Source organism: Flavobacterium sp. HSC-61S13, assembly GCF_024171535.1.
Taxonomy (GTDB): domain Bacteria; phylum Bacteroidota; class Bacteroidia; order Flavobacteriales; family Flavobacteriaceae; genus Flavobacterium.
Window position 1 is genome coordinate 1 of the sequence record NZ_JALJZV010000012.1, and the last position, 106810, is coordinate 106810.

Here is a 106810-nt window from a genome sequence, read left to right on the forward strand (position 1 = left end):
TAATCTCTATCAGTTTATCAAAGAACTTCTGCGGTAATGCGAGTGCAAAAGTAGGCCTTTTTACCAGCATTCCTAATCTTTTGTTGTTTTATTTTTGGTATTTCTCACGCTCTTTTCTTAACAGACTAGTATACGTAACTTTACAAGGAATCTTTTTTTTGCAGATATGCGGATACGCACATTCGTTTATACGCATTGGAGTGCAGTGTTTATGAAAAGCCGATTATTATAGTGATCAGTAAACAGTAATCAGTGACTAGAGGGTTTACGTTTACGAAAAGTCACCTATATATGAGAAGTAAGAAAATCACAATAACCGACGAATCCCGATTTTCGACTAACGAGTCACGACCACACTGATTACGCTGTTCGCAAGGAATGGGTTCGTACTTATGCAAACCCATCCATATATGAGGTGTGAAAAATTCACGAGCTGACGAATCCCGATTTTCGACTAACGAATCACGAAATAGTCAGAAGCAACACCTTTTATAAGAAAAAGAAAATTCAAATAACTATATTTGACCAGCTATCACTCTATATAGTAAAGTTCACTCACTATAATTTATGCAAAAAAGTAAAATCTTAAGAAAAATCTGGTACAAACTATCTTCTAAACAACGTTTTGCAATTAGAAAGTGGTATTACTTTCCCATAGACAGCTATGATTTACTGACAAAAAAAAGACATCCGATGGTTCCTCCACGTGGAGCGATCTACACAGGATCGGCAGCGAATGCAGTTAATTTTTTAAAACAAGGCCTTTATCAACTCGATCTATTAAAAGAACTGACTCCATTAAATCCACAAAGTTCCGTATTGGATATCGGGAGCGGCATCGGCCGGACAGCCATAGCTTTGACAACGTATTTAAAAGATGGCGGAAGTTATGATGGTTTTGATGTTGTAAAAAGCGGGGTAGACTGGTGCAACAAAAAGATCAAAAGCTCCTCAGCTCCATTTACCTTTACATACACCCCTATATTCAACGACCTATATAATAATACTGGAGTACAGGCAAATACTTTTGTCTTTCCATACCCCAGTCATTCATTTGACATTATTTTTTCTTTTTCTGTATTCACACATATGCAAATCGATGAAATTGAGAATTATTTAAAGGAAATTCACCGCGTTTTAAACAATGAAGGAGTCTGCCTTTCCACGTTCTTTACCTATACCGACGAAACCGAAATGCATATTAGCCAAAATCAAACTTTTTCCTTTCCTGTATTAAAAGACCAATACCGACTTATGAATACCAATGTGAAATCGGGAAATATAGCGATTCATCAAAATCTACTAAGACAACTGATCGATCGTTCAGGCCTTCATATAATAGAATTAATCGATGGCAATTGGAAATCACCGAATAATACAACTGTTGGAGAGTATCAAGATATCGTAATTTTTAAACGAAAATAAATTAAATAAGCTGTTTTTTTAGTCTACACTTATTTTTTGAATTAATCTGAACGGCTGCTTTGACCGTTCGCAACAAACATATTCTATCCTTTTAGGGCTTTTTTTGCAAGTCATTGGCGATTCGAAAGCACATCCACACTAAGAACAACCCAACGATTATAATAACCGACCACATCAAAAGTTTACTCTCATACCACCTTTCAACCCTTACTGGTGGTTCGCTATTGAAAGAAAGGACTTGTTTAAAATTCGAAGTATATAAAACAGGTAGTTCTTTTGGGATATCATTCTTAAAATGAACAATATCATAATTAGGTGGTTCATTCAAACTCACATCGAGGTAAATGGATATTTCTTGCTTTTCTTCTAGGTAAACACAGAGATAAACAGGAATCCCATAAATATGAATAGTTCCAAAGCGAAGCGGCTCATTGCTTTGATTATCAACCACTAACATATCTCCACTTTTAACCTTAAAAAGATCAGTAAAAACAGTTGAAGAATTTTTAGATGACATCACAAACTCGAAGCCATTCCAGTCACTTCGCCTATAGTAGTTTTTAGGACTAATTACTTCCATTTTTATCTTACCGACCACATATTGATTCTTAAGATCGGGAAAAGAGATGTAACTTTTTTTATCACTACTATCTTTTTGTATCAGTCGCCCTAAAGACAACAATTGCCATTCAGGCTCCACTATTGGTAGTTTCTTTCTTGTTTTAACCGACCAAATTTCAATAGGCTGTTCTTGACTGTTGAATAACATGATTTCATAGTACGGATAATTACCTTTGGGAAAAGACAATTCGAAAACCTCATCATTTTCATTAAAGTGTTGGTCCAACTTTGATATATCCAATTTAGCTTGTACTAAATACCATTGTTTTCGATCATGACTACCTCGAATCTGAGCCTGTTTACCTAAAACATCCAAACTTTTGATCTGAACATACAACGACTGGATCTGTTGATCATTTTCAACAATAACAAAACTATTTTTTGAATCTGTAGCTGTTTTTACAATTTTTAAATCATCATATTGGACCTTGTTTTTTAATGATGTCTGATCTTCTATAAAATAGGCCAGTTCCCTACCTTGTTGATCTTTAATACGAATTCCATTAAATGCATGATCTCTCGCTAAACCAATCATTTCCTGGCTCAAAGCAATACGATAATATCCCGATTTCTCAACCTCCGCTAAAGACTCTTTATATAGATTTTGCGCAAAAAGAGAAGAACACCCCATTAATGATAATAAAAAATAAAAAAAACGCATAGCCGTAACAATTATTCTTGTTCGTTAACTTGATCCGAAGATTCCTCTTGATCTATCTTGGGTTCACTACCTCCCAACAATCCTTTAATTCTATTGAGCAAAAATGCTATTACCAAAATTATCAGTCCGAGTAGAACAAAGGATAACACTTTTCCGCCCTCACTCATTGACCAAACGTCAATAATATAAAATTTTACTATGGTAAGCCCCAATAAAGCCAAGGCTATTTGACGTAAAAAAAGTTGATGCTTCTTGATCCCTATAAAGGTCAATAGCAAAGCAATTCCTCCCCATACCACCGGATAAACAATTACATGTGTGTTTTTTAATATGGAACGGTAGGCTTCAAAACTCATTTGTCCGTTCATTCCATTTAAAAGTACTGCACAATTATCAATCCACACCGAAATCAATATCAAACAGGAAAGAGGCAACATCCAACGAACTATTTTTGGAGATTTACTATAATTTGGATGATTATAAAACTGTCTCAATAAGACGATCAATGCCGGTATAGCAAGAAACGAGATTAAAAAGTACCTAACATTTAAAACACCCTTAACAAAAATCTCCATTCTAAAATTTCCTAGGTTGCCCCAAAAAAACAAAGTAACGACAAATAAGAACAGCCCATTAACTACATAGTTCAGCTTGCTCTTACTCGACAACAAAAACACTATAGCTGCAAAAGTAGCACTGTAAACTAGAAACACAATCACATTTAAACTCCCTATAGCAGTTGTGTTTCCAAGTAATTCCAATTCCTTATTGATTTCCAACATGGGTACTACATAGCCAATAACCCGCACTATGGTAGGATACAAATTAGCTCCCCAATACTTTATATCGTAGCGACTCAACAATTTCTGAGTAGCAAAAAAGGAGGTAAACACAACTAAACCAGTAATGAATAATGGATTAAAAATGAATGTTGTATAGGAGTCAACACTCCATGCACTGATATCCATTATATAAGAAATCAATCCTGAAAAGGAAACTAAAAGAAACCCGTTATAGAATATTTTCAATTTAGATTTTATAAATAACACTAACAAAACCACACTCTCCACAGCCCAGAACATTGTAATATAATGCCCGTTCAGTTGAATCGGAACCGCCAAAGTAACTAGCGAAATTACCACCCCCAATACCGTATATAAATACAATGAGTTTATTTTTTGCTTTTTCCAAAAAATGTATAACACCGCAGCATTAACTAATGCAAAAATCATTACGATCAAACCCCTTAAATTTACACCTTGATAATCGTTAAACAAATATAAAAACACCCCTAAAAACACCATGTTATTTAGAATTATCAATATGATATGAGGAGTCACTTTTTTGTCTTTAGCCGTATTCGCCAAAACAACGATATAAAACTGCAAGAAAAATAATCCTGCAAAAATAGAAGCTCCTAAATATTGGTCTACAAATCCGTTCGCGACCCAAGTCATTTTAAAAATAGCCGTCAAAACAAAAGCGATGTATCCAATTATAATCCAGTTTTTCTTAAAGGACAAATAGAGCATACCCGAATTTAAAATTAATAAATACGAAAACAGCACCACATAATTTCCTATACCGGTACTTACCATTAAAGGCGCCATAAATCCTCCTAATAAAGAAAATACGGCGAGCTCTTTTCTGTTATACAACAGAGATAATGCGACTGAAAAACCAGTGATTATTATTAATAATATAAAAGCGACTGTTTGACTAAACAGTTCATATTCGCGAAAAGCTAAGGTAATTGTAATATAGAACACGGAAATTCCACCACCAACGAGTAAAGAAGAGAATACGTTCAAAGATTTTCGCAAACGATGCGCTATTCCAATCATCATTGCCCCAGTCAAAATACCAATCCCAACACGTCCCACTTCATTAATCCATTCTTGGTCGATAGCGTATTTGACAAAAAACCCAATTCCCAATACAAAAGTTATGATCCCTATTTTCGTCAATATATTATCAGAAAAAAACAACTCTAAAGCAGATTTTTTCCTAGGATACTTGAGTCTGTTATCTTGTGCTTGTGGTTGTTCAGGCATAGGACTTTTTACTGCTACAACAGGAGCCACTATGTCAAGATCTTGATCTGCTGTCACAATCGTTTCTTCGCCAATTTCAATATTGGAAACAATAGGAGCTGGAACTATTATCGGATCTAAGTTCGCTATGACTTCTTTGAGTTCATTTATAGGTTGTACTGTTTGCCTTTCAGAAACAACTTCCTCAACTACCAGTTCTGCTTTACTATCCAACGGTTGTATCGAATTTTCCTTCAGCATCACTGACAGTTTATGGATTTCCTGTTCGACCGATCCCAAACGAACAAAAAGTGAATCCAATTTAGAATGGGTTGAAAAAATTTTTACTAATCCCACTATAAATAAAACGATGACAGCTAAAATAACTATAACCATCAAAAAAATAAATCCTTCCATAAATCATCAATAAAAACATGGCCCCGCTTTACAAGAAAGACACAATTACATCCAAATATACAATATTCTTAAATAACAAGGAATCCTGTTTTAAAAAACTATAAAAGCCTTCAATTATTAAATCCATTCTTGATATTGATTTAAAAAAATCAATAGGCAGTGCACCTTTTTTTCCGTACACCACCACAGTGCTCCATACAAGTGCATAGGATTTTAAAAAAACAATAATTTTTTGTAGAAATAATTTTGTTATTATCAATTTATTTACTATTTTTATATAGTTAGTATTATAATTAATTTCAATATATGCAAATTATTTTTTTGTGTTCTTATAAATAAGTTATATTGTGTTTTTTCATGTTTTACACTTTTACCTCTTTCATATCTGGAAGAGGTATTTTTTTAAAGTAAACCTCAAGCTTCCTAGAACATCAAAATCACCATTTGCTCATTTTTATTTATATTATTTTTGACCACAAACCGCTTGTATCTCAAAAGGTAATTCCTAAGTATGGTTTTTATTCATGACCTTAGTATACAATGAATTTAGTTGTGTATGGATATGTAATGGTTTAATTTTGCCGCTTTAAAAATTGGTTCAAAATGAATTCCACTCCTGCACACGAAACAACTGCTACACACCCTATTTACAACTTACAATTTGCGCTTGTATGTTTGAGTTCTTTGCTTTTTTCTGCCAGTTTCAATATGTTAATCCCCGAATTACCTAGTTATCTAACAGGTCTTGGTGGCGCGGAATACAAAGGCCTTATTATTGCGCTGTTTACATTGACAGCAGGAATCTCTCGTCCATTTAGTGGCAAACTCACAGACAAAGTGGGGCGAGTTCCCATAATGGCAATTGGTTCTATCGTTTGTTTTATCTGCGGTTTTTTATATCCCGTGTTGACCTCAGTATCTGGTTTTTTATTTCTACGACTGATACACGGATTCTCAACCGGTTTCAAACCTACAGCTACTGCTGCATATGTCGCCGACATCGTTCCTAAAGAACGTTGGGGAGAAGCTTTGGGTATGCACGGCATCTGTTTTAGTACCGGTATGGCCATAGGTCCTGCACTAGGAAGTACAATCAAACTGTACAGTTCGATGAATGTTTTATTTTACGCCTCCTCTCTACTTGCTTTACTTTCTATATTGATATTGATGAATATGAAGGAAACTTTGGAAACTAAAGAACGATTTAGATGGTCGTTCCTGAAAATATCTTGGGCGGATGTATTTGACAAACAAGTTTTCCCCGCAGCTCTAATAACCTTCTTGTCGTACATCTCTTATGGAACCATCTTAACGTTGATTCCTGATTGGAGCGATCATTTGGGTTTGACTAATAAAGGAACTTTCTTTATGGTATTTACCGTTTCGTCATTATTGATACGTTTTGTAGCGGGAAAAGTCTCCGATCAATACGGTAGAGTAAAAGTTATTTTTGCAGGATTGTTGTTGTTGTTGTTTATTGCCTTACTATTTATCGCCTATTTCGAAACGGTTCAAGGAATCATTATTGGAGCATTTATTTACGGTATCTCGCTGGGAGTTTTATCACCAGCGCTTAATGCCTGGACCATTGATTTCAGCAGACCAAACGAAAGAGGAAAAGCCATGGCTACCATGTATATTGCCTTAGAAGCAGCTATTGGAGGGGGTGCTCTATTCGCCGGATGGTATTACAATGATATTATCAGCAATATACCCGATATTATTTATGTCTCTTCGGCTATTATTGTAGTGGCCTTGCTGTATTTGGTTTGGCGAAATTTTAATACAAACAAAATAGATCTACCTCAATAAAATTAAAAAGGCAAACCGTATTGGATTGCCTTTTTAATTTTTTATAACTTTTTAAAAATCGTTATGGCATTATGCCCTCCAAAACCAAAGGAGTTATTCATCGCATAATTCACTTCTTTTTTAACGGCTTGATCTCTAATAATTGTAATACCTGCGGGTATTTTTTCATCTAAATTCTCAATATTGATTGTCGGCGGTATAATTCCATTTTCAATAGCTTTTATACATAAGATAGATTCGACCGCTCCAGCGCCACCAAGTAAATGTCCTGTCATGGATTTGGTCGCACTGATTACCATCGATTTAGGCTGATCACCAAAAACTGTTCTAATCGCTTCCATTTCGCATAAATCCCCTACAGGTGTTGACGTAGCATGTGGATTTAAATAATCAATATCCGCTGCTGTAATACCCGCCTCTTCCAACGCCAGGTTCATAGCATAAGCAGCTGCTTCACCATTTTCAAGAGGCGAGGTCATGTGATATGCATCAGTGGTCATAGACGAACCGACAACTTCACAATATATTTTTGCTCCTCGTTTCTTAGCGTGTTCGTATTCCTCTAGAATCAATGCTCCTCCACCTTCGGCAATAACAAAACCATTTCTGTTGCTATCATAAGGTTTACAGGCACTTTCTGGATCATCATTAAGATTAGACATCGCTTTCATCGATGTAAAACCACCTATGGAAGCCTCGGTAATCGGTGCTTCAGACCCACCCGTAATCATTATCTTAGCCTTCCCCAATCTTATATAATTCACTGCATCCATAATAGCTGTGTTGGTAGAAGCACAGGCAGACACCGTGGTAAAACTCATTCCTCTATATCCATATTTAATCGCAATCATGCCCGGAGCCATGTTAGCAATAAATTTTGGTATTAAAAATGGATTAAATCGCGGCTGATATTTATTTTCTACATAATCTTTAATTTCGACTTCTAAGGTTTCCATACCGCCTTGTCCACTTCCCCAAATTACTCCTATATCATAAGGCGAAATCACAGAAGAATCAAAATTTGAATCCGCTATTGCTTCAGCAGCGGCATATAAAGCATATTGAGTGAATAAATCCGTTTTTTTAATTTCATTTCGATCCAGATAAACCGAAGGATTGAAATCTTTTACTTCACAAGCAAAATGTGTTTTAAATTTTGAAGCATCAAATCGCGTTATTTTCCCGACTCCGTTAACACCCGAAACCGCATTATTCCAGAAAGTCTCCACATCATTACCAAGTGGAGAAACGACTCCCATTCCAGTTACTACAACTCTTTTCATCTGTTAAATATATTTTTTTGTTATGGTCATATCATCATCAAATCTTAACGCTCATTAATTTTAACACACGCTGTTTTAATTATGATCCTTCCGATTTATTTATTAATTGTTATTTTATTATTTGAGTATACCCTCTCTAATGGTTTGACAAACATTCTCTTGTAATACTTTTTCCAAGATTAAAGAAGCCAACAAAGCCGATTGTATTAAAAAGGCTTGTGCTCGAGACGGTCCTTTGAAATTGAAAACCTCATTTTCCCGTCCCTCTTCTAAAAGATCGGACAACCACGAAATGATTGTCTGCCCCAAAACCGTTAATGCTTGCTGCATTTCAACCGACAAAGTATCATAAGAAGGTGCCAATGCCCCCATCAAACACACACAATTTTTAGCTTTCGACCGATCATAAATTTTAATAAATTCCTCTAACTGCATTGTATATTCCAACTCACTCCAACTCACTGTCAAATCGTGAAAAGAAATAATGGTCTGTTGAATAACAGTTAAACCCAAATCAAATTTGCTTGGGAAGTGATAATGAATGGCCGCATTTTTCACTTGCAACAGCTTAGAAATGTCAGCGTAACTAAAAGCATTAAAACCTCGGGTTCTAATAAACTGATCAGCTAAATCTACTATTTCTTGCTTCGTATCTCTCATTTGACAAATATATAAAAAATACTTATTAGTAAGTAAGTGATTGTGACATAAAAAAAAGCCAATATTTATTTAGCTTTTTAAGGGTACTTATAAATCCAATTGCATGATATAGTCGTCCATTACATACCCGTTCCCTATTTCAGCTACAACAGCATCCACCGTTACAAATCCATTGCGTTCGTAGAACGAGATCGCCTTAGCATTATCTTTATTGACAGTCAAATAAACAGCAAGTCCTCCATTGCGTTTTGAAAACTCAATGACGCGGTTTAGGAGACTCTGTCCAATACCTTTTTTTTGTACTTCCGGTCTCAAATAAATTTTAGATAAAAAAACACGCTGATCTGGCTCCATAACATAATCAAGATACCCCACAACATCCTGATCGATACTGGCGACTTCCCAATGGAACCCTTTCTCAATCTCCTGCAAAATTTTATCTGTGGAATACATCTTGTCTAACATATAATCCATTTGTTGTTGAGAGATAATGTCTCTATAAGTTACCTCCCAAATAGCACGTGCCACAGACTGTATAATGTCGACATTGATAATCGTTACTTTTTCAAATCTAAGAATTGGAAATTCACTATGATGGGCATTCATAAAAAAGGATTATTAATTAATAAACTAGAATAATTTTCATTAGGACCGCAGCCACGATTATTCAAACGCTGCAAATAGCCTAACTCTACTTAGTAGCAAAAAGAGAAAAGACCTCCTATTACGCGATATAGAGCCTCTCCATTGCAATCACCTATAAGAGCAATATTACTATATTTTCAGACAGAAATCACGGTAAAAAACCATCATTATCACACCATATATATAAAAGTATACCCCTGATTGGTGCCAAATCATAGCAAGTCAATTAAAATTAAAAAAGCCGAACTCAATAAATATTGAATTCGGCTCTCAAAAAAAAGTTATTGACACGTACAATCAACAATCCGCATTTGCTTTTACAAAGAGATTTAATGTATCCGGGGAAAGAAAAGGTATATCCAATCCCAATCCACGAATAATAAATACAATACCAAAAAATACGATCACTATAGGATAGTACTTTAAAATTTTTGATCGGAATGAAACCGAAAACAAATCTTTTGCATAGACTATTGCACTCATCAACGGCACAGTACCCAAACCAAACAAAACCATATACAAAGCGCCTAACGCAATATCTTGTGTTGCAAGAGCCCCAAACAAGGCTACATATACCATTCCACAAGGTAAAAAACCATTAAAAAACCCAATTAAAAACAAGGAGCCCTTTGATTTTTTTTTAAATTGTTTTCCCAAAGCTTGTTTCAATTTCGACACCAAACGGTAAATCGGCATTAAAAAGTTTAGTTTCCCCAATCTTTGCTGGGGTATCATCACATAAACAATCATCAATACCCCTATGATGATCGATACTTGCTGCTGCAATCCCGCTAAAAAAAGACCTTTACCGAAAAAACCAAATATCAAGCCTAAAATAGCATAGGTAGTAATTCTACCTAAGTGATATGTACATATTTCAATCACCTTCTGCGCTGGATTATTCCTTGAAACAGGAAGCATTATAGCAATCGGACCACACATACCGATACAATGTAAACTGCTTATGAGTCCGAAAATCAGCGCTGTAATCAAAATAACCTATTTTAAAGTTAGGTATTCCGTAACACGGTATCCTTTGTTTTTATGTTCCCAATCAACAGTTATATTCCAGCGACCGTCTACCAGATCTTTGTTAGGTATGAGCAAATTTGAAGAAGATAATGAAATTGGGATTTCAAAATCTAATTTCTGGTTAGACGGTCTATAAAGGAATATAGTTCCTGTAATATCTTTATAATCAAATTCGTCTGAAAAGACGATTTGTAATCCGTCAGCAACTTGTATAAGTTGGACTGCCTGATTTACTTTATTAGAATTTACTTCACGATCATAAACGCCATCGACTTTTATTTCTTCTTGATAGTAATTCTCTGTCACTAATTCGTTATCGTAAGCAGAATTGGTTTGTACTTTAATGACATATTGTAAAATAAAAGCCATAAATAAAACTATAGCAATAACGATTCCTGTTCCCCAATTAAATTTCATAAGTACTTATTTATTAATTAATCAAAATGGTTTCGCAATTCTTATATAGTAATATGGTTGCTTACAACAAGCCGTTAATTGTGCGATTCCATTCTTTATTTTAATTGAAGTTTCTTGGTCCTAAGAAATTCGTAGTGGTTGTTTCTACCAATTCATCGCCGTCGTACACTTCAATTTTCACATTTGTTTTATAACTTTTAAGAAATGCTGGATTGATTTCAATAAACAGCGTTCCCTGTGCATACTCTCCTTTTTCAATTTTAATCATCGGTTTACCAACCAATATAACCTTTCCTCCTTTAGGATCCGCTATTTTAAAATGAATCCGTTCGAAATCTTTTACCGTTTTGTTTACTATTTTAAAGGTATAAACATTACTGATATTTTCACCTTTATGTTCAAACGTTTGTCCTGGTAATCGTAGCACTGTAGCTTCTACATCATTTCTTAAAAACAACAATCCACATAATATCCCGATCAAGATAAACAAAACTGCTGTATATCCTTTCATTCTAGGTGTAAAAGTGAATTTTTCATTTTTCACAATTTCATCCTCAGAAGCATATCGAATCAGTCCTTTCGGCAAATCAATACTCTCCATTATATGATCACATTCATCGATACAAGCCGTACAATTCACACATTCCAACTGGGTTCCATTACGAATATCAATACCCGTAGGACACACGTTTACACATTGTTTACAATCAATACAGTCACCTATTCCTTCTTCGGATCTATTTTGATCCTTTTTAAACTTTGCCCGACCTTGTTCCCGCTCTCCTCGAACGTGATCGTAGGCTACAATAATCGATTTATTATCCAATAGAACACCTTGCAGTCTTCCATAAGGGCAAGCAATAATACAGACCTGTTCTCTAAACCAAGCAAAAATAAAATAGAATACCCCAGTAAAAATCAACAAGGCGACTATGGTGCTTATATGATCTGCAGGACCTTCTTTAATCATAGCCAAAACCGCATCACTTCCAATAATATAAGAAAGGAAAACATTGGCTATTAAAAATGAAATGATAAAATACAAAAACCATTTAAACGTTCTTTTGCGTATTTTCTCAGCGTCCCATTTTTGTTTTTTTAATCGGATTTGCGCTCCTCGATCACCGTCAATCCAGTAGTCAATTCGCCTAAAAACCATTTCCATAAAAATGGTCTGAGGACAAACCCATCCACAAAATATTCTTCCAAATGCGACTGTAAAGAGTGTTACAAAAACCACGCCTACAATCATCGATATCACTACCAAATAAAAATCTTGTGGCCAAAATGTGAATCCGAAAATATTAAACTTTCGATCGATTACATTTAATAAAACAAACTGATTGCCATTAATTTTGATAAATGGAAAAGAGAGAAGCATCGCGAGCAAGACATAACTAACGATCTTCCTCTTGTTATAAAATTTCCCGGAAGGTTTTTTCGGAAAGACCCAAGCTCTTTTACCTTCTTCATTTATTGTACCAATAGTATCTCTAAAACTTTCATCAGGTAATTTCGACATCGCATCTCAAGTTTTAAATCGATATAAGCCCAGATATCACAACCTCAGCTTATATCGAATAATAATAATTTTAGTTATTCTACTGGATTCGGTTCCGTAGCAGGCACCGAATCATTAGCTACTTCACTTGCAACCGTAGCAGCAGGCGCTGCTTCTGTGTTATCAACCCAAACTTCCCCCTCTGGAGCTTTAGCATCCGCAGGATTGGTACCGTGAAGGGTTAAAACATAACTCGCTATCTTAGCAATATCTGATGGTTTGATACTAGTTTTCCAAGCAACCATACCTTTACCATCTCGCCCCCCTTCCATAACGGTATTAAACACATTTTTAATACCACCACCTAGAATCCAGTGATCATCAGTTAAGTTCGGTCCAATTCCACCACCACCATCTGCACGGTGACAAACGACACAGTTGACTTCAAAAAGTTTTTTACCTTCAGCCAAATCAGCAGCGTCATCTAAAAACACCACCTGATCTGCCGTCAACATATCTGGAGCTGTTTTCTTATATTCTTCTACAGCAGTTTGAGCAGCTAACATTTCTTTCTCGAATTCTGTCGTCTGATTATCACCATTAAACATGTGGAATCGAGCCATATACACTACTGCAAAAACAATAGTTGCATAGAATAGATATACCCACCATGGCGGTAACTCATTGTCAAGCTCCTTAATCCCATCATAATCATGATCTAACAGCAAAGCGCCTTCTTCATCGATACCTTTGGTGCGTGTTAGTTTTTTCATCAATTTTTTATAGAATGCCGATTCTGTAAAAGGCAAAGCTTCTAAACGCTCCTGTTCTGCTCGTTCCTCTTCTGTCATTAATCTCGACATTACTTTATCGGTAGCTGCCGCAACAATTTCAACCGCTATCAAAGCAAATAAAAATAAAAACAAAAGCACTAATACCACTGGATACGTCATAAAAGCAGGTTGATCACCTGAATCAATAGCGTACTCCAAAGCAAAGAAAAACAAAGCAAAGAGGACAGGAACTCTGACGTATACTGGAAAATATTTTTTCATGTCTACTTATTTTTTAGATACATTATTCATTTCTAATTCTTCCTCAAAAGGAAGCTGACTCAACTCCTTGATTTTATCTTTCTTATAAGTATAGACCCACAGAGTAAGTCCTGCGAAAAAGACAAAGAAAATGATCAAAGCGATGATCGGATAAATCTCAATTCCTGAAATCGTATCCATATTGTGTTTAATGAACTTTAACATAGTCGACTATTTTTCAGCTGTTTTAACCTTAATATCCGTACCTAGACGTTGTAGATAAGCAATCATTGCTGTGATTTCACGTTCACTCATCGGAACAAACTCTTCACCACGCGTTGCTGCATTCTTTTTACTCTCCTCATAACTTTTCACGAAGTCTGGGTCATTTTCTAGGTTTTTCTCGATTTGTTCCGCTTGAGCTTTCATATTGGCTCTTGCATTAGCAATATCTTCTTCCGTATATGGAACACCTAATTTAACCATCACGCGCATCTTCGTTTCTATGTCTGAATGGTCCATCACTTTATTATCAAACATCCATTTATAGGCTGGCATGATTGAATTTGGTGAAGTACTTTGTGGATCATACATGTGATTAAAATGCCAGTTGTCTGAATATTTACCTCCAATTCTCATTAAATCCGGTCCTGTTCTCTTAGATCCCCATAAGAATGGATGGTCATAAACATATTCACCCGATTTAGAGTACTCTCCATAACGTTCTACTTCAGAACGGAAAGGACGAATCATTTGTGAGTGACATCCCACACATCCTTCTCGAATATATAAATCCCTACCTTGTAACTCCAAAGGAGAATACGGTTTAACACTTGAAATCGTAGGTATATTTGACTTAACTACTATGGTCGGAACGATCTGTATGATACCTCCAATCAAGATTACAACAGTAGCCAAAATGGTTAATTGTATTGGCTTTCTCTCTAACCAACTATGGAAACCTTCTGCACCAATTCTCTTTGGTGATATTTTAGCTAAAGCTGGAGCTTCAGCATATTCATCAACGATGGTCTCCCCTTTGCGTACTGTTTTATATACGTTATAAACCAACACCAACATACCGATAATGTATAGTGATCCACCAATAGCTCTCATCCAATACATCGGTAAGATAGCTGTAACGGTTTCTAAGAAGTTACCATATTTAAGGGTTCCATCAGGATTAAAATCTTTCCACATTAAGTGTTGATTAAAACCAGCTACATATAAAGGAATGGTGTAAAGTATGATTCCCAACGTACCGATCCAGAAATGGAAGTTAGCTAAAGTTTTAGAATACAATTCCGTTTTAGTCATTCTTGGTATTAACCAATACACCATACCGAAAGTCATGAACCCGTTCCAAGCCAAAGCTCCAACGTGAACGTGTGCAACGATCCAATCCGTAAAGTGAGCAATGGCATTTACGTTTTTAAGCGACAACATAGGCCCTTCAAACGTAGCCATACCATAACCGGTAATTGCAACAACAAAAAATTTCAAAACAGGATCTACTCGCACTTTATCCCATGCTCCACGAAGTGTAAGCAAACCATTAATCATACCTCCCCAAGATGGAGCAATCAACATTACAGAGAATACAACTCCTAAATTTTGCGCCCATTCTGGCAAAGCAGAATATAATAAGTGATGGGGACCTGCCCATATATATAAGAAAATTAAAGACCAAAAGTGAATAATCGAAAGTCTATATGAATAGATTGGTCTATTGGCTGCTTTGGGTAAATAGTAGTACATCAATCCCAAGAATGGTGTAGTCAAGAAAAATGCCACAGCATTATGTCCGTACCACCACTGAACTAAGGCATCTTGCACCCCCGCATAAACCGAATACGATTTTAATGCGTGAACTGGTAATTCTAAACTGTTGAATATATGCAATACAGCCACTGTAACGAAAGTTGCTATATAGAACCAAATTGCCACATACAAATGGCGCTCTCTTCTACGCATAATAGTCATGATCATATTGACTCCAAAGATTACCCAAATCAGAGCAATCATAATATCAATAGGCCATTCTAGCTCAGCATACTCTTTAGATGAAGTAAAGCCCAACGGTAGAGTAATAACCGCTGAAATGATGATGATTTGCCATCCCCAAAAGTGGATTTTGCTTAGCACATCACTAAACATTCTAGCCTTAAGTAATCGCTGCAAAGAATAATAGATCCCAGCGAATATAGCATTACCCACAAACGCAAAAATTACTGCATTGGTATGTAATGGTCTCAGTCTACCATAACTCAACCAAGGTATACCGTCGGTTAAATTTGGGAACAAAAACAATACAGCCAAGAGCAATCCTACCAACATTCCTATCGCTCCAAATAAGATTGAAGCATAAAGAAACTTCTTTACAATTTTGTTATCGTAATAAAATTGTTGCACTTCCATAGTTGTTTATATTTGATTTTCATTATTTTTTTTAAGACTAGGCTCTTCCTTTTTAGATTTAAGTTCATCGTCAAAGAGCATGCGAACAGAGGGGGTGTAATCGTCATCAAATTGACCACTCCGAACGGATTTAATAAACAAGTACAAGAAGACCGCAGCAACAAAAATGCTGATACAGATTAAAATATAAATAACACTCATACCTCTATAATTTACATCAAAATTAACTTATCCTTTATTAATAAAACATGATATTTATCACGTTTCCCGTCAATTTGATTAGTTTTTATTAATTTTTTTTTAAGATTTTTTGTGAGAATAATAATTGCTCATAATCGTCACAAAACTGATCATTGATGCTGTACTAATTGGCATTAAAATAGCCGCTATAAGAGGCGATAAATGATTACTGACTGCAAATGATAATCCAATCACATTGTAAGTAAGCGCCAAAACATAACTCATTTTAATTGTTTTAATAGCATTTTTTGAATAGGTCAGGTAATAATCGATTTTTCCAAACTGAGATGCATCGAGTATAGCATCACTTGCCGGCGTAAAAACATTGACATTTTCAGCAATCGAAACACCTACATTACTCTGAGCCAAAGCACCCGCATCATTCAATCCATCACCAACCATCATTACATTGGATCCGTTTTGTTGCAGTCTTTTTATATATTCCAATTTTTCTTCGGGTTTCTGATTAAAGACCAAACTTGTTGAAGTGGGCAATACCGCTTTTAAAAACGATGCTTCTCCTTCATTATCTCCAGACAACACATGCAGTTGATACCCCATTTTAACCAGATTTGAAAACAAATCCTCTACTCCAGCACGATATTGATTTTCAAAAACAAATCGTCCTTTATTAACGCCTGCCACTTGAACATATACTAAGGTTTGAACACTATCATCAGTCTCCTGAACAGACAAGAAATTAGCCGACCCTATTTTGTAGTAAATTCCATCAACCACTCCTTCCAAGCCTGCACCGGAAATCTCTTCGAAATTTGCAACTTTCACAACCACACCTTGTGGCAAGAAACTGTACAATCTTCTACTTAATGGGTGATTTGATCCCCTGATAATATTTTTAATAGCACTTTTTTCTTGTTCGCTCAATTCCTCTCCTTCATAACGAATTTGAGATTCGATCTGCGTAGTCAATGTACCCGTTTTATCAAAAACCAAGGTGTCCACTTTAGCCAATTGCTCGACTACAGTTACATTTTTTAGATAAAATTTCTTACGCCCCATAATGCGAATTACATTTCCCAAAGTAAAAGGAGCTGTTAACGCTAGCGCACAAGGACAAGCAACTATTAAGATCGCAGTAAATACATTAAACGCAGCATTAACATCAATAAAAACCCAATAAACAAAGGCAATGATAGACAAAGCAATTAATGCCGGTGTAAAATAATGACTAATTTGATCCGTTATTGTCCTGTATTTGATATCAACTTTTTTCTGAAAAACATCGTTGCTCCATAACTGAGTAAGATAACTTTGAGATACCGAATTGATCGTTTCAATCTCAATCAATTCTCCCACTTGTTTACCCCCAGCAAACAACTTATCACCCGATTTTTTCTCCACCGGTACCGCTTCGCCGGTTACAAAACTATAGTCAATAAAAGCGCTCTCTGAAATTAAAATTCCATCAACTGGAAGCAACTCCTGGTTTCTAATCAACAAGCGATCTCCGGGTTCCACATCATAAATCTGCACAGCGGATTCTGACTTATCTGGATTGAGCTTGGTTACCGCTATAGGGAAATAGGATTTATAGTCCCTTTCAAAGGACAAAAAGTTATAAGTACGTTGTTGAAATATCTTACCCAACAACATAAAAAAGACCAAAGCACACATACTGTCAAAAAAACCCTGCCCATGTCCTATAACAATATCAACAACACTACGAATAAACATCACGATTATTCCTAGAGCCATCGGTATATCGATGGTATACATCTTTGAACGGATACCCTTCCAAGCGGCGATATAATACCCAGAAGCTGAATAAAAAAACACGGGTAATGATAATAAAAGTATTAACCAACGGAAAAAATCACGATACTCGTTAATCCAATAATCATCAATGTTAAAATATTCAGGAAACGACAACATCATCACATTTCCAAAACTAAAAAAGGCAATTCCGATTTTATATATTAGACTTCGATCAATCGCCTGTTTTTTAACATCGTAATTTTCTAAACTTATATAAGGATTGTATCCGATTCTCCCTAATAGTAATGCAATCTCTTTTAGAGAAATCACAGAGGAATCGAAAGTGATCGTTACCTTTTTAATTGGAAAATTAACAACAGAACGATAGATACCCCCATTTAGTTTTTGGAGATTTTCCAAAATCCAAATACACGAACTGCAGTGAATATGAGGAATATAAAGCGTGACTACTGAAGTTTTCTCCTCTTCAAAGTCTAATAGTTTACTACAAATTTCCGGATTATCTAAAAAATCATATTGTGTTGAAATTGCATCTGGACTTGCTCCAGGAGATGACGCAAAATCATAGTAACTACTGAGATCATTTTCACTAAATATCTCATATACAGTTTGACATCCTTTGCAACAAAATTCCTTTTCATCGTATACCACACGATTAAACTTAGTCACCTCATTGCCACAGTGATAACACATTAAACTCCCCATTTTTGCTCAAATTTACCTTTTACAAATTTCCTGTTATTCGCTTTGATAATATATGACATTTATCATAAATATTTATTATATTTGTATTGAGCAAAATAATAAACTACGTATTATGGGGAAGTGTGAACAATGTATTGTACGAGAATTTAGTTCCTTAAAAGCTTTAACAAGAGAAGAACTTCTAACAATCTCTGATTCAAAAAGTTCTGTTGAAGTTAAGAAAGGTGAAATTCTTTTTAACGAAGGTGATAATTTAAATGGGGTTTATTGTGTAAAAGAAGGTGTTTGCAAATTGACCAAACTAAATTCTAACGGAAAAGACACGATTTTAAAATTAGTCACTAAGGGTGAATTGTTAGGTCAACGTTCGATGATCAATGAGGAGGCGTCTAATTTAAGTGCTGTCGCCTTAGAGGACATGAAGGTTTGTTTTATTCCGAAGACCGATGTTATGAAATATTTCTCTGAGAACAATAAATTTTCATTGCTCATCACCAAAGACATCTGTAATCACCTCAAAGATGCCGATCAGGTTTTAGTCAATCATACGCATAAAACCGTTAAAGAACGTTTGGCTATCGTGCTACTAGGTCTTCATGAAATAGCAGGTATCGATTCCATCACCGGTTCTTTAAACATTCAACTCTCCAGAGAAGATCTTGCCAATATGGTTGGTACAGCCACTGAAAGCTGCATTCGACTATTGTCTGAATTTAAAAAAGATGGTTATATTGAGTTAACTGGAAAAAAAATTGTCATTAAAAGATTTGATCAATTAAAGAATCTTGCGGAGTAAAAAGCTTTTATTTATATAAATTCAATCTTAAAAAGCGATACAGTTTATCTTTTAAATGATAAAAAAATGTATTTTCGCAGTATGATGAATAAAAGTGATATAGAGGGAGTAAAAACATTAATCAGTACTCCAAAAAGAATAAGTATAATCCCACACCGCAATCCAGACGGTGACGCTATGGGTTCTACATTAGGTTTATACCATGTATTAAAACAAATGCAACACGAGGTGCAAGTAATTGCGCCAAATGCTTTCCCAGATTTCTTAGCCTGGATGCCCGCTGCAGATCAAGTACTCGTATTTGAAGAAAACAAGAAAAAAGCCACAGAAAAACTTCAGCAGTCGGACATCGTTTTTACATTAGATTTTAATGTACTATCAAGAACTGGTGATGCTATGACCTCGGTTTTAGAAAGCTTGGACACTACTTTTGTGATGATAGATCATCATCAAATGCCGGCTGACTATGCCAAATTCACTTTTTCAGATACCACTTACGGCTCTACTTGCGAATTATTATACATTTTACTACAAGAGCTCGATTTAGATGCTCTAATAAATAAAGACGCTGCAAATTGTATCTACACTGGAATCGTAACCGATTCAGGTTCTTTTCGCTTTCCGAAAACCACCTCTCAAACGCATCAAGTCGTAGCATCCTTAATTGAAAAAGGAGTCAATAATCCAGAAATCCACAATGCTTTATTCAACAACAGCAGCTACAATCGTTTACAGTTGTTAGGAAGAGCCTTACAGAATATGGTTATTCTACCCGAATTCAGAACCTCTTACCTCTATTTGACGGAAGACGAACTCAACCAATTTCACCATAAAAAAGGAGATACCGAAGGTTTTGTCAATTATGGACTTTCTATAGATGGGATTGATTTTACCGCATTTTTCACCGAAAACAAAGAAGAGGGAATTATCAAAATTTCATTCCGATCACTCGGCGATGTGGATGTCAATGAATTTGCAAGAACCCATTTTGAAGGCGGCGGACATATTAATGCTGCAGGAGGTAAGTCTACCTTATCACTACCAGAAACCCTAGAAAGATTCAAATCTATTATAGCTTCTACTAAATCATAGTTTATGAAAAAGACCGCTTTCCTATTGAGTTTTTTTATTAGCATTTGTCTTTTAACGAGTTGCAAAGAAACAGAAGCACGAAAACCCGTCGCCAAGAGCACTGGAAATCCAGCCATGAGTTCTGCAGAACGCAATAAAGAGCAAAACAAAGCAGAAGAACAACTTTTAAAAGAATTTATGGCTAAGGATAGCCTGAAACAATATATTTCTTCAAATCAAGGATTTTATTATATTTACGAGCATCAAAACGTCAGAGACTCCATCCGTCCACAGAAAGGAAATCTGGTAGAATATGAATACGAGATTAGCGATTTAGAGGGCAACATACTGTATTCCAAAGCGAATATCGGTATCAAAAGCTACCTAGTAGACCAAGAGGATCTTTTGATCGGATTGCGTCAAGGGCTTAAATTGATGAAAAAAAATGAGCAAGTGACTTTTATATTTCCATCGCATTTAGCCTATGGTTATAGTGGAGATCAAGATAAAATAGGAATTAATCAACCCCTTGTATATAATGTTCACCTGATCAATATACAAAAAGAACAATAAAAACTATAAAATGAAAAAAATGACCAGTTTATTTCTTAGCTTAATTGCTGTAATGTCAGCCTGTAGCTCTCCAAAAGAGCAATACGGAGACGGCTTATACGCCGATATCCAAACTAGTAAAGGGCATATTGTTATACAACTAGAATACGAAAAGGCACCGATGACCGTTGCAAATTTTGTATCCCTAGCAGAGGGAACCAACCCCTATGTAGACAAAAAATACAAAGGCAAACCTTATTATGACGGACTTACTTTCCACAGAGTAGTCAATGACTTTATGATACAAGGCGGTGATCCAAACGGAGACGGTCAAGGTGGTCCAGGTTACGTATTCAAGGATGAGTTTGTCGAAGGACTTACTCATGATAAAGCAGGAGTTCTTTCTATGGCCAACAGTGGACCAACAACTAATGGAAGTCAATTCTTTATCACTCATAGAGCAACGCCACATCTAGATGGAGTTCACAGTGTATTTGGACACACCATCAAAGGCATTGAAGTAGTCAACGCTATCCAACAAGGTGACAAAATTGAAAAAATCACCATTGTTCGCGAAGGTAAAGAGGCTAAAAAATTTAACGCTGCCAAAGAGTTTAAAAAATATTTTGAAGAAGAAGCCAAAGCTCAACAAGACAAAAAAGCAAACCTTGAAAAAGCACAAGCTAAATACCAAGCTCTTTTTGCAGATCTTCAAAGTAAAGCAACTAAAACCGATTCTGGTCTAAGTTATGTAATCACCAAAAAAGGAAACGGAACCAAACCCGTTCACGGACAAGACGTATTTATTCATTATGCAGGATTTTTCGAGGATGGAAGATTATTTGATAGTAGCCATGAAGACCTTTCAAAAGAATTTGATATTTTCAACCCTAGAAGAGCTGCAGCCAATCAGTATATTCCAATCCCTTTTAAATTTGGAAACAAACAAGGTTTAATCCCTGGATTTATCGAAGGACTGGAGCAAATGAGTTTCGGAGACACTGCGGTCATCTTTATTCCTGCACATTTAGGATATGGAGAGCGCGGTATGGGAATGATCCCACCAAACACCAATTTGGTTTTCGAACTACAACTGTTGGAAAAACAAAACTAAATTTTAAAGGAGCACTGAAAAGCGCTCCTTTTTTTTTGCTTTAAGTTACCCACTGATTACAACCTTTTACAAATACTTGTGCGCGCAACAAACAACCAACACCTCTCTGTTCCGCTATCAGAAAAGAACCAATAAAGCAGCTTACAAGCCAAATCCAATAAGCAAATAAAAACATCACTGCACCCGAATACAAAGTATCACTACCAATAACTACTAGGTTAAAACTAGTATGTCTTCATATAAAAGAATCGCCATAGAACAACGATACAACACTGCTCAGTCAATACCCAAAAAAAAAGGGATCGCCTACAATGGCGATCCCTTTTCATATTATATACACTAAAGATTTATTCTTCAACAAGCACCCATTCTCCTGAATTCAACAAAGCTTCTGCTTTTTTAAATTTCATGGTTTCAACTTCTCCTGTCATCACTTTTCTAAGTGTTACGGTATCATTTCTATTGATTTTCGGAGCATCTCTTACGATAGTTTCCTGAACCGGCTGTTGATGCTGCAAGGTTTCTCCCGCTTGATTCTGACGCACTTTTTCAACCGTCTCTTCAATATTCAGCACTTCTTCTTTAGAAATTTGATAGTCATCTGCTTTTCTCACTTCTTTCGGAGCTTCTTGCACCGGTGGGTTCTGTACTGGCAAATCACCTTTCATCAAGAATGAAATCACCTCTTGATTTATATCCCCTAAGGTTTTCTTAAAGAGATTAAATGCTTCAAATTTATAGATTAGCAAAGGATCTTTTTGCTCATGAACAGCTAATTGCACAGACTGTTTTAATTCGTCCATTTTTCTCAAATGTTTTTTCCAAGCTTCATCAATAATAGATAAAGTAATATTCTTTTCAAAATCATTCAACAAAGTCATCCCTTGAGAATTATAGGCCTTCTCTAAATCAGTAACGATATTTAAGTTTTTAAGCCCATCTGTAAACGGAACAACAATACGCTCGAATTGTCCTTTATTATTTTCGTAAACATTTTTAATCACTTTAAAAGCCTCTTCTGCACTACGTACAGATTTCTCTCCATAACTATTAAAAACAAACTCATATAATTTATTCGTCAATTCCCCTTCAGATAGTTTTCTAAATTCATCTTCAGAAAAAGGCGATCCCGCTCCAAAATAACGAATTAATTCAAACTCGAAATTTTTATAATCACCAGCACCTTTACTTTCTACAACTACGTTTTCACAGAAGTCATACATCATATTAGCGATATCCACTTTCAATCGTTCTCCGAATAAAGCGTGTTTTCTTCTCTTATACACTACCTCTCTTTGAGCATTCATTACGTCATCATATTCTAATAAACGCTTACGAATACCAAAGTTATTTTCTTCGACTTTTTTCTGAGCTCTTTCAATTGATTTAGTCATCATAGAATGCTGAATCACCTCTCCTTCTTTAAGTCCCATTCTATCCATAACCTTAGCCACTCGTTCAGATCCGAACAAACGCATTAAGTTATCTTCTAATGAAACATAGAACTGAGAGCTTCCCGGATCCCCTTGACGTCCTGCACGTCCTCTTAACTGACGGTCAACTCGACGAGAGTCATGACGCTCTGTACCGATAATCGCTAAACCTCCAGCTTCCTTAACTTCTTTCGAAAGTTTGATATCCGTTCCACGACCAGCCATATTCGTAGCAATAGTCACTACTCCAGCCTTACCAGCCTCTTCAACGATTTGCGCCTCTTGCTTGTGCATTTTAGCATTCAATACATTATGAGTAATTCCTCTCATTTTTAATGAACGGCTCAATAATTCTGAGATTTCTACTGAAGTTGTACCAATCAAAACCGGTCTTCCCGCTTCTGATAATGCTACTACATCATCGATTACAGCTTTAAATTTCTCACGAACGGTACGATAGATCAAATCTTCTTTGTCAATACGTGATATACCGCGATTCGTTGGAATCTCGATAACGTCTAATTTATATATTTGTAAAAACTCTCCTGCTTCCGTCGTTGCCGTACCGGTCATACCAGATAGTTTTTTATACATTCTAAAGTAGTTTTGCAAAGTTACCGTTGCAAAAGTTTGAGTAGCCGCTTCAATTTTCACGTTTTCCTTAGCCTCAATCGCTTGATGCAAACCGTCGGAATAACGACGACCATCCATGATACGTCCCGTTTGTTCGTCAACAATTAAAATTTTGTTTTCTATAACAACGTATTCTGTATCTTTTTCAAATAAAGTATAAGCTTTAAGCAATTGACTCAAGGTATGAATACGCTCGCTTTTCACTCCAAAATCTTGAAACAAACGCTCTTTCTGCTCCGTTTCCTCGTCTTTAGACAAGTTCATCTTTTCGATACGAGTCATTTCCATTCCGATATCCGGTAAAACAAAGAAAGTCTCATCAGTATCTTGAGAAAGGAATTTAATACCGTTATCGGTCAATTCAACTTGATTGTTCTTTTCTTCAATAACAAAATACAAGGCTTCATCCACTTTGTGCATGTCACGATTGTTATCTGCCATATATTGATTTTCGGTTTTTTGAAGAATTTGTTTTACTCCTTCTTCACTCAAAAACTTAATCAATGCTTTATTACGAGGTAAACTACGGTAAGCTCTCAACAATTGAAAACCACCATCTTTAGTATTTCCTTCGCGAATCAATCTCTTTGCTTCTGTCAAAAATCCATTAGCCAATTTACGTTGTAATTCAACTAAATTGTGAATTTTCGGTTTTAACTCATTAAACTCATGACGATCTCCTTCTGGTACAGGACCAGATATAATCAATGGTGTTCTAGCATCATCAATCAATACCGAATCGACCTCATCGACTATGGCATAATTGTGTTTTCTTTGAACCAATTCTTCTGGTGTATGAGCCATATTATCTCTCAAATAATCGAAACCAAATTCGTTATTTGTACCATAAGTAATATCTGACAAATAAGCTTTACGTCTTCCTGGAGAGTTTGGTTGATGTAAATCAATACAATCTACAGACATACCGTGGAACTCAAAAAGCGGTGCTTTCCAAGCGCTATCACGTTTTGCCAAGTAATCGTTGACCGTAACTAAGTGTACTCCGTTACCAGTCAAGGCATTTAAGTAAAGCGGTAAGGTTGCAACTAAAGTTTTACCCTCACCTGTTTGCATCTCTGCAATTTTACCTTGATGCAATACCACTCCACCGATCAACTGAACGTCGTAGTGAATCATATCCCAAGTCACCTGTTTTCCAGCAGCCGACCAAGTATTTGCCCAATAAGCTTTATCTCCATCAATGGTGATATAAGGTTTTTCTAAGGCAAATTCTTTGTCTTTCTCCGTAACAGTTACTTCAACTGTTTCATTTTCCTTAAAACGTCTTGCTGTTTCTTTCACCACAGCAAATGCTTCTGGTAAAATCTCCATCAAGGTTTTTTCTGTCAAAGCATAAGCTTCTTTCTCCAATGCATCGATAGAAGAGTAAATAGTCTCTCTTTTATCAATATCGTTGGTTTTTTCAATTTCCTCTTTATAGGAAGCAATCTTAGCATCTTTTTCTGCTTTAGATTGTTGAATTTTTTCTTTAAAATAAAAGGTCTTAGCACGTAGTTCGTCATTAGACAAACTTGAAAGCGACCCTTCATAAGATCTAATTTTATCAATTAAAGGCTGTATTTCTTTGATATCTCTTTGCGATTTATCTCCTACAAAAGCCTTTAATATGGTGTTTATGAGATTCATAAATTATGTGTTAATTATATTATACTGTGTGTAAACAAAATTAAATAAAAAAAAAGCCTCTACTGAGACTTTTTCTATTATTATTTAGTATTCATCCTCGTTCCAAAGATAATCTTCGTCGGTAGGATAATCTGGCCATATCTCTTCCATGGACTCATAGATTTCCCCTTCGTCTTCGATGGATTGAAGGTTTTCAACCACTTCCAGTGGAGCCCCTGTTCTAATTGCATAATCAATAAGTTCATCCTTCGTGGCAGGCCACGGAGCATCGCTTAAATAGGATGCTAATTCTAATGTCCAATACATCTTAATCGATTTAAGTTTTTTGCAAAAATAATTTTATTACTGAAATAATCAAGTCTTTTTTATATTTTTTATGATAAAGTTAAGAACATTTATTATATCACCTTAGAAAAGCTCTTAAAAAGCCCCGTGTTTAACTATTCTTTGTCTTGACGAGGAATCCATTTCACTTCCTTTGCGTGCAGGTCAAAAGTCAATTTTCGTGCCAGTACAAACAGATAGTCAGAAAGTCTGTTTAAATACTTCAAAACAAATTCATCTGTCGGTTCTGACTCATTTAATTGTACTGACAAGCGCTCTGCTCTACGACAAACACACCTTGCTATATGACAGTATGACACTGTCGTATGTCCACCCGGTAATACAAAGTGGGTCATCTGTGGCAGATAGGACTCCATGGTATCAATTTCATTTTCTAAAAATTCTATATCAGCTTCCGTGATTTTCGGAATATTCAATCGTTCTTTCCCGTTTTTCAAAATTGCTTTATCCGGGTCTGTCGCCAATATAGCACCAACAGTAAACAATCGATCTTGAATTTCAATTAGCGCTTCCTGATAAAGCACATTGATCTCTTGATCGCGTATCAATCCAATATAAGAGTTTAGCTCATCAACCGTTCCATAACTCTCTATGCGGATATGATGCTTTGGAACACGTGTTCCCCCAAATAAGGCTGTGGTACCTTTATCTCCTGTCTTAGTATAAACCTTCATAAAATATTTTCTTTATTTATTTAATTCTCGTATCGCTCTCTACTACTCCATCTCTTAATCGAATAATCCGATGCGCATGTTCCGCAATATCTTCTTCGTGTGTCACCAAAATAACCGTATTACCATTTGCATGAATCTCATTAAATAATCCCATGATTTCAACAGAAGTTTTAGAATCTAAATTTCCCGTTGGCTCATCTGCCAAGATAATCGACGGTTTGTTTACCAATGCTCGCGCAACCGCAACACGTTGTCGTTGCCCTCCAGAGAGCTGATTAGGCTGGTGATCCATTCTATCAGAGAGTCCAACCTGCTTTAAGACTTCTTCAGCCCTTAAATTGCGCTCCTGTTTCGAATAGCCAGCATAAACCATAGGCAACGCCACATTATCCAATGCAGTCATCCGCGGCAACAGATTAAACGTTTGAAAAACAAAACCAATCTCTTTATTCCGAATTTCCGCCAACTCATCATCATTCATCTTACTGACGTCCTTATCATTTAGATAATACATCCCAGAAGATGGCGTATCTAAACACCCCAAGAGATTCATCAAGGTTGATTTTCCAGAACCCGAAGGCCCCATCAAAGCAACGTATTCCCCCTTTTCAATAATCAGATCAATACCTTTTAAGACATATACTGTTTCACTTCCCAACGGAAAATTACGAGTAATGTCTTGTATTTTGATAATGGGATGTTTCATATATAATTACTTATTATTTCTGACTATAGACCAGTCACCATCGATTCAATTTTCAACAAATCCATCGTTGACCGCATGACCTAAGTCGGAATATTACTCAAATAAACAAAAAATCTTTTACTATTAGTAGAATAAGTAAATTAATTGTTACAGTACTAAAGCCTTATCGTGAAATGCTGTTTCAATTGCTCTTTGCGTACAAATGCCAATCCGAAATAATAAAAATCCATAGTCACTGTAATTTTAGGACTAGACACCAACTGCTGCCAAAAAACCCTTAGTTCGGCAGATTGACAGCGCTTATCAACCAAAACAAAAGCATTATTCCCCAAGCCTCTTAAGGCCTCAATAATTCCTATAGCATCTAACTTTTTCGTTTGGTCGATATAGATCAACTGTATAGTCGTCTCTGAATTCCGCAGAGAATCCACAGAGGAAAAGAATACCGACTGCTGGGCTATTTTACCCGAAACAGGTTGATCCGATAACCAAGCTACTTTTTGAGGCTTGAAATACGCAAATACACGTTCAACAAAAACAGCCTTTTTAGGCATCGTATCCCACACGGGGTTCTTAACATACAAACCTTGCATAATCCAATTAAAGACAAAAGGAGAATGTATGCCGTGCTCATTAGACGATTTTAACCAAAAAGAAAAGTATGCAAAAGGCCTCATAACGCGATTTAAAATTCAGTACAGCAAAAATACAGCTTTAAAAATGCTCGAATGAATTAGCTTCGAAAAAAAACTAAAAAAAATATCATTTTTTATTAGAACCACAACTAACTGATTACTGCAAACTTACCGCACAAAGTCGCGATTTTGCTGGGAAAAATTAAAAAAAACTTTCACTTTAGTTTGTAGATAACGAATTTGTTTCTATATTTGCACTCGCAATAAGCAACAAGGCCTCGTGGCGCAACTGAATAGCGCACTTGATTACGGCTCAAGAGGTTACTGGTTTGAATCCAGTCGAGGTCACTGAGTTATTTTACAATTACTTTATTATTAAGCCCTTACAATGTAAGGGCTTTTTTTTATCCCGACCACATCCCGACAACTCATGTCTTTTAACGCATGAAAACGCATGAAATCTTGTACATATTAAGTTTTTCTATTATCTAGAAACTATCCAATATACACTTTACAAAAAAAACGCCCTGAATCATCAGGGCGTTTTTTTTGTTTATATATACGCTATAACTATTGTATTACTTCTTTTCATATTCCTTTGCTTTAAAACATGGATTCTCTTTTTTATTTATAACCTTATCGTAAAAATAATTAAAAGCTTGTTCATCCACCTTATACAATACCCCTTCACTTCTAACATAATAGTTGTTGTTTTCAACTTCAAAACCTCCGATTTTTTGACAATCGTCAGAACCTCCATCGTCCTTTGAACAAGAAACAACTAACATACCGAACAGACTTATAAATAATAGTAATATTTTTTTCATAATTTATATTTTTTAATCAAATCAAATATATAAATTATAAATTCAGTAAAAATAAGGAAACACGCATTATTCCAATTCTTTATATCTGCGTAAAAATTTATATGGATGATACCCGTCAACTTTTATATAATATTTCTTAACTCCTTCTTTTAAATACGTAACTATATCTAACGTTCTTTCTGTTTCACTAGATCTATCTCCTGCCTTATAAACATCAACAAAACTGTCATTATCAATCCTTGAATCCACTTTAACATAATCCGTGTCTCCCATTAAATCTTTTCTAAAATTCTCAACTTTCTCTTTATCATACCCTAGATAATACACAATAGAACTTATCAACGAATTACTATTTACATAGTAAACAAGACTTTCAGTTTTATCATTTGAGATAAAAATAATATGTGGTAGAGTGTTTTCATCAGGCTTAGGAGATATAATTTTACTAACACTTAAATCTCGCGTTTCAATAAAAGCTGAAATATCACTAACGTCATTAAAAAATATTGGAATACTTAAATAATTAAAATCATTAAACGACAGTTTTTGAGCAATCGATTGATTAATAAAAAAGATAAAGCAAAAACAAGTCAAAAATACTTTCATACTAAAACATTCTTTTAATTACATTGAAAATCTGATGAACATCGTTTATAGGATACTTGATTGGTTTATGCAGCGAATTCCTAGAAGTTAATTCCAAAGTACCAGTTTCTGAACAATAACCTGAAATATCTTTGTGATAAATACCAGTACTCGTAACCAAGATCATTCCGTACTTAGTTTTACGAAATCCACCATCCCACAAATGTCTTCCTACTTCACGAGCGAGAACATCTGCCTTATCTGGAGTGTCATCTATACCACCACCATTCATACTATCTCCTGCGGTTCTAAAACCTAAATAATTACCACGACCAACATGATCAACCGTAAAGGTAATTTTCTCAAATTCATCTAGTAACTTTTGATCATCCTGGTAAACCTCCAAATAACTCGCATAGGCAGGAAATGGGACTTTTGCGACTTCCATCTTAATACGTCCATTTGGTAACAGAAAAAACTTATTACCATTACTGTTTGTTACTACCTCGATTTTATCATCATCCAATGTATCATCCGTAATAACTACAGTATTTGCTTCCTCAAATTGAGAACTCTCTTTCTTCGTAGCAAACATCTCTCCTCTTCCCGTCAACTGCCATTCTACATCGATTGAATACAAATCACAAAGACGCAATATAATATCAATACCTACATGCATTCTTCCGCCGATAATTTCAGATAAAGAATTTGGTTTTATACCTAAATCCCTAGATAATGACGCTTTTGATTTTACATCGCCTTTCAAAATAAGGCTATCAACAGTATCTATAAACCTCTGACTAACAACACTTTTAGTATCCATAATGTATTTTAATACAAATATTCTGTATAAATATTTTGATATACAGATTTTCTGTATATATTTGTAATCGTTAAGCAAATGTGAATACATAAAACTTAACCGTTCATTGAAAAACCTGTTAAGGTTTTTTATTTATCAAGCAAATAACGAGTACAGCCCTGCAAGTCTCTCAATTCGTGTAATTAAGAGTATTGGTGAAATTCCATTTATGCAACTGACAATACGTTCGATAACTTGAAAAGATAAAGAGCCGACCGCCACAGAGGGCGGAAGTACTCTTCAAATATTACTACGTTGTTCAGAAAATATGAAAAACGCACTAAAAAATAAAATCAAAAAACTTGTCTTCCAAACTTATTTATACGATTTTATAGTGCAAATATACATATTTTCTGTATAACGTGTACGTACACGTATATAAAATATTAATAATTACACCAAAAATGACAAAAATTTTAAAAGTTGTCTCAAAAAACAAGGCATGTGAGATTTTGAATGTCAAACACACCACATTTTACAATTTGTATAGAGGCAAAATTCGCTTTTTTAAGGAAGGAAAAAATGTATGGTACTATTTAGAAGATGTTGAGAAAGTCAAAGAACAATTTCAAACAGTCCCGCAAGAAATTAAGACAAAAGAACGAATTGCTACACAGAAATTTCAAATAGTAGATTAAATATGTTAGAGTACATTATTTATCCATTAGGTGCAATTGTAGGAATACTATTCCTAATCGGATTGTTTTTTTCAACTGATCAAAAAGAATAGTTATGAATCCGAAACTTATCGAAGGGCACTGGACCATAAATGGAAAAAGATACCCGCAATTAACAGAAGCCGAAAGACTAGCGTTTAACGGCTTTTTTCATACCACAAATTTAGTGTATGAAGAACTTTATGCGGAAAGACACCGCAAAGTAGTGTTGAATTAAAAAACCCTTTAAAAATGTCAGTAACAAAAGAAATAAAAAAAGAAGAAGTCTTCAACCTCGATTTGTTCAGAGTTGAATCTATTAAAGAGATACAAGGAAAAAAGGAGCTTCAACTACAGATAGTAAAAGACAATCCTTACATTGTTATCACAGGCAACGAGACTTTTACCGAAGCTAAGAAAAACCGAACAAACTTAGTAACCGCAAGAACTTCTCTAGTAAAAGAAAAAGCTTCTGTAATAAAAAAAATCAAAGAAGTAATCACTATTCCAGTCGGACAGACTTATGATCATCTTATCGAAATTACTAAGCCGCACGAAGAGAAACAACAACTTGAAGTTGACCGCTGGGAAAATATCAAGGAAGCAGAACGTAAGGAGAAACTTAGAAAAGAACAGGAACGTAAAGACAAACACTTAAGTAACATCCGCTCGATTGTTTCTTTTAATACGGAAAAAATCAAAAATTTGACCTACGAGTCTAGTTTAACTTTTGAAGTAAAAGCGATATTGGATGATATCGAAGTTTCTTACGAAATATTTGAAGAATTTGGCACTACCCTACTTAGCGAATTAGAAGCTCTAAAATTTACACTTTCAACTCGAAAAGATACTTTAAAAGAACAGGAAGAAATTCGATTAGAAAAACTCAAACTAGCTAAAGAGCGGTTGGAGCAAAACAGAATCCAAAAAATAAAAGATTCTATTACTGAATTTTACACCACTTGGACGGTTGCTTTTTCTAAGATGACATTTGCTCAGATAGCTGATACAAAAGAAAACTTTTTAGCAGTAGCAATACACTGTGAAGAATTCCAACCTGAATTTGCTGAAAAAAGAGCCTTACTCGTTAAAGATTTTGAAGCAAGAGAGGTGGTGTTGAAAGAACAAGAGAAACAAAGACTTGATCTTGAAAAACAAAAGGAGCAACAAGCTAAAATCGCAGCTAAAAACAAATTAGCACAAGACAAGATTGATGCGGGAAACAAAGCAAAACAAGACAAGTTAGATGCTAGCCAAGCTATCTTGGATACCCAAAAAAAAGAACTGAAAATTGAAAAGGATAATCTTTTAAAAGAGCAACGAATCCTTGTCTTAAAAGAAATCGGTTTTGATGATGATTTAGCATTAGATCTTCCACATCTTAAAATTATTTTTCCGGAAGAAGATCTATTAACAACGGACGAAGAATTTAAAGATTTTATACTAGACTTAAGATATAAAATCCTTAACCCTCCTACTCCAACTATGGAAGTAGATTACGAAGAGCCGGCATTGAATGAAACACAAGAAGAATCTAAGCTGTTCTTAGAAAGCTTCTGTGATTTCTGTATCAATAATCACGGTACGATTTCGAAGGAATACATTGTCGAATTTTTAAAGCAATAACGATGGCTTGTTTCTTACAAATTGAATTGAGCGATGAGCAACTGAGAACAATCGCGTTGCACATTCAAAAGGAAAATAAAATGGATCAATTCTTCTTGCCTAAAACAAGAGACGAAGAATTATCGGAAGAAGTTTTAACACTTAAACAAGTATCCGAATTAACTAAAGTTAATACGCGCACACTTCTCTCTCATATTAAGTCCGACCTTCTAAAAGCTCACAAAGTAGGCTCACAATGGCGAGTTACAAGAAAACAACTAAAAGATTATGCCGAAGGAATCTAATTTCTGCTATACCGACCATGATTCGGAAGCAATCGCACATTTAGAGCATGAGCAATACCAACAATTACCAGCGGCTATTAATTACGGAGAAACAGAACTTCGGATAATTATTAACCTTACAACAAAGCAATACTGGGTAAGCTGCAAGGTTTCTCTAAATCACAACACAAGAATAGCTCAAGGTTACAATAAAACAATTAATTACAAACCCTTAGATCAAATAAGAAAATGGGACAGATAGCTATATCAGAACAACAACAATTAGTTTCTATTGAAATGAACGCGCAAATTACGGCTGTTCTTTCTAACAAAATGCAAGACTTTCAAAAAGCTTTTGTGATGGCAGGAGCAATTGAAAGAATCCGTGAATTATTAACGCCAGAAGTAATGAAACCTATAATGGCATTACAAGGTTCAAAACTTGGATTTAGAACCGACAAAGATAAAAATGAAGGTTACACAATGCCAGAAGTAAAAGAATGTTTAATCGAATCCTTACTTTTAGGACTACAGCCATACGGTAATGAATGGAATATCATCGGAGGTAACATGTATCCAACTAGAGAAGGATTTGGTTCGTCACTCGCTAAAATTGAGGGTTTAAGATATAATATATCTTATCCTAAAATTATCCAAAGTCAAGACAAACTAACTGCCAATGTTGTATGTAAAATAGATTGGCAACTTAACGGAGACAGCAAAACACAAACAATAGATTTTCCGGTCAAATCTAATGCTTATGCAACAGCAGATGCTTTAATTGGTAAAGCTGAAAGAAAATCAAGAAGATGGCTTTATAATCATATCAAAGGAACCGATATTTCAGATGGAGATGCAACGGATGTAGATTTTTCAGTTGTTAGTTCTAAGCCCTTGAATAAGGAAGGAATTATTCAAGAAAAGGAAAAAAACAGATTAAAATCACATATTGAAAAAGCAACAAAGCTTTCAATCCTTCATCAAGTAAAAACGCTAATTCCATCTGATGATTTAGAAATTCAAGAATTGTATTCGGACAAAGAAGATATACTTGCGGTTGAAGCAATCCAGGGAGTACAAGATCTTGAAACTCTTTCAAAATTAAGTCCGCTTATTGAAAAAGACGAGCATATCATCATGTTAGACGACAAGAAAAAAGAGCTAGAGCAAAAAGCTAAGAATGCTAAAAAAGCATAAACTCAAAGAGTGTCACAACCCAGATTGCTCAAATACTTTCAAACAGTATAATTCATTACAAAAATACTGCTCCCCTACTTGTCAAAAGACACACGCTAAACCAAAGCGTATAAACAAGGTTTCCAAAAAACGCAAAGAGGATAACGAAATCTATTCAATTATCCGATTAGAATTCCTTTCGAAAGAATACAATCAAATCTGTTTTATCGAAGAATGCAACAGACCCGCTACGAGTGTAGAACATACTCGTGGTAGAATCGGCTATGCTGATGATTGGGCAAGAGAAAACGATATAACTCTTTTTCTCGATGTGCGCTTTTGGAAACCTTGTTGTATAGAACACAATCTCGAACTGGAGAACAATTCCGAGTTATCAAAAAAACATCAACTAAGCCGAATTCACGGCGGCAAAAAAACATAATAATGCAAAAGAAAACAATATCTAAAGTTATCACTAAGAAGTTAAATGAGTGGTTAGAGACTATTACTGATGAATCTTTAAGAAAAAAAGTAAAAGAAAACCTTTTAGTTTCTGGTGGTTCAATTACCTCAATGTTCTTAAATGAACCTGTAAACGATTTCGATATTTACATTCAAGATATGGATGTTTTAATTGAATTAGCTATGTACTACATGCCGAATGACGTACTAGATGGAAGAAAAAAAGATGAGCTCATTCTCGATCATTACATTAAAAAGTACGGGAATCTAAACTGTGCTAAAAAAGAATTAGAATCTCTAAATGAGGATTTATCGGAACAAACCGTTAGACTAAAAAATCTAAAGCCCAATCAAGTAAAGTTGAATGTTGAATCTTCTGGTCAAAGAATGCAGATTGATGAAAATAAAAAATATCAAATCGCATTTCTTTCTCAAAATGCAATTTCATTAACTGATGATATTCAAATAGTGCTACGATTTAGCGGTGCTCCTGAAGAAATTCATAGTACATTCGATTTTATCCACGCTACCAATTACTTCACTTTCGAAGATGGAGTTGTTACAAACCTACAAGCTTTAGAATCACTTATAAGTAAGGATCTAAAATATCAAGGTAGCCAATATCCGCTAACCTCAATTATTAGAATTAAAAAGTTTCTTAAGAGAGGGTGGACTATCAATGCTGGTGAAATGCTAAAAATGATGTTTCAAATTTCAGAATTAAATTTAAAAGATCCTGTTGTGCTTGAAGAACAATTGATAGGTGTAGATATTGCGTATTTCGACAAGCTAATTGATGTTATAAGAGATGTTCCTCGAGACAAAATAAACTCCAATTACATAAATACTATCATCGATAAAGTCTTTTCGCAATACGAGGAAATTGAAGAAACTCCTAAAGCAGCTTCAAATTCAAATGACTAAACCACAAATCAATGTTACAGTAAAAGGACGAAACGCATTTACAGCTTATTATGCTAATGTAAACGGTATCAACTACGCAAAACCACCTCTTTACGAAGTCATTGAAATAGTTGGTAAGAGATATCGAAAAAAGTATCTCGGAGAGTGCCGAAGCAAAGAAGAATTTATTCAACAAATCGAACTACACCAGAGTAGTTTAAATCCCGGAACACTATGTCAAAACCCTTAATATTTACAAACTGGATGGCTCGTTGCTCTAGTTTAGGCAACATTATGACCAATCTTCCAACCGAAGATGAACAAGCAAAAATAGCGCTCGAAATTGAAGAGTTAACAAACGAAAGAGACTACGGACTCAATAGAAATGGAAACAAAGTCAAATGGACCGAAACAAAAGATTTGCGACTTGGAGTTTTAATCAAAAAACGAGACAATCCCGACGAGTTACCTTCTGGAGCAATTACTTATTTAGAGAAAGAATTTAGAGATAAGTTTTGGAGAAGAAGACGTTTTTTAGATAACAAGTATCTAACAAAAGGAACTATAAATGAGGATGATTCTCTTGGACTTCTATCTCAACTTGACAATTTCTTTTATCGCAAAAATGACGAGCATCTTAGCAACGGAACTATTCAAGGAACACCCGACAATCGCCAAAACAAAACAAAAGACACCAAATCATCTTGGGACTTAGAAACCTTTGAAAATGCCGAATTGATTAGCCTTTATTCATGGCAATTAAAAGGCTATATGTGGCTAGAGCATAGCTACGATAATCCCGAGTTAAAGACCAAAACAGAAGCCGAATTATGCTACTGTTTAGTCAATGCCCCACTCCATTTAATTAACAATGAGAAAAAATCATTATGGTATAAGATGAATATGCCAGAGGAAGAAGAAGAAACCTGGATTAATGCCGTTTGTCAGTTGGAAAGAAACATGATTTTTGACATACCAGCATTTCAAGCAGAATATCCAAATTATGATTTTTATAACCCAGTACTCGACTTCTCAATTCCTGCCCATTTAAGAGATAAACGTTTTTCTGTTAACCTAGAGTCGGAAGATATAAAAAACATCACTAGGCGCGTCCTGATGGCTCGAGAATGGCTAATTGCTAAAGAGATTGAAACCCTAAAGCTTATCGAAGATGGAAAAACCAACTAAAGCCCTATCTATTAAGCAACCTTGGGCGGAATTAATCGCTTTAGGGATAAAGAATATCGAGAATAGAACTTGGAAAACGTCCTTTAGAGGGCGTTTTCTTATTCACGCATCCAAAGTACCTGACAAGGATCATTCATTAACTGTAGCGCAAGATAGAGCAACTATTGATATTGAAGAATTAGATTGGTCGCTTGGATGTATCATTGGCGAAGTTGACTTGGTAGATTGTGTTCAAAGACACTCATCTATTTGGGCAGATCGTGGCGAAGGAATTTGGCATTACGTTTTGGACAATCCAATAATGTATGACAAACCTATTCCGGTTAAAAAAGGTGCTTTAGGATTCTGGAATTATAAACCTGAAAATGAAGTTTAGATGGAAACATTCCTAAAAGCAATAGAAGACCACCAAGATGCAGCACTACTAATATTAATATTTCTAGCGCTGATTTGTTCAATCATTAAAGACAACAAATAATGCATGTAATCGGCAGAATAAAAGCAATACATCAATCACAACAAGTAAGCCAGTCGTTTACTAAACGTGAGCTAGTAGTAACAACAGAGGAACAATATCCACAACATATCATAATTGAGTTTACTCAAGACCGTTGTGATTTATTGGATTCATTTCAAATCGGACAACCGGTAAAAGTATCGATCAATTTACGTGGCCGAGAGTGGGTTAATCCACAGGGAGAAACCAAATACTTTAACTCTATTCAAGGTTGGAAAATTGATGCTGAGAATTCGGCCCCGAGATACGATCCTGTACCTGAAAGTGCAGTTGATAACTACATGGGCAATAAACCTCAATTCAATGAGGAAGAACACGACGATTTACCCTTTTAAATAAAACCCTTTAAAAACTTTTAAAAATGGATTTCAATAAACAATCACAAATTGCTATTAACAAAGTCATAGCTGAAAAACTACCAGAAATGTTAGAAGCCAAAGCTTCTGAAATGATAAGTTCAATAGTAAGTGATATCTTCAGAAGTTATGGAGATACCGCTAAATCTATCAAAGCAAAACTTGAAGAAACCATTAATGTCAATCTTCAGGAACTAGATCTAATCGATTACAATACGTTAATTGCTAAGACCATTAATGACAATTTACTTCAACAAGTAAATTTACAGCCAATACTTGACATGACTCAAGATATCATCGGCTTCGTTAATAAGAAAACAATCACTCTTCAAGAGATTGCAGATATTATAATCGAAGCAAGTCAGGAAGAAAACGATCAAGAAGGTGAAGGTGAAATCACTTTTATAGTAAACGAGAATACCAAATATAATTGGATAGAAGTGTATGCTGATGTTGATCCGGATAAGAAAGAATATGAATGTACTTTTAAATTTATTCTTTCTTCAGAAGGCTCAAGAGAAGGGCAGATTTTCTCTTTTACGTACAAAGATACTTGCGATGATAAGGCAAAAGAGATAACTCCTTCAAAACTTGTTTCCTTACACGGAATTGAAGCCAAAATATTTAGACTTTATTCCGCGCAAGTAAAAATAACTGATTATAACAACACTCCTGACATTTACTGGTCCCGTTGGGATTAATTCACTTTAAAAATGGCAAGCAAAAAACGAAGAAAGCCCGAATCCGAAGATAGACACATTACTATTTTCGAAGAAGCAGTGATACTAAAAAATGAAGCGATGGGAATTATTCCATCGCTTCTTTTATTAGAACAAGAGAAACTCAATAATGGTTTTACTTGGCAAAAGAGAGATCATAAAACAAGAGTGCTTACTAAAAAAGAGACCTAAAATGGCTACAGATAAAAAATCTTTTTTATTGTATTCCGATATAGAATCCACTTTAGATTTATTATCAGACGAGCAAGCAGGGTGCTTATTTAAAACAATTGTCAGATACGTAAACGACAAAGACCCAATTCTTACCGATCCATTACTAAAAATTGCTTTTGAGCCGATTAAACAAAGTCTAAAAAGAGATTTAGTTAAATACGCGAATATCAAGCAGAAAAGGTCGGAAAACGGAAGAAAAGGAGGTTTAAAAAGTGGTGAATCGAGAAGCAAAACAGAAGCAAACGAAGCAAATGCTTCAAGCGTGAAGCAAAACGAAGCAAACGAAGCCGTAAATGATAACGGTAACGTTAACGTAAATGATAACGTTAATGTTATTCTTTTAAAAAAAGAAACAAAAGGGGAATTTGAAGAAAAAAACAAATCCGAGAATATTCCTTCCGAAACCGATTTAAAAACCCCTGAAATAAAAAAAAGAAAAAAAGTTGCGCCAAAAAAAGAAAAGGCGCAAATCCCGCCCGTAGAAGACTTCTTAAACTATTCACTTCAGATAATCCAAGAAAACAATTTGGGCGATCCAGAAAGCGCTATCTATCCCCTAACAGCGAAGTATGATAGCTGGATCGAAAACAATTGGCGCGATGGGCACGACAATCCAATCAAAAGTTGGAAAACGAAAATAAAAAACACAATTCCTCACTTGAAGTTAAAACCTGTTCAATATGGAGAAACAAAAACCGAAGACCGAATCATTGGCCGTCAAACATTCGACACCGTCAAATCAAATTCGGAAAACATACAGCACTCAGCTGACTACTATCGAAACCTTTTGCGTAAAAAGCCCGATTGATTTTGTAAGAAGTTCTTATTCTCAAATGACAATTCGAGAAAGACTACAAGATGATGATGGACTAACAATTCTAATCAACCAAGCTTTGACTAAATCAATTGGTCTGTCTGGGATGAAGGAAAAGACAGACCAATTGATGCTCGATGAAATCATCAAAATGCTTTTCACGGTTTATGATCATTTAACACCGGATGAAATTTATAAAGCCTTTGAATTGGAGCGAATGCGGATGTACGAAACAAAAACCGAACACTTTCAATTATTCGACACTGGTTACGCAGCAGAAATTCTCAAAAAATATTTGGATTGGAAAATTGATATTAAAACGAAGTACAACATTACTAAGTCAAATTCACTTCCTGCAAATACATTACTGCTCTCTGAAACTTCCGATTCGGAAAAGAAAAAAATAATGGATCAGGCAATTACAAGATGTTTTGAAGAGTTTGCCAATCAAGGAAAAATTAACCATCCATTTGTTCACGTATTTGATGAATTGGTTGATAGGAAATTCATTAAGAAAGCTACTGAAGATACTCCGAGATTAAAACCATGGTATGATGAGCGAAGAATTATTGCTCATGCCGAAGTTGAAAAGGAACTTCTAGCTCAAGCTGAGAATAACAAAGACAACTCTAAGAAAGTGAAAAGCATTCGTGACGAATTGAATCTACTGCTAGACAACAAATCTAATAAGGTTGAAATCAAGCTATTCGAAATCGTTTTACGGGAGTTCTTCCAAAAACGAATCGATTTACAGCTTCCGATAGAGGAACTACTGAAATAACCCACAAAAAAATATTGCAAAACCAACCGTTCGTGAATACCGAACTGCTCAACTATTTTATAAAATGAACCAAAATAAAGAAACACAACCGAACTTAATTATCATCAAGAAAGGCGAACTATACTACAATGGTCCTGATAACCATTTTTATACTCAACTAGCAAACGCGACTTGGTGCAAAAACCCAGCTCAAGCACTAGCAATAATTCAATCAAGAAATTTAATTGGCGCGGTACCTGTTAAAATCTCTGAACACGATTATACCTATGCGAAAGCTAACGCAATGACTAAGATCATTTTGCTTTCGGAGACATTATCAAAGTATTTACACGAAGTCGGCTCTAACCTGCCAACTAAATCACAAGTAAATAAGTTAGCTGCTAAGCAAATGAAATTGACATCACAGCAATTGATGTTGATCAACCCCGATTTTAATCACTTTTTGAAAGTTCGTGAAGATGATACTTTCGACGTATTAGGACATTTCGAAGCCTTTATTCAGGAACTATCTCAAGTAGAGTTATACGACACTCCGAACCTAACCGGTATTCTTCAAGCTTATAAAAAAGACCCTAAATCTGTGATTGGGATTTGTAAAAAGATTTTGAAATGATAAATGCATTTCTATCTTTTCAAAAACCTTTTGCAGTTCAAAAAGTAGAAAAACCAGAATCCATAGAATTTATTGTGATTGATCTTTTTTGTGGAGCTGGCGGAACAACCACGGGATTTGCAAACGCAAAGAACAAAAAAGGGGATCCAGTAGCATTAATAGCAGCTTGTGTAAATCACGATCACAAAGCGATAAAATCACACTGGGAAAATCACCCAGAAGTTTATCACTTTGAAGAAGATATCCGAATATTGAATTTGGAACCTTTAATAGAAATTTTAAGGGCTTATAAAAAAGAATACCCAAATGCAAAAGTGATTCTTTGGGCTTCTTTAGAGTGCACCAATTTTTCTAAAGCAAAAGGAGGGCAAGCTCGGGATGCAGATAGCAGAACGTTAGCAGAGCATTTAGATCGATACATTACAGCACTAAATCCCGACTACGTTCAAATCGAAAATGTAGTTGAATTCATGAGTTGGGGGCCTTTAGATAAGAAAGGAAAACCAATTAGTATGAAGTCCGGTCAAGATTGGTTGCGTTGGAGAAATCACATAAATTCTTTCGGTTATCGCGATGAATGGAAGGAACTCAACAGTGCTAATTTCGGAGCCTACACTTCTCGAAATCGCCTTTTCGGATGTTTCGCTAAAAGTGGGTTGCCGATAACTTGGCCAGAACCAACTCATTCAAAACTACCGTCGACAATTACTGATTTGTTTAACTCAGGTTTAAAAAAATGGAAACCTGTTAAAGAGGTCTTAGATTTTGATGATGAAGGTGAATCTATTTTTACTCGCAAAAAACCACTTGTAGAAGCTACTCTTCAAAGAATTTATGCCGGACTTATCAAGCATGTTGCAGGAGGAGAAAAAGCTTTTATTGCAAAATATTTCAGCGGAAGACCAGCAGGAAAAGTCACATCGATTGATAATCCACTAGGAACTCTTACAACTGCATGTAATCAATCTGTAGTTAATGTGTCATTTTTGACCAAATACTATGGCACGGGAGATAATGTCTCTTCAATTGAAGAACCGGCAGGAACAGTAACAACAAAAGATCGTTTTACAAAAGTTCAATGTAATTGGCTAGATAAGCAATACTCTGGAAAGCATAATCATCAAAGTATCGAACAACCAGCCGGCACAATAATGACTTCAGACAAACACGCTTTAGTCAGTGCACCATTTATACTCAATCCAAGTCACGGAGGACACACAATGCACACAAATCAGCCGTGCCCAGTTATTATTGCTCGACAAGATAAGGCACCATTGTACTTAGTCAATTATAACCAAGACCCAAATGTCGTGATTGAAATTTACGAAGACGATAGTGAAACCATGATTAAAATTAAAGAGTTCATGGCCCTTTACGGTATCTCGGACATTAAAATGCGAATGTTGAAAGTTCTTGAGTTGAAATTAATACAAGGATTTCCATTGAATTACAAATTATTTGGTAACCAAAGCGATCAGAAAAAATTTATCGGAAACAGTGTTGTTCCGCATGTTGTGCAATCATGGGCAGAAGCTCAATGTCTAAATTAAAACTTAACCTATGAACCTATCCGACAAAATAAAGCAAACTGCCACGTTTAAATCACTCGATAACGTACAGCAGAAAATATACGGCAGTTCCAAAATGAGAATTCAATTCGAGCATCACTTACGAATGATTTCATTAATCGGTTCTGACGAATGGGAGAAAATCGAGCATCCCAATGGAGTAGTAAAAGGAATTATAAAAGAAATAGAAGATGAAGAAAATTAATTGGCAGTCACAGCACTGCGGAATCATTCACGGAGAGTATTCGGACATTTTAGAATATATGCCCGATTTAAAAGGACTACTCTCTACTTTCCCCGAAAATCCAAGTGATTTTATTTGGGATGTAAAAGTACATATGCTAATGCCTAATCAATACCCATGTATTCCAAATTGGCACAGAGATATGATTCCTCGCGATGAAAATCTAAAAGAAGATGAAACTTTAATCGACGATACAAAACCAATGTATCTATGGCTTTCAAATTCTCCACTAACGATTTTCAAAACTAAGGATGGACAAGAATTTGAAATTGTCCCCGAACAATGGCACCGGTTCACTCAAAGAGATTGGCACAAAGGACAGATGGCAACAGACTTTTGTTGGAGAGGTTTAATACGAGCTTGTCATAAGGATTTAGGGATTAATTCAACAACTGTAAATAATCCCTTCAGAAATAGAAATCCGCTGCGAAGACATACACAAGTTTACTTGGATGCATCTAACTTTAAATGGTAAAATATAATCCTGACGAGTGGAACTTTCCAAAAAACACTAAAGCATGTTACTATGCAGGTCATAAAACCACTCATGAAAAAGTATTAATACCAATGTGTTGGGGAACAGTCCATAGTTTCGATTTGGACGACTGTTATTGTGATAATAAAAAAGAACCTACAAAAGCAGAATTACAAAATACGATTCAGATTCTTAAAGAAAGAATCGAAGAACTTGAAGAAAATAAAACTATATGACAAAAAGCCATAATCACGACCATTTTTGGATCGAGGACGAAATCCTGTATGAAAGCTATCGAACCATTCGAGGATTACGATATCGCCAAATAATGGAAGTACTCGGATTAAAAAATTGCGAGCGATGCTCCGAAGAAATATTACAACAACTATCTAAAACTTCCCACTATAATTTGTAAGTGGTAAAACGAAATGGAACAATTGAAAAGTAAGTCATACACATTAAGAGATGAAAGCGGTAGCTGGCTAGGGCAAATTGTATTAACATCAGATGGATTCTTCGGATCAGTAACCGATTGGGGTAATTTATCATTCGCATGGAGACATACAGGTAAAGAAGATTTTAGAGAGTTTTTATGTGGCTTAAACACACAATATTTTGGAGGAAAAATGTATCAAGGAAATACTTACATACTTTATTCTGCAAAATGTGAAAAATCCTGTATTGTTTTTGCTGAAAAAATATTACCCGCATTACAAAAAGCACTAAGGGAGGATATTGCTAAGAATCCAAATTGGTAGTTCTATGCTAGAAGTTCTAAACAACTACCTACCCGACCCTCTATTTCAAGAACTACAAGATTATTGCTATCAAAATGACTTCGAAAGAGTTCAAGCAGGCGAAAAAGAGTTTGAAATTTTAGAAATTCCGCCCGAGATACTCCCCTATTTGGAAATTGACGGCTACGAAATGAATTTAAGCTTTATAAGACGAGCGCACAAAGATTTCGATACAGATTGGCGCATCCATGCCGATAACATCATAAACGGAAAGAAAACGCTATTAGCGAGCGTGCTTTACATTAACAAAGCCGAGGGAGTTTCAGAAAACGGAACAGCAATGTGGATTCACGAAAAACACGGAACTCATTTACCAGAAGATATATCCAATGAGGAATTTGATCGGCTGCTTTTAGAAGATAGCAACGACCTAAGCAAGTGGGAAAAAAGGGAGTATATAAGAAATAAACCAAACCGACTGCTCACCTATTCCGCTACTATATTTCATAGCAAATATCCCCATATTATAGAATTAGGTGAGCGAATCGTTTTGGTAGCTTTTTATTGTTAGATTAACACTTACAGTTACTTTTATCTATATATGTCTTGTTTTTATTCTTGTTGATGTAATAACATCCCCCGCTAGCACCTTTGTAAAGAGTATTCCCTTTGTAGCTACCACAAATTTTATCGCTACCAGAAATATTGGAGCCATTCCCAGAATTATATTTATTAGAACTACTACCGTCATCTTTACTACAAGCAAAAAAGAAAGAGATAGCAATTAAAAGTATTAGTTTTTTCATTTTTCAAAAATTAAAATTTAACAAATATACTGATGTAGAATCAGAATGATATACGGAAAACCTCACTAATATTAAAAACACAAATTTATGATCAATTTATTCAACACACACATTGAAACATTGTCAATTCACAAAGTTGGTAACAAAAGTCGCAACGAAAAAATGTTTCTTTCTGACGAGTCATTAAAGCTAAATGATGAAATCGTGCCACTAATAAAAGAGTTCTTTTTTAAACCTTTTCGAGAGAAAGAAGAAAGTTATTTTCAATTTGCTCACGATGTTGATATCGAGTTCAACGAAATGTTTAATCTGGCCACATCAATTTTTGAAAGTCCTGATAAACTACACGAGGTATCTAAGAAAATCACTACTCACCTATTTGAACAATCGAATCATCCGCATATTAAAATCGGCGAAGTATATGTGGCCTACCTAACTAATGTTTCAATAGACAACAATGTAGTAGATGCAATTGGAATTTTTAAAAGTGAAATCAAAAACGATTACTTCGAGATTAACGAAAACGAAAGCCGATTAGAGTTACAACTAAAACAAGGGATTTCTCTTGATAAATTAGACAAAGGCTGCATCATATTCAATTACAAAAAAGAAGACGGCTATAAGGTCCTGAGCATTGATTCTAATCGTTACGATGCTAGATATTGGTTAGAACATTTCTTATCAGTCGATGCTTTCCAAGATGAAAACTTCTTTACCAAAAAATACTTGAAATTCTGTCAGGATTTTGCAAAAGACGTGGTGCTTCAGGCCGAAGATAAAAAAGAAGAGGTAATGTTTATGAACCGATCCGTAAACTACTTTGCTAAAAATGATGACTTCGAAGAAAGCAGCTTCTTAAATGAAGTAATCGACAACCCTGATTTGATTTCGGAGTTCAAAAACTACAAGGTTGATAAGGGCGAAAAATACAGCATTGAGGACGTGAGCAATTTTGCGATATCCAATTCGGCAGTAACCGATGCTCGAAAGAAATTCAAAAACGTGATTAACCTGGACACTAACATTACAATCAAACTTGATTTTATCAATCCGGAAAGCGCTGAAAAATTCATTGAAAAAGGTTGGGATGAAGAAAAACAGATGTACTACTATTTGTGTTATTTCAACAAAGAAAATAAGTAATGAGTGGGGAGAAATTAACTCACAGTGAGATAATTGAAATTGGTTACAAGTGGTTATTCTCAAAATGCAGCTTTGCAGTAAAGGACCTCGTTACTCACAATCAGGAAACCCCTGATATAATTGGATGGAATGCCGAAGGAAGCTTTTTGTTAGAAGCAAAAGTAAGTAGGAGCGATTTCCTCGCGGATAAGAAAAAACCATTTCGGCTAAATCCTGAAACAGGCATGGGAGATTGGCGTTTTTTTATTGCTCCCAAAGGATTAATAAGAGTTGAGGAATTACCCGATATGTGGGGATTAATTGAAGTCAACGAAAAAAGAAAAGCGACAATGGTTCATAATCCTTTTGGTAAAGGAAACATTTACTGCACTTGGCATAAACATGAAAAATGTAATGGTAGCGAAGTTATAATTATGAAGTCGGTTTTACGGCGGCTTCATCAAAAAGGATTAATTAATGAAATCTATAAAAAGTAATTATGGGAATAGATAAAAAACAGATTTTACAATTAGCTGCTAACGGGGTTAGTTTTTATTGTGAAGATACAGACTCAGGAGAATATGAAATACTAAATGTAACTAGCATTGACTTAGCTCATGAAACCATAGAAATAGGAGCAACTACCTTTGACTTTGAAGACATTGGAAAATACGTTAAACCAGTCATGCATCCTTTATCCGATTTAGCCGAAGAAATAACTCATAACGGTGAAACTTTTGTTCCTTATGATGAACTAGATAATTATCATAACTTTTCTAAAGTCAATTATAATGATATTGAAAAAGATCCAACTAGATACCCATATACAATTGTATGCAAGCTATTAGAATGGCACTTCGATATATTCGGTTTAATAGAAAATAATTTGGCGATAAACATTAACACATTGGACTAATGGAAGCAAACGAACTAAGAATAGGTAATGCAGTAACCTATAAGGATAAAACTGTAATTGTTGAAGCAATCACCAGCGATGGTATATCCGTATCAGGATATGAGAATGGCAGGTTTACTCCAGTGTATTTATGCAACGTCAATTTAAAACCAATCACGATTACTGAAGATGTGCTATTAAGGCATGGGTTTATTTACCTCCATGATAAACATAGTTTTTTTATTCATGGTAATGAGGTAAATATTAAAATTGATAAAAAGATTAGATGGATTGCTTGGTGTAACACAGTTTTGACTAATGTAGAAATAAAATACCTCCATCAACTCCAAAACCTATATTTCATATTAACTGGAAAAGAACTAATAGAAAAAACTGAATAACAACCAAAAACCTCGCGATGTAAAGGCAAATCGCTAATCTATGTTATGACTAAAGTTGACACACTTTTAGAAATGGCTAACGCAGCCAAAATCGAGGAACAAAAATTTGAAAAGGGAAATAAATCAAGCGGTACCCGTTTGAGAAAACACCTCCTTGAAATTGGAAAGTTAACCAAGGAAATCCGAAAGGAAGTTTCAGAAAAAAAGAACGCATAAAACAAAAAGCCCGTTACGGGCTTTTTCTGTTTATTCTTATTCAAAATCTATAATACATTGTATTTCATTTTTTAAGCGAAGTAGGTTTAAATTTGCATTCTTGAGATGTTTTATACACGGCTTTCCTCCCTTTTTAATTTCAATTTCAGTTTCTAAAAATTTCAATGATATTGCTAAATAATTTATTTTCTTCTTGATTGTCATGTAATCTTCTAAAGTTATTTTATTGACTTCATTTTCCCTGAACTTAATCTCTTTTCGATCAACTTTTTTTAACAAAAATTCGTCGTCAGGTAATTTATTAAAGCCCAATTTTAATAATATTTTTTCAGAATCCTCTGGAAAGTTGTCTGCCGTATCAACTGTAACACGTTGACTTCTCCGTGATGAAAATAGATGATCTATTATTACCTCTTCCATCGCATTAGTTAAAATCCCTTGTTTGCGATGTTCTTTAAGTACATACCAATGCAAATTTGTATTATCCATATCCAAGACTGCACCAACAAAAATATTGTCTTTGTTTTTTATAAAATAAACTTTGTAAGGATTTGTTGGAGTGTTGTAATCATAATCTATAGGGTCTTTTAACAAAGCTGTTCCGTAGTAGACATTATCATAAAGTAAAGTAGTTTTTATTAACTCACAAGGGGATTCTGAGTTTAGCTTGTCAATTAAATTTTTTAGGTCAAGATGTGTCATGAATTATTTTTAAAAGATTGAATTCAAAACTATAAATTTAATAAATAACAAAGCAGACTAAATAGTGTTTTTTTTAAACTAATATTTACTTATCTTTGTGATATTAAACTAGTTATATATGAAAACGTTTTCATATAAATCATACAAACTTAATATAATCACTATAAAAAAGCCCCTATTTCGGGGCTTTTTTCGTTTCATTAATCAGTTGACGATACTCAAACATCGCTTCTGCGTTTATCGCTTTGTATTGAAACATCTGCCTTTTAAGTTTTAAATCCTCTTTGGATAGTTTTTCGGAATTGTTTAAATCTGAACCAAATAACTCAACCATCAATAAAGCTTTGTGCTGTGCATTGTTCGCATACTTAATTTCAAATACAGCGGAGTTTACATTTTTGTTTTTGATTTGATCGCTAACTCGAGTTCTAGCACGCTTCTTGTCATAAGCACTCATATCCGTAGTGATTTCATTTAATTTTTTATTCACTTCGGTTCGAGTTATATTTCCATCCAAATGATCCTTTACAACTGCTTTTACTTCATTTTTAAATTTGAGGTTTTCGATTTCAATTTTTTCAAGTTCTTTTTTAATTTCTTCGTTTTGCCCTATTCTACGGTTGAACTCGCTGGTTTCCTTAACAGCTCGATTAAAGGACGATTTAAGCATGTCGTTTTTAAACTTGTCCATTATGGCCTTTGAGTCTTTATCGGACATCATAGCATCCATTCCGCCGTAAAGCATACCGATATAAGGCGAAGTACTTGGAGTTGTCACAATACTTTCTACAGCTGCTTTCATTCTTACTGGTGACCATCCCTGTTGCTCTCCAATTTTTTTGTAAAAATCCTCAACTGATGCGTTTTCGAATCCTTCTGCCGGAACAGGAACTTTTCCTCTTAAAATAGATAAATCTTGTTCGCGGAAAAAATCATAACCCGTTGCATAAGACAAAGCGCCTTTAATAAGTGGATTTCTGGTGACATTATCTGTTATTCCAAATTCAACGGGGCTAATGTTTTTCTCTAATGCAAATCCGATATCCCGTATTGTATTACTCCTTGATTTATCTCCTGCAGATGCCTTCATGTAATCTCTCATGATATTTTCAGTCAAGGAAAAAAATGGTGTCAACTGTTGGGCCTTGGCTATTCTAAAATATTGAAATTCTCCTTTATCATTTCGGTTACCATTAAAGACGATGAAATAATTAATACGATCATACTTCGAAACACCTTTAATCGCTTTATTGTAAAGCTCTGAGCTAGTCATATCCTTTTCATCTTCACTCCCGGTTCCTGATAATAACGCTAAACTAACTCCAATCGGAACAGACGACATAATTGCTGCAGCTTGAGTAACTCGCAAAGTAGTTTCAATTGGACGTTCTCTAAAATTATCAAACATTACTCTTGTTCCTTGAGTAGCGGCATTCAAATATGGAATAAAAGCATCGATATCTTTTGTTATTGCCCCGCCTTGGTTGAAATCCATGGTATTCCTAGCAGATGATACGGCATTGGTATAGATGTCTTCCAACTGATTTTTTTCTGTAACTTCTTCAATTTTTTTTAACCCCAATTCTTTGAGTTGATTTTTAATTGAGCGATTGAATACAGCCATTCTAAAGCCTACTTCTGAATACATCTGTAAACTTTGAAGTGTAGCTACGCTAAAAGCTTTTTTAGTTCTTTCCTTGGTCTTATTGTCAATCTTATCCAAAACTTTTTGCATGGAAGAAGTACCTTTAAATCTACCTTGTTCCATTAAGAAATCCATCATCCCACCATATTTAATGAAGTTCTTGAAATTGTCGGTTTCCTTTCTAATATCGCGAATACCTTGTGAAGCATCACCTGTAAGTTGAACAAAATTTTTAAGCAAATTCGCGCCATATTCTTCTGAAAAAGTAGAGATAAAAAGAAAATCTCTAGGAGTATTGGTAATAAAGAAAGTTGGATTATTCCCAGTTGCAATAGCTTTTACTAACCCTACACCGGAACTCATGGCAACCTTTTCTTTAATATCAGGTGTTTTAAAAATTCTTGCCATGGAATCAAAATACTGCTCATGAAACTGATCCTCCATGAGAATATTATTCTTTACCCCATTTACATAATAATAAGTGTTAGAAAAGCCTATAGGAGTTTTCTTTGTCTTATAAATGGGATTACCTGATTCCGTAAAACCAATGATAGGGTTGTGTTTTACTCGTTTTTGTAATTCCTCAAAATATTTAATCGTATCGCGTTCTTTCTTGGTTGGATTAATTTTGGATTTTAATTGAGCGACCTCAGTTGCTTGTTTTTCCATAAATTCAACGAGCTTACTATTAGTACGGTTCAAAGCAATCGTCTTTGCTCGCATATTGATAGCTCGTGAAAGCAAGTATTGTGAATCATTGACTAAGGAGGTGTCAAGACCTCTTTCTAATTTCTGTATTTGTTCTTGTCCAAGTCCTCCAGTGTTCCCATTATCCAAATGGGCTGTTTCGGTTTCTGCATTTTGCATGAACTCTAAAAACTGTCTCGGTTGGTAATCAATATCAAAAAAACGGTCCCGGCTTTCTTTTGAGATTATTCCGGTCTCGAGCATCTGGTCCAATAAATCGCGGAAAGTATCAAAATAAGCTTCAGAACGCTTTACTAAATCATTGAATTTTTCGGAACCTAATTCGGTTTCAAGCGTGCTTAAATAAGCTTTAGCAACGTTATCGTTAATATAATCCTGATGAACAACTGTTGGTAAATTCTCTTTCCGACGGTTCTCGTCTATCGCGATAAAGCGTTTCAATTGGATTACCCTATCAAGAAGTTTAATTTCAGGAGATGAAAGGCCCTTGTATATTTTAGAATGTGCTTCATCATACATCTGTTTAGCGAATGCCGTTGCTCCTTTACTTGCTACAATGTAGTTTCTGACTAGTCTACCTCCAGATTTATTAAGGATGAATTTTGGTAAGAACTGACGATCAAAGAACTTTGCTATGAAAGTAGAAAAAGCTTTATCCAAACTAAATTTAGGATTCATTAGAGCATCTGCTTCTTTATCAGCTTTGTCAAAAGAATCGTCGACAATCTTTTTAGCATCCTCTTCTGTAACTGCTTTTTGTCTTTCTAAATAATCCTTGGCCATCATCTTTTCCATACGGTCAGAATATTGTTTTAAAATATCCTTTTCCGAAACACCGTTTTTTAAATGCTCGTCAACTTCTTTTTCTAAAGAGGTGCGAGATTTTTCACTTGCATTGCGTTCGTATGGTTTATTGAGGTAATCTATGAAGTTATTGTCGAGGTCTGATTTTTCTACAGATGTTAAGTTTTTATACCATTCCGTTTGTTGAACTGCATTAAGTCCGGCTGATATAATATCCGCAACAGTACTTGCGGTTTGCGCTGCTAATTTCATCGCCATTAAACCTTGTCTAGCAACAACCAATGGTAAATTCATTCCGAGGGTATCTTTTCCAAACTTATCTATATCTGAAATAAGCTTGTCTATACCTTCAATAAAATCATTGATTTTTAAATCATGGGAAAGGTTGACTTTGGTATCTTTAGTTGAAGACTGATGTTCCTTGTTTTCGGAAATCATATTGTCGATGACATAGATGATTCCCTCTTCACTCTTTAATACATTTCTTGGATGTAGATCTGAAACAGTATATTGCCCGTTGGTAAATGAAGTGTCAGTAACTTTAGTAAAACCTAAAGATTCCATAAAAGAAGCTATTACTGATTTCTCAACGTGTTCTGCTTGACTTACAAAAGGCTGTTTAATTACTACCTCAACATATGGTGCACGATTGGCTCCATTGTCAAATCCAGAAAAACCAACTAATTCATAACTTGTTTCAGGGAATAATTTATTGTGATTTTCAATGTAATCTAAAAGGTTGGAAACTAAAAACTGAGAATTGAATAAATTGTTGCTTTTATAAACCGAACGTTCTTCAGCGTTTAAAACAACTGTATTTTCGTTTCCGCTTCCAAAGGCTTTTCCTAACGAATAAATATCATCTATCCATAAATTATTCTCCTTTGCATACTCAAAAACAACTCTTTTCTCAAGATCTGATAAATCATGAGGATTCATTTCTAAAGATTCTCCTTCTGGTTGATTTTTTGCAAACTCTCTCTTTGCTTCTTCAATTCTTCCTCTAATATTATCGGAGATTGATTTTCTGCTAGATTCTTCATTGCTGCTTCCGAGTTCGCTTTGTGGGCCTCCGTCAAGTATTCCGGTTTCTCCGCCGCGTTCCTTACTTGTGCTTTCGCTATTGTCTCGTCTACTCTCTTCTTGAACTCTGGATCTTTCTCCATTCTCTGTAGTATTTGCAACTTCGCTAACGATCGTTCTGCTGGCGTCATTGGTCTGCGTGGAGTTTCTTCTTTCTTGCTCATAGTATTGATCGTTTTCGGTTTGTAAATTTACAAAATCTTCTTCATTCATCACATCAAATAAAGAAGCATATTCATCATAAAATTTTTGTTTAGTTGCCTTTTGTTCAAAAGCTTGATTTAAAAAATGGTCTGTTGCTGGTAATCCCGTAATTTCCGTGAACGCGGTTTTCAAAGCTGTTAAATCTTCTTTCATATTTCGGTCTAAGAAATCCTTTTTACCTCGGGGATTTTCCACAATAAAATCAACGATGTCTTGTTCAGTAACCTCAACTCCTGAAATTTCAGAAATCTCTTGAGCAAGAGAGTCCAACGGGCGACCTTCCCCCTTTTTACCGAAATACTGCATTGCAATACTTTGAGTAATATAGTTGACATCGGCATTGTCCACAAAGCTTTCACGGGAAACAGCACCAATATTTTCGGCAATCATTCTTTGTTTATAATCCAATTCAGAACGATATTCTTCACGACTGGTCAAAGCAATAGCCTCCGCTATTTGACTAGCATTTTGGGAGGTTTCCGCAATATGTTTGTTGGCCGTAACTCCTTCCTCTATATTCGATGTATCAGATTCTTGTCCTTCTGTAAAATCAAGGGATTTAGCATATTCTTTTTGCAGTATTCTTATAGTTGGCCTACTTGGCGTCCCTCCATTTTCATCTTTAAATACCAACTCATTATTTTCATAAGAAACGGAATAAGGTTTTCCATTTGTAGATGCTTTTATCTCTTTTACTTTTGGCTCTCTAATTGACTGCGTGTTACCGGTTTCTTGTACTTCTTCTCGAATAACACTTTCTCCTTCTTGGTTTTCAAGTGTATTACTGACTTCTTCCACGTTAATAGCTCCAGTTCGAACATCTTCATTAATAATAGTATTTTCGGCTTGTGGTATTTCATTTTCGATGGGGTTATTGAGAGGGACAATGATGTCCCTCTCTGAATTTTGTTTCTGATATATTTTTAAAGCTCTGGCTGAAATCTCTTCATCTTTCAAATCAACTTCTTTCGTGCCTTCAGGATCTTTCTCTGCTATTAGTTCGCGACTAGCCTGGTCTTTTAACTTGATTACTTCTTCTGGTCTTAGAAGGTTTAATTTCGCATTTGCTTCTCCGTTTAGTAGTCCTCGACGTTGGGATTCCGCTGTGTCAAACTCTTCTTTTAAATTATTAGCTAATTGTTTTTTAATATCATCCGAAAGGTTTTCCTCATTTTGAATTTCACGAACTTTTTGTTTGATATTGGCCTGAGTTCTTTCGATTCTTCTTATCTCGTCAAATTCACCTTGTGGCATATCTTCAATGCCTTTTGCTTGCTTAACAAGTAGTCCATTGAGTTTTGTTTTTGCAGTTGAAATTTGGTCTTCGACAATTATTCGAACAGACGGAGCGGTAGAATTTTGATCAAGCGTTTTTTCAAATTCTAATATTTGAGCATTTGCTTTTTGGATTCTATTATCTAGCGAAAATGGTTTAATTGCACTTGAAACAATATGAGAAGCACTCGGTATTAACAATCCCATAATCGCCCCAGCTGAAGCTGCGTCTTTTACATTATCAAAAATACCCACATCTTTACCTAGAACAAACTTATCCATCACGTTCTGCATTATTTCTGTAGCAGATTCGTCTAATCCTTCATAAACACCGCCTTTTACTACTTCTCCAGTAGCTCCTACTGCGCTTTTCCAAAAACCCTTAGCAATCATTGCCCTCTCTGGACTAGTAGCGCTTTTTATAACTCGACTTGCATTCGTCAAAAGCATTCTATCAACCATGGCCGAAGCCGTTTCGGTCGCCCCAAAGCCTAAAGGAACAAGTGCCTTTTCTAGATAACTGTAATTAGCACCTTGAGTGTCTTCTTCCGAACGCATTTCATCATACTTGGTACCGGTTGCAGAAACACCTAAAGCACCAGTTCCTCCTGCTCCAGTCGCAACCATTGCATAAATAGGAATTTGACTCGCTACTGCGGTGTTCCAAAACCACTGACCAAAGTCACTAATGTCATTAATTTCATCTACTGAAATAGGTTTTGCAATACCGGCCCTAACATCTTTACTAACTCCTTTTATAGCTTCTTGTAATATTCTAGATTGAACTGGCGAACCAGTTCCGGTTGTTTCTCCTATCCAATCAGTCGCTCCGATTAAACCTGCTGTCAAATCAAGTCCTGTTGCGCCAGCATTATTAGTGAAATTTTTAAACCAACTATAATCCCTTTTAAACACATCGATATTTTCAGAAGCTTGTCCGAGTTCTTTTGTATTTGACACATAATCTTGATGTGTACTAATAGCTTCTTTTAATATCGAATTATATCTATTTTGTAACTCCGAAAACTCTTGTTGTTTTTCAGGACCAATAGGAGTATTCTTAGATTCTTCAACAACCTCATTTACTCTAGCCTGAATATTTTCAATCTCGCCACGCAAAAGATTTTGTTTCTCCAAGTTAAATTTGTCTTTTTCTTTAAGGGAGTTGTAATTGAAAGTCTGAAAAGTATTCAACTTATCTTTATGAGTTGGTCCCCCTATTTCCGATTGGGTGTTTTGCAAGTCTTTTAACAAAGCCCTTGTCTGAGTATCTTCCTGCGACTTTAAATTTTTGTTTATTTTTAAAGCACGTGCTTGAGCAATTCTTTCCTCATCAGTTACAATAGGCAGTGGTTTGTTTTCTTTCTTTGCTTGGATTTGTTGCTTTTTAATCAATCCATCAACCTCTTTTAATTCGTCGGACAATGGATTAGTGTCCATCTTAAACTTGTCAACTACCTTTTCTCTTTCAGAAACCGGTAAAACTCCTGCAGCTGCATCTATTAAAAGGTTAAATCCTTTCTTGCCATACGTTTTTAAATTATTGACAAAACCTGATTGATTTATTTCAGCATCAACTCCTTGTACTATTTCTTGTTTTTTGTCGTCGGAAATAGTTTTTGATTGTTGAAATTGATCGAATAGACGGGAGTACTCAGGATTGTATTTTTTAAGTTTCTCGTTGTTCCACGCCATAGTTCCTTCTACGGCTCCTTGTGATGTTGGTGTTGATGACTCCGGAACAGAATTTTCAGTTATTGTCTTTGTGATTTTTTCAATCGGATTCAACGACGTAGCCGAAGAACTTCTTTCCAGTGGAAAAGCCGACTTTTGACTTTGTGAAGTAGATTGTGTAGCGTCTTTTTTTTTTAAAGGTTTAATGCCAAATTTCTGAATTGCCTCGTCAACTTTGTCTCCATACTTTGATTCTAAATCTTCTCTAGAATAAGTCTGTCCTTTAAATATAAATTGAGGTTCAGTAGTTGATAAAATTTCTTTAAAGCCAAATTTGGTTATAGCTTCCTGTGTTTTATCCCCATATTTTGCTCGTAACGCTTCGTGAGAATACTCTTGTCCTTTGTATGTATATTTCTTATCGTCCATTATAGATCAGGTAGGTCGTTTAAATTGGGTAAATTATCGGTTTTACTATTTTGTTTAAAACCTGCTCTCTCTTTCATTTCAGAAACTGATATTCCTAGTTGCGCTGCGATTCTGGATTCTGTCTCTTTTGATACGGTAATTACTTTTTTTGCTTTATCAGTAACTACAGTTTTCATTTCTCCATCACCTCCAAGTACATTCGAAGTCTTCTTTCCGTCTAAATAAGACACATCAACCATCAGTTTACCATCTTTAGAATAAGTATAATTGTCAATTGTCGCATCAGTTATAGTTGCGCCTTTAGTGTTTATTGCTGGTATTTTCACTTTACCGGTAACCGGTACGCTCTTAGAGTTGGCTCCGATTCTATCAATATTATTTTTACCCCATGTATTTATAGACGGATCAACCGCTTCTCCTGTGAAAGCTTTGTCTTTTACTTTATCCGCCGAATCTCGTGCGTCCTTCGATTTATCAAAATTTAATCTCTCCCTAGAAATAGATGCATTGTGATCGACATCTTTTTTAGAAGATTGATCTTTACTCATTACTATTCTTTCTGTTATATCTTTTTCAATTGCTCTTATAGCATCTTCTGGAGGTTTAGTATAATCATATCCTAATTCTCTTAACCTAGATTTTGCAAATGGGGTTACCTCTCCGTCGCTTCCATAAATAAGCGAGTTTGCCATTACTTGAGCATTTTTGATAGGAACTCCCTTGGTGGTGGTGGTGGTATATCCGTTTACATCTTGGTTTTCCACTGTACCCATTCCTTTGGCCGCATCCGAAACTACTTTATCGTAATTCAATTTTGGCTGAAAATCCCAAACACCTAATCCCTGTTGAAGATTATCCCAGGGCATTAGATCAATCTTTCCATCGTCATCATTGTCTCTAAAGCCAACTAATGGAAACCCATTTTCATCTAGTCCTCCCAGATAAGATTCAAAACCACTCAATACTTTTTTCTCAAAATCAGGATTCTGAAAAAAGCTACCACCATCGATTCCCTTTTTATAATCGTCAATTAATTTTGTAAAATTTCCTGTTGCAGTTTGTAAGTTTGATGATAAATTATCAAGGTTAGAGTTTTCGATTTCTAGCTTTACACGTTCAGAATCTGAAATATCACCGTTACGAAGAGCATTATAGATCTCTCCTTTACGATTAACAGCTTGCATGATAATTTTTCCTTGGAACTCGTTTAATGAACCTGATCCAGTGTCCGTGTTTTTAGGCATATTACTTAAAAGTCGTTCACGCAATTTTTCATCACGAGCAAGTAATTTGTCTTTACGATGTTGTTCTATCTGCTCTTGTTGCCGCTTTTCTTGTCTTACATTATAATTTGCCTGTTCCTGCTGATTTACCCAGTCCGATATCGATGGCTGATTTGAACGTTCTGTCCCGTAAACATTATTAGAATTTGCCATAACTAAAGATTATAGTTGTTTCCGTACATTTGCTTTTCTGCAAATAAATCGTTCACTCTTGGAATTTGAAAAATGGTATTAGAAAAAGGATTATAATTATTAGGAACTGACTGGTGAGTATTTAAAGTTAAAGAGTTTGATAGACTATTTTCTTGTGGATTAGAAAAACTCGAATCTGTCGCCCCAATAGTTCTTCCCATAGATGCTAAAGCACTCATTCCTCCAAAAACTCCATTTTGAGTCATGGCATCTCCTGCCTGAAATTGCGAAGAAAGAGCATTGATATTTTGGTTGTCACGATTTTCTTTTGTTCCGCGAATCCTAATATCATCTTCCGCGATTGCGTAATCCCGTTTAATTACTTGATCGTCGAGATCTTTTTGAATTTGTCGATTAACAGAGTTTGTTTCGGCTTGTATTCTTGGCAAAGTAGCCGAAATACCTCGTGAGCCAGTACCTTGAATTACATCTATAACATTAGCAGTACTTCGTTGAGATTCTTCACGAAGAAGATCCGTTCCGACAGTACTGATCTGAATATTCTCAAAAGCGTTTGTTAAGGTTTCTCGCTCGTAGTTATTAAGTTCGTCCTTAGCCTTTTTCTTTTTCTGTTCTCCTTCGTAGATTGAGTAACCTGCTGCCGCTACGCCGATGGCCGCACTCGTGATCGCTGCACACATAAAACTGATATTAATATTTATTCAAAGATAAACAAATTACATATCCTTTTACATATCCGATATATTTTTTAATTTATAAAGAAATTATCATTTCAACTGTATTTGAGGAACCTACAGAAAATCCTTCCGCTTTAAAGTGCTTTATGAGGTTAGGGTTTTTTAGACTTGTATATATAGCTTTATAGCCCTTGTTTTTAATAACTACACCCAATTCTCTAATAAGAATTTTAATAGCTTCTTGACGGTTCTTGTCCTTGTATTCTGGGTTCGAAACAATAAATTCAATCCAAGCAATTTTTGAGTTAGTGAAATAAATAAAACCTGCACAAATATCGATTCCCTCTTTATGAATAATTAAGCCACAAGTTCCGTTTTCAGGTAGAAATTCTCTAGCCGGTGCAGGAAATCTAAAGTATCTCCACCATTCAATTAAATTGTCGTAATCAGTTTCTTGCAATCTTCTAGCCTTAAACATATGATTTTATGATATTAGAATTTATTGCAAACAATTCAACTTGCTTACCTTCATTATTCGTTAATTCAACTTCTGCAAAATAGCCACGGATTTCTCCTCCGTCTATTCTTGAACTCTTCTTTGCTAATGCTATCTTCCCAATACTAGAAGATGATACACTACTATCAAGAGTTATTGAAGTATTATCTTTGTTTCTAATAATACCTATAAATTCTGGTGTTTCCCCATTCATTAAATAAAGTTTATCTCCAATATCAACCGAATCAGAAACCAAATCGAAACCAACTTGATTGTTGTTGATCGACTTTACAACACCTATCCCTTGTACCGCCCCAGAAAAATCATCTTCATTTTCATTTCCTCTTAAATACGTAAAAAATCTACTTTCACGCTGATTAAACTCTTCTGGTTTTAAAGTAGTTTCTGTTAGGTTAGTTTTTAATGAAACCTGCCAAGGAGAATTTCCCTCAATAATGAATGTTTTGAAAATTTTATCTTCATTGGCAACATCATTAAAAATAGTGACCATTGATGAAGGAAATCGAACGCCATAAAAGGTGTTTGTAATAGGGTTTTGCTTATCGTTATGCTCCCATATCTCACCATTTTTTGCAGTAATAAATACATTTCCTACTCTAAACATCATTTCTGGGTAGTAAGTAAAAAAAGTAGCCCATCCAGTTTCCTTTTCTCTAAATGAAATTGTTTTCATAGTTATGTAGTTTGGGTTTGAATATAATTTGAATAAGCACCATACGTTGCTGTTCTAATTCTAAACTCATATATGGAGTTAGGATCTAAACCATTGAAATCTTGAATATAACTGAAGTTATTGTCATACTGGACATCCCTAAATAAAGGACTTGACCATAAGGCTGTTCCTGATTTTCTAAAGGAAAGCTCATGACCTCTGATTCCGCACTGTGACTCTGACCCATTCCATGCAACTCTTATAGTATCAGGAATCAATTCATCCCACATCGCTGTAAAAATTTGTGGAGGAGTTACTGTTCCATACTTGTCGCGATAATCCCAAATCATATATAGAATTTGATCATCTGAAATTTTATTGAAATTAAATGTTGCAGAGTGAATTAGATTAAATCCATCTAAATTGTTAGTCTCTGTAATAAGTAAAGTAGATTCATTCATTATGGCTTCAAAATCGTTTTCAGTGAATAAAACATTTGATATTAAATAACCAAGTCTATTACAGTTTTTTGAGAATTTCCCGGAGCTAGAAGTGTCTTCTAGAATTTGCATAGTAACTAGAGATCCGTTTTCTGGGAATTTACCGACTCCTTGTATTCCTGACTCGACTTCAAATAAACTTACTGGATAACTATCAATAAAATAATTCGAGTTATAAAATGAACTACTGCCCCACTTCACACGATTATTAATTACAGATCCCTGGTCATTAATGTCAGTTAAAATGATGTTTATTATTTTTAAAGTTTTACCAACAGGACATGCGTTCGAAATTTGAAAAGAAATTTTTTCTGTTTCAGGAATAACCTTTGAGTTTACTACTCCATTTACACTAGGTACTTCAACATAAATTTCAATTGCACCAAGTCCTGAAGCATTGTTTTTAACAAATTGTTGGCCCATGTAATTAGCTAAAATAGTTGCAAAACCTTCTGTAACATTATAGTTAAGTGTTGTTGTTCCTCTAAACTCATTTAATTTAAAGTCAATTTCTGTAACAGTGTCTACTTGATAGTATTGACCAAGGACATTACACCCAAATTCTGGTACTTCAACTTCATTATCTCCTATTGTGATTTGATAAAATTGATTATAAGGATCAAATCCACCGATAATTCTAGAGTTTGCATTTTCGGTTAGCTCTTTTCTAAAGAATCCCTCCATACCATATACGATTGGAGATATTCCGTTATTAGATAATCTCCAAACTAGACCACGTTTAGCGTCCACTCCGTAAACTCTATTTCCGTGTGTTGCGAATGATTCCGGATGACTTAGTCCATATTCTCCTGCATATGGTATGTACTCTCCCAGAACGTATGGTACTTTGGCAACATTCGTCGATCCATCAGCATTATACATCGCATCTTTACCGAAAAGTACTTGTCCAATTTTATCTAACTGACAAACCAATAAGTTTCCTTCTCGCCCGAGTAAATGAGAAATACTTCCGTTATTTTTATCTAATTCTTTCCAATTTAATTTAACTGGATTAAAACTATTTAGCCCGTTTATACCAGCGCTCTCAACATAGGAATCTGAATAAGTGACATCCGAATAACGAGTAACTTCTCCATATTCTTCTGTTGATGTAGTAGTAGGTTGTAAATCAATATTAAGATAGTTCTTGTTGAACATGTCCTTGATTTTATAACTCTCAACTCCGTTACCGAAATTGAAACAGTTATAAAAACTGTCTAGTGAAATTTCTGCAGCATTTCCATTAGTCTGATTTAATATGTTTCCTTGATGTTGACCGTTTACAATTTTAAACACCTCTTCAGTTTGGTAGAAAATTCCTGTATCAGCAGTACGTTTGGGTTCAGTTTCAAATACATATAGCCCAGAATCGGCTGTTCTTACAATTAGTTTAAAATCTACGTGAGCTGTCCTTCCTCCGCTCAACCCAGATTTGGTACCTTTTACAGTTAAATACTCTTTACCGTTTTTATTCTCCCAATATATTCTTCCTGCATAATTATCATGTTCTTGATTTTCAGCAACGACATTTCCATACAGAATCGATTGATTCAAAACATTTTGATTTACCCAATCTTTTAAAGAATTATAATGAACTTGAGTAGTGTAGTTTTTCTCTAATGTATTATACCTCCAACCTCTATCAGGACGATGATTTGAGTCTATAAAAAGATAAACTGATGACCCAACAGGTATTTCAAAATCTCCTTCAATATTTAGATCCGTGAGTGCGTACGGGTAATTACCTGAGCCTTTTTGTGAACCATTTCCAGAATAAGAGTAATTTCTAAAATTTAGCTTACCCATTATAAAACCATCTGGTTTAATCTTCATGTATAACCCCGCTTGCTCTATTAAATCGGTACCAGACGAATCTTTATTACCTGTTATAAAATCTTTAGGTTGAGATTTTACTTCAAGAACTGGTGTTTTAATTATATTTTGAATTGGTTTACCGCCAATAGATTTTAAAATTATCACATCACCTTCCTTAACTTTGTCTTTATTACTTCCTTCTAACTTACACCAAGTATATAATTCTTCATCATAAAAAATATTGATAAATATATTTTCATAACTCAAAGGCGATGACTTGACAGCAAACTTAAAACTAGTAGCCCATTTAGGAGGTTTATTGTTAATTCGTATTCTTAATTTTGATTGTTTTTCAAGATCAGTTTGAGCGACAAATGCTGTATTATTTAAAGACGTCAAAGCTGTAGTGCCCCTTTTAAAATCATCCTGATACAATATTGCAACTTCATAATCTCGATTTGTTTTTAATGAATTAGAGTCATTGATTAATCTATTAGAAAAGCTGGAGGGATCGGTTATATTAAAGTTAAAAGCTAAATTATTACTTGCATTACTTGGGTCTTGAATTCTCCCCCATGTAAGACCAAAAAGCACATTACCATTACTTTCAGCTATTGTATAAAGTTTAGGATATTCAATTACGGCCCAACTGGGATAACTTTCAAAAATTAAATTATCTTTAATCTTCTGATTTATGATCTCTATAAATCCCTCAAAGTCCGGCTGACTATATACCCCATGTGCAGTTGAAAAATTAGATGACACCACAAAATCAGTACTATCCGAAAACGCCACATTATTAGTGATTTTACTCCTGAATTCTAGAAAAAACGTAAGAACAGAGCCTTCAATAAAGGTCTGACCCTGTGACGCAAATAAGAAAAAACCACCTATGCTGTTATCAAAACCATATTTTAAATAATTGATCACATCTAAGGGTTTCTTTGAGATCGATACTTCGTAATCAACATTTATCTTTTTATTTGATGAGTCCATCAAGTCATATCCCTCAGTATAATTACCAACAATAAGCCGATTACCTATTGTAGTAAGAGCTTTGGCTCGTCTCGGTACATTGTCAAATTGTTTAAAAAATTCATTTTCAGGTAAAACCTTGTATAGCTTATTATTTGAGTAATTAAATGATTTTTCAATATTATCTCCCCAGGAATTTTTCTTTTTATTAAAGCTTTCAATAATGTATTCGGTATTTGAATTACTTTCTTTAGCAATAACTTGAATTTCCAAAACTCTTTTATCTCCGGTGTTAATAATCACAGAAATGGCGTTGAATTGATTGACCATCGAAACATTGTCTAAAGTTTCATAATCAATCTTGTATCCTTTGGGATAAAACTTATAATTAGTGACTGGGCTCAAAGCCGAATAATCACCATCAAGATATTTGTATCTGTATGCAAACGAAATGAACTTTTCTTCAATATTATTACCTAATCCTAGTGAATAGGTATACTTAGTCTTTGGCGCAAAAAGTGGCGGCTTCTTTATTAAATAGATGTCCTCTTTCTCAAATCCATTTGCTCCATATTCTTTTGCTCGCTCAATATTGATACAGCATATTTCCATATTGTTATCTGTCCAAACAAGCATATCCTTTTTAGTATCCTCAGAAATAATTTTGCATATACCTGTGATCTTTCCTTTCTTTTGTAAATTCAAGATTCTAGTTGAAGCTGGACGGGTATCTTCCAATAAAATACTTACTGACTTGGTATCTAAAGAATATTCAATCAAATAAGCACCCCGATTTGACCTCACAAACCAATAAACTTTCCGCTTGGTTTCGTCAGATAATCCGCCTAATGTTTCTGCGCCAGAACCTAAATTAAGATTTGTAAGTCTTTTGTTCGAAAGCGTTTTTTCTATAGCTCCAACATCTGACCCTTCAGAAGTATTTACAATCACATTTTCAGCATGACGAAAATAGCCATTAGGAAGTAATCGCTCATCAATATCTTGGTTCATTATTCCTTTTTCGAATGTTCTTCTGATATCTGGCATATTATAAGTGTTTAGCTATTTGTAGTAAGTCGAAATTTGCACGAGCCATTTTTGCTTTATGCAGCGAAGATTTATATATGTTTGAAGCTCTTAATTTCTCATTGGCCGGCACGTTTCTATTTCTTTCAATGCAAGCGTGGTAAATAAAATCCTCGATTGATTTTTGTAGGTATTTATGCACAGTGATTTCTTCTTCTCGTAATCCAGCTTGCAATCCATCAGAAACATATTCGATTACAACTTCCTTGTCCATCAGATCAGAACTGAAAAGAAATTTACCGGCCCTTTCATCAACTTTAAAGTGACCATATTTAGATAGCTTAGCTGTGTCTACAGAGCTCCCAGAGCATCCACTAGGGATTGAATACTTTTTATAAGGCTTTGCGTAGCCATTTAAAGAATCAGCCGTTAAAATCCCTCCTTTCTCATCAAATAGAATTTCTCCTTTATGGTCCTGAAGATATCCAACAGCAGTAGATATACTCTCATTGATATCTAAAGGCTGCAAATAGAAACCTCCATTTGAAGTATTGAACACAACTACCGATACGCGAACATAATTCACGTAGTCCTGTGGAACTATTACAACGAGATTATCTGGAACAGTAATCTCAAATGCGAGAACATCATTAGCAGCGCTTTTATTGACTTCTTTAATCGCTTGTAATGCATAATGAAATAGTCGAAACCTCTTTATATTTCTTAAATAACTATCATCATCCATTGCTCCTAAAAGCATGTTATCGATAATATCTTTTAAAGAAATGTATTGGTAATTTCCGTGTTGACTTTCGTCATTATAATATTGATGTGGTGTTGTCATTAGTTCGCGTTTTCTTGATTGAATTCAATATTCTCTTTGGTCATGGTGATTTGCTGTAAGTCTTGTTCTTTGAGATTAATACCTAATAGCTGAAGCGTTTTTAAAACCACATTACTAAATTCACTTTTGTGCAAATCGATATCCTGAAAATCTAGCGCACTCGGATTGTATATTTCAGTCCCATTAGCAACGAAATAAGTCCATTTAGGGATTTTTGGGTTTCTTAGATAACTAATAGTAACCTTATCGATTATCGTTGAAGGAGCTATCTTTATTTGATCAGCATATTTATTATAAACGGGATATTGATTTGTAGCGATTTTCTTAACTAAGTTGAATTCACTATTTGATTTTGTATTTTCAACCTCAACCTCATTGCAAAAAACAGCATCAATAAACCTTAAATCACTTGGCCACACAAAATACCCATCCTTATAAATCATGGGCTTATTTTCAACTAAAAAGTGATTAAGCTTTTCTCTAATTCTGTCAGGTATATTTTCAATATCTCGTCCAATTAATCCCTTATTCTGCCGATTAAGCATTCGGTTTAAATCAGGAAGGTACTCTTCATATATCTCATTAATCACTTTGTTAATGAAAAGTCTTATCTCAGATGGCTTACTGTTTCCTCTAATATCTGAATTTGCTAAAGCAAGAACCGTTTTATAAACTAAATCAATTGAAATCATATCGTTATGTTTAGATACAAAGATAAACAAATATATATCCGATATATTTTAAGATATATTGAATTTACAAAAAACGCCTGACTTAAAAATAAATCAGGCGAAATTCAATAGAGAAAAAAAGCAGGGTATTATTGTTCGTTTATCTTGTCAAGAAGCCACGTTAAATCATTTTTTTTATTTACTGGAGCAGCAACTCCTTTTTTCTCAAGATAAAGAGCTTGTGCTTGATCGAGAGATAAAGCCATTGGCGTTGTTACAGATTCTGTTATTGTGCCAGTACTAGCGAGAGCAGCATTGTTTTTTAATAACTGTCGCAATTCCTCAATTTCCCGATCTTTATTCGCGAGTTCTTGATCTTTAGCATTGATAGTTGCGTCTTTCTGAGAAAGAATTGCAGACGAATCATTTTTAATTAAACCGATACTTTGTTTTGTTTTTGCATCAATGCGAGTACTGATTTCTTGTAAAGTGTTTCTTGCATTATCAGAATCCGATGCAAGCAAGTTTCCAAGCTTCTCATTACCATTTTCGCCTACAGCAACATTTATAATCGCTTGTTCATTATCTGTCCATATGACTGCCGTATGTCCGATGTTGTTTTTCACGACACCAACGATATATGCCATCGATGCGATGTATTGCGATTGGTAATCAGCTTTTACAATTTTAGAAATAATCTTGTCTGGATCGTTAAAAGCTAAGGCCTTTAATTTTGATTTAGCGTGAACTTCTGTCCAATTATAAGCATCATATCCAAAAATAAGCATTGCGATTGCTCGAAGTTCGTTGATGTCCTCCTTATTGATCAAAGCAAGTGCTTTCTCTTTGTTTTCAAAACTAGCCAATGCTTTTTCTGATTCCAATTCTTCAGAGAAAATAGAAAACTTCTTATCGTAATCTGGATGACTTGTAAGCCATTTAATTAAAGCTACATTACTGTTCTTAACGACTAGTTCTGTACGATTTGTACCGTTGTTAAATTCAAAAGGGGGAACTAATGACTTTTGGGCATCTTTATTCTTTTTAAGAATATCTTCTTCATATATATCTGTTTGCCCTGGATAATATCCAATAAATTTTAATCCCTCACCAGGTTTTTCAATCATCAAATCATATTGTTTCGGTGACCAGCTTTGAGGTTTAATATCTAGTATCAAAACAAATGTTGTAGTTGTTTTTGTCTGTGTCATAATTTATTTTATAATATATCCTGAAGCCATAAATACAACTTCAGGATAAAGATTAATTAATATCCAATAAAGTAATTATTAAGAGCAATAGCTCTATTTGTTCCTTCCGTAATAAGTTCCACAGAAGAGGTATCATCCTTAGATTGTTGACCTAAAACCCCCCAAAACTTTGTCTGCTTGTTACGATTTACTAGATCGTTCTGTCTATATAAAATATCCAAATATGGCCTTGTAATTGCATTTCCATTCTCTGTTATATGAGTCACGCCAGAAGGGATTCCTAAATATTTCAATTCAGACGATTTAAATTTAGCTGCTCCTAGTAAAGTAGGGTCATCTAGTACGGACCATGAAGTAAAATGGAATTGTACCCCATCAATTTTGACAGACACAAAATCTAAATTTAAGGCCATGTCCTTATCATTATTAAACGCACCGTAATTTGAGCCATTTAAAAAGGAAGAATTTACACCAGACATCATCTCTCTAAAAAGAGCCATTTGATCGTGATCAACATAATAAGTAAACTCACGACAAGTTCCTTGTTGTTTGGCTCGTTTCGCTAGATTAGATAAATCCTTGGTCGATCTGATATAATCTTCAGCAATATTACCATGCATTTTAACTTGTTGAGCTAATCCGAACATCCCTTGATCAAAGTTAGCCTTAGCAGAATCTGAATTATCATGGGCTCTCTCATGTAATACCAATGTTAATTCCCATTGATTATCAAAAGAAGTATAAAAACGCTCCATTTCAAAATTCACCCATTTAGGACCAGCAGGAGTTTCGATCCAAGTAGAATTCGCTAAATCCGAGTCAGATACTTTAAAAAAATCTTTATGAACATGCGTATAGTTCATTCTCATTTTAGGATCCCACTTTTTACCAACTTCAAATGGAGTATCCCCTTTTCTAAATCTAGAAGAGAAATCAGCCATTACATCAACATTACCTTCTGTAAAAGGCTCAAGTCCATCATTCAAAGCAATAAATTTCTTATCAGAAATAACACTACTTACAATTGCCTGGAACACTTTATCCCCATCAGTAATACGAATTACATCTCTCGGTCTTAACTTGTGATCCGCTGTCGAAGTAAATTCATTTCCAACAACTACAACATCTTTCAAAAGATTATGTAATCTATTAGTTACTGCATACTGAATGTAATCATTTTGATAAGGCTCGCTTTTACCTTTTGAGACAGCTTTAATAAGTCCTAAAATTGAACCTTTACCATTTTCGTAAACTAATTCTTTCATCAATCCCGGTTGAAACTGAGACGAATAATTTAATAAACTAGTAAAATTCTCAGGAGTTCTTCTGAGCTCATTGTTTGTATCTGTAATTACAGATAAACCATTTAAATTGTTTTCGTTTAATTGAAAAGCCATAATTATTTTTGTTTAAGGTCAGATAATGACATCAACGTAACTCCGTATTTACTAGGAGTAGTTAGTCCCTCTTGATTTGTAAAATTCACATTTCCCCTTACTTTTAATGTCTCTTCAATCGCTTCCGCCCTTGCTTTTTGGATGATTGAAGAAATGGCTTTTTCTCTATTTTCTGGCCTTAACCAAAACACATCCTCACCGAATGATTTGTGGTTAAACCCTTTTTCGGTATGGTAATTCTCTTGAATGAACTTATCTATATCCGACACAATCGATATGGCACTGCCCCTATCTTCATCAGAATATTCATAAGCGAAATTCAATTCTTTTTCCACTCCATTATCATCAATCACAGTTTTAAAACTAGCTGCCGTAACACTGTTCACCGCATCCGTTGCGTTTTTAATATGCGTTTGATGGTTAGAAACCATTACCTCGTAATCTGATTTTTTGATAACAGCTCCATTATGGAGCTTTACAAATTCATCTTGATTGGTTGGTGTGGTTGGTTCTACTTTTTTAACTGGTTGCTTAAATTTCTCTTGTTCAGAAATTCGAGCATCCTTTATTGTTTTTCCATATCCAGCTAATTTGATTGAATCCGAAGAACTTAAGTCTTCTAATGATTCTATACCAAGTTGATTTTCTAAATACTCATCTATTTGTTCATCTGTAAATTGCGATCCGGTCTCTTGACGAACTCTTTCGCGAGCAAATTCAATTGGAGAAATGGCGTTTAAATCTTGGTTTAAAGTTTTGAATTCTTCTCTACCTCTACCGGTTTCTTGTTTGAATTTGAAATACGCCTTATCTTCGTCATCTGCCAATTCTTCCCATGGATTTACTTCTCTTGTTTCGATAACTGGCTCGGGAGTTTTCAATAACTCATCTAAAGAAGTAACGTCTCTGCCTTTATCTTTTAAAAACGATAGAACAGCTTCTTCAGTTAATGGTGAGACTTCTGTAGTAGTATTATTCCCTGCTCCTTCGTTACCTAAATTTGGTAAGTCTGGATTTTCATTGTTTTCTTCAGTACTAGCTTCTTGTGACATAATCAATACAATAGATTAAACTTATAGTTAAGACAAAGATAATAGATTTTACATATCAATTGATATATCTGATATATATTTTAAATAAAAAATTATTGACCCAAAAATTCATCAAAATCAAAGTTGTCTTTGAAATCAATAGCTGGTTTTTTATTATGTCTTTGATCAATCATTTCTGATTGTTGTGTTGCTTGCAATTTGGTTCGATCGTCCTTTCGGTTTTCTTTAAAGCCTTCTAGGTTCTCCTTCCCTAAAGAGGTTAACTGAGTTAAATATACTTCTTGCTGAAACTCTTTATCTTTTGTAGGCGCCATTATTTCCTGAAGACCTTGTTGTTCCGTTAATTTAATTTTAGAAAGCCCACTTTGAAATTGTAAATCAATCTGTTTTTTGAACTGATAGGCATTTGTTTTAGCTTCTTCAGCAGCTTGAGCAGATAGCGCATCATTTTTGGATTTATCTCTAGCTGCTGCCATTTGTTCTTCCATTCGTTGAGTGCGTTCTTTCCTACGGTGGTAATAAAGGTATTTCCGAGCCAATTTTGGATTGGTTTTAAAGATATTTGTGGCTTCTGATTTGATTTCTGGGCTTACGAAGCCTTCCTGTAATGCGATACCTAAATCTTCTTTAAACTCTTGTATTTCAAGAGAAGTAGGCATCATATTGAATGTAAATCCGAATTCATGTAAATGGCGATTTTTCAAAATAGAAAGATGGTCCATCATGTGTTTACCAATCACATTATTGTAAATTTCACGGATTTTACTTGCTTCAGAATAATTATAAATAGCTTGGATACGCGTAGAAATAAGTTCACATACTTTTAGGTTAAAAAGCACATTCATTCTAACAATATTCTTTGTTACAGTATTACTGGCCATCTGAGCCAATTGGTTCACACCTACTAAAGCATCTGAAGGCATTGATCCATCACGTGCGGGATTAATGCCTGTGTTTTCTCTAATTAAATTGTAGTCGTGTGCCCAGGAGTTAAGTAGAATTGATATTGCAGAACCTTGTTGCGCAGCCATTGGTCGGATCGCGTGTGAATCTTTAAGTCCACTGTCGCCCATGTCAATACGCTTTCTAAAAACTACCCCTTTGGCGCCCATAATATCTAAAGCCGTTTGCCAAATAGCCCTTTTAGTTCCGCCTTTACCATCATCCAGTTCAGCCAACATATCCAAATCAATCTCTTTTAAGTCGGGAGTCAATTCAGAAATTAAATGTTGAATTTTCAGAGCTGTCAATTGCATTCTATCCGCAATTACTTCAATGTTATCTGTAAAAGATCTAAGTTTATTTTCGTAAATATCATAAGCATATGCTACAAATGGTGACATTGCTTTATTCATTACATCATCATACAAATTTTCGCATTCTTTCCATCCAAATATATATTCTGAACCAATTATGTAATTACCCTCAATCCAAGTATCGAACGTATTAGACAATTCGCTAACATCGTCTTGTTCCGGGGCAATAAAAGTATCAGGACGTTTACTTAATTTTATTGGTTGTCCATTGCGTAATTTCTTTTTGTATTTAATTGTTTTGACCGTTTTATAAGCAAACCTTAAAACATCAACTTTTGAACCCAAAGCTTGGTCGGTTAAGCTAATACTGTCATTACTATCTTTATAAGCTTGATTGTATAGACCAGCAATTTTTGATAGCGTTAAGTCATCAAATCCGCTTTCTCTTTTTAAGTCCGAAATAGTAATAGAATCTACAACACCTTCATAAAACTTATCATCAAAATCGTTTCTCTTTACTTCCGAGTGTATATAATTTTCTGGATCGACATAATCAACTTTTACACCGTCGTTTTTATCAGTCCAAACTCGTGCAACTATTAAACCAACATCAACAGAATCTTTATTTTTTTGATCCTCGATAAAGCTCCAGTTATTGGAGTGCTTGATCCAATTGATCAAAATCTCTTCAGCAATTTCTATTTTAGGACGGTCTTTAATATCCATCAACATCTCCATTTCTTCCTCATTGTCCGGCACAAATGATTTAGGCATTAAATCGATTCCTAAGTCTTTTTGTACGGATTCCAGAAGCTTACGGGATGCCATATATTTTCTATACTCATTCTGCTTACTTTCCTTCATATTAATGGATATTTTATCCATTGCTCGAATATCCAGAATATAATTTTCATCCGAAATACCATTGGAAACTATACGACAGAATTTCTCTCCAAGGTTGATATAACGGAAATCCAAATTCAAATAACTTAAATCATTATCCGACTTCGCAATCTGGCTTTTAAACTTTGTCAAATCAACTTCTCCTCGGACGAATTTTCGCTTCGTTTTTACATATTCTCGTCTTGTCATAAATTGACAACCTTGAGCAATGCGAGCACCGCTAAACCATTCAGTTGATATTAACTTGGCTACATTTAAACCGTATTCGTCAGTCAATTTGACTTCAAAAGGTGCTAGTGGGTCTATTTCTTTATAAATCTTACTCATAATTATATTGCTTTGGAAATTGCTCCTGAGTTATCGTATCTTTTAAATGGTATAGTGATTGGCTTCGCTTCTTCAACTTCTATTTTGATTCTCCTTTGATTACCTAATAAGGCCAAGGAAGAACTGATATAAGCATCGTATTTGGTTCGTTTTGTTGGGTCGACATCTTTCCATTGGATTAATGTTCTGGTAAAAGGCATATATCCCATTTCTCCAATTGCTCTTCTTGACTCGTCCCTTGCGACACCAATATGGTCTTGGATATATGCTTCTACTGCATAAAATTGATATTCCCCAATCTTAGCGTCTTGTGGAGGAACTCCCCCATATTCTTGTTCTGTATCGCTTAAATCTTTCCAAAGCTTGAAAGGGTTGTTTAAAACAAAATGACGATATCCGCGGTCTTTTACATATTGCAAAAACTTTTCATTTGAAAGCTCCGGCAAGAATGGCATTGAAAAATAAACGGCTGCCATTATCACGTCTTCAAAAAATAGTTCTACTTTTTTAGGCCGATCGATGTATTCCAAAATGAAAGCATCGTTAGGAAACGGCCCAATATGAAAGCGAGTAGCTAAATGAATTGAACCCATCGAACCTCGATTGTCAACCGTTTTGCTTCGATTGTAAGGATCGACACCAAGACATCCCATATTCCCATTAACCGGAGCCCAAGCTAATACGCCGTGAATCCTTTTCTTTTCACGCTTGTTCCGATATTCTGCCGGTGGATGATAATCTTTCGCTATCCAAAATCGCCCATTAACGGGGTCAGGCATCCATAAAACCTCAGTATCTTGTATACCATCTTTCCAATAGAAATTACCTCGTTCTACTTCGTTATTACCTCTTTCGTTATTTTCAAGTTCCTCATCATTGTGCTCAATTTGTTCCGATAAATGAACAATATTAAAAGCACAATCGTTAGCTTCATCGCGAAAAGCATCGCGTTCTGTTTCAGGAAACTGACGTAAAAATTCATATTGTTTCTCAGGATCTTCTTTTAAAGCTTCAAGCTCGTTTTTTAAGAACGTTCCAGAACCGATTGAGACAAGTTTACCTAAATCGTTTATTATTGGCGTTTCGGGATCTGCGACAATACTAAATCCATATTCATCGAAAAACCCTTCCAAACAATATTTAGCAGCAATAAATATTCTATATAACCCTGATTTAGTTTGACCGTTTTTATTTCGTTTTGAAACATCGCTATCATCCCAAATTTTCTTAAACTCAGCCCCCCCTTTTTTCATAGGGTTAACCGTAGATACAACCATTGATTTACCTACAATATTACTACCAATACGATGTGAGGTTTTAACGATGTACCAATATGTAGAGAATGGAACATCCGGAGGGTATTTACCGCTTTCATCAAGTAGAGAACGAAATATTTTCTCTCCATCCATAGCATTCATTTCTGTATTATGCCATGAAATATTTGTGTCTAGTCCCTGTCCTTCTGAAACGGCTTCTCCTTGTTTACGCTTTTTGGTTTGTTCGGTAAATACTAATTCTGTTTTTGGTGTTGTGGTACCATCTGTTTCGGGTTTAAAAAACGGAGGATATCTTTTAAAAGCACGTACTAAACGATTGAATATTTTCTTAGCATCCGCACCTTTCTTGGAAATCATACCAAGTATCTTATTCTCGTGGATAGATCCACTTTCCAAAATTTCGTTATTACCTAAGGCAGATGCTCCAAAACGTCTATTTTTCACGTAGTCCATTCCGTAGCTACGTTCATCAGCTTTACAAGCTTCCCAGAAAATCATCAATTCATTTTGGATAACCCTAAGACTTGGATACTCTGCTTCTTCACGATACCACTGTATAAAGTGCCAATATGTACCTGTTAAATAAACCGCTTTACCATTTAGAAATATCCAACAACCTTCATCACGCATTTTAAATTGGCGTTCTACGTACTTGGAATATTTTACATTATCCCAATTGCTGTCGTTTAATCCTTCAGGAATTAATTCTCGTTCCCATTTTTGATTTTTTGCAGTCTTGTCATGATTGATAATCTCCTTTTTATCCGGCTGTTGTGGTAAGCCTATATTGATTCCAGAAATACAATATACTTCACCGAGTGTCCCATCTTTAGAGATAATCACAGTATCTAAAACCTCATTATAGCCGTAATCCCAAGACTTATTTTTATTCTTGAGTAAACGAACTTTTTCGTCAATTACTGAAACCTTATCTCCTAGATAATAAATCATTTATTTTTTTCTAAATTTCTTTGTCGGATCCTGATTTGTATTTGCTTGTAATTCCTCAACAATTTCTTTATCCCAAAAAGTAGGGTCATACAATTCACGTTGCAATTCATTGATTTTAATCAGGATACTATTTGCTGTATTTAAAGCTGTATCTCTAACACCAATAAAAGCGTAAAGCTGTTGCTCTGCTGTAGAAATAGTTTCATCTGTGTCTTTATCTAAAATATTAGAAAACACGGGTAGAGGCGCTCCTGCTGCTTTAAAAATATCATCAACTAGCTTTTGATACTTTTTAATTAAATCAGGAATCGTAGCTTTTCTAATCTCTTGTAATTGATTATTTGTTTCCATCTTCTTCATATTTTGCTAGAACATCACAGTTTCTAATCCATAAATATTCATCTCCATCGATCCAAAAAGAAACCACCCATTTTCTCTCTATAAAAACCTTGTCACCTTTCTTAACTCCGGAATCTTGTAAGTCTTGATTTACACTAAACACCTTTGCAAGACCATTGATGTTTTTTGGTTCTCTCTTGATCTCAGTAATTATTAATCCTGATTTCTCTTCTTTAGCATCTTCCATCACGAGCTCAACAGCCAAATTTTCTCCGAAACCAATCCATTCTGAAACATCATCTTTACGGATCATTACGATCATGCTTTTTTGTACCTTGAAATAGCCTGGGTATCCTTTTATTTCTTGGTTATCTCCTTTTCCGTGATCATATATCTGCGTGAAGTAAATAGTAGGATCAATTAAAGCTTGATATCCTATGATATTACTACCTTCATAACCTAGCGGAAGTCGTTTAATGATAACTATTGTGTTTGCTAAACGTTTTTGAAGAAATCGCTCATCACCATAAAGCTCTACCTTTCCCTTTGTTTTAAAGGTTTTGTTAAATATTTGGGGTTGAAATACGATAAAATCGTGAACTGCTCTCATACTGTTTCTATTTAAGTTCAAAGATAAACAAAAACATATCAATTAATATATCGGATATATATTTTAGATATATTTGTAAACTCAAAAGCACATAAACCCTAAAATCAATTTTCCAACTCCAGTAGCTACAACTACTGGTTTTTTAATTTAGATTAAACCTTTCAATCTACTCCAATATCTATAAATCAAATACGCTAGAGCTAGCAAAAGTAGTAGTGGCCAGAACTGAAAAATCATTTTAAAGTAATTGACCTGTACCTTTTCAACTACTTTAGTTTTATAAGATTTAAAGAACTCCCTCTGTAAATCCAGAGTTTCCGATTTTACATTAGAAAACACATATTGCTTATTCTCCTTTTTCTCTTGAGACAATTCTTCTTTTATACTACGTGGATTGTAATACTTAGTACCTTCCTTAGTAACGACAATAGAGTCAGCTTGAAAATTATGTGATAAATATGACATATTTTCAATTATGTCATTATTAGCATATATTTTTACTTCTTCTATCTTTGACAGAACTTCTTTTTCTTTGATCATGGAAACCGTGTCTTCCTTTTGAACTTTACGAGAGCCACACGAAAACAAAACCAACATTAGGATTGTAATTATTATTTTCTTCATCCTACTTGTTTTTATCATATTTGATTAGCAAATTTCCAACAATCTCAACTAAGCAATCCTCATTGCTGAAAAATGCTTTTAAATCAGTCATATTAGTAATGAAACAAAACTCAATGAGAACTGCTGTACCTGCTTTATTTAAAACACCTATTTTACCTCTAGCAGATTGAGATTCTGTCTTTACACCGCGATTAGTAATACCCATCGACTTTGAAAGTTGATCTACTAATTCTTTTGCTAAAGTTTTTGATTCCATCCCTGCTGTATTTGAAATAAAAACTTCACAACCAGTTGCAGTCGGTCCACCAGCATTCAGGTGCATATCGATAATCACATCACCTTTTATTGGTTTAATTCTAGATTGATACTGGGTATTGGTTTCGCTATTTTCATCTGTAATGTACTTATGTCCTTTTTTAGACAAATACAATATCAGTTTATTTCGAAATCTATTCATTATGTCGAATTCTGTATAGCCATTTGCTACTGCTCCAGGATCTGATAAGTGATGTCCTGCGCTTGGAAAACTCATTTCTTGTGCCATTACTCTTCTTTATTTTTGAAATGTTTTAAATCTAAATCTTTATTAAAATCATCCATTTTGCCAATTAAAGCATCCGGAGGAAATTTGCCTTTTGAAATAATTTTCACATTCATTAAGGCAGATCGTAATGGATAAATACACACTATTAATCTTCCTACCATTTTTAGGTAGGTATAAAGCATATCACCATCTTTAACTAAGTGAGCCAGTGCTTCAAATAAAATTCCGACACCCACAACTAGGCCTAATTTCATCGCAAAACCAACGATATTGAGTTGCCAATTGAAATCCTTTTTTATAAAATAATGTACAATTGATCCAAAAACATGATCAGCAGCTATAAATAATAATGCAATAAATACATAATCAATACTTTCATGTAGCCATGCATTTAAACTATTAGAAAGATTAAATGTTACTACACTTACTCCTCCCGAAATAACCAAGCTGAATCTAATCTGCATTAGATTGTCTATGATGTAGTTAAAAAGTAAGTTAATCTTGCTCATTACTCTCGATTTGTGTATTCTCCTGTTTGAGGATTAATATTTACATTCCCATATGTTTGTGATAAGTCATTGTTCAAAGCCATGCCTTCTTTTTGAACCTCAGCAGTAAAAGCTTCTAATTCTACTCGACGTTGTTTAACATTTAATTCCATTTGAAAAAGTTCTACTGCACCTTTAGAAATTTGATCTTCTTTCTTAAACTGGATTTGCAGCTTCTCCATGTGCAATTCAGATATTTTACTTACTTTTTGGTCAACAGCCGTTACTGTTCCTTTGGTTTGATCTTGCATTATTCTTCTTTTTTTTGATTTAGCTTTCATAATATATTTGTGTTAAAAAGGGTTTAGTCGAAATGATCCCGTGTATGCATCTCCAAATCTTAATTCCAAACGAATTGCTGAATTATTCTCTGAAAAATCTACTTTTAAATATCCTGATTGGATCAAACCTATAGGTATTTTTTGATGCTTTACAACTGGAGAGCCCAGAAATGTTATTCTTGAATCAGGATTGGACGACCATATTTCTAATTTATAAGGATTAGTGTTTCCTATGTCTAAAATATACTGGTTTAAGAAGTTATAACCTGCTGTATTAGCCTGCCACCCTTGTGTATTTGGGTCAGAATAGTAATTAAAATTAGATGATATATCACTCATTAGAATACTAGATATTCTACCTTTCGGAAACTGTAAAATACTATTGGTTAAAAACTGAAGTATAAATGCGTCAGTAGCTGGTAGAATAATCAAGTTCATAATACTTTCAACACTTGGCTCAAAACTTAATCCATCCTCTGAAGAAATGTATTTAAAATAGCCATAAGTCATATCTGTAAAAGAACTGTATTTTGAATCTAACATAATATCTAAATAACCTCCAACGTCTATAATATCGCCCACTTGTATATCACTATTGCTACCGTATCTAAACCTCAAATTAGCAGGGAGTACAATTTCAGTAATTAGTATTGAATGTAAATCGCTGTCAACGTTCGCCTTAAATTGTGGAAAAGTATCTGTAGTAAAGTCTAGCTTCTTGAATTGATATAAACCCAACCAGTTTGTCCAATGCGGATCATCAAATCTCGAAGTTATACTCGTGGTTACAATCGTGTTATTCCCCCAGCTAAGTGGGGTAATTGGCGGCGGTAAACTTGCTCTGAGTGTTATAGTTGCCATTATCCTACAAATATTCCTGATCCGGTATCTGATACCCTAAAATCAAAATTAATAGCCTGTCCATTCACAGCGGTACCGAAATCATCAAAGACTAGTTTTCCCATATCACAATCAATAGCACTGATTTTTTGACCAGCTACTACTGGCATTCCGTTATAAAGTAAAGCACCAACTGAAGGTAAAGTTTCAATTTCAACATCTTTCATAGCATCACCCTCAGGGTCCTGATAAGGCGGGGTTGTGTTGGTTGAAAAATCACTTGACCTTAATGTTTTCGGTACACCAATTTGAAACAAAATTGTGTTGTCACCTACAACTGATGGCGGTTGATTTATAGTTGTCGCAGAAATTACCTTAATCCAGATTTTACCAACGTCACTCGCAAACAAACTTTCTTTATTATTGACGGAGTTAAAGCAAGTATAAATTACATTTACGAAATCAAAACCAATTGCGTTACCTCTTATTTGAAGTTTATTCGCATATAAATCATCTTTTGTCACTTCTTGTGCAATCCAAATTCCAGACAAGGTATCCACCCTAACAACAACTCCATTATTCTCAATTTGAGCTACTATCGGTGTTCCTACACCACGAATGATATTATTTGGATGCATACCATATCCTACAATTTTCACAGAACCAATTGGCAACTGATCTACCTGAAGATAAGGCGGGTTGGCTATTTCTAGTAGAGCAGGTGTTAAAATTAATGTCTGACCTACTTTTACAGTAAGATAACTTTCTCCTGATTGAGAAGGAGGAAATGGAATATCCGAAGCAAGTAATGTTCCTGATGCCATAATTATTAAATTGATCTAGCGTTCATCCACGGATTAAAATAAGCAACTGTTTGACTTCTTAACATACCTACCCACATTGCATTATCAGGTAAAGTAGTACCAAATTTTAAAGTACTGTCACCGGAAGTTAAATACATTATTCTTGAATAAGTATTATAGGCATTAGCCCAGGTAGCTTTTAAAGCTGGATTATTACATACTACCCATCCTTTTAAAAGTATACTTACTACTTCTGAATTCTGTGTAGTACATATTCCTATAACAGTACCTCTACTAAGTAATGTTGTTCCAACTGTTTCCCATGTAATATTATTATAATTGAATACCATAGCTTTATTTACAAAGTTGGTAGTGTCCTCATTTGTGTATTCATTCTCCCATATCTCACCTTTTGCTTTATGAATTGATGCTTCTAAGTTCAAACCCATTTCAGCAATATTACTGCTGATATTTATAACAGTTTGCATATTACCATCAGTTGATATTTTATCAGAACCATTACCTCCATTTTCCTTAACATAACCTACATCTACTAAGGTATTGTCTTTGGTAAAATCGATGAGATGTCTATTATCCTCATCATAGTATTGTCTACCGTAATTCTTGGTACTTCCGTCTCTAAAGAACTCGTGTGAATTGCTTCTAATAGTTGGGGAATAACCATTGCCCATTATAAATATTGGAAGGTTGCTCGTGTTCACTTTCGCGATTTCCACTACTTGACTTAAAGGTCTTGAGAAATTACCAACTACGGTACAGCCGGCTTGCATGTTTACATTACCGTATCCAAATACGGCGCCATAAGGAGCTAGGTTACTTGAATAGTTCCCTACAGCAATTCCATGAGAAGCCCCAGAAATAGCTTGTAAACCAAATGCAATTGCAGAATTACCATAAGCATTTGCGCCGCTCATAAAAGCAAAAGCATTATATGCTCCCGCATTCGCTCCGGGCCCAATAGCTATAGCATTTAAAGATGAAGCAGAAGAGTTCCAATCTTTAACTCTTAATCCACCTTGAGTAGTTTTTTCGAAAATCTCCAAACCTGAAGCATTTAATACTCCATTAACTAAAGACATGTTGCTACCAAGTGCAATTGTTTCAATCGCTCCTGTTCCTGCAGAACTTCTTCCTAATATTGTCCTAGTAGGGATATCTTGTATTTTCGCAAAAGTGACAGCCTTGTTTGCAATAGTTAATACGTTTGAATTCTGAGGTGAAGTTACGTTTCCAGTTAGTGCGGCTCTTTGGAATGTTGTTCCTACTAAAATGTTTGATGCTGTACCTTGATATGTGGTATTTGTAGAACTGATTGAATTGCCTGCAATTTGAATATTTGCACCCGCAGTCAATGTTTGAGTAGAATATCCTAATGACGTTACGAATTCTCTAGATGCTATTTGTCTCCAATCTCCTGTACCATCTCCTGATTGAAACCAAAGATTATCTGAGTTATCTCTAGCTCCTAGAATTCTTGTCGATACACCTAAACTACCAAATGATATTAACCCACCAACATTTAAAAATGGACGATTGGCCGCAGCTGTACTCACTGTTGCAGAGAAGCTACCTACTGGAGAAGCCTTTAGATTACCTGAATAATTTTCAGCATAAGATGGGGTACTCCATTTAAGAGGGTGATACAGGCCAGAATGATCTCCCCATCCAAAAGCTGTTTGTCCGTTCAATATCCTTGAATCATTACCTTGTGCAAAAGTATTTACAATTGACCCGTACTGTGGTAATATTACATTTGATGGTGATACTACAATTCCGTTATTACCTGTGTACGGTCTATTATCTATATTATACCACCCAAATATACTTGGATGTACAGGTGTAATTGAACTAACACCTACTCTCATCCTTTCTACCGTTACATTAATAGGATATGAACTAGTATGAGATGTTGCTACTTTAGGTATACCATCTTCTAATATTAAATATGGATAATTAATTGTTCTAAAAACAGAACTCAACTCAACTAATGCCCAAGTAGTACTGCTACTTGGATACACACCAAACACACAACCATTTATAGTTCCTGTACCTGTTGTAAATAAAGTAACTTTATAAATATACCCATTTGGTGAAGATGTTAATACGTTACCAAGTAATTCATCTCTAAGTGCTTTTTTACTAGTAATTGAAACCGTTTCATTATAAGAATAACTTCCAGAACCTATTCCATTACTATAACCTTTATCATTATGTAATACATTTGACATTGTATCACCAGTCTTCTTAACGTAAAGATCTGTATTTATACTATTCCACTTATCAATATCTGTTTGTAATAAATTACCGCTATGATAAACTTGAAACCAATCACTCCATTTACCATTTTCTAAATTTCTATAAGAAAATCTATTACCCCTTGATCCTAATTGAAAACCATAAACATCTAAACCTCTAAATGAAACAACTGTTGAATTTGCATTTTGTGGTCTATTTGCACCGGTACTATAAAAAACGGAGTCGGTTATGTCATTCACATCTAGTGCAGAAGCTTTTGATGTTATTAAAGTGTTTCCGCCAAAAGGCATATACTTCTTAGCAATATTTTCTTCAGTAGCAATAGTCTCCCAATCATTAAATGTTGTAGCAGTTGCACCTGTTCGAATCTGGACTTTTTTAGTATTAGTTGAAGATGTCCATAATTCAAAAGATCCTAAAAAGTTACTACTACCACCTCTATTGAAAGCGAAACCTCCACCTAAAGCAGTTGGATAACCTATTGAATTTGCAACGTTTGTAAACACCGTTAATCCTGCACCTTTACTTGTATTAGCATCTTGTCTTTGTTCAGCAAATAAAGATACTAGTCGTATATTATTTCCACCACTAATGCTAATATCGCCTGTTTGTGGACCAACAATCAAAGTCTGCAATTGATTAACTATAGGCTCAGTACTAAGGGATCCATCGTCTAATGCAACAACACTGCGAATACCATCGCCCTTTAATGAACTTGCTCCAATTCTATCTGAACTACCCATAAAACCAAAGAATCCGTCATCTCCATTAATAGTTCTATCATTCAGATATCTCGTAATACCCCATCGACTCATATTACCAGTTCCTGCTGATATAGCTCCTATAGTGTATGTGACATTCCTAGTAGTTAAATTATGCCTAAGTATACTTTCAGCTCTACTGTTTATAATTGAAGAAGTTATAGAGAAACCTCCAGTATCTCTGACCTGTAAAGTGTTTCCTGCTAAAGGTCTTGTTGATACACCATTCTTATCTGCACTTAACCATCTATTAGCTAAACTATTTATGTTTGGATCATTTCCAACAGCATACGAAAGCCCATCTGCGTTACCTGCATATATGGTTCCAGCAGTTGTTTTATATCCAATTGTTGCGTTTATTGGAGTTACAAGTCTTTCAATAAATAAGGGGGTTGAATCAGTAGTAGATATTGTATCTCCTGATTTCTTTACATAAGAATTAAAAAGAGGTGAATCATCAAACACGACTTGAGCGGTGTCCAGATCTGCTCTTGCAATCTTACGGAAAGCAGGCGTACCATTCATTGATACCGGTGCCATCAGCATAGTACCTTTAATTTGACTAGCTAACGAAACCGTTAAATCAGTGTGTCCATAATCTAGGGAAGTTGTATTAAGATTGAAAATTGAAGGGAAAGCAAGCGAAATACCAGGTATATAAGCTTCCTTAGGAAGAATCGAGATATCTCCTAAGCTTCTTTTAAACAAATCCCCTTCCTTTTCAACTATAACAGAAAAACTACTTTGAGAAACCGGTAGTTTTTCAATTTTTAAATCTCCTTCTATTATGGTATTGCCCTTAATATTCATAATTAGCCTTTTGGAATAATTACTATTTTCATTTTGTTTAAACCAGGTGCTTTACCAAAATAAACTCCAATTGTGTTTACATCGATTATTGAATAATCAACTAAACATTTTTTCTCTTGTGGAAGCTCAAAAAAATCAGCTATTAAATCTTTAGTATTAAGATCATGTTTTATAAAATATTCAATAGAGCTAACACCTCCAAAGACTTGTACATATCCTTTATTAGTTGCACTGGCATCCATTACCAATTTCACCTTTTTAGGAGTCATGATTGTGGTATCATCGTTTGCATCAAGTGCCTGAATAGCTGTTGATATAGATGCTAATCCGGTTCTTGTTTCTGTAGCTGTACGAGAAGACAAACCTTCTGATGTTATTGCTTTTTTGTTATCCTGACCTAGCTGAACTTCTGCAGCAGTTGCTATCATTAGAAGTCCCAAAACTGTGGTAGTGGCTTGGTCTGTATTAGTCTGTAATAAAATGTAATCGTTGGGATTTGTATTTATTGGGTTGTTCTTAAAGGCCTGAATTAAGTCTCCCACTTGAAATGGATTTCCTTGAATTGTACCTGCAACCGATACTCTCCAATAATCACCATTTTTTGTACTGGCATTACCCGGGAATACATTATTTGCATTAGCATCCCAGCTTCCTTGCGGTCTACCTAATCCAGCATACGTTGAATCAATATAAGCTTTAACTGCGCCTGATGTTACAAGTGATTGTCCATTAGCTCCAGAAAGGTCATTAGTATTAATTATTGGAATAGCAGAACTCGAGCCAGTACCCGCAACTACACGTCCAATCACCGTCATTGTAGGGATATCGTTTATCTTAGCGAATGTTATGGCCTTGTCCGTTACCTTAACAGTTGTAACTGCAGCATCCTTGATCTTAGAAGTAGAAACTCCTTGATCTTTGATAATAAGCAGACCGTCTTTTATTTCGATGGTTGTATTATCAATATTGAGATCAATAGTCGCAATACCGTCAACAGTTTCAATTTTAATTCCACCGTCTGAATTATATATTTCTAAAATTCCTCCAATAGCCTTCCATTCGGTACCATCGTACCTCATGATGAACTTAGACAATGTATTATAATACACTTGTCCTTCTACTGGCGAAGCAGGATTTTGACTTCTTTTGTCACATACGAAATTGATTATCGCGTTCTGGTCGGCATCTAATATGTTTGTTAACCTCATTGTTTACTTATTTGATTAATATAAATCCGGTCTCCTGCTTTGAAAATCTGACTGTTACATTATTTAGATCGGGTGAATGTTCTACAGATGTAAATACCTGCTGAACTCCTACAACCACGACTACATCAACTATTACCCCTTTCCCATGTACTACAATTACTTCTTTTAGATTACTAAACTGATATGTCTTACCGCGAGCATCTTCGATTGTTGCAAATGGACCAGCTTCTGTACCGTTACCATCATTAACTAAATCAGAAGTGTTTTTAGGCATTTCAAGATTTTCTTCAATTGCATCTTGAATTACTTCGACAACTGAACTTAAAGGATAGGTCTTTGTCCTTTTTCTGTCCTGAGAATCAGTCCCAATAAGATAATCCTCAAGCGCGACTTGCTTGTCTTCGGGATATGCTTCTTGATTACTAATCTTTGCCATAATAGATAAATACTATTCTTTAAACAAAGATACTAGATATTTTATATCAATTGGTATATCTGATATATATTTGTAATAAAAAACAACCCACATAATTATGGCCAGTAAGAAAGAAACTATTCAGCGAATACAACCTAAAGCAATGGAGATCGTTAAAGAGAAAGGAATTATATTAAAGGAAGTCGTATTAAATGAAGGAAATGATTCGAGCAAAGAAGCTGCTTATACACATCAGAAGTTTATTCAGGTATTCAAGGGATATGATTTTTTAGAAAACATGGCATTTGTACGGACCCATATTATGAAGAAGTATGAAATTAAAACAATCAATCTTTTAGAGATACTACTTTTCCTATTCCCGAAGAATTTATTTACCATCTATGACTATAGAGATATTGGACATATTAGATTTACTTACAAAAGGCTTAACGTACTCGTGAAGTTAGGATATGCGGGAATTGCATGTCATGGCCGTAATCAAAACGAGCACTTGTATGTATTGACTGCAAAATCGAGAAAGATTGTAATTGAGTTTTATGGGATGTTATCTGGAGAGATTCCAGTTCCGGAAGATGTATTGAGGGAATCTAATGTAGTGAGTGATTTGAAGAAAGCAGATGTGATTAAAAAAATTAACCTTTTAATACCTTCTGAACCTAAGCGAACGCTATGGTCTAAACGAAAAAAAGCCACTGATTAGAGTGGCTTTTGTATATTATATAACTAACACAAAATTAGTTAAAGAATTATTAAAAATAAACAGCTTTTTATTTGTATATGTTAAAATAAAAGCGTACCTTGCGAACCTATTAATCCCTAAATAAAAGGGACTAAAAATATATTGTCTTAACCTAAGTTCATATACATCATGCAAAGAAAAAATCAAGTTAAAAACCTATGGATCCGGGTAGTGACCAATATTTTTAATTCTAATTTTCATAACAATGAAAGACAAAATTTCGGCTACGGCTAACGTTTTGAGAATAACATACTATGCGACCAAGCTGTGGATGTTATTCAAAGAAATACTCTAATAAGTTAACGAGATAAATATCTTTGAACAACAGTAAAAGACATTTAATTTTATACCGCTGTATAAAAAAACTTAAAAACTCAATCATTATTGTACTGGTAATACAATAGTGATTGTTTTTTTGTTCTCAAATACAGTACAAATATACAATTAAATTATTTTAATTCTAGCCTTTAATTAAAATATTTGTGTAAAAAGTTTTTCATATAGATTAAAATACGACATCAATATCCTCAGATTCCTTCAAAACCAAGTATTCAACACCTTCTTCAATCATCTGCAAACCATCGGAATACTTGAACTTTCTAACAGTATCACCTACTTTTACACTCTTCACTTTTGCTCCGATTTTCATTACTCCGAAATCATTATCTTTTTCATGATTAGTTGGTAAAATTAGTCCACTTTTAGTTTCTTGAGCAATTTTCTTGCATAATAATCTATCTCCTAGTAGTTTCATTTTTAAATATTTTGAAGAAATTCGTACAGTTTTTTGTTCCATTTGGCATCTGCAAGAGCATTATGCGCATCCGTTTCTTTAGGATAATTGTGTTGGTTTTTAAGGTAATTAATGGATTCTTGCAAATTCCCCTTCTTTCCAAAAGCATATAAACCGCGATGGAGATGTAACTGTGTCTTCATCGGGATTATACTGTAACCGGGGAACGTTAGTTACATCAACCTCTTTATTTAGCTTCAAGCAGAATATTTTCTTCGCCTTGCTAAAGTGTTTTTCTATCTTTTTTAAATCTTGTGCGTTCATCTTTTTATAATAAAAAAGGCTAATCAATACCAGCCTTAGTGTTATCGTGATTTGGTAGTTATTCTACAACTTCCCAGTTTTCAGCAAACAACTCAATCATTGTTTCTTTCCATGGAACATTCCCAAAACGACTCTCAACATATAAATATGGCGCAGTCATTTTACTGTTCTCGTCTGGAAATTGAGCCCTTACCACTACATCTTTATTCTATTGTGGTAACCTCATTCCTTTACTCTTTTTTACTGATTCTAATGCTTGACCGAAATTCATAATTATTCTGGTTTTAGTTAATATAATTTTGGTGATCTTACATCAAACTGTACTGGTACAATCTTTAAATTTAAAAGCGGTTTGTCGGATAAGTAATAAGACTTAACAAACGCATCTACAATTGATTTTTTGTTATTCGATCGTTCTAAAATCTCGTTGTATTCCGTAATCCAATCTGGAGGAATTGCCATTTTAGATTTACTGTATTTTACAATAGTTTCGACTATTTCCGTTAAGCGTTCGTCGTCTATTTCGGCTTGTGAACGAATCGGTTTAGGTTTATCTAATTCCATTTGCTTTTTTATATACTCGTGCCTTTCGTAAATAGCCTTTGGAGTCATAAAAACTGTTCCGTGTGTTTTAAATGCCATACTACTCTATTTTAAATTTGATAAATTCACTTCCTTTTTTCACGACCGTTTTTAGTATTTCTAAACGGTAAACATCCTTGTCATTGATCCCGTATCTCTTCTGTAGAATATCTAAAAAAGGTTTAACCGGATTATCGATATCGGCCCCAGAATTACTAAAACCAAATTCGATTTTAATTGAATAAGGTGGGAATGCTTCTATTTTTTTCGGCAACATAAACAGAACCGCATTTTCATAAATCTTGTAAGCATCCGTTTTAAAACGTCTTCCTTTCCAACACTCATTAACAGACAAGGGCTTAATTTGGACTGTGTACATCACTCAATTTCTTTACCCATACCATCCGAAAAGGCGCCTTCTTGATAAGCTTGAATTTTCCAATCTCGACTCTTGGTATTTGATTTTATTTTTAAATATTCCGAAACAGTCATTTTCTTTTTCATTACCACTTCAACTACTGTTTCCGGAGCCAGACCTAGCGGTATTTTACTTTGCTTTGCCATGTGATAATATTTTAAAACACCCGAACATCTGTTTTTTATAACTGTGTATGAAAATTTACTAAACCAACACAGTAACGCTAAACGATCAGATTTTCTATAGCTCAACTACTCTACAGGCTATATCAAGAGAATAGGTCAACTTCAGACCGGCAGTTCCTGTTCCGACTTATCGGGATTCGGGTGTTTTTAATTCGCGGACTCATTAGGATTCGAACCTAAGACCTAACGATTAACAGTCGTTTGCTCCACCAACTGAGCTATGAGTCCAAAAAAATCCTTTTTGGCTAGAAAAAGGATTTTTATATTTGATGTAGTATTAAATTGCCCTCAACTTATCCCTGGGGACATTAATCGGAATTCCCGATTTATTGACTGAGTTTGCAGCGAATTGACTTTTTAATGTATATAATTTCGATTTACGTTCGATGGGGACTTTTTCAATTCCCTGCCTAAACCCGAAATAAACACTTGTAGCCAAAACATCTGCATTTGCAAACAACACTACCTTAACCTCCTTTGAAACATCACTAGAAATGACGGCTTCAATTTTTGAATTTTTGGCCAGGTCGGAGGAGTTAAAACCGAATCCCGCAATACTGAACAAACAGAACAGTAAAGAAAAAAGCCAAGCTCTCGCTTTCATTATCGTAATTCAAAGAACGAATTTGTGGGAGCGACAGGAATCGAACCTGTACGAATTATAATTGATGTTAGTCAGCACTCCGAAGAGGATATTAGTTATTATTTTCATCAATTTTTTTGGATTAACCTATCTTTCCAGCTATTTACCTGACTTGTCTTACAGATAGACTCCTTGCTTAATCCATTCTCGCCCTATAAGCTAGCGTCTACTATTCCGCCACACTCCCAATAATTTTTTATGAACGTATTTCTGCAACTAGTCTATCAAAGAATTGAGAAGCCGTTTCTACAATCACCTCATCGCCATTTACGAATCTCCCGAAATTTTGAAAGAAGCAGTAATGATCAAACTCACAATCATCATCACCTTGTGGAAAATGGAATCTCAATACTTCAATAAGACTTCTAATAAGCAAACTATTATCGATTGGATTTACCTCAGATTTAAATACCTCAGAAAGGATAGAAGCCGTGTGTTTGTCCTTTTGGACCTGCAAGCGGATTGATTCTATAATCGAAATAAATAACCCCTTAGATATCATAATTTGCATATTAGCATGAATCCAAAGATAATGAAATTTATATATCCGATATGTAAATTGATATATTTATTTTCAATAAAACTATTTTGAAAGAAAGCTGCTAAACGCAAAAAACCCCAAGAGCAAATGTCTTAGGGTTTAAATATGATTTGGTAAATGTTATTTTATTATTTCGTGTCTCCCGCGTCCATTGCAAGAAAAACATATTCCTTTTTCAACATGTTTAAATTCAGGTAATATTCCCGAACCACCACACCTTGAACAATCGTAGCTATTGTAAAGAAACTCTTTACTACCTCTTGATCGATATACGGGTATCTTTTCTTCTTCATGAGTCTTTGTATGACAACTCTTACAGAGTGTCGTTAATTCCTCATCTAAATACTCCCACGGTAAACAGTCTTGATAGTATAGTTTATGATGAACTTCTAATTTTATACGCTCTCCTATAGGTCTTGCAAATTTTATTATTCTCCAAAAAAGCATCCTAAGTTCTAAACTTCTGCCACTTAGATTTAAAGCAACAATATTCTCTAACTGTAATCTTTTCTTTTCAAGATGCATTATCTTCCATTCTGCATCCGTCATCTCTAAATAATAACTTTCGAAACACTGATAATTTGCATAAACACCACATTTTTGGCAAGTCATTTTATCATTATCAATTACCTTGCTTCTCCTTCTACGCCATTCTTTAGTTAATAATAAAGTGCCATAAGGAATATGCTGCCCTTTATTATAATCCAACAACACTTGGTAATCAGTAAATCCAGAAAAGGAGTCGTTCATATTTAGAAAGTATTTATTTCAAATCTAACTAAAATATTATTCAAGTTGCATTTTTATTACAATACCGCGCTTTATTTTAGTTTCCCAAGTTTAGTTAAAAGATTCGTTATTTCTGGAATTACAGTACCTGGATACTTACTATATGCGGGATGCCAAACACAAAGACACAAAGTTTTTTTTCCGTTACTTGCAAAGTCGATATTTACAAAATTACATTCGCCATCTACCTTGACTTTACTTACACTAAAATGCTTTTCAAAGTGATGAGCAGTTCCTCCGAAAATTACTAAATCAGGTTTTAAACTATTTATTTGTCTTATTATTTCTATGCTATTACTTTCAAATGCAATCTCAATCTCATCCTCTACACTTTTGGTACAACCTGGATTTTTCTTGACATTTACAATTGCAACGCGACTAATTAATTCTCTACTATATGGAACATTCCATATAGCACTTAATGTTTTACATATATTAAAATAAGTAGGAATATCTAATCGAACATCAGTAACCCATTTTTCAACAACTTCCCTTATGTGCCAATTCCCTAATATTGATCTATCATCTCCCTCTTCGTAAGGTTCCTTCAGTACAAATAGAATTTTTTGTTTCTCTCCATCATATTTGCGTCCATCTACTGCGCCATCCGAAACAACACCCTTCTCCTTTGGAGAATCACAACAATGTTCATCTTGATTAATTATCATGTTTTATTTAATGTATAGTTATATCTAGACAATATATTAAAAATAAAACATTTTAACAATTTAATTTTAAATTATGACAATATGGTTGAGAGGGTATACTATGTTTGAGAGTTTGGTCCCACAAAAGAAAATGGAAATATAAAAGGGTATGGGGTGCCTTTATGAGTGATGTCTGAAAACATTTTACCTTTTTTGTACGCGCTCGTTTCTGCTGATTTTTAAAGGAACTAATTTTAATACTGCTTAAATCTGGCTACTCATTTTAGAATAAACCTACTCACATAAAGGAAACTGATCTTTTAAACACCGTTCTAATCTCTAAAGGATTCGAACCAATACAACTACATCGCATATAATCAATTGATTACAGTTTAAACCAACTGCATTATCCCGACCATATCCCTACGCCTACAAATTATTGCGCTTCTTCCAGTACTCTATCAAGTCGTTAAGTTCCTGAATAGCTGCACTATGTTTAGTTGGTATTCTGTTTTCCCTTAACTGTGCATCACTGTATCCTAGTGTCTTTGAAAGTTCTTTCTTGTTGATCATCTTGTTAATCATAAAAGCCAATATATTGGTTAAAACTCTGGGGAAAACAGCCAATATTTTGGCTTTTCATCTTCTGACAAAGATATACTTTTATTCAAATGGATATACACGTGTGTTCGTGTTTGTCATTTCTCAAATTTTCATTGCACTAGTAACAAAACAACTCCTAATGTATCAAACAAACAAAACCAACTCAACAGCAATACAAACTAAAATACCGCAAATACAATAGATTATAGCGACTTTACACGTGTTATACATAAACTTATATATTAAGGTGTATTTTAAAGCCTTAGAATCACTAACAATCAATTTTACTTATAGCTTTTAGAATAACGATAGAAAAATATTATATCAATAAATATATCCGATATGCTTTTGTTTAAATATTAATTGTACTTTTGTACAACAAGAAACAAACAACGGTTTACGCCGTGTGCGCTTCGCGCCTCTTTGCCTTTGCTTGTATCTTCTCTCTCTTCTTACTTAGTAAGGTCTTTAAAAGATAACGGAGCGAATCGGTTAAAATACTCGGGCAGGTTTATTTTAATCAAGGAATTTAAAAACAATACAAACCCTTTAATCTTATAATTATGTACTTTATCAATTGCACTACACTAGACGAAGCTAAAAACCTTTTCAAAAAATTGTGTTTCGAATTACACCCTGACACTAGCGGTTATTACTCAGAACCTGATTTTATTAAAATGTTTAAAGAGTTTAAGAATTTCAAACCATCAACAGGCGAAACCGAAGACTTCAACGCTGAGAAATTCTACGACATCATTAAAATGTTTGAGGGATTAGAAGACATTAATATCTCATTCGTTGGCTCCTTTATTTGGCTGACAGATTTAACTCCTGGTGCAATGTATACGCAAAAGGATTTGATCAAAGGAATCACAATTGAAAACTACAATACCCCACGATGGGCAAGATTAAAAAAGTCTTGGTACTTCTCCCCTGCTGACTATGTAAAGAAAAACGGCAAGCAAAGAGATTTAGAGGACATAAAGAGTTACTACGGAAGCAAGGACTTTCAAACGAAAGGATCGTTTAAACTAGCAATGTCGTAATTAATCCCCCGAGGTAGGGCAGGCTCTCGGGGGAACTCTTAAACCCTTTAAATATATCTTAATGAATATCTATACAAATGATTGCTTTGAAACTATTCACGGAGCAAAACAGAATCTTTTGAACTACCTCGAATTACTATTTGCTAATTCAAGCGAACAGGAAGAAAAAGAAGCACTAACGGAAAGCATCGAAACAATAAATTATCAATCCCAATCTTACGGAGAAAATCAAGTCTTAGAAATTAAAATAAGCCCTATAGATGGCGCCTACTATATCACTGGCTTATCAGATTTCCAAAACTTGCCAATAAACTAAACTATGAGAACACTTGAAGAATTACATGTATTAATAGACAAGTTGCAGTTGTTGGCTGACAAGAAGTCAAAGGAGTTAATTATTTTAGATCACGAAGATAAGTGCCCTATAACTCATTCAAGAGGGGATAAATACTACAAATGTTTGGGAGCTATTCAAAACATTATGAGAGAAAAAGGAAAATATAGTTGGGCTTGTGCTGAATTAAAGGAAAATATCAAAAAAAATAAGCATTATGTTATGTCTCAACGTGAAAAATCTAGACTTGCAGAATTAAGAGTTACATCTACTACTTACGAAAGAGCAATGAATAGAATCAGCAAAGAAGTAGCCTTAAGGTTTAACATAAAATAAAAACAAAGTCCCTAGCTTAAAATAAAATATCATGAAAAAAGCACTATTAGTTATCGCATTTGGATTTTCAACCTTTACCGCAAAATCTCAAAACATTATCGTAAATCTTGACAACAAACCAGATAAGGAAAAGTCACAAGATAAGCAAGCCGGCACAGTTATAAAAAACAAACAAGAGAGAGTTTTGTATGTTTCTAAGAATGGTAAATACTACTACTACCAAACTAGCAAAACAACTGGCAAAGAATACAAAGTGTATTTAAAGCCTGAACAAATTAAAAAGTAAACTAGATCTCACATTAAAACCATACTCGGGCAGGAGTAACTAAAACCCTTTAAATATGAAAGCATCAAACAGTTTCAAAGAAACAATAAAAAATCATTTAGAAATAGTTGCTAAAAATGACAAGCTATTTGCTGTAACCTACGCAAAAGAAAACAAAAACATAGATGATTGTATTACATACATTTTAAATAAAGTAAAATCTTCGGGTTGCAATGGTTTTGCCGATGATGAGATTTTTGGAATGGCAATTCATTACTACGATGAAGATGATATTAAAGTCGGAAAAGCTATTAATGCTAAAGTAGTTGTTAATCATTCGCAACCTAAAAAAGTTAAGAAACAAACTGAATCTGTAAAAGTTGCCAAAGTCAAACAAAGCAACCCATCATTAAACCAAATGGAACTTTTTTAATTGTAGAATATGAAGCCGAAAACTAAAATTCAAAAAGTAGTCTGCGGATTTGCGGACACTTTACCCAAACTAACCAATGATCAATTTGAATATGCTTGTTCTAAATTCTTTGAGAAAATGTGTTATAGAACAAAGAACACAGCTTTTTGTTTGGAATGTGGTAGCGACATTGATGTAAATAAAATTCACCGAAATAAAGTAGAATGTACAAAGTGTAATTCTACTTTAAAAGTAACTACAACTAAAAAAAGAAGTTACGACAGCCCATTCTTCTATTTTGCTATAGCTGATCTAATAAGTAATGATCAATACGACTTTCAGGTTGTGAGAATTTTCGAATTCCGTAAGTATCATAAAAAAGGAATAGAAGCTAATGTATATGGTAGCGAGGTTTGCCAGAACTGGTATAATGTAGATGGAAAGAGAGTTATAAATTCCTGTTTAATTACGAGTTTTGGAAATTTTCAAGGAGATATAGAAATCAGAACTGAAAGTTATTGGAAATCTTACGAAGTATCTCCTGATTTATACTGTAAAACATCGAAATTCCGACCAGAATACAAACGTTTAGGCATTGATCATAATTTAAAACATTTAACCTTAATCCCTCTAGTTAACAAAATAAGATGTTGTACTAAAACAGAAACACTGATAAAAGCAGGTTACTGTGGCGCTGTAAATAAATGCACTGATAACAACTTAAACAAATTCTGGCCAACCCTGAAGATTTGCCTTAGAAATCAATATAAAATAAAAGATTCATCGATGTATATTGATTATTTGAATCTTCTAGAGTACTTCAAAAAAGATTTACGGAACTCAAAGTTTGTCTGCCCTAAAAACTTAAAGAAGGAGCATGATCTTTTGATGAATAAAAAAAGAAAAATACTTCAGAAAGCCGAACAAGAAAGGGAAAAGGTTAGAAGTGAAGCCAGGAGAGTAAAAATTGAGAAAAACCAAATTGAATATACCCGAAACAAAGGCGTTTTCTTCGGTGTTGCTTTTTCTAAAAATGATATCGAAATCAAAGTTCTTGAATCAGTACAAGAATTTAAAGAGGAAGGGGATATCCATAATCATTGCGTTTTTACTAATGAATATTATAATAAAGAGGATTCATTGGTTCTTTCTGCTAAAGTAAAAAGCAAGCCCGTAGAAACAGTTGAAATTTCATTATCTAAAATGAAAATAATACAATCTAGAGGTTTAGGAAATGAAGCTTCCAAGCATAATAAAGAGATTGTCTCTTTAGTTAAAAAAAACCTACATATCATCAAGCAACGTTATAGTCAACTTCAAAAAACAGTTTAAAGCTATGAACTTTAAACACCTGCATAGCAGATAGGCAGATTTGCGGTGTGTTAGTAAACAACAAGTAAAACCCTTTAAAATTTATATCATGACAAATTACCTATTAGGACAGTATTTACAAGATTGTATAACAGCTCACAATTGGACTTCTTTCAGTCCAGAAAAACGTGGCAGATCGTTAGTAATCGAATTCAGCGAAATGCTAAAAGAAGACTTGGAAAAACTCGGAGACCATCAAGGAAACTATAAAGAAAAATTTATTACTAAGTTCCGTGACTGGGTTAGATCTAAAAGTAATTGCGCATCCAGCATGATAACTGGAGGATCCAATTTTAATGTTAGGCGTGCACAAAAAGCAAACGCTACAGAACAAAACAAGTACGAATCTTTCATGACCTGGAGAGCAAAGTATTTCGAAGCAGTCAACCGAGTACCTACAAAAAGCCCCGAAGAAGAAATTACTTTGGCAGATCGCAAACTTGAGGAACTAACCAACTTACAAATCGAGTACAAAGAGATTAATGTTTTAATCAAAAAATCAAAGCTCAAGGAAAGAAACGAGATTATTGAATTACTTCTAAAAGAAGGTTACTCAAAAGAAGCGATTACAGCACTTAATGAAGTCAAGAAGTATAACGGAGTAGATTATGTAATTGAGTCTTACAAAGTCCCTACATACACTCTTACAAACAATAATGCAAAGATTAAAGCAGCAGCACAAAAAGTAATCATAATGCAAAACCGTATTACTAGAAAAGAATCTTGGGAAGATATCCTTTTCGACGATGGCCGAGTAACAATTGAAGATGACAGGGTAAAAATTATCCACGACAACAAACCTAATCCCGAGATCATACAGGAACTTAAAAAGAACGGTTTCCGCTGGTCCCCTTTCTGGAAGTGCTGGTGTCGTAAACATACTGGTAACGCTATTGCGGTGACTAAAGGTTTAAGTTTTATTGTACAAACAACCTAATCCAGATACGGAATTCCGTATCTCAGAAAAACAAATATTTACTAAATTTCAATAAATTAAATCTATGTACGATTCATTAACAACCCTAATCGAAATTCTAGACATATCAAAGAAAAGCACAAGCTATTCAATGAGTAATGGACATTTTACTATTAAAATAGAAAATGAGGTTTACATGTACCCCTATGACCAAACAGGAATATCCAAAGCTATCAAAGTAATTGAAGACAAACTATAAAAAAGAAACCCCGTAAACGGGCAGGTCTACGGGGTCATTATATCAATATAAAACCCTTTAAAAATCTTATATTAGGGCAAATTTACTAAAATTAAATCAAAATGACACTACAATCCCACTTCGCAAAATATATTCGTGACAGACGCTTAGAATTAAAAATGACAATTGATGAAGTTTCTATTTTAGCCTATGGGGATATCTCTAGAAAATCGATGATTTCAAATATAGAAAATGAAAAAAGAAGCGTTAAGATTGACACTATGGAAAAGATTTTGACAGCTTTAAATTCACGTTGCGAATTTATCCAAAACAAATAGAAAAGGAATTAAATCAAATTCCTTTTCTATCTAAAACTTCCTGTAAAAGCTTTTCAATATTATCCATTTTGTGTAACAATCTATTTTGAGATTTAAACAACAACTCTAATTTCGAATTTAATCCCTCGAGGTTAGACACCTCCCCAAACATATTTTTTTGAGACTGAGCAATGGCAGGAGGTACAATCACAGGTAATTCTCCGTAAGCAAGAAATAGATAACTAACCGCAGGGTATATTTTAATTATCTTCTTAATCATCTGCTCAGTTATTTTGTTCCGCCCTTTCAATACAAAATAGATGCTCATCTGATTTTTATAACCTAAATCATTAGCTAAACTACTTGCATTTGTTTCTAATGTATTTAAAAGTAATTGCATTCTTTCCGGATGACTAACAATAATGCTTTTTTCTTCCTCCATGTCTTAATTGATTTTTTTTTCGTCCCAGTATTTTTTCAAAATCATAGCTGATTCTATATTGGTCTGCTTGTTATAGTCAAGCATTTGTTTTTCTGACTTCCATCCAGCTACTGCCATGATTACACTATTAGGAACCTCCCCAAATAGATTAGTAGCAAAACTTCTTCTGCAAATATGCGAAGTTACCAACTCATATTTCTTAAAAACATCTACTTTTTTTCTTTTAACCTCTTTTTTTGTGGTCGGATCAATAGATATTGTTGTTTTTCCTCCTAACATTTCCTCATTAATCTTACATTCTTTACATATAAGTTTTATTTCTCGATTAAAATGCTGCTCTAAAACTTTTGGAGGTAAGTTTCCGTTTCTCTTTTGAAGTGTGTATAAAACTTGCGCATGAATCGGAATCGCAACCTTATGTCCTGTTTTAGTAGTTTGTATTTCAATAATATCATTACCGATATTAGAGATATCTAATTTTGTTAGAAAATCAGAAATTCTTAATCCTGTCCAAAGCCCAATAATAAAATTATCGCGAATCGCATCGATCACTGGATCTTTGATTTCTAATTGAAATATTTTAGTAATTTCAGATACATTTAGATAAGGTTCTTTAAATTCAACTTCTCTCTCCTTAACAAAAACTCTTTCCTTGTAATTTTTATTAACTACCAAATTTGTTTCTTCTGCCCTAGCGCAAAAGAATTTCATCCTAACAATCATACGTTTTATTGTAGACTCTGAATAGTTCCGTGTACTAAGATAAATACTTAAATCATCCATACTTTTACTTGTCACTTCAGTTAATTTTATTTTATTCTTACCCTCAAATTCCTTGAGTATATTATTTAAAATAATGTAGTGACGAATAGTTTTTGAATCCATGAATTTATTCGCTTTTACTTTATAAGTAGGAGCAATCTGTTTTATCCAATGATCCGCAAACGAAGTTAAATATACTTCCTCTTCTTTTACTTTAAAAGAATCTTCTGACGACGGTCTATTAAAGAACAGGGAAACACATTTTGCAAGCCATTGCTTATCTATGATTCCTCCCTTGATATAGCTATTATTAAATTCATCGACAATAAAGATCTGCATCTTAGAAAGCATTAAATTAACTTCATCCTTGTTTCTTACTTCTATTACATTTCTAATTCGTTTGTTTTTGTGGTCCCAAAATTTGGGATTTATCACTAATTCAGTATTAGCAGTAATATCAATACTTCTAGAATGAACAAATCTTATATTAATTCTCGAGGGATTTGTAGTTCCTTTTACAAAAAAATTCACTGTAGCCATAGTTTATATATCCCTGCCACATCCCGGCAAGTACTTGTTTAGTTATACATCGTTTTCAGCATAAATATATCTAAAAGCATATTTGGATATATTTATTATACAATAATACGACATTTGATATACATACACAAATCCAGTCGAGGTCACGAAAATTAAAGCTCTTACTTAGTAAGAGCTTTTTTTATTTCTACAAGTGAAAGAACAACCACTTATAAGCCACTACAACACATGGAAATCAAATAATTGTAGTCATGCAAATCAAAATAACAAATACGCGCTAAGTTTTCAATATTCTTTATTTAATGTCAGTATGTCACCGTCATACCAGTAAAACAAGTGTAGCACATCGACATTTAAAAACCAAAAAAACACCCTTTGGGTACTTATCATCTATTTTTTTCTAACCAATCGTATAAATCCTTTATGGTTAATCCTAAAGTGTGTAGATTCGTTCGGCAATGTAGAGCGGGAATCTCTTTGTCTTTTTCGCAGTGGGTTATGGTAAGTACACAGTTTGGGCATTGTAATGGTCGTGTGAAGCTGTTGTGCGCAGGTAAACACATCCTTTTGATTTGAGAAAGGCAATCCAATCTTTAGTTTTTATTGGCCAGTTATTCCTCATGATCGATTACCTGATAATTTCAACTTCGGCCGTTTTGACTGTGGTGCTGGTAAACCCCTCTAAAACCTTGTTTTCATCTCTATACGCCTTGAAAAAATTGAGCAAAGCATCTTTTTTAAATCCTAAATCCATAAAGAATGCTTCTCGCGCTTGGTCGGTTAACGCAGCGACATCATCGATAAAAACAGCTACATTATGTTGAAACGATTCGGTCGCTTCTTTCTGAGTATTTCCATATCCACTAATCATTAGAGTTGGCGCAACTATACAAAAAAACTCCCCCTCTCGACCTTCGATAACAACAAAGTGTAACTGTATTTTAGTTTCAGTTATGCGAATCGTTTCTTCAATATTCTGCAAGGTCACACTCATAATTAGCAGTATTTAAGCAGTAATACGTTTATAATCAAATGTATTGTACAAGATAAATATACTAAGGTTTTTAAAATAAAACTGTTAAAGGTATTTCAAAAAAACACCTTTAACAGTTAACCACAAGGCAGTCCCCAAAGGCTCCTCTGGATCATTACCAACGAATCACTGCACTTGCCCAAGTAAATCCGCTACCAAAAGCAGCTAAAACGACCAAGTCACCTGATTTAATTCTGCCAGCCTCCCACGCTTCAGTAAGAGCGATCGGAATGGAAGCTGCCGTTGTATTACCGTATTTTTGAATATTATTAAATACCTGATCGTCTGACAAACCAAATTTGTTTTGTATAAATTGTGAGATTCTCAAATTAGCTTGATGAGGAATCAACATATCGATATCTTTTACCTCGAGTTGATTCGCCTCCAAACCTTCCTTAATCACTTCACTAAAACGAACTACAGCATTTTTAAATACAAACTGACCATTCATATACGGAAAATAGGAAACATCATCCGGATCGTTGTCTTTTATAATATCAGTCACCCAACGTTTCCCCATACCCGGAGCCAGCACCGTCAATTCCTCAGCATGCGCACCTTCAGCATGTAGATGCGTTGAAAGAATCCCTGTACCTTCCGTTTCTGAACGACTTAAGATAGCAGCTCCTGCACCATCTCCAAATATCACAGATACCGATCGCCCCCTAGTAGTCATATCCAATCCAGTTGATTGGACCTCTGAACCAATCACCAAAATATTCTTATACATACCGGTCTTGATATATTGATCGGCAACAGAAATCGCATATAAAAACCCAGAACATTGATTCCTAACATCCAAAGCACCAATCGTTTTGATTCCCAAATCACGCTGTACCATCACACCAGGTCCAGGAAAATAGTATTCTGGACTGATGGTTGCAAAAACAATAAAATCAATATCATCTTTAGAAATACCAGCTCTTTCAATGGCGATTTTGGCTGCTTTAACCCCCATTGATGTTGTGGTATCCTCTCCTTTCACTACATGTCTTCGTTCATTAATACCAGTGCGTTCAACAATCCATTCGTCATTAGTATCGATTATTTTCGATAAATCATCATTGGTTACTACGTTATCTGGAACGTAGTATCCCAATCCCGTTATTCTTGATTGAAACATATATTTGAGTTTTTCTTGTTTGTTTGAACAAACAAAAATACACTTTTTAGCATACGAGAAATATCTATCCTTAAAAAAGTAGTTTCTTTAGTAAGGCAATACTGTATTTTTATAGTAACTTGCATTTTTCATCAACAAAACCTAACGCTACATGAAACTATTTTACGCATCGTTAATAGGCTTATTTCTATCCAATTCTATGCTTGCACAAGAAAACATCACTTATCAAAAGCCCTCTAAAGAAATTTTAGCCTTAACCGAATTCGACAGAGCTCCCTCCGTTTCTATGGATTCTAAAAAACAATACTTATTACTGAGTTATCGCAATACCTATAAAACACTTGAAGAACTCAATGACGAAGAAATGAAACTAGCCGGATTGCGAATCAATCCAATCACAAACATCTCAAGTACCGTCACTTATATAAACAATCTTAAGCTTAGAAAAATAAAAGACACGGATGATATACAAGTCAAGGGATTACCAACAAACCCGCGTATTACTAATTTATCCTGGTCTCCAGACGAGTCCAAAATAGCTTTTACGCACACAGCTACAAATGGAGTGGAATTGTGGCTAATGGATGTAGGAACAGCGACAGCCAAAAAAATATCCAACAACTACCTTAATGCTAATATTGGAAATCCAATTTCATGGTTTAAGGACAGCAAGGAATTACTTGTTAGAATGTTACCCGAAGACCGTCCTGCCTTAATCAATCCTAAAGACAACATTCCTTTAGGTCCAATCATTTCTACGGCAGTAGAAGGCACAGTATCTCAAAACCGAACCTACCAAGATCTACTAAAAAACAAAACGGATGAAATTAATTTTGAAAACCTTACGACTTCTGAATTGTACCGTATTGATCTAAATGGCAATAAAACCCTGTTTAAAAAATCGGATATGTATGTTGGGGAATCCTTTTCACCAGACGGGAATTATTTACTAATCACTACCTTAGAGCGCCCTTTTTCGTATATAGTACCCTTGAGTCGCTTTCCGATGAAATCGATAGTGTATACTACTACTGGCAAAGAAGTTAAAAATGTCAATGACGTTCCATTAAATGAAATCATTCCTAAAGGCTTTATGGCTGTACGCGAAGGAAAAAGAAATATGGCTTGGCGAGCAGATGAAGCAGCGACTTTATATTATGTTACTGCACTGGATCATGGAGACCCGGCAGAAATAGTTTCGTTTAGAGATGAACTTTTTACTTGGAAAGCTCCCTTTGAACAAGCTCCAACTTCATTAGTCAAAATACCTCAACGTTACAACAGAATCATCTGGGGAGACCAAAAAACAGCGGTACTATATGATCATTGGTATGACACTCGTAATTTAAAAACATACCTATTAGATCCGTCAAAAGCTTCTAATAACATCACTGTGGTTTTTGACAGAAACTCGCAGGATCTCTATTCTGATCCTGGAAATTTCGAAACCGTTAAAAACAACTTTGATCGCTACGTATTAGCCAAAGAGAACAACCACCTATTTTTAATCGGAGAAGGGCATACACCCCAAGGTCAAAAGCCATTTATTGAGGAGTTAAGTCTAAAAACACTGAAGACCAAAAGACTGTACACCTCCGACTTAAAAGATAAAAAAGAAACGATTTTCTCTATTGAAGATTTCAAAAAGGGAAAAGTGTTAGTTTCTCTAGAATCAAGCAGTGATTACCCTAATTACTTCTTCCGCAATATTCATAAGAAAAATGATATACAAGCGATCACTCATTTCAAAAACCCTTTTGAGAGTATTAAAAACGTCTATAAGGAGGTGATTAAATATACTCGTGAAGATGGTGTTGAACTTTCCGGAACGTTATATTTACCAGAAAACTACGACCGTAATGCGAAAAAAGAAAAATTACCTTTGTTGATTTGGGCATATCCTACTGAATATAAAGACAAAAACAGTGCTGGTCAAACCAGCTCGAATCCAAACGAATTCACTTTCCCTTATTACGGTTCATTTGTATATTGGGTAACCAAGGGTTACGCGATATTGGATCACGCTTCTTTCCCAATAATTGGAGAGGGTACAGAAGAACCCAATGATACGTATATCAAGCAACTTGTAGCAAATGGAAAAGCCGCTATAGATGCGGTAGATAACCTAGGTTATATAGACCGAAAAAAAGTCGGTGTAGGAGGACATTCCTACGGTGCTTTTATGACCGCAAATCTACTGACTCATTCTGACTTATTTGCGGTAGGTATTGCACGTAGTGGCGCATATAATAGAACCTTAACTCCTTTTGGTTTTCAGCGAGAGCAACGAAATTATTGGGAAGCACCAGAGGTATACAACAGCATGTCGCCATTTATGACCGCAGATAAAATGAAAACACCAATGCTATTAGTTCATGGGGAGGCCGATAATAATCCCGGTACATTCACCTTACAAACCGAGCGCTATTTCCAAGCATTGAAAGGGTTGGGTGCACCTGTGAGAATGGTTATCTTACCCAAGGAAAGTCATAGCTATGTGGCCAAAGAAAACATACTCCACCTATTATGGGAACAAGATCAATTTTTAGAAAAATACCTCAAATAAAAAAAATCCGGATTAGATCCGGATTTTTTTTTACTGATATTTTTTAAGTGCTAATTTCAGTTCTAAACCTTTTTCCAATTCTAAGGGATGATCAAAAAAGATTGCTTTTTTATTTAACGCTGCTTTGACTAAATAACCATCACCTTTAAAGTAACATTCTTTAACTGTCACATCCAAAACACCTTGTGCTGAGGCCATCAATTGATGTGGGTAAAGCAATATGGTATCCTCTCCTTCAATTTCTGAATCAAAATCGGATAACAGCAATTCATTGACTTCACCAAATAATGATGCAATATATTTATTCTCTGGAAATTCATATAAGACCTTAGATTCACCTTTGGCCACAATCTCCCCATCTTTCATAATAATGGTTTGATCGGCAAATCCCAAAGCATCAATACTATCATGTGTAGCCACAATACAAGTAATGTTTTTTGCCTTTAGATACGCAAATAAATTTCTGCGCAGGGCACTTCTCCGAAAATTATCTATATGACTAAAAGGTTCGTCCAACAATAATAATTCTGGCTCTACAGCAAGTACTCTGGCCAAAGCAACGCGCTGCTGCTGACCTCCGCTTAAATATTTCGCTTTAACATCTGCAAAAGCAGTCATTTCAACCAAATCCAGCAATTCTATTGTTCTCTCTTTCTTTTCGGTCAAATTGAAATTAGACAGATACTTACCTATATTCTCAGCTACCGTAATATAAGGCATTAAATCAAAATCTTGTGCTAAATATTTCATTTGATCTACACCTGGAACCAAATTGAATTTGGGGCCTAAGACTGGCTTTTCATTCCAAAAGATGTTTCCCGAATTCGCATCATATAGACCATATATCAATTGTAGTAAGGTACTTTTCCCACATCCACTTTCACCCAAAAGGGCGATATGACATCCCTTGTTAATCTGTAAATTAATCTTATTCAGAACAGATTTTTCGTCATAAGCAAACTCAACATCTTCAATTCGCAACATGCTTTCTCTTTTAAAAATGATTGTAGACAAATATAAGACTTGATCAGTGATTGATAAATTTTAATTGATGAAAAAAAACAAAATAAAGTAACGACAGCATTTAAAACCACCCTGATTTTTTAGGACAAAAAGCAAAGATTACAATGAATGTATTAAAAATATGTAGAAAGACATTACTTATTTAAAAAACACATAAACAATTAACTATATAATTCCTATTTTCACCCCAAATTAAACCAACCAATTCTTAAAATCACTAAGACACCATATTTATTATGAAAAAAAACTACTTAATTACAACTTTCCTACTTTTATGCATTCACGCGACCTATGGTCAGCATTACAAATTTGAAAAACAAAATGAAAGTTATACCCCCCTTTCCAATCCAAAATTATTATTTACGGAATCTTGGGAAACTATTGATTCCCCTCCAATAATAAAATTACCATTTACCTTTACCTTATTTAATCGCACGATGGATGAATTGCAATTTGCGGGAGGGACTATTGTAAACCTATTGGAACAACCGGATCAAATTCTTCTTTCGGGTTTTTTGATAACTCCCGATCTTATAGATATTGCATCGTTATATCCAAACGCAACTACTCAGACACAAGTAAGCACACAAGTAGATGGTAGCGTTGGTAATCGCATTTTTAAGATTCAAGTCAGTGATGCGGGAAGTGAGTATGAGTTGACTTCAAAAAACAGTTTGGACATGAGGGTCAGTTTTCAGGTTTGGCTTTATGAAGCAACCCATGTAGTTTCATTTCATTACGGTGCTAATACCGTAACTGACTTGGGGGACTTTTCTGAGTCAGAAGTAATGATTTGCGGATTAATTGAACAAGATTATCTGCTAGGTAAAGATCAAGAAGTAATCAGCTTTACAGAAAAATCTTCTGTTTTATCAGGAATGAGCAATGATCCGGCTCTTAAAACCGATTCAAAAAAACCAGTTTTTTTAATCACGTACCCTGATGAAGGAATGGTTTACACTTTCACTCCTACAACTTTATCTACAGTCAAAAACGAAATTACGTCACTTAGTATACACCCAAACCCTACAGAAGGCATTCTAAATATAGCAGGTAACATTGACCCAGCTACCTTTTACAGTATTTTAGATATGACTGGAAAGAAAGTTCAAGAAGGTAAAATAGCTGGTGGTAATATCGATGTTACAAAACTGTCCAAAGGTATATATATGCTTAAACTGGGCAACAATAGACAAATTTTAAAGTTTATCAAGAAATAAATAAAAAAGGGGCCTTTCTCATAACGAAAAAGCCCCCTTTTTTTAAGCTGTAATACTACAACTATTCACTTTTAACTTTAACGTACTTCAATGCCAAAGTATAAGGTCTTGGCCCTTGATTAGTTATCACGCAGGTTGTAGTCATCGTATCTCCCTCAAATACTACTTGAGTAAACTCCACATCATTATAAAAAGCATTAAAACTATCTGCATTAGTTCTAATTTTATAATCGCCACTTACATCGCCTTTTTCCCAGGTGCCGTGTCTATCGTCGGTAATAATTGTACAATCATAATCTACAGCTGCTTCATTCAAAATGTTCTCTTTTTCGAATATCACTACAGCTTTGCGCTCGCAGTCATTTAATTTAACGTCATCACCATCAAAATACATCACATCTATTCTCCACTCACCCACGATCGCATCCAATACAACAGGAGGATCAACTACTACAGGAGGGTCAACTACTACAGGAGGGGTAATTGGCGTTTTAATAATTCCGTTATCATCACTACTACAAGAAGCCATCGTCACGATAGCCATCATTGCTAAAATCAAAGCTTTAAAATTTTTCATTCAATTGTCGTTTTTACATAAATATTAAGAAATACAAAAATACATTAAGCTTTCATCTATCAACTATGTTTTTGCTTAACACCATATTTTTACGAAAAAAATACATTACGCCCTTTAAAAACTATAAAAACACAAAAAAACAAAAGAAACACAAAAAATCACTTTATTTTTTATCATTAAATTAAACGTAATTGAAACGTCTTATTGTCAGTATCAGAAAAAAACCAATTACTTTTGCTCTATAACTAACCATACTTATATGAAAAAACTATTACTTACAATTTCTTTAGCAGTTGTTAGTGCCTATTCAGGACAAGCACAAAGCTATAACTTCAATCACTTCGACCAGTCTTATACTGAGTTAACTGGGGCAACGACTTTAAATACGCAGAGTTGGTTTTACCACAGCTTCGATATCCCATTGCCGTTTAAAATCAACATATTCGGTGATGAAATTAAAAATCTTAGCCTTAGCAATGGAATTCTCTATGCTGATTCAAAAACACTTAACAATATCCAATATCAATTATTTGCACAAACCGCAGAGCTTTTGGATGGTGGATATCAGTTTAATGCAGGTAGTTCACCTAGTCCTAGTCAATCTCCTTTACGCTATAAAGTAGAAGGAACAACCGGAAACCGAATTCTTAAGATTGAAGTTGCGAATGCCGCAAATGGCAACGAGTATTTCGAAAAAGAAACGACAACGATGCGGGTTAATTTTCAGTATTGGTTTTACGAAGGTATTGAACAGTTTGAATATCGATATGGTACAAATACTATCACAGATTTTGGTTTTTTCTTTAACGACTACGCACTTCCCAATGAAATAACGCCGAATTTTGCGGTGATAGTTGCGAAAATTCTTGTTGAGGAAGACGAGAATGGCAATGAAGAAGAAAAACCTGTTGAAGTATATTCATTAATTGGGGACAGTCAAAATCCTGTAGGGAAATTGTCTAGTGTTGAACCTGAGCGCTTAACTACTTATCCAAAAACTGCTAGGGTTTATCAATTTAAGAATTCAACACTTGGTATTGATAAACACGCTCAAACAGGCATAAGTATTTATCCTAATCCGACAAATGATGTTTTAAACATCTCGCTAGACATTGATGATAATAATATCCCTTATAATATATTTGATGTACTTGGAAAACGCGTTCTTTCAGGCACTCGTCAAAGTACCGAATCTCCTATTATGGTTAATACTTTAAACAAAGGTGTTTATTTTATAAAAATCGGAAATTATAAAACGGTAAAGTTTATCAAAAACTAGTCGTTTTCGAAAATAAAAAAGGAGAAATTTCACAGTGAAATTTCTCCTTTTTTTTTACAGCATATTGGAATTATTAGTCCAAACTCGCCAAATAGCGTTCTGCATCTAAAGCTGCAATACATCCAGATCCAGCAGCTGTTACTGCTTGTCTGTAATCTTTATCTTGTACGTCACCGCAAGCAAATACACCAGCGATATTCGTTTTACTGGTCTTCCCTTGAGTGATTAAATACCCTACCTCATCCATTTCCAATTCTCTAGCAAAAATCTCTGTATTCGGTTTATGTCCAATAGCTACGAAAAAGCCTGTTGCTGGAATTTCCTGAGTAACTCCAGTTGTTCTTTCCTTAACGCGAACAGCGGTTACCAATTGTCCATCTCCAATTACCTCTTCCGTTTCGGTGTTCATTAAGATTTCGATATTCGGAGTATTTCTTACACGATCTTCCATAATACGAGATGATCTAAACTTATCGCTACGCACTAACATGGTTACCTTTTTACACAGTTTAGATAAATAATGTGCTTCTTCACAAGCGCTATCCCCTGCTCCTACAATAACTACTTCCTGATTTCTATAGAAAAACCCATCACAAACGGCACAAGCAGAAACTCCACCACCCATTTTCAAATAGTGTTGTTCTGAATCCAACCCTAAGTATTTAGCTGTAGCTCCGGTACTAATAATTACCGTTTCGGCATGAATTTCAATCGTATCGTTAATCCATACTTTTTTAATTTTTTGAGTGAAGTCTACTTTAGTAGCCCAACCATCTCTCACGTCAGTACCAAACCTTTTGGCTTGTTCTTGTAATTGCATCATCATTTCCGGTCCGGTCACCCCTTCTGGATAGCCTGGGAAATTTTCCACTTCATTAGTTGTCGTTAATTGTCCTCCCGGTTGACTTCCTTGATATAACACAGGATTCATATTCGCTCTAGCAGCATAAATTGCAGCAGTATACCCTGCTGGGCCGGAGCCTATAATCAAACATTTGATCGTTTCTATTGTTGACATGTCTTTCTTCCTTTAATTAATTATTGAGAATCCTTACAAATGTAAGTTTTTATTAAAAAATATCGCTTGAATTTTGATTGGAATTAACAATTGTGGAATAATAAAAAAATATAGACAAATTGTATTTGATTAATTAAAAAATAATTCTATATTTGCAACCGCAATACGGGAAACAAACGGGGTGTAGCGTAGCCCGGTCATCGCGCCTGGTTTGGGACCAGGAGGTCGCAGGTTCGAATCCTGCCACCCCGACAAAAAAGCTCTAACGAAAGTTAGGGCTTTTTTTATGCGCTAAAACGGCGCAAGCTTGCTTAAGCGCTGTTTTAGCGCATAAAAAAAGAGTTAGCGCGCTTAGCGCTAAGTGGATTTTTTTGTCGAACCCCACCCTTTAGGATGCCGTAGC

General features: G+C 34.7%; 108 protein-coding genes and 3 tRNA genes. 47 read left to right on the forward strand and 64 right to left on the reverse strand.

Annotated features, from left to right (window positions below):
- The first annotated feature begins 567 nt into the window (after window positions 1-567).
- Window positions 568-1425, forward strand: a complete 858-nt coding sequence (locus L1275_RS11600) for a class I SAM-dependent methyltransferase (RefSeq protein WP_253473215.1) — start codon at window positions 568-570, stop codon at window positions 1423-1425.
- Window positions 1426-1516: 91 nt separating this feature from the next.
- Here the strand turns inward: L1275_RS11600 and L1275_RS11605 are convergent, their stop codons facing one another.
- Entirely contained in the window at window positions 1517-2707 is a 1191-nt protein-coding gene (locus L1275_RS11605) for a hypothetical protein (protein ID WP_253473218.1), read from the reverse strand.
- A gap of 11 nt (window positions 2708-2718) precedes the next feature.
- Complete coding sequence (locus L1275_RS11610) at window positions 2719-5157, reverse strand: DUF2339 domain-containing protein (protein WP_253473221.1); 2439 nt, start codon at window positions 5155-5157, stop codon at window positions 2719-2721.
- A 603-nt stretch (window positions 5158-5760) separates the two neighbouring features.
- On the opposite strand from L1275_RS11610, the gene L1275_RS11615 reads away from it, so the two are divergent.
- The gene (locus tag L1275_RS11615) at window positions 5761-6969 is read left to right on the forward strand and encodes an MFS transporter (RefSeq protein ID WP_253473223.1); all 1209 of its coding nucleotides are present in this window, start codon (window positions 5761-5763) and stop codon (window positions 6967-6969) included.
- Window positions 6970-7010: 41 nt separating this feature from the next.
- Here L1275_RS11615 and fabF read toward each other — a convergent pair whose 3' ends face one another.
- The 11 genes from fabF to L1275_RS11670 all read right to left on the reverse strand — a co-directional run bounded on the left by fabF (window position 7011) and on the right by L1275_RS11670 (window position 18641).
- Window positions 7011-8252, reverse strand: a complete 1242-nt coding sequence (gene fabF / locus L1275_RS11620) for a beta-ketoacyl-ACP synthase II (RefSeq protein WP_253473226.1) — start codon at window positions 8250-8252, stop codon at window positions 7011-7013.
- Window positions 8253-8369: 117 nt separating this feature from the next.
- On the reverse strand, window positions 8370-8912 hold the full coding sequence (locus L1275_RS11625) for a TetR/AcrR family transcriptional regulator (RefSeq protein WP_253473229.1): 543 nt from the start codon (window positions 8910-8912) through the stop codon (window positions 8370-8372).
- Window positions 8913-8999: 87 nt separating this feature from the next.
- Window positions 9000-9518: a GNAT family N-acetyltransferase gene (locus tag L1275_RS11630; RefSeq protein ID WP_253473232.1), complete on the reverse strand. Its 519-nt coding sequence runs from the start codon at window positions 9516-9518 to the stop codon at window positions 9000-9002.
- A 336-nt stretch (window positions 9519-9854) separates the two neighbouring features.
- The gene (locus tag L1275_RS11635) at window positions 9855-10550 is read right to left on the reverse strand and encodes a sulfite exporter TauE/SafE family protein (RefSeq protein ID WP_253473235.1); all 696 of its coding nucleotides are present in this window, start codon (window positions 10548-10550) and stop codon (window positions 9855-9857) included.
- Between the two features lie 6 nt (window positions 10551-10556).
- Window positions 10557-11006: a FixH family protein gene (locus tag L1275_RS11640; protein WP_253473238.1), complete on the reverse strand. Its 450-nt coding sequence runs from the start codon at window positions 11004-11006 to the stop codon at window positions 10557-10559.
- A gap of 100 nt (window positions 11007-11106) precedes the next feature.
- Window positions 11107-12528 (reverse strand): cytochrome c oxidase accessory protein CcoG, encoded by a 1422-nt coding sequence (gene ccoG / locus L1275_RS11645; protein WP_253473241.1) that lies wholly within the window; start codon window positions 12526-12528, stop codon window positions 11107-11109.
- A 74-nt stretch (window positions 12529-12602) separates the two neighbouring features.
- Window positions 12603-13562 carry a cbb3-type cytochrome c oxidase N-terminal domain-containing protein gene (locus L1275_RS11650; protein ID WP_253473244.1) on the reverse strand — a complete coding sequence of 320 codons (960 nt, stop codon included), beginning with the start codon at window positions 13560-13562 and terminating at the stop codon, window positions 12603-12605.
- 6 nt (window positions 13563-13568) lie between these two features.
- Window positions 13569-13766: a CcoQ/FixQ family Cbb3-type cytochrome c oxidase assembly chaperone gene (locus L1275_RS11655; RefSeq protein WP_253473247.1), complete on the reverse strand. Its 198-nt coding sequence runs from the start codon at window positions 13764-13766 to the stop codon at window positions 13569-13571.
- A gap of 6 nt (window positions 13767-13772) precedes the next feature.
- Window positions 13773-15959 (reverse strand): cytochrome-c oxidase, cbb3-type subunit I, encoded by a 2187-nt coding sequence (gene ccoN / locus L1275_RS11660; RefSeq protein ID WP_253473250.1) that lies wholly within the window; start codon window positions 15957-15959, stop codon window positions 13773-13775.
- 6 nt (window positions 15960-15965) lie between these two features.
- Window positions 15966-16160 (reverse strand): cbb3-type cytochrome oxidase assembly protein CcoS, encoded by a 195-nt coding sequence (ccoS, locus tag L1275_RS11665; protein ID WP_253473253.1) that lies wholly within the window; start codon window positions 16158-16160, stop codon window positions 15966-15968.
- A 99-nt stretch (window positions 16161-16259) separates the two neighbouring features.
- Window positions 16260-18641 carry a heavy metal translocating P-type ATPase metal-binding domain-containing protein gene (locus L1275_RS11670; RefSeq protein WP_253473257.1) on the reverse strand — a complete coding sequence of 794 codons (2382 nt, stop codon included), beginning with the start codon at window positions 18639-18641 and terminating at the stop codon, window positions 16260-16262.
- 112 nt (window positions 18642-18753) lie between these two features.
- On the opposite strand from L1275_RS11670, the gene L1275_RS11675 reads away from it, so the two are divergent.
- The 4 genes from L1275_RS11675 to L1275_RS11690 all read left to right on the forward strand — a co-directional run bounded on the left by L1275_RS11675 (window position 18754) and on the right by L1275_RS11690 (window position 22174).
- Entirely contained in the window at window positions 18754-19437 is a 684-nt protein-coding gene (locus L1275_RS11675) for a Crp/Fnr family transcriptional regulator (protein ID WP_253473260.1), read from the forward strand.
- Between the two features lie 81 nt (window positions 19438-19518).
- A complete protein-coding gene (locus L1275_RS11680; RefSeq protein ID WP_253473263.1) occupies window positions 19519-20529 on the forward strand; it encodes a bifunctional oligoribonuclease/PAP phosphatase NrnA in 1011 nt (336 codons plus the stop codon).
- A 3-nt stretch (window positions 20530-20532) separates the two neighbouring features.
- Window positions 20533-21081 carry a gliding motility-associated peptidyl-prolyl isomerase GldI gene (gene gldI / locus L1275_RS11685; protein ID WP_253473266.1) on the forward strand — a complete coding sequence of 183 codons (549 nt, stop codon included), beginning with the start codon at window positions 20533-20535 and terminating at the stop codon, window positions 21079-21081.
- Between the two features lie 10 nt (window positions 21082-21091).
- On the forward strand, window positions 21092-22174 hold the full coding sequence (locus tag L1275_RS11690; RefSeq protein WP_253473269.1) for a peptidylprolyl isomerase: 1083 nt from the start codon (window positions 21092-21094) through the stop codon (window positions 22172-22174).
- Window positions 22175-22521: 347 nt separating this feature from the next.
- Here L1275_RS11690 and secA read toward each other — a convergent pair whose 3' ends face one another.
- The 5 genes from secA to L1275_RS11715 form a co-directional block, all read right to left on the reverse strand.
- Entirely contained in the window at window positions 22522-25887 is a 3366-nt protein-coding gene (gene secA / locus L1275_RS11695; protein WP_253473272.1) for a preprotein translocase subunit SecA, read from the reverse strand.
- Window positions 25888-25971: 84 nt separating this feature from the next.
- Entirely contained in the window at window positions 25972-26193 is a 222-nt protein-coding gene (locus tag L1275_RS11700; protein WP_002986941.1) for a DUF2795 domain-containing protein, read from the reverse strand.
- 134 nt (window positions 26194-26327) lie between these two features.
- The gene (locus L1275_RS11705; RefSeq protein ID WP_253473275.1) at window positions 26328-26906 is read right to left on the reverse strand and encodes a cob(I)yrinic acid a,c-diamide adenosyltransferase; all 579 of its coding nucleotides are present in this window, start codon (window positions 26904-26906) and stop codon (window positions 26328-26330) included.
- A 16-nt stretch (window positions 26907-26922) separates the two neighbouring features.
- Entirely contained in the window at window positions 26923-27612 is a 690-nt protein-coding gene (locus L1275_RS11710) for an ABC transporter ATP-binding protein (protein ID WP_253473278.1), read from the reverse strand.
- Window positions 27613-27767: 155 nt separating this feature from the next.
- Window positions 27768-28289 carry a hypothetical protein gene (locus tag L1275_RS11715; protein ID WP_253473281.1) on the reverse strand — a complete coding sequence of 174 codons (522 nt, stop codon included), beginning with the start codon at window positions 28287-28289 and terminating at the stop codon, window positions 27768-27770.
- Window positions 28290-28521: 232 nt separating this feature from the next.
- Between L1275_RS11715 and L1275_RS11720 the strand changes: the two genes are divergently transcribed.
- A tRNA-Arg gene (locus L1275_RS11720) sits at window positions 28522-28595 on the forward strand.
- A gap of 230 nt (window positions 28596-28825) precedes the next feature.
- Here the strand turns inward: L1275_RS11720 and L1275_RS11725 are convergent.
- The 3 genes from L1275_RS11725 to L1275_RS11735 form a co-directional block, all read right to left on the reverse strand.
- Window positions 28826-29074: a hypothetical protein gene (locus tag L1275_RS11725; protein ID WP_253473284.1), complete on the reverse strand. Its 249-nt coding sequence runs from the start codon at window positions 29072-29074 to the stop codon at window positions 28826-28828.
- A gap of 66 nt (window positions 29075-29140) precedes the next feature.
- Entirely contained in the window at window positions 29141-29680 is a 540-nt protein-coding gene (locus tag L1275_RS11730) for a hypothetical protein (RefSeq protein ID WP_253473287.1), read from the reverse strand.
- Between the two features lies 1 nt (window position 29681).
- A complete protein-coding gene (locus L1275_RS11735; protein ID WP_253473290.1) occupies window positions 29682-30482 on the reverse strand; it encodes an XRE family transcriptional regulator in 801 nt (266 codons plus the stop codon).
- Between the two features lie 443 nt (window positions 30483-30925).
- Between L1275_RS11735 and L1275_RS11740 the strand changes: the two genes are divergently transcribed.
- From L1275_RS11740 to L1275_RS11845, 22 genes are all read left to right on the forward strand, one after another.
- Window positions 30926-31159, forward strand: a complete 234-nt coding sequence (locus L1275_RS11740; protein ID WP_253473292.1) for a helix-turn-helix domain-containing protein — start codon at window positions 30926-30928, stop codon at window positions 31157-31159.
- 94 nt (window positions 31160-31253) lie between these two features.
- Complete coding sequence (locus L1275_RS11745) at window positions 31254-31415, forward strand: hypothetical protein (protein ID WP_253473295.1); 162 nt, start codon at window positions 31254-31256, stop codon at window positions 31413-31415.
- Window positions 31416-31429: 14 nt separating this feature from the next.
- Window positions 31430-32803 carry a hypothetical protein gene (locus L1275_RS11750; RefSeq protein ID WP_253473298.1) on the forward strand — a complete coding sequence of 458 codons (1374 nt, stop codon included), beginning with the start codon at window positions 31430-31432 and terminating at the stop codon, window positions 32801-32803.
- 2 nt (window positions 32804-32805) lie between these two features.
- Window positions 32806-33087 (forward strand): helix-turn-helix domain-containing protein, encoded by a 282-nt coding sequence (locus tag L1275_RS11755; protein ID WP_253473301.1) that lies wholly within the window; start codon window positions 32806-32808, stop codon window positions 33085-33087.
- A complete protein-coding gene (locus L1275_RS11760; protein WP_253473304.1) occupies window positions 33071-33328 on the forward strand; it encodes a hypothetical protein in 258 nt (85 codons plus the stop codon). Before L1275_RS11755 ends, L1275_RS11760 begins: the two co-directional genes overlap by 17 nt.
- Entirely contained in the window at window positions 33316-34263 is a 948-nt protein-coding gene (locus L1275_RS11765) for a hypothetical protein (RefSeq protein ID WP_253473307.1), read from the forward strand. The genes L1275_RS11760 and L1275_RS11765 overlap by 13 nt, the downstream gene beginning before the upstream one ends.
- The gene (locus L1275_RS11770) at window positions 34247-34684 is read left to right on the forward strand and encodes a hypothetical protein (RefSeq protein WP_253473309.1); all 438 of its coding nucleotides are present in this window, start codon (window positions 34247-34249) and stop codon (window positions 34682-34684) included. The genes L1275_RS11765 and L1275_RS11770 overlap by 17 nt, the downstream gene beginning before the upstream one ends.
- A 2-nt stretch (window positions 34685-34686) precedes the next feature.
- Window positions 34687-35628 (forward strand): hypothetical protein, encoded by a 942-nt coding sequence (locus L1275_RS11775; RefSeq protein ID WP_253473311.1) that lies wholly within the window; start codon window positions 34687-34689, stop codon window positions 35626-35628.
- Window positions 35621-35857, forward strand: coding sequence for a hypothetical protein (locus tag L1275_RS11780; protein ID WP_253473313.1), 237 nt, complete (start codon window positions 35621-35623; stop codon window positions 35855-35857). Before L1275_RS11775 ends, L1275_RS11780 begins: the two co-directional genes overlap by 8 nt.
- Window positions 35842-36795 (forward strand): hypothetical protein, encoded by a 954-nt coding sequence (locus L1275_RS11785; RefSeq protein WP_253473315.1) that lies wholly within the window; start codon window positions 35842-35844, stop codon window positions 36793-36795. Before L1275_RS11780 ends, L1275_RS11785 begins: the two co-directional genes overlap by 16 nt.
- Entirely contained in the window at window positions 36779-37171 is a 393-nt protein-coding gene (locus L1275_RS11790) for an ASCH domain-containing protein (protein WP_253473317.1), read from the forward strand. The genes L1275_RS11785 and L1275_RS11790 overlap by 17 nt, the downstream gene beginning before the upstream one ends.
- Before the next feature lie 101 nt (window positions 37172-37272).
- Window positions 37273-37647 carry a DUF3127 domain-containing protein gene (locus L1275_RS11795; RefSeq protein ID WP_253473319.1) on the forward strand — a complete coding sequence of 125 codons (375 nt, stop codon included), beginning with the start codon at window positions 37273-37275 and terminating at the stop codon, window positions 37645-37647.
- Between the two features lie 26 nt (window positions 37648-37673).
- On the forward strand, window positions 37674-38369 hold the full coding sequence (locus L1275_RS11800; protein ID WP_253473321.1) for a hypothetical protein: 696 nt from the start codon (window positions 37674-37676) through the stop codon (window positions 38367-38369).
- Between the two features lie 12 nt (window positions 38370-38381).
- A complete protein-coding gene (locus tag L1275_RS11805) occupies window positions 38382-38579 on the forward strand; it encodes a hypothetical protein (RefSeq protein WP_253473323.1) in 198 nt (65 codons plus the stop codon).
- A 1-nt stretch (window position 38580) separates the two neighbouring features.
- The gene (locus tag L1275_RS11810) at window positions 38581-39429 is read left to right on the forward strand and encodes a DUF6291 domain-containing protein (protein WP_253473326.1); all 849 of its coding nucleotides are present in this window, start codon (window positions 38581-38583) and stop codon (window positions 39427-39429) included.
- A gap of 851 nt (window positions 39430-40280) precedes the next feature.
- On the forward strand, window positions 40281-40829 hold the full coding sequence (locus tag L1275_RS11815; protein WP_253473329.1) for a hypothetical protein: 549 nt from the start codon (window positions 40281-40283) through the stop codon (window positions 40827-40829).
- The gene (locus L1275_RS11820) at window positions 40826-42379 is read left to right on the forward strand and encodes a DNA cytosine methyltransferase (protein WP_253473332.1); all 1554 of its coding nucleotides are present in this window, start codon (window positions 40826-40828) and stop codon (window positions 42377-42379) included. Before L1275_RS11815 ends, L1275_RS11820 begins: the two co-directional genes overlap by 4 nt.
- A 10-nt stretch (window positions 42380-42389) precedes the next feature.
- Entirely contained in the window at window positions 42390-42602 is a 213-nt protein-coding gene (locus tag L1275_RS11825) for a hypothetical protein (RefSeq protein WP_253473335.1), read from the forward strand.
- Window positions 42589-43116, forward strand: coding sequence for a hypothetical protein (locus L1275_RS11830; RefSeq protein WP_253473338.1), 528 nt, complete (start codon window positions 42589-42591; stop codon window positions 43114-43116). Before L1275_RS11825 ends, L1275_RS11830 begins: the two co-directional genes overlap by 14 nt.
- The gene (locus L1275_RS11835) at window positions 43110-43352 is read left to right on the forward strand and encodes a hypothetical protein (protein ID WP_253473341.1); all 243 of its coding nucleotides are present in this window, start codon (window positions 43110-43112) and stop codon (window positions 43350-43352) included. The genes L1275_RS11830 and L1275_RS11835 overlap by 7 nt, the downstream gene beginning before the upstream one ends.
- 192 nt (window positions 43353-43544) lie before the next feature.
- A complete protein-coding gene (locus L1275_RS11840; RefSeq protein WP_253473344.1) occupies window positions 43545-43874 on the forward strand; it encodes a hypothetical protein in 330 nt (109 codons plus the stop codon).
- Between the two features lie 4 nt (window positions 43875-43878).
- Entirely contained in the window at window positions 43879-44424 is a 546-nt protein-coding gene (locus L1275_RS11845) for a hypothetical protein (protein ID WP_253473347.1), read from the forward strand.
- 1 nt (window position 44425) lies between these two features.
- Here the strand turns inward: L1275_RS11845 and L1275_RS11850 are convergent, their stop codons facing one another.
- Window positions 44426-44659 carry a hypothetical protein gene (locus L1275_RS11850; protein ID WP_253473350.1) on the reverse strand — a complete coding sequence of 78 codons (234 nt, stop codon included), beginning with the start codon at window positions 44657-44659 and terminating at the stop codon, window positions 44426-44428.
- Between the two features lie 87 nt (window positions 44660-44746).
- Between L1275_RS11850 and L1275_RS11855 the strand changes: the two genes are divergently transcribed.
- Genes L1275_RS11855 through L1275_RS11875 form a run of 5 tightly spaced genes read left to right on the forward strand, consistent with a single transcriptional unit; the run spans window position 44747 to window position 47293 of the window.
- A complete protein-coding gene (locus tag L1275_RS11855; RefSeq protein ID WP_253473353.1) occupies window positions 44747-45802 on the forward strand; it encodes a nucleoid-associated protein in 1056 nt (351 codons plus the stop codon).
- Window positions 45802-46278 (forward strand): hypothetical protein, encoded by a 477-nt coding sequence (locus tag L1275_RS11860; protein ID WP_253473356.1) that lies wholly within the window; start codon window positions 45802-45804, stop codon window positions 46276-46278. The genes L1275_RS11855 and L1275_RS11860 overlap by 1 nt, the downstream gene beginning before the upstream one ends.
- A 2-nt stretch (window positions 46279-46280) precedes the next feature.
- The gene (locus L1275_RS11865; RefSeq protein WP_253473359.1) at window positions 46281-46697 is read left to right on the forward strand and encodes a hypothetical protein; all 417 of its coding nucleotides are present in this window, start codon (window positions 46281-46283) and stop codon (window positions 46695-46697) included.
- Window positions 46697-47077 (forward strand): hypothetical protein, encoded by a 381-nt coding sequence (locus tag L1275_RS11870; protein WP_253473362.1) that lies wholly within the window; start codon window positions 46697-46699, stop codon window positions 47075-47077. Before L1275_RS11865 ends, L1275_RS11870 begins: the two co-directional genes overlap by 1 nt.
- A gap of 45 nt (window positions 47078-47122) precedes the next feature.
- On the forward strand, window positions 47123-47293 hold the full coding sequence (locus L1275_RS11875) for a histone H1 (protein ID WP_253473365.1): 171 nt from the start codon (window positions 47123-47125) through the stop codon (window positions 47291-47293).
- A 36-nt stretch (window positions 47294-47329) separates the two neighbouring features.
- Here the strand turns inward: L1275_RS11875 and L1275_RS11880 are convergent, their stop codons facing one another.
- The 25 genes from L1275_RS11880 to L1275_RS12000 form a co-directional block, all read right to left on the reverse strand.
- Entirely contained in the window at window positions 47330-47995 is a 666-nt protein-coding gene (locus L1275_RS11880) for a GNAT family N-acetyltransferase (protein ID WP_253473367.1), read from the reverse strand.
- 175 nt (window positions 47996-48170) lie between these two features.
- Entirely contained in the window at window positions 48171-55817 is a 7647-nt protein-coding gene (locus L1275_RS11885) for an LPD38 domain-containing protein (RefSeq protein ID WP_253473370.1), read from the reverse strand.
- Window positions 55817-57253 carry a trichohyalin-plectin-homology domain domain-containing protein gene (locus L1275_RS11890; protein ID WP_253473373.1) on the reverse strand — a complete coding sequence of 479 codons (1437 nt, stop codon included), beginning with the start codon at window positions 57251-57253 and terminating at the stop codon, window positions 55817-55819. Before L1275_RS11890 ends, L1275_RS11885 begins: the two co-directional genes overlap by 1 nt.
- Window positions 57254-57255: 2 nt before the next feature.
- Window positions 57256-57933: a hypothetical protein gene (locus tag L1275_RS11895; RefSeq protein ID WP_253473375.1), complete on the reverse strand. Its 678-nt coding sequence runs from the start codon at window positions 57931-57933 to the stop codon at window positions 57256-57258.
- Between the two features lie 73 nt (window positions 57934-58006).
- A complete protein-coding gene (locus L1275_RS11900; protein WP_253473378.1) occupies window positions 58007-58408 on the reverse strand; it encodes a hypothetical protein in 402 nt (133 codons plus the stop codon).
- On the reverse strand, window positions 58401-59120 hold the full coding sequence (locus L1275_RS11905; RefSeq protein ID WP_253473381.1) for a hypothetical protein: 720 nt from the start codon (window positions 59118-59120) through the stop codon (window positions 58401-58403). The genes L1275_RS11900 and L1275_RS11905 overlap by 8 nt, the downstream gene beginning before the upstream one ends.
- A 2-nt stretch (window positions 59121-59122) precedes the next feature.
- Entirely contained in the window at window positions 59123-63436 is a 4314-nt protein-coding gene (locus tag L1275_RS11910; protein ID WP_253473384.1) for a fibronectin type III domain-containing protein, read from the reverse strand.
- 1 nt (window position 63437) lies between these two features.
- Window positions 63438-64259 carry a hypothetical protein gene (locus tag L1275_RS11915; RefSeq protein ID WP_253473387.1) on the reverse strand — a complete coding sequence of 274 codons (822 nt, stop codon included), beginning with the start codon at window positions 64257-64259 and terminating at the stop codon, window positions 63438-63440.
- On the reverse strand, window positions 64259-64951 hold the full coding sequence (locus L1275_RS11920; RefSeq protein WP_253473390.1) for a hypothetical protein: 693 nt from the start codon (window positions 64949-64951) through the stop codon (window positions 64259-64261). Before L1275_RS11920 ends, L1275_RS11915 begins: the two co-directional genes overlap by 1 nt.
- 128 nt (window positions 64952-65079) lie before the next feature.
- A complete protein-coding gene (locus L1275_RS11925) occupies window positions 65080-66141 on the reverse strand; it encodes a hypothetical protein (protein ID WP_253473393.1) in 1062 nt (353 codons plus the stop codon).
- Between the two features lie 56 nt (window positions 66142-66197).
- Entirely contained in the window at window positions 66198-67538 is a 1341-nt protein-coding gene (locus tag L1275_RS11930) for a hypothetical protein (protein ID WP_253473396.1), read from the reverse strand.
- 2 nt (window positions 67539-67540) lie between these two features.
- Entirely contained in the window at window positions 67541-68590 is a 1050-nt protein-coding gene (locus tag L1275_RS11935; protein WP_253473398.1) for a hypothetical protein, read from the reverse strand.
- 92 nt (window positions 68591-68682) lie between these two features.
- Window positions 68683-71076, reverse strand: a complete 2394-nt coding sequence (locus L1275_RS11940) for a hypothetical protein (protein ID WP_253473401.1) — start codon at window positions 71074-71076, stop codon at window positions 68683-68685.
- Window positions 71077-71078: 2 nt separating this feature from the next.
- Window positions 71079-73304 carry a hypothetical protein gene (locus L1275_RS11945; protein WP_253473404.1) on the reverse strand — a complete coding sequence of 742 codons (2226 nt, stop codon included), beginning with the start codon at window positions 73302-73304 and terminating at the stop codon, window positions 71079-71081.
- Window positions 73305-73655 carry a hypothetical protein gene (locus L1275_RS11950; protein WP_253473406.1) on the reverse strand — a complete coding sequence of 117 codons (351 nt, stop codon included), beginning with the start codon at window positions 73653-73655 and terminating at the stop codon, window positions 73305-73307.
- Window positions 73642-74253, reverse strand: coding sequence for a co-chaperone GroES (locus tag L1275_RS11955; protein ID WP_253473409.1), 612 nt, complete (start codon window positions 74251-74253; stop codon window positions 73642-73644). Before L1275_RS11955 ends, L1275_RS11950 begins: the two co-directional genes overlap by 14 nt.
- A gap of 147 nt (window positions 74254-74400) precedes the next feature.
- Window positions 74401-74877 (reverse strand): hypothetical protein, encoded by a 477-nt coding sequence (locus tag L1275_RS11960; protein WP_253473412.1) that lies wholly within the window; start codon window positions 74875-74877, stop codon window positions 74401-74403.
- A gap of 1 nt (window position 74878) precedes the next feature.
- Window positions 74879-75421 carry an N-acetylmuramoyl-L-alanine amidase gene (locus tag L1275_RS11965; RefSeq protein ID WP_253473415.1) on the reverse strand — a complete coding sequence of 181 codons (543 nt, stop codon included), beginning with the start codon at window positions 75419-75421 and terminating at the stop codon, window positions 74879-74881.
- Window positions 75421-75930, reverse strand: a complete 510-nt coding sequence (locus L1275_RS11970) for a hypothetical protein (protein WP_253473418.1) — start codon at window positions 75928-75930, stop codon at window positions 75421-75423. Before L1275_RS11970 ends, L1275_RS11965 begins: the two co-directional genes overlap by 1 nt.
- Complete coding sequence (locus L1275_RS11975) at window positions 75930-76250, reverse strand: hypothetical protein (RefSeq protein ID WP_253473420.1); 321 nt, start codon at window positions 76248-76250, stop codon at window positions 75930-75932. The genes L1275_RS11970 and L1275_RS11975 overlap by 1 nt, the downstream gene beginning before the upstream one ends.
- A gap of 12 nt (window positions 76251-76262) precedes the next feature.
- Window positions 76263-77111, reverse strand: coding sequence for a hypothetical protein (locus tag L1275_RS11980; RefSeq protein WP_253473423.1), 849 nt, complete (start codon window positions 77109-77111; stop codon window positions 76263-76265).
- Complete coding sequence (locus tag L1275_RS11985) at window positions 77111-77914, reverse strand: hypothetical protein (RefSeq protein ID WP_253473425.1); 804 nt, start codon at window positions 77912-77914, stop codon at window positions 77111-77113. The genes L1275_RS11980 and L1275_RS11985 overlap by 1 nt, the downstream gene beginning before the upstream one ends.
- 5 nt (window positions 77915-77919) lie before the next feature.
- Window positions 77920-81741: a hypothetical protein gene (locus L1275_RS11990; RefSeq protein ID WP_253473428.1), complete on the reverse strand. Its 3822-nt coding sequence runs from the start codon at window positions 81739-81741 to the stop codon at window positions 77920-77922.
- A 2-nt stretch (window positions 81742-81743) separates the two neighbouring features.
- Window positions 81744-82949, reverse strand: coding sequence for a hypothetical protein (locus tag L1275_RS11995; RefSeq protein WP_253473431.1), 1206 nt, complete (start codon window positions 82947-82949; stop codon window positions 81744-81746).
- Between the two features lie 7 nt (window positions 82950-82956).
- Window positions 82957-83385 (reverse strand): hypothetical protein, encoded by a 429-nt coding sequence (locus L1275_RS12000; protein WP_253473434.1) that lies wholly within the window; start codon window positions 83383-83385, stop codon window positions 82957-82959.
- 97 nt (window positions 83386-83482) lie between these two features.
- On the opposite strand from L1275_RS12000, the gene L1275_RS12005 reads away from it, so the two are divergent.
- A complete protein-coding gene (locus tag L1275_RS12005) occupies window positions 83483-84085 on the forward strand; it encodes a hypothetical protein (RefSeq protein ID WP_253473438.1) in 603 nt (200 codons plus the stop codon).
- Between the two features lie 544 nt (window positions 84086-84629).
- Here the strand turns inward: L1275_RS12005 and L1275_RS12010 are convergent.
- The 10 genes from L1275_RS12010 to L1275_RS12055 form a co-directional block, all read right to left on the reverse strand.
- Window positions 84630-84878, reverse strand: a complete 249-nt coding sequence (locus L1275_RS12010) for a chaperonin (protein WP_253473441.1) — start codon at window positions 84876-84878, stop codon at window positions 84630-84632.
- A gap of 2 nt (window positions 84879-84880) precedes the next feature.
- Window positions 84881-85060, reverse strand: coding sequence for a 3'-5' exoribonuclease (locus tag L1275_RS12015; RefSeq protein ID WP_253473444.1), 180 nt, complete (start codon window positions 85058-85060; stop codon window positions 84881-84883).
- 409 nt (window positions 85061-85469) lie between these two features.
- On the reverse strand, window positions 85470-85823 hold the full coding sequence (locus L1275_RS12020) for a hypothetical protein (protein WP_253473446.1): 354 nt from the start codon (window positions 85821-85823) through the stop codon (window positions 85470-85472).
- A gap of 1 nt (window position 85824) precedes the next feature.
- Window positions 85825-86142 (reverse strand): RusA family crossover junction endodeoxyribonuclease, encoded by a 318-nt coding sequence (locus tag L1275_RS12025; RefSeq protein WP_253473449.1) that lies wholly within the window; start codon window positions 86140-86142, stop codon window positions 85825-85827.
- Window positions 86142-86327 (reverse strand): hypothetical protein, encoded by a 186-nt coding sequence (locus L1275_RS12030; protein WP_253473452.1) that lies wholly within the window; start codon window positions 86325-86327, stop codon window positions 86142-86144. The genes L1275_RS12025 and L1275_RS12030 overlap by 1 nt, the downstream gene beginning before the upstream one ends.
- 194 nt (window positions 86328-86521) lie before the next feature.
- Window positions 86522-86594: transfer RNA gene (locus L1275_RS12035), tRNA-Asn, on the reverse strand.
- 49 nt (window positions 86595-86643) lie between these two features.
- Entirely contained in the window at window positions 86644-86970 is a 327-nt protein-coding gene (locus L1275_RS12040; protein ID WP_253473455.1) for a hypothetical protein, read from the reverse strand.
- A gap of 235 nt (window positions 86971-87205) precedes the next feature.
- Window positions 87206-87511, reverse strand: a complete 306-nt coding sequence (locus L1275_RS12045) for a hypothetical protein (protein ID WP_253473457.1) — start codon at window positions 87509-87511, stop codon at window positions 87206-87208.
- Between the two features lie 159 nt (window positions 87512-87670).
- Entirely contained in the window at window positions 87671-88300 is a 630-nt protein-coding gene (locus tag L1275_RS12050) for a hypothetical protein (protein ID WP_253473461.1), read from the reverse strand.
- Window positions 88301-88371: 71 nt separating this feature from the next.
- Window positions 88372-89007 (reverse strand): hypothetical protein, encoded by a 636-nt coding sequence (locus L1275_RS12055; protein ID WP_253473464.1) that lies wholly within the window; start codon window positions 89005-89007, stop codon window positions 88372-88374.
- A 1145-nt stretch (window positions 89008-90152) separates the two neighbouring features.
- Between L1275_RS12055 and L1275_RS12060 the strand changes: the two genes are divergently transcribed.
- From L1275_RS12060 to L1275_RS12095, 8 genes are all read left to right on the forward strand, one after another.
- Window positions 90153-90635, forward strand: a complete 483-nt coding sequence (locus L1275_RS12060) for a hypothetical protein (RefSeq protein WP_253473467.1) — start codon at window positions 90153-90155, stop codon at window positions 90633-90635.
- Window positions 90636-90696: 61 nt separating this feature from the next.
- The gene (locus tag L1275_RS12065; RefSeq protein WP_253473470.1) at window positions 90697-90951 is read left to right on the forward strand and encodes a hypothetical protein; all 255 of its coding nucleotides are present in this window, start codon (window positions 90697-90699) and stop codon (window positions 90949-90951) included.
- A gap of 3 nt (window positions 90952-90954) precedes the next feature.
- Window positions 90955-91305: a hypothetical protein gene (locus tag L1275_RS12070; RefSeq protein WP_253473473.1), complete on the forward strand. Its 351-nt coding sequence runs from the start codon at window positions 90955-90957 to the stop codon at window positions 91303-91305.
- A gap of 31 nt (window positions 91306-91336) precedes the next feature.
- Entirely contained in the window at window positions 91337-91591 is a 255-nt protein-coding gene (locus tag L1275_RS12075; protein ID WP_253473476.1) for a hypothetical protein, read from the forward strand.
- Between the two features lie 55 nt (window positions 91592-91646).
- The gene (locus L1275_RS12080) at window positions 91647-92003 is read left to right on the forward strand and encodes a PcfK-like family protein (RefSeq protein ID WP_253473479.1); all 357 of its coding nucleotides are present in this window, start codon (window positions 91647-91649) and stop codon (window positions 92001-92003) included.
- A 9-nt stretch (window positions 92004-92012) separates the two neighbouring features.
- Window positions 92013-93314, forward strand: a complete 1302-nt coding sequence (locus L1275_RS12085) for a PcfJ domain-containing protein (protein ID WP_253473482.1) — start codon at window positions 92013-92015, stop codon at window positions 93312-93314.
- An 88-nt stretch (window positions 93315-93402) separates the two neighbouring features.
- Entirely contained in the window at window positions 93403-94290 is an 888-nt protein-coding gene (locus L1275_RS12090; RefSeq protein WP_253473485.1) for a hypothetical protein, read from the forward strand.
- Window positions 94291-94629: 339 nt separating this feature from the next.
- Window positions 94630-94845, forward strand: a complete 216-nt coding sequence (locus L1275_RS12095; RefSeq protein WP_253473489.1) for a helix-turn-helix domain-containing protein — start codon at window positions 94630-94632, stop codon at window positions 94843-94845.
- Between the two features lie 13 nt (window positions 94846-94858).
- Here the strand turns inward: L1275_RS12095 and L1275_RS12100 are convergent, their stop codons facing one another.
- The 4 genes from L1275_RS12100 to L1275_RS12115 all read right to left on the reverse strand — a co-directional run bounded on the left by L1275_RS12100 (window position 94859) and on the right by L1275_RS12115 (window position 98724).
- Window positions 94859-95266 carry a hypothetical protein gene (locus L1275_RS12100; RefSeq protein WP_253473492.1) on the reverse strand — a complete coding sequence of 136 codons (408 nt, stop codon included), beginning with the start codon at window positions 95264-95266 and terminating at the stop codon, window positions 94859-94861.
- Between the two features lie 3 nt (window positions 95267-95269).
- Window positions 95270-96568, reverse strand: a complete 1299-nt coding sequence (locus tag L1275_RS12105; protein ID WP_253473495.1) for a tyrosine-type recombinase/integrase — start codon at window positions 96566-96568, stop codon at window positions 95270-95272.
- 628 nt (window positions 96569-97196) lie between these two features.
- The gene (locus L1275_RS12110; RefSeq protein WP_253473498.1) at window positions 97197-97562 is read right to left on the reverse strand and encodes a hypothetical protein; all 366 of its coding nucleotides are present in this window, start codon (window positions 97560-97562) and stop codon (window positions 97197-97199) included.
- Window positions 97563-97716: 154 nt separating this feature from the next.
- On the reverse strand, window positions 97717-98724 hold the full coding sequence (locus L1275_RS12115) for a 3-oxoacyl-ACP synthase III family protein (protein WP_253473501.1): 1008 nt from the start codon (window positions 98722-98724) through the stop codon (window positions 97717-97719).
- A 151-nt stretch (window positions 98725-98875) separates the two neighbouring features.
- On the opposite strand from L1275_RS12115, the gene L1275_RS12120 reads away from it, so the two are divergent.
- Entirely contained in the window at window positions 98876-101290 is a 2415-nt protein-coding gene (locus tag L1275_RS12120) for a S9 family peptidase (protein ID WP_253473506.1), read from the forward strand.
- 30 nt (window positions 101291-101320) lie between these two features.
- On the opposite strand, the gene L1275_RS12125 is transcribed toward L1275_RS12120, so the two are convergent.
- On the reverse strand, window positions 101321-102274 hold the full coding sequence (locus L1275_RS12125) for an ABC transporter ATP-binding protein (RefSeq protein ID WP_253473509.1): 954 nt from the start codon (window positions 102272-102274) through the stop codon (window positions 101321-101323).
- 275 nt (window positions 102275-102549) lie between these two features.
- Here L1275_RS12125 and L1275_RS12130 point away from each other — a divergent pair, with 275 nt between their 5' ends.
- Window positions 102550-103533, forward strand: a complete 984-nt coding sequence (locus L1275_RS12130; RefSeq protein WP_253473512.1) for a T9SS type A sorting domain-containing protein — start codon at window positions 102550-102552, stop codon at window positions 103531-103533.
- Window positions 103534-103594: 61 nt separating this feature from the next.
- Here the strand turns inward: L1275_RS12130 and L1275_RS12135 are convergent, their stop codons facing one another.
- Window positions 103595-104110 (reverse strand): lipocalin family protein, encoded by a 516-nt coding sequence (locus tag L1275_RS12135; protein WP_253473515.1) that lies wholly within the window; start codon window positions 104108-104110, stop codon window positions 103595-103597.
- Between the two features lie 259 nt (window positions 104111-104369).
- On the opposite strand from L1275_RS12135, the gene L1275_RS12140 reads away from it, so the two are divergent.
- Window positions 104370-105389, forward strand: a complete 1020-nt coding sequence (locus L1275_RS12140) for a T9SS type A sorting domain-containing protein (RefSeq protein ID WP_253473518.1) — start codon at window positions 104370-104372, stop codon at window positions 105387-105389.
- A gap of 73 nt (window positions 105390-105462) precedes the next feature.
- Here L1275_RS12140 and trxB read toward each other — a convergent pair whose 3' ends face one another.
- A complete protein-coding gene (gene trxB / locus L1275_RS12145) occupies window positions 105463-106407 on the reverse strand; it encodes a thioredoxin-disulfide reductase (protein WP_253473521.1) in 945 nt (314 codons plus the stop codon).
- Window positions 106408-106584: 177 nt separating this feature from the next.
- Here trxB and L1275_RS12150 point away from each other — a divergent pair.
- Window positions 106585-106659, forward strand: a tRNA-Pro gene (locus tag L1275_RS12150).
- The last annotated feature ends 151 nt before the right edge of the window (window positions 106660-106810 follow it).

Excerpts from the sequence above, each read along its gene's own strand:
- L1275_RS11600 (WP_253473215.1), top strand. The coding sequence starts at position 568 with ATGCAAAAAAGTAAAATCTTAAGAAAAATCTGGTACAAACTATCTTCT.
- L1275_RS11605 (WP_253473218.1), bottom strand. The coding sequence starts at position 2,707 with ATGCGTTTTTTTTATTTTTTATTATCATTAATGGGGTGTTCTTCTCTT.
- L1275_RS11610 (WP_253473221.1), bottom strand. The coding sequence starts at position 5,157 with ATGGAAGGATTTATTTTTTTGATGGTTATAGTTATTTTAGCTGTCATC.
- L1275_RS11615 (WP_253473223.1), top strand. The coding sequence starts at position 5,761 with ATGAATTCCACTCCTGCACACGAAACAACTGCTACACACCCTATTTAC.
- fabF (WP_253473226.1), bottom strand. The coding sequence starts at position 8,252 with ATGAAAAGAGTTGTAGTAACTGGAATGGGAGTCGTTTCTCCACTTGGT.
- L1275_RS11625 (WP_253473229.1), bottom strand. The coding sequence starts at position 8,912 with ATGAGAGATACGAAGCAAGAAATAGTAGATTTAGCTGATCAGTTTATT.
- L1275_RS11630 (WP_253473232.1), bottom strand. The coding sequence starts at position 9,518 with ATGAATGCCCATCATAGTGAATTTCCAATTCTTAGATTTGAAAAAGTA.
- L1275_RS11640 (WP_253473238.1), bottom strand. The coding sequence starts at position 11,006 with ATGAAATTTAATTGGGGAACAGGAATCGTTATTGCTATAGTTTTATTT.
- ccoG (WP_253473241.1), bottom strand. The coding sequence starts at position 12,528 with ATGTCGAAATTACCTGATGAAAGTTTTAGAGATACTATTGGTACAATA.
- L1275_RS11650 (WP_253473244.1), bottom strand. The coding sequence starts at position 13,562 with ATGAAAAAATATTTTCCAGTATACGTCAGAGTTCCTGTCCTCTTTGCT.
- L1275_RS11655 (WP_253473247.1), bottom strand. The coding sequence starts at position 13,766 with ATGTTAAAGTTCATTAAACACAATATGGATACGATTTCAGGAATTGAG.
- ccoN (WP_253473250.1), bottom strand. The coding sequence starts at position 15,959 with ATGGAAGTGCAACAATTTTATTACGATAACAAAATTGTAAAGAAGTTT.
- ccoS (WP_253473253.1), bottom strand. The coding sequence starts at position 16,160 with ATGAGTGTTATTTATATTTTAATCTGTATCAGCATTTTTGTTGCTGCG.
- L1275_RS11670 (WP_253473257.1), bottom strand. The coding sequence starts at position 18,641 with ATGGGGAGTTTAATGTGTTATCACTGTGGCAATGAGGTGACTAAGTTT.
- L1275_RS11675 (WP_253473260.1), top strand. The coding sequence starts at position 18,754 with ATGGGGAAGTGTGAACAATGTATTGTACGAGAATTTAGTTCCTTAAAA.
- L1275_RS11680 (WP_253473263.1), top strand. The coding sequence starts at position 19,519 with ATGATGAATAAAAGTGATATAGAGGGAGTAAAAACATTAATCAGTACT.
- gldI (WP_253473266.1), top strand. The coding sequence starts at position 20,533 with ATGAAAAAGACCGCTTTCCTATTGAGTTTTTTTATTAGCATTTGTCTT.
- L1275_RS11690 (WP_253473269.1), top strand. The coding sequence starts at position 21,092 with ATGAAAAAAATGACCAGTTTATTTCTTAGCTTAATTGCTGTAATGTCA.
- secA (WP_253473272.1), bottom strand. The coding sequence starts at position 25,887 with ATGAATCTCATAAACACCATATTAAAGGCTTTTGTAGGAGATAAATCG.
- L1275_RS11700 (WP_002986941.1), bottom strand. The coding sequence starts at position 26,193 with ATGTATTGGACATTAGAATTAGCATCCTATTTAAGCGATGCTCCGTGG.
- L1275_RS11705 (WP_253473275.1), bottom strand. The coding sequence starts at position 26,906 with ATGAAGGTTTATACTAAGACAGGAGATAAAGGTACCACAGCCTTATTT.
- L1275_RS11710 (WP_253473278.1), bottom strand. The coding sequence starts at position 27,612 with ATGAAACATCCCATTATCAAAATACAAGACATTACTCGTAATTTTCCG.
- L1275_RS11715 (WP_253473281.1), bottom strand. The coding sequence starts at position 28,289 with ATGAGGCCTTTTGCATACTTTTCTTTTTGGTTAAAATCGTCTAATGAG.
- L1275_RS11725 (WP_253473284.1), bottom strand. The coding sequence starts at position 29,074 with ATGAAAAAAATATTACTATTATTTATAAGTCTGTTCGGTATGTTAGTT.
- L1275_RS11730 (WP_253473287.1), bottom strand. The coding sequence starts at position 29,680 with ATGAAAGTATTTTTGACTTGTTTTTGCTTTATCTTTTTTATTAATCAA.
- L1275_RS11735 (WP_253473290.1), bottom strand. The coding sequence starts at position 30,482 with ATGGATACTAAAAGTGTTGTTAGTCAGAGGTTTATAGATACTGTTGAT.
- L1275_RS11740 (WP_253473292.1), top strand. The coding sequence starts at position 30,926 with ATGACAAAAATTTTAAAAGTTGTCTCAAAAAACAAGGCATGTGAGATT.
- L1275_RS11745 (WP_253473295.1), top strand. The coding sequence starts at position 31,254 with ATGAATCCGAAACTTATCGAAGGGCACTGGACCATAAATGGAAAAAGA.
- L1275_RS11750 (WP_253473298.1), top strand. The coding sequence starts at position 31,430 with ATGTCAGTAACAAAAGAAATAAAAAAAGAAGAAGTCTTCAACCTCGAT.
- L1275_RS11755 (WP_253473301.1), top strand. The coding sequence starts at position 32,806 with ATGGCTTGTTTCTTACAAATTGAATTGAGCGATGAGCAACTGAGAACA.
- L1275_RS11760 (WP_253473304.1), top strand. The coding sequence starts at position 33,071 with ATGCCGAAGGAATCTAATTTCTGCTATACCGACCATGATTCGGAAGCA.
- L1275_RS11765 (WP_253473307.1), top strand. The coding sequence starts at position 33,316 with ATGGGACAGATAGCTATATCAGAACAACAACAATTAGTTTCTATTGAA.
- L1275_RS11770 (WP_253473309.1), top strand. The coding sequence starts at position 34,247 with ATGCTAAAAAAGCATAAACTCAAAGAGTGTCACAACCCAGATTGCTCA.
- L1275_RS11775 (WP_253473311.1), top strand. The coding sequence starts at position 34,687 with ATGCAAAAGAAAACAATATCTAAAGTTATCACTAAGAAGTTAAATGAG.
- L1275_RS11780 (WP_253473313.1), top strand. The coding sequence starts at position 35,621 with ATGACTAAACCACAAATCAATGTTACAGTAAAAGGACGAAACGCATTT.
- L1275_RS11785 (WP_253473315.1), top strand. The coding sequence starts at position 35,842 with ATGTCAAAACCCTTAATATTTACAAACTGGATGGCTCGTTGCTCTAGT.
- L1275_RS11790 (WP_253473317.1), top strand. The coding sequence starts at position 36,779 with ATGGAAAAACCAACTAAAGCCCTATCTATTAAGCAACCTTGGGCGGAA.
- L1275_RS11795 (WP_253473319.1), top strand. The coding sequence starts at position 37,273 with ATGCATGTAATCGGCAGAATAAAAGCAATACATCAATCACAACAAGTA.
- L1275_RS11800 (WP_253473321.1), top strand. The coding sequence starts at position 37,674 with ATGGATTTCAATAAACAATCACAAATTGCTATTAACAAAGTCATAGCT.
- L1275_RS11805 (WP_253473323.1), top strand. The coding sequence starts at position 38,382 with ATGGCAAGCAAAAAACGAAGAAAGCCCGAATCCGAAGATAGACACATT.
- L1275_RS11810 (WP_253473326.1), top strand. The coding sequence starts at position 38,581 with ATGGCTACAGATAAAAAATCTTTTTTATTGTATTCCGATATAGAATCC.
- L1275_RS11815 (WP_253473329.1), top strand. The coding sequence starts at position 40,281 with ATGAACCAAAATAAAGAAACACAACCGAACTTAATTATCATCAAGAAA.
- L1275_RS11820 (WP_253473332.1), top strand. The coding sequence starts at position 40,826 with ATGATAAATGCATTTCTATCTTTTCAAAAACCTTTTGCAGTTCAAAAA.
- L1275_RS11825 (WP_253473335.1), top strand. The coding sequence starts at position 42,390 with ATGAACCTATCCGACAAAATAAAGCAAACTGCCACGTTTAAATCACTC.
- L1275_RS11830 (WP_253473338.1), top strand. The coding sequence starts at position 42,589 with ATGAAGAAAATTAATTGGCAGTCACAGCACTGCGGAATCATTCACGGA.
- L1275_RS11835 (WP_253473341.1), top strand. The coding sequence starts at position 43,110 with ATGGTAAAATATAATCCTGACGAGTGGAACTTTCCAAAAAACACTAAA.
- L1275_RS11840 (WP_253473344.1), top strand. The coding sequence starts at position 43,545 with ATGGAACAATTGAAAAGTAAGTCATACACATTAAGAGATGAAAGCGGT.
- L1275_RS11845 (WP_253473347.1), top strand. The coding sequence starts at position 43,879 with ATGCTAGAAGTTCTAAACAACTACCTACCCGACCCTCTATTTCAAGAA.
- L1275_RS11850 (WP_253473350.1), bottom strand. The coding sequence starts at position 44,659 with ATGAAAAAACTAATACTTTTAATTGCTATCTCTTTCTTTTTTGCTTGT.
- L1275_RS11855 (WP_253473353.1), top strand. The coding sequence starts at position 44,747 with ATGATCAATTTATTCAACACACACATTGAAACATTGTCAATTCACAAA.
- L1275_RS11860 (WP_253473356.1), top strand. The coding sequence starts at position 45,802 with ATGAGTGGGGAGAAATTAACTCACAGTGAGATAATTGAAATTGGTTAC.
- L1275_RS11865 (WP_253473359.1), top strand. The coding sequence starts at position 46,281 with ATGGGAATAGATAAAAAACAGATTTTACAATTAGCTGCTAACGGGGTT.
- L1275_RS11870 (WP_253473362.1), top strand. The coding sequence starts at position 46,697 with ATGGAAGCAAACGAACTAAGAATAGGTAATGCAGTAACCTATAAGGAT.
- L1275_RS11875 (WP_253473365.1), top strand. The coding sequence starts at position 47,123 with ATGACTAAAGTTGACACACTTTTAGAAATGGCTAACGCAGCCAAAATC.
- L1275_RS11880 (WP_253473367.1), bottom strand. The coding sequence starts at position 47,995 with ATGACACATCTTGACCTAAAAAATTTAATTGACAAGCTAAACTCAGAA.
- L1275_RS11885 (WP_253473370.1), bottom strand. The coding sequence starts at position 55,817 with ATGGACGATAAGAAATATACATACAAAGGACAAGAGTATTCTCACGAA.
- L1275_RS11890 (WP_253473373.1), bottom strand. The coding sequence starts at position 57,253 with ATGGCAAATTCTAATAATGTTTACGGGACAGAACGTTCAAATCAGCCA.
- L1275_RS11895 (WP_253473375.1), bottom strand. The coding sequence starts at position 57,933 with ATGTGTGCAGCGATCACGAGTGCGGCCATCGGCGTAGCGGCAGCAGGT.
- L1275_RS11900 (WP_253473378.1), bottom strand. The coding sequence starts at position 58,408 with ATGTTTAAGGCTAGAAGATTGCAAGAAACTGATTACGACAATTTAATT.
- L1275_RS11905 (WP_253473381.1), bottom strand. The coding sequence starts at position 59,120 with ATGAAAACAATTTCATTTAGAGAAAAGGAAACTGGATGGGCTACTTTT.
- L1275_RS11910 (WP_253473384.1), bottom strand. The coding sequence starts at position 63,436 with ATGCCAGATATCAGAAGAACATTCGAAAAAGGAATAATGAACCAAGAT.
- L1275_RS11915 (WP_253473387.1), bottom strand. The coding sequence starts at position 64,259 with ATGACAACACCACATCAATATTATAATGACGAAAGTCAACACGGAAAT.
- L1275_RS11920 (WP_253473390.1), bottom strand. The coding sequence starts at position 64,951 with ATGATTTCAATTGATTTAGTTTATAAAACGGTTCTTGCTTTAGCAAAT.
- L1275_RS11925 (WP_253473393.1), bottom strand. The coding sequence starts at position 66,141 with ATGACACAGACAAAAACAACTACAACATTTGTTTTGATACTAGATATT.
- L1275_RS11930 (WP_253473396.1), bottom strand. The coding sequence starts at position 67,538 with ATGGCTTTTCAATTAAACGAAAACAATTTAAATGGTTTATCTGTAATT.
- L1275_RS11935 (WP_253473398.1), bottom strand. The coding sequence starts at position 68,590 with ATGTCACAAGAAGCTAGTACTGAAGAAAACAATGAAAATCCAGACTTA.
- L1275_RS11940 (WP_253473401.1), bottom strand. The coding sequence starts at position 71,076 with ATGAGTAAGATTTATAAAGAAATAGACCCACTAGCACCTTTTGAAGTC.
- L1275_RS11945 (WP_253473404.1), bottom strand. The coding sequence starts at position 73,304 with ATGATTTATTATCTAGGAGATAAGGTTTCAGTAATTGACGAAAAAGTT.
- L1275_RS11950 (WP_253473406.1), bottom strand. The coding sequence starts at position 73,655 with ATGGAAACAAATAATCAATTACAAGAGATTAGAAAAGCTACGATTCCT.
- L1275_RS11955 (WP_253473409.1), bottom strand. The coding sequence starts at position 74,253 with ATGAGAGCAGTTCACGATTTTATCGTATTTCAACCCCAAATATTTAAC.
- L1275_RS11960 (WP_253473412.1), bottom strand. The coding sequence starts at position 74,877 with ATGAAGAAAATAATAATTACAATCCTAATGTTGGTTTTGTTTTCGTGT.
- L1275_RS11965 (WP_253473415.1), bottom strand. The coding sequence starts at position 75,421 with ATGGCACAAGAAATGAGTTTTCCAAGCGCAGGACATCACTTATCAGAT.
- L1275_RS11970 (WP_253473418.1), bottom strand. The coding sequence starts at position 75,930 with ATGAGCAAGATTAACTTACTTTTTAACTACATCATAGACAATCTAATG.
- L1275_RS11975 (WP_253473420.1), bottom strand. The coding sequence starts at position 76,250 with ATGAAAGCTAAATCAAAAAAAAGAAGAATAATGCAAGATCAAACCAAA.
- L1275_RS11980 (WP_253473423.1), bottom strand. The coding sequence starts at position 77,111 with ATGGCAACTATAACACTCAGAGCAAGTTTACCGCCGCCAATTACCCCA.
- L1275_RS11985 (WP_253473425.1), bottom strand. The coding sequence starts at position 77,914 with ATGGCATCAGGAACATTACTTGCTTCGGATATTCCATTTCCTCCTTCT.
- L1275_RS11990 (WP_253473428.1), bottom strand. The coding sequence starts at position 81,741 with ATGAATATTAAGGGCAATACCATAATAGAAGGAGATTTAAAAATTGAA.
- L1275_RS11995 (WP_253473431.1), bottom strand. The coding sequence starts at position 82,949 with ATGAGGTTAACAAACATATTAGATGCCGACCAGAACGCGATAATCAAT.
- L1275_RS12000 (WP_253473434.1), bottom strand. The coding sequence starts at position 83,385 with ATGGCAAAGATTAGTAATCAAGAAGCATATCCCGAAGACAAGCAAGTC.
- L1275_RS12005 (WP_253473438.1), top strand. The coding sequence starts at position 83,483 with ATGGCCAGTAAGAAAGAAACTATTCAGCGAATACAACCTAAAGCAATG.
- L1275_RS12010 (WP_253473441.1), bottom strand. The coding sequence starts at position 84,878 with ATGAAACTACTAGGAGATAGATTATTATGCAAGAAAATTGCTCAAGAA.
- L1275_RS12015 (WP_253473444.1), bottom strand. The coding sequence starts at position 85,060 with ATGAAGACACAGTTACATCTCCATCGCGGTTTATATGCTTTTGGAAAG.
- L1275_RS12020 (WP_253473446.1), bottom strand. The coding sequence starts at position 85,823 with ATGGCATTTAAAACACACGGAACAGTTTTTATGACTCCAAAGGCTATT.
- L1275_RS12025 (WP_253473449.1), bottom strand. The coding sequence starts at position 86,142 with ATGTACACAGTCCAAATTAAGCCCTTGTCTGTTAATGAGTGTTGGAAA.
- L1275_RS12030 (WP_253473452.1), bottom strand. The coding sequence starts at position 86,327 with ATGGCAAAGCAAAGTAAAATACCGCTAGGTCTGGCTCCGGAAACAGTA.
- L1275_RS12040 (WP_253473455.1), bottom strand. The coding sequence starts at position 86,970 with ATGAAAGCGAGAGCTTGGCTTTTTTCTTTACTGTTCTGTTTGTTCAGT.
- L1275_RS12045 (WP_253473457.1), bottom strand. The coding sequence starts at position 87,511 with ATGATATCTAAGGGGTTATTTATTTCGATTATAGAATCAATCCGCTTG.
- L1275_RS12050 (WP_253473461.1), bottom strand. The coding sequence starts at position 88,300 with ATGAACGACTCCTTTTCTGGATTTACTGATTACCAAGTGTTGTTGGAT.
- L1275_RS12055 (WP_253473464.1), bottom strand. The coding sequence starts at position 89,007 with ATGATAATTAATCAAGATGAACATTGTTGTGATTCTCCAAAGGAGAAG.
- L1275_RS12060 (WP_253473467.1), top strand. The coding sequence starts at position 90,153 with ATGTACTTTATCAATTGCACTACACTAGACGAAGCTAAAAACCTTTTC.
- L1275_RS12065 (WP_253473470.1), top strand. The coding sequence starts at position 90,697 with ATGAATATCTATACAAATGATTGCTTTGAAACTATTCACGGAGCAAAA.
- L1275_RS12070 (WP_253473473.1), top strand. The coding sequence starts at position 90,955 with ATGAGAACACTTGAAGAATTACATGTATTAATAGACAAGTTGCAGTTG.
- L1275_RS12075 (WP_253473476.1), top strand. The coding sequence starts at position 91,337 with ATGAAAAAAGCACTATTAGTTATCGCATTTGGATTTTCAACCTTTACC.
- L1275_RS12080 (WP_253473479.1), top strand. The coding sequence starts at position 91,647 with ATGAAAGCATCAAACAGTTTCAAAGAAACAATAAAAAATCATTTAGAA.
- L1275_RS12085 (WP_253473482.1), top strand. The coding sequence starts at position 92,013 with ATGAAGCCGAAAACTAAAATTCAAAAAGTAGTCTGCGGATTTGCGGAC.
- L1275_RS12090 (WP_253473485.1), top strand. The coding sequence starts at position 93,403 with ATGACAAATTACCTATTAGGACAGTATTTACAAGATTGTATAACAGCT.
- L1275_RS12095 (WP_253473489.1), top strand. The coding sequence starts at position 94,630 with ATGACACTACAATCCCACTTCGCAAAATATATTCGTGACAGACGCTTA.
- L1275_RS12100 (WP_253473492.1), bottom strand. The coding sequence starts at position 95,266 with ATGGAGGAAGAAAAAAGCATTATTGTTAGTCATCCGGAAAGAATGCAA.
- L1275_RS12105 (WP_253473495.1), bottom strand. The coding sequence starts at position 96,568 with ATGGCTACAGTGAATTTTTTTGTAAAAGGAACTACAAATCCCTCGAGA.
- L1275_RS12110 (WP_253473498.1), bottom strand. The coding sequence starts at position 97,562 with ATGAGTGTGACCTTGCAGAATATTGAAGAAACGATTCGCATAACTGAA.
- L1275_RS12115 (WP_253473501.1), bottom strand. The coding sequence starts at position 98,724 with ATGTTTCAATCAAGAATAACGGGATTGGGATACTACGTTCCAGATAAC.
- L1275_RS12120 (WP_253473506.1), top strand. The coding sequence starts at position 98,876 with ATGAAACTATTTTACGCATCGTTAATAGGCTTATTTCTATCCAATTCT.
- L1275_RS12125 (WP_253473509.1), bottom strand. The coding sequence starts at position 102,274 with ATGTTGCGAATTGAAGATGTTGAGTTTGCTTATGACGAAAAATCTGTT.
- L1275_RS12130 (WP_253473512.1), top strand. The coding sequence starts at position 102,550 with ATGAAAAAAAACTACTTAATTACAACTTTCCTACTTTTATGCATTCAC.
- L1275_RS12135 (WP_253473515.1), bottom strand. The coding sequence starts at position 104,110 with ATGAAAAATTTTAAAGCTTTGATTTTAGCAATGATGGCTATCGTGACG.
- L1275_RS12140 (WP_253473518.1), top strand. The coding sequence starts at position 104,370 with ATGAAAAAACTATTACTTACAATTTCTTTAGCAGTTGTTAGTGCCTAT.
- trxB (WP_253473521.1), bottom strand. The coding sequence starts at position 106,407 with ATGTCAACAATAGAAACGATCAAATGTTTGATTATAGGCTCCGGCCCA.